Annotated in this window: 97 protein-coding genes and 1 pseudogene (1 of these 98 running past the window's edge); 39 read left to right on the top strand and 59 right to left on the bottom strand. The window is 61.9% G+C overall.

Annotated elements, in window-relative coordinates; translation table 11 throughout:
• The 10 genes from P0D73_RS17240 to P0D73_RS17195 form a co-directional block, all read right to left on the bottom strand.
• Nucleotides 1-8: the 5' portion of an amidase gene (locus P0D73_RS17240; protein ID WP_408432236.1), read on the bottom strand. 1,294 nt of this gene lie to the left of the window's left edge; 8 of the gene's 1,302 nt are visible here — the first part of the coding sequence; its start codon is at nt 6-8; its stop codon lies off the left edge, out of view.
• Nucleotides 9-39: 31 nt separating this feature from the next.
• Nucleotides 40-747: a branched-chain amino acid ABC transporter ATP-binding protein gene (locus P0D73_RS17235; RefSeq protein WP_408314903.1), complete on the bottom strand. Its 708-nt coding sequence runs from the start codon at nt 745-747 to the stop codon at nt 40-42.
• Nucleotides 744-2,606: an ABC transporter permease subunit gene (locus tag P0D73_RS17230; protein WP_408432234.1), complete on the bottom strand. Its 1,863-nt coding sequence runs from the start codon at nt 2,604-2,606 to the stop codon at nt 744-746. The genes P0D73_RS17235 and P0D73_RS17230 overlap by 4 nt, the downstream gene beginning before the upstream one ends.
• On the bottom strand, nt 2,599-3,432 hold the full coding sequence (locus P0D73_RS17225; RefSeq protein WP_132377517.1) for a branched-chain amino acid ABC transporter permease: 834 nt from the start codon (nt 3,430-3,432) through the stop codon (nt 2,599-2,601). Before P0D73_RS17225 ends, P0D73_RS17230 begins: the two co-directional genes overlap by 8 nt.
• Before the next feature lie 75 nt (nt 3,433-3,507).
• Nucleotides 3,508-4,677, bottom strand: a complete 1,170-nt coding sequence (locus P0D73_RS17220; RefSeq protein ID WP_408178157.1) for a substrate-binding protein — start codon at nt 4,675-4,677, stop codon at nt 3,508-3,510.
• A gap of 63 nt (nt 4,678-4,740) precedes the next feature.
• On the bottom strand, nt 4,741-5,637 hold the full coding sequence (locus P0D73_RS17215) for a nitrilase family protein (protein ID WP_408432231.1): 897 nt from the start codon (nt 5,635-5,637) through the stop codon (nt 4,741-4,743).
• A 365-nt stretch (nt 5,638-6,002) separates the two neighbouring features.
• Nucleotides 6,003-6,746: a BON domain-containing protein gene (locus P0D73_RS17210; RefSeq protein ID WP_408178159.1), complete on the bottom strand. Its 744-nt coding sequence runs from the start codon at nt 6,744-6,746 to the stop codon at nt 6,003-6,005.
• Between the two features lie 65 nt (nt 6,747-6,811).
• On the bottom strand, nt 6,812-7,297 hold the full coding sequence (locus tag P0D73_RS17205; protein ID WP_132377521.1) for an aminoacyl-tRNA deacylase: 486 nt from the start codon (nt 7,295-7,297) through the stop codon (nt 6,812-6,814).
• A 249-nt stretch (nt 7,298-7,546) separates the two neighbouring features.
• The gene (locus P0D73_RS17200) at nt 7,547-9,088 is read right to left on the bottom strand and encodes a T6SS phospholipase effector Tle1-like catalytic domain-containing protein (protein WP_408432229.1); all 1,542 of its coding nucleotides are present in this window, start codon (nt 9,086-9,088) and stop codon (nt 7,547-7,549) included.
• A gap of 170 nt (nt 9,089-9,258) precedes the next feature.
• Nucleotides 9,259-12,231: an acetoacetate--CoA ligase gene (locus P0D73_RS17195; RefSeq protein ID WP_408432227.1), complete on the bottom strand. Its 2,973-nt coding sequence runs from the start codon at nt 12,229-12,231 to the stop codon at nt 9,259-9,261.
• A 551-nt stretch (nt 12,232-12,782) separates the two neighbouring features.
• Between P0D73_RS17195 and P0D73_RS17190 the strand changes: the two genes are divergently transcribed.
• Complete coding sequence (locus P0D73_RS17190; protein ID WP_408178162.1) at nt 12,783-14,006, top strand: GDSL-type esterase/lipase family protein; 1,224 nt, start codon at nt 12,783-12,785, stop codon at nt 14,004-14,006.
• A gap of 86 nt (nt 14,007-14,092) precedes the next feature.
• On the opposite strand, the gene P0D73_RS17185 is transcribed toward P0D73_RS17190, so the two are convergent.
• From P0D73_RS17185 to P0D73_RS17160, 6 genes are all read right to left on the bottom strand, one after another.
• Nucleotides 14,093-14,260, bottom strand: a complete 168-nt coding sequence (locus tag P0D73_RS17185; RefSeq protein ID WP_408178163.1) for a hypothetical protein — start codon at nt 14,258-14,260, stop codon at nt 14,093-14,095.
• A 998-nt stretch (nt 14,261-15,258) separates the two neighbouring features.
• On the bottom strand, nt 15,259-16,941 hold the full coding sequence (locus tag P0D73_RS17180) for a glucosamine inositolphosphorylceramide transferase family protein (protein WP_408432224.1): 1,683 nt from the start codon (nt 16,939-16,941) through the stop codon (nt 15,259-15,261).
• 12 nt (nt 16,942-16,953) lie between these two features.
• Nucleotides 16,954-18,771, bottom strand: a complete 1,818-nt coding sequence (gene glmS, locus P0D73_RS17175; protein WP_132377527.1) for a glutamine--fructose-6-phosphate transaminase (isomerizing) — start codon at nt 18,769-18,771, stop codon at nt 16,954-16,956.
• A 177-nt stretch (nt 18,772-18,948) separates the two neighbouring features.
• Entirely contained in the window at nt 18,949-19,647 is a 699-nt protein-coding gene (locus tag P0D73_RS17170; RefSeq protein WP_132377528.1) for a FadR/GntR family transcriptional regulator, read from the bottom strand.
• A gap of 240 nt (nt 19,648-19,887) precedes the next feature.
• A complete protein-coding gene (locus P0D73_RS17165; protein WP_408178165.1) occupies nt 19,888-21,024 on the bottom strand; it encodes an MraY family glycosyltransferase in 1,137 nt (378 codons plus the stop codon).
• A gap of 311 nt (nt 21,025-21,335) precedes the next feature.
• Complete coding sequence (locus P0D73_RS17160; protein ID WP_165923923.1) at nt 21,336-22,391, bottom strand: EpsG family protein; 1,056 nt, start codon at nt 22,389-22,391, stop codon at nt 21,336-21,338.
• 536 nt (nt 22,392-22,927) lie between these two features.
• On the opposite strand from P0D73_RS17160, the gene P0D73_RS17155 reads away from it, so the two are divergent.
• Nucleotides 22,928-24,103 (top strand): glycosyltransferase, encoded by a 1,176-nt coding sequence (locus tag P0D73_RS17155; protein ID WP_408285267.1) that lies wholly within the window; start codon nt 22,928-22,930, stop codon nt 24,101-24,103.
• A gap of 21 nt (nt 24,104-24,124) precedes the next feature.
• Here P0D73_RS17155 and P0D73_RS17150 read toward each other — a convergent pair whose 3' ends face one another.
• The 10 genes from P0D73_RS17150 to P0D73_RS17105 all read right to left on the bottom strand — a co-directional run bounded on the left by P0D73_RS17150 (nt 24,125) and on the right by P0D73_RS17105 (nt 37,120).
• Nucleotides 24,125-25,126, bottom strand: a complete 1,002-nt coding sequence (locus P0D73_RS17150; RefSeq protein ID WP_243658301.1) for a right-handed parallel beta-helix repeat-containing protein — start codon at nt 25,124-25,126, stop codon at nt 24,125-24,127.
• A 41-nt stretch (nt 25,127-25,167) separates the two neighbouring features.
• The gene (locus P0D73_RS17145; RefSeq protein ID WP_132377531.1) at nt 25,168-25,905 is read right to left on the bottom strand and encodes a DUF2334 domain-containing protein; all 738 of its coding nucleotides are present in this window, start codon (nt 25,903-25,905) and stop codon (nt 25,168-25,170) included.
• A gap of 81 nt (nt 25,906-25,986) precedes the next feature.
• Nucleotides 25,987-27,222, bottom strand: coding sequence for a glycosyltransferase family 4 protein (locus P0D73_RS17140; RefSeq protein ID WP_243658302.1), 1,236 nt, complete (start codon nt 27,220-27,222; stop codon nt 25,987-25,989).
• A 26-nt stretch (nt 27,223-27,248) separates the two neighbouring features.
• Entirely contained in the window at nt 27,249-28,373 is a 1,125-nt protein-coding gene (locus P0D73_RS17135) for a glycosyltransferase family 4 protein (RefSeq protein WP_408432221.1), read from the bottom strand.
• A 47-nt stretch (nt 28,374-28,420) separates the two neighbouring features.
• The gene (locus P0D73_RS17130) at nt 28,421-29,581 is read right to left on the bottom strand and encodes a glycosyltransferase family 4 protein (protein ID WP_408432219.1); all 1,161 of its coding nucleotides are present in this window, start codon (nt 29,579-29,581) and stop codon (nt 28,421-28,423) included.
• A complete protein-coding gene (gene murJ, locus P0D73_RS17125) occupies nt 29,578-30,942 on the bottom strand; it encodes a murein biosynthesis integral membrane protein MurJ (protein ID WP_408178169.1) in 1,365 nt (454 codons plus the stop codon). Before murJ ends, P0D73_RS17130 begins: the two co-directional genes overlap by 4 nt.
• A gap of 82 nt (nt 30,943-31,024) precedes the next feature.
• On the bottom strand, nt 31,025-32,056 hold the full coding sequence (locus P0D73_RS17120; RefSeq protein ID WP_408432216.1) for an SDR family oxidoreductase: 1,032 nt from the start codon (nt 32,054-32,056) through the stop codon (nt 31,025-31,027).
• A 70-nt stretch (nt 32,057-32,126) separates the two neighbouring features.
• Nucleotides 32,127-33,404 (bottom strand): Vi polysaccharide biosynthesis UDP-N-acetylglucosamine C-6 dehydrogenase TviB, encoded by a 1,278-nt coding sequence (gene tviB / locus P0D73_RS17115; RefSeq protein WP_408178171.1) that lies wholly within the window; start codon nt 33,402-33,404, stop codon nt 32,127-32,129.
• 91 nt (nt 33,405-33,495) lie between these two features.
• Nucleotides 33,496-35,739, bottom strand: a complete 2,244-nt coding sequence (locus tag P0D73_RS17110) for a polysaccharide biosynthesis tyrosine autokinase (RefSeq protein ID WP_132377537.1) — start codon at nt 35,737-35,739, stop codon at nt 33,496-33,498.
• Between the two features lie 499 nt (nt 35,740-36,238).
• A complete protein-coding gene (locus P0D73_RS17105) occupies nt 36,239-37,120 on the bottom strand; it encodes a pirin family protein (protein WP_408432214.1) in 882 nt (293 codons plus the stop codon).
• A 102-nt stretch (nt 37,121-37,222) separates the two neighbouring features.
• On the opposite strand from P0D73_RS17105, the gene P0D73_RS17100 reads away from it, so the two are divergent.
• Complete coding sequence (locus tag P0D73_RS17100; RefSeq protein WP_132377538.1) at nt 37,223-38,107, top strand: LysR family transcriptional regulator; 885 nt, start codon at nt 37,223-37,225, stop codon at nt 38,105-38,107.
• A gap of 58 nt (nt 38,108-38,165) precedes the next feature.
• On the opposite strand, the gene P0D73_RS17095 is transcribed toward P0D73_RS17100, so the two are convergent.
• From P0D73_RS17095 to P0D73_RS17070, 6 genes are all read right to left on the bottom strand, one after another.
• A complete protein-coding gene (locus P0D73_RS17095) occupies nt 38,166-38,864 on the bottom strand; it encodes a pirin family protein (RefSeq protein ID WP_408432212.1) in 699 nt (232 codons plus the stop codon).
• A gap of 264 nt (nt 38,865-39,128) precedes the next feature.
• Nucleotides 39,129-39,728 (bottom strand): NAD(P)H:quinone oxidoreductase, encoded by a 600-nt coding sequence (gene wrbA, locus P0D73_RS17090; protein WP_408432210.1) that lies wholly within the window; start codon nt 39,726-39,728, stop codon nt 39,129-39,131.
• Nucleotides 39,729-39,868: 140 nt separating this feature from the next.
• A complete protein-coding gene (locus P0D73_RS17085; protein WP_408314984.1) occupies nt 39,869-40,291 on the bottom strand; it encodes a DoxX family protein in 423 nt (140 codons plus the stop codon).
• 400 nt (nt 40,292-40,691) lie between these two features.
• On the bottom strand, nt 40,692-40,949 hold the full coding sequence (locus tag P0D73_RS17080) for a hypothetical protein (protein WP_408432208.1): 258 nt from the start codon (nt 40,947-40,949) through the stop codon (nt 40,692-40,694).
• A gap of 78 nt (nt 40,950-41,027) precedes the next feature.
• A complete protein-coding gene (locus P0D73_RS17075; RefSeq protein ID WP_408432206.1) occupies nt 41,028-42,386 on the bottom strand; it encodes an MFS transporter in 1,359 nt (452 codons plus the stop codon).
• A 476-nt stretch (nt 42,387-42,862) separates the two neighbouring features.
• Complete coding sequence (locus P0D73_RS17070; protein WP_408314931.1) at nt 42,863-43,726, bottom strand: aldo/keto reductase family oxidoreductase; 864 nt, start codon at nt 43,724-43,726, stop codon at nt 42,863-42,865.
• Between the two features lie 157 nt (nt 43,727-43,883).
• Here P0D73_RS17070 and P0D73_RS17065 point away from each other — a divergent pair, with 157 nt between their 5' ends.
• A complete protein-coding gene (locus P0D73_RS17065; protein WP_408178178.1) occupies nt 43,884-44,798 on the top strand; it encodes a LysR substrate-binding domain-containing protein in 915 nt (304 codons plus the stop codon).
• A 251-nt stretch (nt 44,799-45,049) separates the two neighbouring features.
• Nucleotides 45,050-45,886: an aldo/keto reductase gene (locus P0D73_RS17060; protein WP_408432204.1), complete on the top strand. Its 837-nt coding sequence runs from the start codon at nt 45,050-45,052 to the stop codon at nt 45,884-45,886.
• Nucleotides 45,887-46,128: 242 nt separating this feature from the next.
• On the opposite strand, the gene P0D73_RS17055 is transcribed toward P0D73_RS17060, so the two are convergent.
• Together P0D73_RS17055 and P0D73_RS17050 are read right to left on the bottom strand one after the other, a co-directional pair.
• A complete protein-coding gene (locus P0D73_RS17055) occupies nt 46,129-46,743 on the bottom strand; it encodes an O-methyltransferase (RefSeq protein WP_408178180.1) in 615 nt (204 codons plus the stop codon).
• A gap of 3 nt (nt 46,744-46,746) precedes the next feature.
• Nucleotides 46,747-46,878 carry a hypothetical protein gene (locus P0D73_RS17050; RefSeq protein ID WP_408432202.1) on the bottom strand — a complete coding sequence of 44 codons (132 nt, stop codon included), beginning with the start codon at nt 46,876-46,878 and terminating at the stop codon, nt 46,747-46,749.
• Nucleotides 46,879-47,197: 319 nt separating this feature from the next.
• On the opposite strand from P0D73_RS17050, the gene P0D73_RS17045 reads away from it, so the two are divergent.
• Both P0D73_RS17045 and P0D73_RS17040 read left to right on the top strand, forming a co-directional pair.
• Nucleotides 47,198-47,476, top strand: a complete 279-nt coding sequence (locus tag P0D73_RS17045; protein WP_132379356.1) for a DUF1488 family protein — start codon at nt 47,198-47,200, stop codon at nt 47,474-47,476.
• Between the two features lie 25 nt (nt 47,477-47,501).
• Nucleotides 47,502-48,293, top strand: a complete 792-nt coding sequence (locus P0D73_RS17040; RefSeq protein WP_132377546.1) for a phosphate/phosphite/phosphonate ABC transporter substrate-binding protein — start codon at nt 47,502-47,504, stop codon at nt 48,291-48,293.
• Nucleotides 48,294-48,309: 16 nt separating this feature from the next.
• On the opposite strand, the gene P0D73_RS17035 is transcribed toward P0D73_RS17040, so the two are convergent.
• The 4 genes from P0D73_RS17035 to P0D73_RS17020 all read right to left on the bottom strand — a co-directional run bounded on the left by P0D73_RS17035 (nt 48,310) and on the right by P0D73_RS17020 (nt 54,212).
• On the bottom strand, nt 48,310-50,364 hold the full coding sequence (locus tag P0D73_RS17035; RefSeq protein ID WP_408432200.1) for an acetyl/propionyl/methylcrotonyl-CoA carboxylase subunit alpha: 2,055 nt from the start codon (nt 50,362-50,364) through the stop codon (nt 48,310-48,312).
• Nucleotides 50,365-50,444: 80 nt separating this feature from the next.
• Nucleotides 50,445-51,230: an enoyl-CoA hydratase/isomerase family protein gene (locus P0D73_RS17030; protein WP_408432198.1), complete on the bottom strand. Its 786-nt coding sequence runs from the start codon at nt 51,228-51,230 to the stop codon at nt 50,445-50,447.
• A gap of 31 nt (nt 51,231-51,261) precedes the next feature.
• Nucleotides 51,262-52,869: a carboxyl transferase domain-containing protein gene (locus tag P0D73_RS17025; RefSeq protein ID WP_408178183.1), complete on the bottom strand. Its 1,608-nt coding sequence runs from the start codon at nt 52,867-52,869 to the stop codon at nt 51,262-51,264.
• Between the two features lie 161 nt (nt 52,870-53,030).
• Nucleotides 53,031-54,212 (bottom strand): isovaleryl-CoA dehydrogenase, encoded by a 1,182-nt coding sequence (locus P0D73_RS17020; protein WP_132377550.1) that lies wholly within the window; start codon nt 54,210-54,212, stop codon nt 53,031-53,033.
• A 298-nt stretch (nt 54,213-54,510) separates the two neighbouring features.
• Between P0D73_RS17020 and P0D73_RS17015 the strand changes: the two genes are divergently transcribed.
• The 3 genes from P0D73_RS17015 to P0D73_RS17005 all read left to right on the top strand — a co-directional run bounded on the left by P0D73_RS17015 (nt 54,511) and on the right by P0D73_RS17005 (nt 57,439).
• Nucleotides 54,511-55,257, top strand: a complete 747-nt coding sequence (locus tag P0D73_RS17015; protein WP_408432196.1) for a TetR/AcrR family transcriptional regulator — start codon at nt 54,511-54,513, stop codon at nt 55,255-55,257.
• A 93-nt stretch (nt 55,258-55,350) separates the two neighbouring features.
• Nucleotides 55,351-56,193 carry a DUF72 domain-containing protein gene (locus P0D73_RS17010; protein ID WP_408432194.1) on the top strand — a complete coding sequence of 281 codons (843 nt, stop codon included), beginning with the start codon at nt 55,351-55,353 and terminating at the stop codon, nt 56,191-56,193.
• 127 nt (nt 56,194-56,320) lie between these two features.
• Nucleotides 56,321-57,439, top strand: coding sequence for a 3-deoxy-7-phosphoheptulonate synthase (locus P0D73_RS17005; protein ID WP_408178185.1), 1,119 nt, complete (start codon nt 56,321-56,323; stop codon nt 57,437-57,439).
• 200 nt (nt 57,440-57,639) lie between these two features.
• Here the strand turns inward: P0D73_RS17005 and P0D73_RS17000 are convergent, their stop codons facing one another.
• Entirely contained in the window at nt 57,640-57,918 is a 279-nt protein-coding gene (locus P0D73_RS17000; RefSeq protein WP_006049832.1) for an HU family DNA-binding protein, read from the bottom strand.
• A gap of 350 nt (nt 57,919-58,268) precedes the next feature.
• Here P0D73_RS17000 and P0D73_RS16995 point away from each other — a divergent pair, with 350 nt between their 5' ends.
• Together P0D73_RS16995 and P0D73_RS16990 are read left to right on the top strand one after the other, a co-directional pair.
• Nucleotides 58,269-58,652, top strand: a complete 384-nt coding sequence (locus tag P0D73_RS16995) for a hypothetical protein (RefSeq protein WP_408178186.1) — start codon at nt 58,269-58,271, stop codon at nt 58,650-58,652.
• A gap of 185 nt (nt 58,653-58,837) precedes the next feature.
• Nucleotides 58,838-60,811 carry a putative bifunctional diguanylate cyclase/phosphodiesterase gene (locus P0D73_RS16990; RefSeq protein WP_408432192.1) on the top strand — a complete coding sequence of 658 codons (1,974 nt, stop codon included), beginning with the start codon at nt 58,838-58,840 and terminating at the stop codon, nt 60,809-60,811.
• An 85-nt stretch (nt 60,812-60,896) separates the two neighbouring features.
• Here the strand turns inward: P0D73_RS16990 and P0D73_RS16985 are convergent, their stop codons facing one another.
• Nucleotides 60,897-61,628 carry a DUF899 family protein gene (locus P0D73_RS16985; RefSeq protein ID WP_408432190.1) on the bottom strand — a complete coding sequence of 244 codons (732 nt, stop codon included), beginning with the start codon at nt 61,626-61,628 and terminating at the stop codon, nt 60,897-60,899.
• 234 nt (nt 61,629-61,862) lie between these two features.
• Here P0D73_RS16985 and P0D73_RS16980 point away from each other — a divergent pair, with 234 nt between their 5' ends.
• On the top strand, nt 61,863-62,801 hold the full coding sequence (locus P0D73_RS16980) for a LysR substrate-binding domain-containing protein (protein ID WP_408432188.1): 939 nt from the start codon (nt 61,863-61,865) through the stop codon (nt 62,799-62,801).
• A 108-nt stretch (nt 62,802-62,909) separates the two neighbouring features.
• Entirely contained in the window at nt 62,910-64,160 is a 1,251-nt protein-coding gene (locus P0D73_RS16975; protein ID WP_408285314.1) for an MFS transporter, read from the top strand.
• A 65-nt stretch (nt 64,161-64,225) separates the two neighbouring features.
• Here the strand turns inward: P0D73_RS16975 and P0D73_RS16970 are convergent, their stop codons facing one another.
• On the bottom strand, nt 64,226-64,831 hold the full coding sequence (locus P0D73_RS16970) for a peroxidase-related enzyme (protein ID WP_408285317.1): 606 nt from the start codon (nt 64,829-64,831) through the stop codon (nt 64,226-64,228).
• A gap of 180 nt (nt 64,832-65,011) precedes the next feature.
• Here P0D73_RS16970 and P0D73_RS16965 point away from each other — a divergent pair, with 180 nt between their 5' ends.
• From P0D73_RS16965 to P0D73_RS16950, 4 genes are all read left to right on the top strand, one after another.
• Nucleotides 65,012-65,428 carry a cupin domain-containing protein gene (locus P0D73_RS16965; RefSeq protein ID WP_408178192.1) on the top strand — a complete coding sequence of 139 codons (417 nt, stop codon included), beginning with the start codon at nt 65,012-65,014 and terminating at the stop codon, nt 65,426-65,428.
• 335 nt (nt 65,429-65,763) lie between these two features.
• On the top strand, nt 65,764-66,783 hold the full coding sequence (locus tag P0D73_RS16960; protein ID WP_408432186.1) for a VTT domain-containing protein: 1,020 nt from the start codon (nt 65,764-65,766) through the stop codon (nt 66,781-66,783).
• A 107-nt stretch (nt 66,784-66,890) separates the two neighbouring features.
• Nucleotides 66,891-67,424, top strand: coding sequence for a MarR family winged helix-turn-helix transcriptional regulator (locus P0D73_RS16955; protein WP_408178194.1), 534 nt, complete (start codon nt 66,891-66,893; stop codon nt 67,422-67,424).
• Entirely contained in the window at nt 67,421-68,617 is a 1,197-nt protein-coding gene (locus P0D73_RS16950) for an MFS transporter (RefSeq protein WP_408432183.1), read from the top strand. Before P0D73_RS16955 ends, P0D73_RS16950 begins: the two co-directional genes overlap by 4 nt.
• Before the next feature lie 41 nt (nt 68,618-68,658).
• On the opposite strand, the gene speB is transcribed toward P0D73_RS16950, so the two are convergent.
• From speB to P0D73_RS16935, 3 genes are all read right to left on the bottom strand, one after another.
• A complete protein-coding gene (gene speB / locus P0D73_RS16945; RefSeq protein ID WP_408432181.1) occupies nt 68,659-69,627 on the bottom strand; it encodes an agmatinase in 969 nt (322 codons plus the stop codon).
• A gap of 133 nt (nt 69,628-69,760) precedes the next feature.
• Nucleotides 69,761-71,254: an aldehyde dehydrogenase gene (locus P0D73_RS16940; protein ID WP_132377565.1), complete on the bottom strand. Its 1,494-nt coding sequence runs from the start codon at nt 71,252-71,254 to the stop codon at nt 69,761-69,763.
• Between the two features lie 102 nt (nt 71,255-71,356).
• Nucleotides 71,357-71,908: a cupin domain-containing protein gene (locus P0D73_RS16935; RefSeq protein ID WP_132377566.1), complete on the bottom strand. Its 552-nt coding sequence runs from the start codon at nt 71,906-71,908 to the stop codon at nt 71,357-71,359.
• A 446-nt stretch (nt 71,909-72,354) separates the two neighbouring features.
• Here P0D73_RS16935 and P0D73_RS16930 point away from each other — a divergent pair, with 446 nt between their 5' ends.
• The 11 genes from P0D73_RS16930 (at nt 72,355) to P0D73_RS16880 (ending at nt 85,284) form a co-directional block, all read left to right on the top strand.
• A complete protein-coding gene (locus P0D73_RS16930; RefSeq protein WP_370577238.1) occupies nt 72,355-72,576 on the top strand; it encodes a hypothetical protein in 222 nt (73 codons plus the stop codon).
• 303 nt (nt 72,577-72,879) lie between these two features.
• Nucleotides 72,880-73,674, top strand: coding sequence for a gamma-glutamyl-gamma-aminobutyrate hydrolase family protein (locus P0D73_RS16925; protein WP_408432179.1), 795 nt, complete (start codon nt 72,880-72,882; stop codon nt 73,672-73,674).
• Nucleotides 73,675-73,706: 32 nt separating this feature from the next.
• Complete coding sequence (locus tag P0D73_RS16920; protein ID WP_106277425.1) at nt 73,707-75,041, top strand: glutamine synthetase family protein; 1,335 nt, start codon at nt 73,707-73,709, stop codon at nt 75,039-75,041.
• A 27-nt stretch (nt 75,042-75,068) separates the two neighbouring features.
• The gene (locus tag P0D73_RS16915) at nt 75,069-76,517 is read left to right on the top strand and encodes an aspartate aminotransferase family protein (RefSeq protein ID WP_408432177.1); all 1,449 of its coding nucleotides are present in this window, start codon (nt 75,069-75,071) and stop codon (nt 76,515-76,517) included.
• 73 nt (nt 76,518-76,590) lie between these two features.
• On the top strand, nt 76,591-77,712 hold the full coding sequence (locus tag P0D73_RS16910; RefSeq protein ID WP_132377569.1) for a polyamine ABC transporter substrate-binding protein: 1,122 nt from the start codon (nt 76,591-76,593) through the stop codon (nt 77,710-77,712).
• Nucleotides 77,713-77,926: 214 nt separating this feature from the next.
• Nucleotides 77,927-79,090, top strand: a complete 1,164-nt coding sequence (locus P0D73_RS16905; RefSeq protein ID WP_408432175.1) for an ABC transporter ATP-binding protein — start codon at nt 77,927-77,929, stop codon at nt 79,088-79,090.
• Nucleotides 79,087-80,061 (top strand): ABC transporter permease subunit, encoded by a 975-nt coding sequence (locus P0D73_RS16900; protein ID WP_408432173.1) that lies wholly within the window; start codon nt 79,087-79,089, stop codon nt 80,059-80,061. The genes P0D73_RS16905 and P0D73_RS16900 overlap by 4 nt, the downstream gene beginning before the upstream one ends.
• Nucleotides 80,058-80,969 (top strand): ABC transporter permease subunit, encoded by a 912-nt coding sequence (locus P0D73_RS16895; RefSeq protein WP_408178201.1) that lies wholly within the window; start codon nt 80,058-80,060, stop codon nt 80,967-80,969. The genes P0D73_RS16900 and P0D73_RS16895 overlap by 4 nt, the downstream gene beginning before the upstream one ends.
• A gap of 38 nt (nt 80,970-81,007) precedes the next feature.
• Nucleotides 81,008-82,579, top strand: coding sequence for a DUF3138 family protein (locus tag P0D73_RS16890; RefSeq protein WP_408432171.1), 1,572 nt, complete (start codon nt 81,008-81,010; stop codon nt 82,577-82,579).
• 72 nt (nt 82,580-82,651) lie between these two features.
• Nucleotides 82,652-83,944, top strand: coding sequence for an NAD(P)/FAD-dependent oxidoreductase (locus tag P0D73_RS16885; protein WP_408178203.1), 1,293 nt, complete (start codon nt 82,652-82,654; stop codon nt 83,942-83,944).
• Complete coding sequence (locus P0D73_RS16880) at nt 83,944-85,284, top strand: NAD(P)/FAD-dependent oxidoreductase (protein ID WP_408178204.1); 1,341 nt, start codon at nt 83,944-83,946, stop codon at nt 85,282-85,284. Before P0D73_RS16885 ends, P0D73_RS16880 begins: the two co-directional genes overlap by 1 nt.
• Nucleotides 85,285-85,331: 47 nt before the next feature.
• On the opposite strand, the gene P0D73_RS16875 is transcribed toward P0D73_RS16880, so the two are convergent.
• The gene (locus tag P0D73_RS16875) at nt 85,332-85,817 is read right to left on the bottom strand and encodes a hypothetical protein (RefSeq protein WP_494478259.1); all 486 of its coding nucleotides are present in this window, start codon (nt 85,815-85,817) and stop codon (nt 85,332-85,334) included.
• On the opposite strand from P0D73_RS16875, the gene P0D73_RS16870 reads away from it, so the two are divergent.
• Nucleotides 85,816-86,094, top strand: a complete 279-nt coding sequence (locus P0D73_RS16870) for a 5-oxoproline transporter, DUF979 family subunit (protein WP_408432168.1) — start codon at nt 85,816-85,818, stop codon at nt 86,092-86,094. The two genes, P0D73_RS16875 and P0D73_RS16870, sit on opposite strands and share 2 nt — an antisense overlap.
• Before the next feature lie 10 nt (nt 86,095-86,104).
• Nucleotides 86,105-87,115 (top strand): DUF2891 domain-containing protein, encoded by a 1,011-nt coding sequence (locus tag P0D73_RS16865; RefSeq protein WP_132377578.1) that lies wholly within the window; start codon nt 86,105-86,107, stop codon nt 87,113-87,115.
• Between the two features lie 196 nt (nt 87,116-87,311).
• On the opposite strand, the gene P0D73_RS16860 is transcribed toward P0D73_RS16865, so the two are convergent.
• Complete coding sequence (locus P0D73_RS16860; RefSeq protein ID WP_012426540.1) at nt 87,312-87,737, bottom strand: PRC-barrel domain-containing protein; 426 nt, start codon at nt 87,735-87,737, stop codon at nt 87,312-87,314.
• Between the two features lie 230 nt (nt 87,738-87,967).
• On the opposite strand from P0D73_RS16860, the gene P0D73_RS16855 reads away from it, so the two are divergent.
• The gene (locus P0D73_RS16855) at nt 87,968-90,349 is read left to right on the top strand and encodes a DNA polymerase II (protein WP_408432166.1); all 2,382 of its coding nucleotides are present in this window, start codon (nt 87,968-87,970) and stop codon (nt 90,347-90,349) included.
• A 45-nt stretch (nt 90,350-90,394) separates the two neighbouring features.
• A complete protein-coding gene (locus P0D73_RS16850) occupies nt 90,395-91,375 on the top strand; it encodes an LLM class oxidoreductase (protein WP_408314970.1) in 981 nt (326 codons plus the stop codon).
• 28 nt (nt 91,376-91,403) lie between these two features.
• Here P0D73_RS16850 and P0D73_RS16845 read toward each other — a convergent pair whose 3' ends face one another.
• Genes P0D73_RS16845 through P0D73_RS16830 form a run of 4 tightly spaced genes read right to left on the bottom strand, consistent with a single transcriptional unit; the run spans nt 91,404 to nt 96,506 of the window.
• Nucleotides 91,404-92,672 (bottom strand): MFS transporter, encoded by a 1,269-nt coding sequence (locus tag P0D73_RS16845; protein WP_408432164.1) that lies wholly within the window; start codon nt 92,670-92,672, stop codon nt 91,404-91,406.
• A gap of 1 nt (nt 92,673) precedes the next feature.
• Complete coding sequence (locus P0D73_RS16840) at nt 92,674-93,228, bottom strand: GAF domain-containing protein (RefSeq protein WP_408432162.1); 555 nt, start codon at nt 93,226-93,228, stop codon at nt 92,674-92,676.
• A gap of 32 nt (nt 93,229-93,260) precedes the next feature.
• A complete protein-coding gene (locus tag P0D73_RS16835; protein ID WP_408432160.1) occupies nt 93,261-94,673 on the bottom strand; it encodes an MFS transporter in 1,413 nt (470 codons plus the stop codon).
• Nucleotides 94,674-94,721: 48 nt separating this feature from the next.
• Nucleotides 94,722-96,506 carry a gamma-glutamyltransferase family protein gene (locus P0D73_RS16830; RefSeq protein ID WP_408285376.1) on the bottom strand — a complete coding sequence of 595 codons (1,785 nt, stop codon included), beginning with the start codon at nt 96,504-96,506 and terminating at the stop codon, nt 94,722-94,724.
• Between the two features lie 224 nt (nt 96,507-96,730).
• Between P0D73_RS16830 and P0D73_RS16825 the strand changes: the two genes are divergently transcribed.
• On the top strand, nt 96,731-97,408 hold the full coding sequence (locus tag P0D73_RS16825; RefSeq protein WP_408285379.1) for a FadR/GntR family transcriptional regulator: 678 nt from the start codon (nt 96,731-96,733) through the stop codon (nt 97,406-97,408).
• Nucleotides 97,409-97,689: 281 nt separating this feature from the next.
• Here the strand turns inward: P0D73_RS16825 and P0D73_RS16820 are convergent, their stop codons facing one another.
• From P0D73_RS16820 to P0D73_RS16805, 4 genes are all read right to left on the bottom strand, one after another.
• The gene (locus P0D73_RS16820) at nt 97,690-98,052 is read right to left on the bottom strand and encodes a nuclear transport factor 2 family protein (RefSeq protein WP_408178211.1); all 363 of its coding nucleotides are present in this window, start codon (nt 98,050-98,052) and stop codon (nt 97,690-97,692) included.
• A 339-nt stretch (nt 98,053-98,391) separates the two neighbouring features.
• Nucleotides 98,392-99,189: a substrate-binding domain-containing protein gene (locus P0D73_RS16815; RefSeq protein ID WP_408178212.1), complete on the bottom strand. Its 798-nt coding sequence runs from the start codon at nt 99,187-99,189 to the stop codon at nt 98,392-98,394.
• A 164-nt stretch (nt 99,190-99,353) separates the two neighbouring features.
• A complete protein-coding gene (locus tag P0D73_RS16810) occupies nt 99,354-100,952 on the bottom strand; it encodes an FAD-dependent monooxygenase (RefSeq protein WP_408178213.1) in 1,599 nt (532 codons plus the stop codon).
• 951 nt (nt 100,953-101,903) lie between these two features.
• Nucleotides 101,904-102,353 (bottom strand): Rrf2 family transcriptional regulator, encoded by a 450-nt coding sequence (locus P0D73_RS16805; RefSeq protein ID WP_408178214.1) that lies wholly within the window; start codon nt 102,351-102,353, stop codon nt 101,904-101,906.
• Between the two features lie 364 nt (nt 102,354-102,717).
• Between P0D73_RS16805 and P0D73_RS16800 the strand changes: the two genes are divergently transcribed.
• A complete protein-coding gene (locus tag P0D73_RS16800; RefSeq protein ID WP_408178215.1) occupies nt 102,718-103,785 on the top strand; it encodes an alkene reductase in 1,068 nt (355 codons plus the stop codon).
• Nucleotides 103,786-103,865: 80 nt separating this feature from the next.
• Here P0D73_RS16800 and P0D73_RS16795 read toward each other — a convergent pair whose 3' ends face one another.
• From P0D73_RS16795 to P0D73_RS16785, 3 genes are all read right to left on the bottom strand, one after another.
• Complete coding sequence (locus P0D73_RS16795; RefSeq protein WP_408285390.1) at nt 103,866-105,332, bottom strand: MFS transporter; 1,467 nt, start codon at nt 105,330-105,332, stop codon at nt 103,866-103,868.
• A 182-nt stretch (nt 105,333-105,514) separates the two neighbouring features.
• The gene (locus P0D73_RS16790; RefSeq protein ID WP_408285393.1) at nt 105,515-107,464 is read right to left on the bottom strand and encodes an aconitase family protein; all 1,950 of its coding nucleotides are present in this window, start codon (nt 107,462-107,464) and stop codon (nt 105,515-105,517) included.
• Nucleotides 107,465-107,662: 198 nt separating this feature from the next.
• Nucleotides 107,663-108,565, bottom strand: coding sequence for a LysR family transcriptional regulator (locus P0D73_RS16785; RefSeq protein WP_408178218.1), 903 nt, complete (start codon nt 108,563-108,565; stop codon nt 107,663-107,665).
• Between the two features lie 258 nt (nt 108,566-108,823).
• Between P0D73_RS16785 and P0D73_RS16780 the strand changes: the two genes are divergently transcribed.
• Complete coding sequence (locus P0D73_RS16780; RefSeq protein ID WP_408432158.1) at nt 108,824-110,383, top strand: serine hydrolase; 1,560 nt, start codon at nt 108,824-108,826, stop codon at nt 110,381-110,383.
• An 11-nt stretch (nt 110,384-110,394) separates the two neighbouring features.
• Here the strand turns inward: P0D73_RS16780 and P0D73_RS16775 are convergent, their stop codons facing one another.
• Both P0D73_RS16775 and P0D73_RS16770 read right to left on the bottom strand, forming a co-directional pair.
• A complete protein-coding gene (locus P0D73_RS16775; protein ID WP_408285408.1) occupies nt 110,395-110,715 on the bottom strand; it encodes a DUF1330 domain-containing protein in 321 nt (106 codons plus the stop codon).
• Between the two features lie 137 nt (nt 110,716-110,852).
• The gene (locus P0D73_RS16770) at nt 110,853-111,518 is read right to left on the bottom strand and encodes a GntR family transcriptional regulator (protein ID WP_132377597.1); all 666 of its coding nucleotides are present in this window, start codon (nt 111,516-111,518) and stop codon (nt 110,853-110,855) included.
• Between the two features lie 238 nt (nt 111,519-111,756).
• On the opposite strand from P0D73_RS16770, the gene P0D73_RS16765 reads away from it, so the two are divergent.
• The 3 genes and pseudogenes from P0D73_RS16765 to P0D73_RS16755 all read left to right on the top strand — a co-directional run.
• Nucleotides 111,757-114,030, top strand: coding sequence for an alpha/beta hydrolase domain-containing protein (locus P0D73_RS16765; protein WP_408285399.1), 2,274 nt, complete (start codon nt 111,757-111,759; stop codon nt 114,028-114,030).
• Between the two features lie 26 nt (nt 114,031-114,056).
• The gene (locus P0D73_RS16760) at nt 114,057-114,866 is read left to right on the top strand and encodes a hypothetical protein (RefSeq protein ID WP_408432156.1); all 810 of its coding nucleotides are present in this window, start codon (nt 114,057-114,059) and stop codon (nt 114,864-114,866) included.
• Between the two features lie 273 nt (nt 114,867-115,139).
• Nucleotides 115,140-115,343: pseudogene (locus tag P0D73_RS16755) on the top strand (gluconate 2-dehydrogenase subunit 3 family protein); the annotation flags it as partial.

Genomic DNA, 115,343 nt, shown 5'->3' with positions numbered 1-115,343 from the left:
TTCATCATGTGTCGCCTATCGTCATGGTCGTCCCGCATGTTACACACGCAAGTGTTCGAAGATCGATCCCACCGCCGCTTCATCCTTCGCGTTGCCATGCTCGAGGATCTCGCCTTGCTTGAGTACCGCGTAGCGGTCGGCAACCTTCAGCGCAAAGGGAACATTTTGCTCTACCAGCAGCAGCGCCGTGCCGTGCTGGCTGCGTTCCCATAGCAGCGCGTCGGCGAGACGTTCGATCACGGACGGTTGCAACCCTTCCGTAATCTCATCGAGCAAAATGAGCGAAGGACGCATCATGAGCGCGCGCGCCACCAGCAGCATCTTCTGTTCGCCGCCGGAAAGCGTGCCGGCCAATTGCTTCAGACGACTCGCGAACACCGGGAACACCGGCTCGATCCCGGCAAAGCGTTCGTCGAACGCCGATGCCTTCGCGAGCCCAAGACGCAGATTGTCGCGGATGGTGAGGTCCTGAAACAATGCGTGTTCCTGAGGCGCGTAAGCAATGCCTTCTCGCGCGATCTGGTGAGGCGCCATGCGCGTGATATCTTGCCCCCGCGCCCGGATGGCGCCGGCTTGCTTCGGCAGATAGCCCATGATTGTCTTGAGCACCGTCGTCTTGCCCATGCCGTTCTTGCCGAGCAGCGCGACGGCCTCGCCGTCGGCAACGGTCATCGACAACTTGCGGAGCACGACCGAAGCCTTGTACCCGCTCGTCACGTCCTGCAATTCCAGCGCGATCCGGCTCATGACGCCTCCTGTTGTCCGACGTTTTCGCCTGCCGCGGCGCTTTGCGCGGTCCCTGCATAAATCGTTCTGACCAGCTCCGAGTTGACTACTTCGTCGAAGTTGCCTTGCATCACGATACGCCCCTGATGCAGCACCACGATGCGCGTGGCAATCCCGGCCACGAAATCGAGGTCATGTTCCACCAGCAGACAGCAAAGCTGATACTGGTGAGCCAATGCGGCGAGCACATCCCCGATTTGCGTGCGCTCCGTTTTGGTCAAACCTGCCGTGGGCTCGTCGAGCAGCACGATCCGTGGCTCCAGGGCGAGCACCATCGCCAGTTCCAACGCCTGCTGCTGCCCGTGCGACAGATCCTTCGCCACGGCGCCCAGCCTCTGATCGAGATGAGTGGTACGAAGCACCTCCAGCGCATACGGCGGCAGCGCAAGCGTAGTGGAACGTCGGAACAGCGATGGCCGTTCGATGATGGTGCCCGCGATTCTCAGGCACTCGGCAACGGTAAGCGTCTCGAAGATATTCGCGTTCTGGAACTTGCGCCCCAACCCGAAATGCACGCATCGGTCCGGCGGCAATTGACGGACATCGTGGCCACACAGCACAACCGTGCCGGCGGAGCGTTCCGCACCATCGCTCATGCAGCGCATGAGCGTCGTTTTGCCGGCGCCGTTCGGGCCGATGAGACCAACCAGCTCACCTCCATTGGCGTTCAGGTCGATGCCTTGCAACACTTTCAGGCTGCCGAAATGCCTGGCAACGCCGCTCATCTGCAGGGCCGGCGCTGACAGATCCCGTTGATGAGCCACACCTACGTCGCGTTCGACCAGTTCCGGTTCGGCGCCATGACCGGCCAGATGGCGCAATGGCTTTAGCAACAGCGGCACCAGACCTTGCGGCAATAGCACGATGACGGCCACGAACGCGGCGCCCAGGATCAGTTGCCACGCGAATGGCATGCTGCCGCTGAGATAGGCGGTCCCGACATTGATCAGAAGCGCGCCGATCACCGGCCCCCACAACGTTCCTCTGCCGCCGAGCGCGACCCAGATGATCAGTTGGGTGCCGAGGACAAACCCGGCCAGCTCGGGCGCGACCACGCCGCTGAACGATCCGTAGCCGAATCCCGCGAGACCGGCGATGGCTGCGGTCGCAACCAGCAAGGCGATCTTTACGAGCGACGTATTGATGCCGAGGTACGAACAGCGTGATTCGTTGTCGCGAATGGCAGCCAGCACGCGGCCGCCGTCGCTTCGCACGAATAGCCACGCAAGCGTGGCGACGACCAGCAGCGCCGCACCGGCAAGCCAGTACCAGGCCTGCAGCGAAAGATCGAAGGTCTCGTAGCCGGTGAGTCCCGAACTCGAACCGGTCCACGCGCCGCCGGAGAGTAGCAACTGGCTGAGAACGATCGGCAATACGAGCGACATCACAGTCGCGAAAAACGGCGACGCGCCGCGATAGAACGACAACCAGCCGAGCAACGCAGCCACGGCCGCGGTCACCGCGATTGCCGCGCCCAGTGCGAGCACCACATAACCCGCCGAGAAACCACCGTGCGTAAACACGAGACCTGCGGCATAGGCCCCAAGACCGAAGAACGCCGATTGCCCGAACGTCAGATAGCCGGTGTAACCCCACAGAATATCCACGGTCACGGCCACGATGGAAAAGAAGAAAGCCTGAATGAGGACGTTGAGCAGATACGAGCCGAAAACAAGCGGACCGGCGGCCAGCAGAACCACACCCACCCCACCGGCCATGAGCAGACCGCGTCCGTGAATGGTTGGCCGTTTGCGTGCTTGCCCGTCGCCTTGCACAGTTGGAGCACCGGCACGATGCACCGATTCGTCGACTTTAGCCATGAGAGAACCCCTTGGGACGAATCCGCAACGTGAGCGCCGCCAGCACGGCGATCGTCAATCCGCCCAGTACCGGACTGACGAACGTGCTGACCAGCACCTGGCAAGCGCCGAACACGAGGCACGTCACCAGCAGGCTGAGCATCGAGTGTCCTGAAACCATGACCAGCATGAACGCGCTCACCAGCCACGGCAGCCCCATATCGGGATCGACGCTCGATAGCGGCGTAATGAGCGTGCCGGCGAGGGAACCCAGCGCCGCGCCCAGACTGAAGGTAATGAAACGGATGCGGCCGGAATGAATGCCGAGACCTCGCGCCAGGTCCTCGTTCATGATCACCGCGCGTGTCCTGATGCCAAAGCGCGTTCCCGCGAGAAGCGCGCTCATGAGGACGCACAGACCGAGCGCGATCGGGATCAGCAGCAAACGGTAGGCAGAGTAATCAGTCCCCGCGATAGTGACAGCCCCTTTGAGCGGCGTCTCCACGAACTGCGCCTCGCGGCCAAACGCCATCACGATGAGCTGCCCAATCACGATACCCAGACCCCAGGTGGCGAGGATCGCGTCGAGCGGACGCTTGTAGAGCGGCCGGACGATCACCTGCTCGACGAGCATGCCCACGGCGGTACCCACCACAATCGCGAGTGGCAGCCCGAGCCACGGACTCAGCTTGAGCTGCGTCACGACGAAGCTCGCGTAGGCGCCTATCGTCAGCAGCGCGCCATGGGCGAAATTGACGATTTTCATCACGCCGAAAATCACCATCAATCCTGCGGTCACGATGAACAGCACCGCCGCGGTTGTGAAAATATCGAGTGCAAGAACCATTGTCTTCTCCAGTCGCATCCGCCTGTGCGTTGCCTGCGGATATGCATCAGGCGGATGCCGTATTTCGAGTTGCTTCTACTTGATGTTCGGGCACTGCGCGCCCGGGTCCACATTCGGGAAGGTCTGCAGGATCCTCACCGAGCCGTCCGGCTGTATCTGGCCGAGGCGCATGGCAAGAGGCGTGTGCCGGCTCCTGTTCATGGCCACCGGTCCGCGCGGTCCGTCAAACGACACTTGGCCCAGCGCCTTGATCACCTTGTCGGCGTCGGTGGAGCCCGCCTTTTCCACCGCGGCCTTGTACAGGAAGAAGGCTTCGTATTGCGGCTCGGACAACTCGTTCGGCGTCTTTAGATCCTTGCCGAATTTTTTGTCCATCGCAGCGAGAAATTTTTTGTTGCCCGGCGTATCGATGCCCGTCAGGTAGGAGCCCGACATGTACATACCGGCGGCGACGTCGCCCATGCTCTTCGCGGTGCCTTCGTCGATCGCCAGGTTGCCATAAGGCAGCGTCATGCCGGAACCCTTCAGCTGTTTGGCAAGCGACACGTTGGGTGCGCCGCCGGCCGTCGCGCTGATCAGCGCATCAGGGTGAGCCGCACGGATCTTGGAAAGGATCGGCGTCCAGTCGGTGCCGTCGATCGGCAAGTACTCCTCGCCGACTACCTTGCCGCCGTGCTCCTCGATATATTTTCTGGTGAATCCAAGCATGCCGCGGCCAAAAACGTAGTCGTTGCCGACCAGATAGAAGGTCTTGGCGCCCTTGCTTTTCGCGAAATAATCGACCACCGGCGCGACCTGCTGCTCAGGCACCCAGCCGTTCACGTACATCCACGGACTGCACGAACGGCCCTCATAAAACGACGTGTACACCAAAGGCTTCTTGCCGCGCGCCACGATTGGCAGCGCCGCGTTACGCGCGGCGCTCGTTTCCATGGAAATGATCGCGTCGACGTTCTTCTGGAACACCAGCGTGTCGTACGCCTTCTGCGCGCCGACTGCACCGGATGCGTCGTCGGTGATGTCGAGCTGCACCTGGCGGCCCATGATCCCACCCGATGCGTTGATTTCGTCGACGGCGAGTTGCGACGACTGCACGACGGCCGGCGCAACCACACTATTTGCGCCGGACAGTCCCACTGCTACACCGATTCTGATCGGATCGGCGGCGAGTGCGCTGATGCAGGTGCAGGCCGTGGCGAGCGCCACGACTGCGCCGACAAGGATGGGTTTGTTGAACGGAAGCATGGATTTTTTCCTCACAGTGGTCGAATGAAATGTTTGTGCTTCATACAGGTGCGATGGGATGCGTCATGAACGCGACGCAGGCCAGCCGGTGCCCAGCATCGGGTCGTACACGTCCGCGCGCCGGTCGTGCAGCACGTGATTGAAGGTGTTCAGCGTGCGTTCCGAACGGGTGCGCTCCAGATCGATTGAGGCGTACAGGATTTCTTCGCGATCGACACTGGCCGGGCCCGCGACAGGCCATCCGTTACCGCCCACGATCAGGCTCTGGCCGATGAACGGCTGACCGCGCTCTGTGCCGATGCGGTTTGCGCATGCGATTGCCACGCCGTTGCTGTGCGCAGCCGCCATGGTGAGCGTCGTGGCCATGGCGGGACGATCGTCCGGTTGCGCGGGCATCGGCACCCAGTTGGTCGGCACGCAAACGATGTCCGCATCCTGCATCGCGGCAAGCCGGTATGTTTCGGGAAACCACCCGTCGTAGCAGATTGCGATGGCGATTCGTCCCAGCGGCGTATCGAATACTGGAACGCCACGGTTACCCGGCTCGAAGAAGAGATGTTCGTTATTCCACAGATGCAGCTTACGATAGACGCCGACGTGACCCGCGGGGCCGGTCAGGATTGCTGAGTTGTAGAGTTGGTTGCCAGCCCGTTCGGCGATACCGCTGACGATATGGACACCAAGACGGCGCGCCGTTTCAGCAAGCAGTTGCGCGGTTTCCCCTTGCGGCAACGGTTCGGCCAGCGCGAACGCCTCGGCGCGATCTGTGAACACGTAACCGGTATTGGCCAGCTCCGGCAACACCACCAGGGACGCACCGTGATCCGCAGCGGCTTCGATGTGCCGGATGCATTGCGCCACGTTCTCGCGCTTTCTGCCGACATGAGGCTCCATCTGAACGCATGCAATGACAAGGCCCTCGAGGCCACGTTCCGCGGAGTTGTACTGCAATGTCACCATTTTGTCTCCCAAAAGCAAAAAGCCCCCGAACCTGCGTTGGACGCGAGTTCGGGGGCTACATAGCCTTCCAAATGTGGCACGGCATCGTTGCCGTGGAACTGCCAAAAACTGACAGTTCAGTGGGAGAGAATTTATGAAGTCAAATTCACGATGTCAAGAGGTTTGGCAGCCTATAGGGAAAGTACTCGCGGGTCGCCCACCATGCCGGCCAGCGTCGCCGCCACAAGGTTCCATGCGTTCCGAAATCCCGCGCCCAGTGCGCCCCTTCCGTCTCGCTGCCGGTGCACTCGACCCGAAGGTCTGATCATCTGACGGAGCGTCGCAACGAACGGCCCTTGAACGCACTCGTTCCCCTAGGCCTACAGTCAGATCGACGCACGCACCTGGATACGATTGACGACGCCCCCGATCGCATCCATGCACCAGGCGTCCTGTTCCGCTTGCCGGCTTTCGGCTTCGGTCGCCACCCAACCTGCTAGCGTGATCCTGTGGTTTTCCACGTTGATGGTGATCTGCGCGGCGCGCACGCGCGGATCGGTTTCGAGCACCAGGTGCAGGACGTCGGACATTTCATCGTCGCCGTCCGCTTCGGCGGGCACCAACTCCAGCAGGTTCACCACGTCGCGGCAGCCGCCGACCCACCAGGCAGTCACACTCGCCAGGCGCCTGTGAGACAGGCTGATCACTTGCCCCGTCAAGGTCACCACACCGTCCTTGACCGTTATCTCGATGACGCCGCTGCCGTCGTTGCCCGCTTCGTCCATGGTGCCGCGCAGCACTTCGAGCTCGCCCTTCACCCGTGCACAGATCACACAGTTGCGGAAATCCACCGCCTGAGCCAGCCGCTCGCAGATACGTGTGCGCAATTCGCCATCCGCGACCGGCGGGTTGGCGGTGACACGCAACTGGTCGACCACGCGTTTGCCCTCGCTGTGTAGCCGGGTCAACTGAAGAAGGCGCTTCTTGGATGCGACATCCGGCACCTCGCCTGCCACGGTCAAGGCATCGTCGTCGAAACTCATATGAATGGGATGATTGTGAAGCTTCAGGTGTGATTCGCGTTCGAAGGCTGCCACCACCTGCTTCAGGACCGTATCGCTGCGTTGCATGATCCGCCTCGCGCAAAGGTTGGGGACGCAGCGCGCTTCAGGCCGCGCTGCGCAAACCGGGCCGGTCACATCGGCATACCCTGCATGCGACGGGCGAAGCGTGCCCGCTCGGCTCGGTCCATCAGATCCAGGAATTGATCCGTGTCCATATGGATCAGCTCTTCATGATCGCCGGCCTCGAAATAAACGTCCGGCTGCAAGGCGAGGCTCTCGTCGAGATAGGTTTGCATGCCATAGGCCGTACAGACCGGCGGGAGCGCTCCCGCGTCGCAATCCTTGAACAACTCCCGCAGATCGGTCTCTTTGGCGAGCACGAGATGGCGTCCGGTCTTTGCCCATAGCTCGGAGAGCCGCACGGCGTAGGTCGATGGCAGCACGGTGGCCACATAGCCATGTTCGTCTTCAAAAAGCACGGTCTTGGCGAGGCGATCGCCGGGAATATGCGCTGCCGCCGCGGTTTCGACGCTGGAATGGCTGTATGGATGATGCACGATTTCGTACTGCGAGCCCTTGCTGCGCAGGCAGTCCTGGAGCGTGGCTGAGATAGACATGACGCACCTCCGCTGAAAGCAAACAGGAAACTACTTCGCGAGATCCTTTAAGAATAGTTCGCTTTCGCTAGCGTGTGAAAAACATGCGGACGGCAGCGCCGTGACTGCGCGGGCGCGACAGTGAATGGGACGGTTACCTCATATGGCAGATGGCCCACCGCCGCTATGATAGGTAACGCCGCCGAAGGTTTCATCGGCCGCCGCGGTGGGCAAGGGCCAGGTCACTGATTTATTTCAATGCCTGACGCGTCACGATGGTTGACCCGCTCCGGAACCTCCGGGCGCTGTTGCGGGTGCAGTCAGGTCGTCAGCCGCTGCATGCCTAGCCGGCATGCCGCCTGATTCGGTTATTTCAACCCGCAGACTTCCTTGATTATTCCAGTAGGCCCAACTGGCATCGTTGGCGAAGCAATACAGGTACCCCGAGTAGGGAGCCTTAATCTCCACTTCCCTACCAATCCTGAAGTAGAAGGGTTCAGGCGGCACGCCTGTCCTGCCCGGTTGTCCTGGATGTGAGATTGCACCGCAGAGTTCGAACCAGTTCGCTTCCCCGACCCGCCTCGCCCACGCAAACAGGTGTTGCATCCAGTTACCCGGCGTTCCTTGCGCGCCGGATGGAGTGTCCCCATTCAGCCACGCTTGCCCTTCAGGCACCTTGAACCGGTAGCTCGTCCCTTCCTTCATGAAAATACCTGTCCAATTCCACAACGAACTGGCGAAAACCCGCACCTGAACCGCCGACGCAGGGTCTATGTTCGGTCGATAGGGAGCCTGAAAGATTGGCGGACTAGCCTGCCGTTTCAATGTCAGATCCGATATCGATTCAGAACATCTTCGTGAACCCTTCGCCAGATACGGAAAGGATCGAGGGCGAAAGCCGATTCTCCTGTAAAAGCCGGTGAGCGAATTGTGAAGCACGCCATGTATTGCCGATGGCGACAACTGGTCCGCATGGGCTAACTGCTTCAACATGTCGGGTTCAAACACCGCGCCGCACTGCGCGGCCTCCGAGATCATCCATTTGAGCGTGGCATCGGAAAGGCCGGTCTCTTTGTAGCCACCCCCAACGTCAGCATGCACGCCAGGAAACCACACTTGCGTCACGCGTGCCAGGTCGCAACCATCCGAGTCCATCCACAACGTTGGAGAGAAGTTGTTCCGCTGCTCATCGATTGCGAGGGCATGTACCGCGCGTTCAACTTCCGGCGGGAGCCTCGTGTCATGAAATTCATAGCGCTTTCTGCCGAAGCCGAATATGTCCACAATTTCCGGGATGCCGAGCGCGCCCACCGTCTCCCACACCCCCAGGAAACGAATGGGCGGAGGTTTGCCATGCTCGATGCGAAACCGTTCCTGCCGGCTGACGCTTTCCGGTATTTTCGGGTCGAGCCGGTAGAGGTTCCATGCTTGCGTCACCAGCGTCCAGCTTGCCTCGCGAGGAAGTCCACAGTGGTGAAGCATGCCGACCAGGCTTCGAGCCGTGAACGCGCCACGCGAGAAGCCGATGACAAAGATTTCGGAACCTCCTTCGTAGTGATCGGACAGCCACTTGTACGCGGTTCGAATGTCGCGGGAGAGGCCTAGTCCTAGCGCGCCATCCACGAGGCGACGCACCCGGCCTTCGTTAGCGCCAATGCCGACGTGATAGTACCGGAGCTGCTCGACGCCATCGTCGCCGCGCTCACGCAATGCGTTGAAAAAACGCACGACATTGGTTGGTACGAGCACTCCCTGAAACTCGTCGCTCTCCGAGTTCCATGTGCCGTCACAGCAAACGAAGAGTCTCTTCATGTTTGCGGCCCTGCTCGTCCGGCGCGATTCTGATACGAAAGCATGACCCGGCATGTCGGGAAACGAAAGGTGCGCCCCGTTTGCTTTTACGGCGATTCACGCGCAGCCCGGCCTTTCCGCCAGGCCCTGGTGATTGACACCAACATGACATTGAACCATGTCCCGGCTCGTTACGCGCCGGCCAACCTTCGCGCGAGCGTATCCGCCACCGTTGCGAGGTTCGGCTCGACGACGAGATCGGTATGCGCGCCGTCGATGTTCTTCACCAGCAGACCATTCTTCGCGACGCGCTGCCAGGCCGGCAGTGGATCGCCCTGCCCGCCTTCCCTGACGGACGCGCGCACGTAGACAATCGGGCTGCCGAGATAGCGGCGCGGACGGTACGTCGCCATCGCGACGCGCATCGACTCGCGCACCTGCCGCAGTACCGGCGGCAGGCCCTGCGTATCGGCTGCCGGCCTGGAAGCCATCTTGCCGAGCCGCATGCGAATCCGGTCGGCGGCTCCGGACACCCTGTCCTTCAGGTAGGCAAGGCGACCGCTTGCGGAAAGCGCGCGGAACGCTCGCACGCGCTTCGCCATGACCTCGCACTGGAAGCCGAACCACGCATGCAGCGGCAAATAGCGTTCATCGACGTAGGTATCGAGCAGACACAGCAACTCGATCTTCTCGCCCGCCGCAACAAGCTGCTGCGCTATCTCGAACGCGACTAGCCCGCCAAACGAATAGCCGACCAGCGCATACGGACCGCTCGGCTGCACCGCGCGCATCTGCTCGACATAGACACTCGCCATCTCCTCGACGCGCCGCTGCGGCTCCTGGTCGCCATCGAGCCCGCGTGCCTGCAGGCCGTACACCGGCCGCTCGCTTTCCAGCGTGCCGGCAAGCGTCAGGCACTCCATCACCGAGCCCGTGATGCTATGAAGCATGAAGACAGGCCGCCCGCGCCCGGCACGCATCGGCACGACGTTGGGATGCGCGCCCTGCACGCCTTCTCCCGCGATGACGGCCGCGAGCCGCGCAATGGTCGGCGCGATGATGAGCGTCGCAAGCGGCAGGGTTCGGCCGGTTGCCAGCCTTATTTCGGCGAGCATCTGCGCGCCGAGCAGCGAATGGCCGCCGAGTTCAAAGAAGTTGTCGTCGAGACCGACCGGCGAGAAGCTGAAAAGCTGCTCCCAGAGCGCGCATAGATAGACTTCCACCTGCTCGGCCGATTCGCCGGGTTCCGGCAACTCGCGACGTGTGCGGGCAAGCGCGGGATGCGCGCTGATATTCTCGACGCATCCGGGGTTCGCCAGCGACGACAGGTTGCGCACCGGCAGCCCGTTCACCGCATCGCGCGCGGCCACCTCCGATGCCTTGCCGTTATGCGTGACGGGCAGCGCTTCGACTTCGGCGATCACGTCCGGCACGAGCGCCGCCGAACCCTGCAGCATCAACTCACGCCGCACGCGCGAAGCGAGTGCCGCGCTCATCTTCGCGCCCCTGCGCAACACGAGCAGCAGCACGACGCGCTGGCCTGATCCGCTCGCGTCATGGGCAGTCTGCGCGACGACCATCGACTGATTGATCTCGCCAATACTGCTGACAATGCGGTAGATCTCACCGGGGCTCACGTTGATGCCGCGCACATTCAGCACGCCGTCGCTGCGTCCATGCAGGCGCGCCGATCCCTGCGCCGAAAACTCGATGATGTCGCCGTGCGTCCACACGCCCGGGTTCGCCTTGAAATAGGCGGAGTGAAAGCGGGCGCCGTCCGCGTCGCCGAAGAAGCCAAGCGGGCGCGACGGAAACGGATTGACGCACACCAGTTCGCCGGTCATGGAGGTGAGTGCGCCCTCGTTCCACGCCTGCACATCGAGGCCGAGACTCCTGCACTGTGCTTCGCCTGCATAAACCGGCAGATTCGGGTTGCCGAGCACGAAGCAGCCGATGATATCGGTGCCTCCTGAAATCGACTGGAGCTGCAGCGGCTTGACGTAGGAGCGCACCCATTCGAACTGCGAGTCGTAGAGCACGGCGCCCGTCGACATCATCGCGCGCAGCGCATCCAGCCCGAACTGCTCGCCAGGTTTCAGGCCCGAGTCCTCGCACATCTTCAGATAGGCGGGACTCGTGCCGAACACGGTCACGCGTTCATCGGCGACCAGCCGCCAAAGTGTGTCGACTTCCGTAACCGGTCCGTCGTATGTGACGATCTCGGCGCCCGAGGCCAGCACCGACAACTGCCAGTTCCACATCATCCACGAACAACTCGTGTGAAAGTACAGCTTGTCGCCCGGACCCAGGTCGCTGTGTAACTGATGCTCTTTCAGATGTTCGAGCAATGTGCCGCCGGCGCCGTGCACGATGCACTTGGGCTTTCCCGTCGTGCCCGACGAGAACATGATGAAAAGCGGATGATTGAACGGAAAATGCCGCCATTCGAACCGTGCTGCGTCACCGTGAACGATGAGATCGCGCAGCGAATGCTGAGGCTGGCTGACCGTGCTCGGCAGCGGCGTTTCATCCAGACAGATGACGTTGGTGAGCGTCGGCAATGCCGCGGCCACCGCGGCGACGTGCGCGGCGATCGAGCCAGCCGTATCGAATGAGCGCTGCGTCGTGTGCGCAAACAGCATGCGTGGCTCGAGCGGCTCGAAGCGGTCGAGGATCGCCTGCACGCCAGTTTCAGGCGCCGCGGTGGATAGCGTCGCGCCAACCGCCGTCACCGCGAGCGCCGTGATGATGGCCTCCGCGTCGTTTCGCATCATCGCGACCACGCGGTCGCCCGGACGCAAACCGAGTTCGCTGAGCGAATAGGCAAGGCGCGCGACCCGGTCGCGCAGATCGCCGCGCGTCATCGTTTCGCGGCGGCCATCGGCATAACGCGCGGTGAGTGCCGGCGAGTCGTCCGGCGCGATCCTTCGCCCAAGAACGCTTTGGGCGTAATTCAGTTCGACATGCGGAAAGAAAAGCGCGGTCTCGCATTCGTCGCCGATGCAGGCCGTCTCCATGCTACCGCCCCATTCCATTCCTCCGGTCCACTGCAGAAAGCACTGCCAGAAGCGGCGGAATTCGCGCGTCGAATAGGCATGCAGTTCTGGATAGTCCGCGAAACGCTCGCCGGTGAAATTCTCCAGCGCCGCAGTGAAGCGTGACATGCGCGATTGAGCGACGCGCTCCGGCAAGTTCTGAAATAGGGGTTCGCGCGCATACATGCGTATGCTCGCCCCGACGACCCTCTCGTGATTCATCCGCGCACCCGTATTGGAACAAAGCTTTATAAGTATTTATCTGTCTGCCGGCAGGCGCCGGCGACCAGTCGCATTCCGACAATGCCTTGTGCTTGACCATGAGCACCGTCCCCTCGCAAACAGATTACTGCGCGAGGCAACGATGCTATGTGCGACCTCACACAAAATTACATGCGTCGCAAAGAACGTCTCGTGGCACGATGCTTTAAATACCGATTTGTTGCGAGCAGATGAATCTAATTCTCGCGCCGCTTTGCGCTGTGTTATCTAGCGTACCGAACGCCCGCGCAAAGCACGCTCCAATCGACCGAAAACCATCAAACTGGAAAGAGGATCAGGCTCATGCGCTGCACGATAAGAACATTGGGCGGTGCGTTTGCAAAAGAGATTGCAACATCCGTTCTTCGCCGCGCGGCCGGCTTCGTGGCCCCTGTTCGGCCGTCCACGAGGGGAAGAATGTGAAACGATGGATTCCAGCGCTTCTAAAAGCGGTCGTGGTCATCTCCATCGCGCTGCCTGATGCAACCCGCTATCGTGCGCAAGGGATCGGGACGTCCGCACCCTGGATAGGCACGTGGTCAGTTTCGCCATCCATCACGGACGATGACGGCTTCAATAATCAGACGTTGCGGCAGATCGTGCGCACCAGCATCGGCGGAACATCCGCGCGAATCCATCTGTCGAATCTATTCGGCTCCGAGCCTCTGGTAATCGGCGAAGCTCAAATCGCGCGGCGCGCGCAAGGTCAAAAAACAGTGGTCGGCAGCGACCGCGCCGTCACGTTCGGCGGCCAGCGGAACGTCACGATTCCCGTGGGCGCTTCGGTCGTGAGCGACCCGATCGCGTTCGAGGTCCCTCCGCTTGCCGATGTCGCCATCAGCCTCTATCTCCCCGTGCGAACCCCGCCGCGTTCGACGGGCCACGTCGATGGCCTGCAAGACCTGTATATTGCCGCTGGAGACGTGGGCGCCGACCCGGCCTTTACCGGCGGGACCACAATCTCCCCAGGCGGCCAGTCCTACTATTTCTTGACGAATCTCGACGTGCAGAACGAGGCGGCGACGGGCGCGATCGTCACGTTTGGCGCCTCCATAACCGACGGCCTCATATCGAGTGTCAATGGCAACCGGCGCTGGCCCAATCGCCTCGCGATACGGCTGCAACAGGCCGGAATGACGGTGGGCGTGCTCAACCAGGGCATCAGCGGCAATAACTTCTTCACCAATAGCGCCGGCCAGTCTGGTCTCAGACGCTTCGGTCGCGACGTGCTCCAACAACCGGGTGCGAAATGGGTGGTCATCTCGGACGATGCAATCAACAATCTGAACACCGACAGACCTTCCACGGCTCCGCAGTTGATCAGCGCATTGCGGCAGCTCGTCGAGCGGGCGCATCGCGCCGACATCAAGGCAATCTGCTCCACGCTGACGCCGTTCGGCGCGACGGACAGCATCGAAGCTGCGCGTCAGGAAGTGAACGCATTTATCCTGAGTGCGACTAGCGGCTGCGACGCGGTACTCGATCAGGCGAAGGCAGTCAGCGACCCTGCCAATCCCGCTGTTTTACTGCCGGCCTATAACAGCGGCGATAACCTCCATCCAAACGAAGCGGGCTTGCAAGCAATCGCCAACGCGTTAGATCTGGATGCGCTGACGGCCGGGTCGCCCATTCAGGCGCCGTAAGCGTGCGGTCAGAGGATCGCGTTCCGCGAGAACCGCTTCACCGCGACATGCGAGCCGCGGGCCGTCCGGCGGTTGTGCAGGCAAACTCATTTACGCAACCATCTTCGGCGTCCGTTCGATTTTCGTGCTCCAGCATTGTTCTTTGAAATCTTCTTTTTATCGGACGTAGAAAACAGGACGTCCACCACCGCCAGCAACGAGAGCACGACAACCGCGACGAAAACAACCGTCCCGATGATGCCCAAAAGAGTCATATGACCTCCGTGAGTCAAGGGCAAGCGCGGATCGATGCAGGCTTTACCAATCCCAGGGTTTGCAATCTAATCACATGTCATTGCGCATGCGGACGTTGTTGGCACATCCGGGTGCCACACCCGATTAGCTAGCTCAACCCTGCCTTTCCTATAACGCTCCATTAAGTTGTTAGCAAGACACGCGATACCCGCGCCGCCCCCCCTGAGCGGCTGGCAGGCAAAAGCGCCTGGAGCGGCTCAGGGAGGACGACGAGTTCTGCACTGTACCTCACCTGCCCGCGTCCGTTAAGCCGCAGCAAGAATCCCATGGCTGGGAATATGACCACGGCGGCGTTCATCGCGCCTGGATCACTGCCCATTAGCCGGGTTGCTTATTGTCCGCGTATTCCCGCGCAGTTTGATTTGAGTGTGCGCAGCGCCGCAGAAGAGGCGTGCCTTTAGCTCCAACATCGCCATCAAATACATTAAAAGAAGGGGGACCAAAATGGCGATCGGTAAATATACGGCACCAGGTTGAATCGCCTGGATTGAACGCTCCACAGTCGTTCGCGCCCATCAATCGATTCCAATAAATCAGGCTCGCCATGACCACATTAACCACAATTATTCTAATAGTTTCAGTATGGCTCTTCGTCGTACTCTTCCTTTGCGCGCTGGTTCACAACGGCGCAATACGGGAGCGAGAGGAATACGAAAGGCCGCTCGCAAGCGGGAAGAGGAAGGCTCACGCACGGCGTCCGGTTACTCGCGACGATGCCGATAGCGCTCACGCAGACTCGCCCGAGATTCATGGGCCGTCCGGACGAAAGAGAACGCCGTGATAGGGAAGGATGTGAATTCTGACAGCCCCGGCGTCACGCGGGGCTGTTTGCTTCAATAGCCCCGCATGCTGGATTCACCGAGTGCCGTCTACGACTCTGCTTGATGACTCGCCATCGCAAAGGCGTTGTGCAGTCTGCCGAGATGCAGTATCGAGAGGGGATTTATACTGCGGTGAGTCACAATTTACCGCGCGTTTTCATCCCGTCGATAAGAGTCAATCTCCCCGCCCGGTTGAACGTATGCACGCGATCTATGCTTGCGTCCCAGTTGGCTTCTATCCGGCTGGCCGGCGTCTCCTTGTAGGTCGTCTCGTCGATTACGTCGATACGCTGAAACGACAATGCGCGCCCGTATTTGCCGCTGCAATCCTGCGCGGGCCGATACCACTGCCCCTGGTGCTCGAAAATGTTCCCTGCGGGGCGGGCAGTTCTGATATCCGACACGATCGGGTTGCACGGATGAGGATGCCAGTCCTGCGTCAACAGCGAATCGGACCAGAACAGAAACAACTCGTCGGACAGCGGTGCGTGCTCGTTTTCCCGCATGCAGGCGAACAGCCAATATTTGCCGTCGTGACGCCAGATCGTGGTGTCAACGGCCATGACGTCGTCCATCAGGTTCATGACGTGTTCCCATTGATCCGGGAACCGCGTGCACCGGTAAATCTCGATGGCCTTGCTCTCGTTCGTCTCCGGAATCATGTAGAGCTCACCGTCCTCCTCCAGCATGAAAGGATAAGACAGGTGATACGGCCGCTCCAGAATCTTCACAGGAGGCAAGATCGGTTGATCGTTGGCATCGAAACGGATAACCGAAAGATGACCCCTGTTCTTCGAGTATTCAAGTTCTTCGAGGAACACCGCATACTCGCCATGTCTTTCGACGACAAACGGGTCCGCCCAGAAACGGTCCTTGGGAGGCACCAGTTGCTTGAATTCGAAAAGACGGTCAGGGAGATGACCGTTCTCGCCGAAGTGATACAGCAGCATCCACTGTTCGAACTTGCGCAGTCCGCTTGCCTTCTTTGCAACGGTGCGCGCCAACAACTGGCCGATGAACTTGCCATAGGATCCGCTGGTCGGCTCGGCGATTTTCTCTCCGGAATAGAACGCCGGCGGCGTATCAGCCTTCGTGTATTTCAGCCTGAAGTTTTCCTCGCCGATCTGCCTAAGCTCGCGCAACCTTCTCGGCGCGAACGAAAGCGTCTTCCAGTAGCAGTGGCTGCGATTCCTGTGAATCGACACCGGGTAGGTCATCGACCAGGATCTTTGCAGCGTGTGCGGGCGCTCGCCCGCGCGGGTCTGAAACTGCAAGGCGGACGCCGTCGTTGCGCGGTCGAGAAGAATGTCCCACACGCCGACGGGTCCATCACGTTCGACAACCTCATCACCATGCCGATACGACCAGATGCCGCAAGAAGCCGTATCGAAGATCTCGCCGCAAGGGCGCAGCGAGCCCAGCCGCAAGAATACGGTGATGCCATAGGCGGCGATGTTCGCGAGGTCGCGAGCATCTAAGTGATCCCCGCATTCCCTGCTCTCCACCTCGACATTCAAGGTCGGGATTCCCGGCAGCGTCGAGACCAGCGGCTCGGTCCTGAACGCGTCATGTCCAACCTTGACGAGCCGCTTGTCGAGCGCCATCCACAGCGACAACAGCCACGGAGCGGCCTGCGCAGCGATCTTCTTTTCCGGCCGCTGTTTATACGCATATTTGACGACAAGGGCGACCTCCATGCCCTCCTCCGTGGCAATCTGCCCCAGCATGTGATTCACCCAGGCCGGCAACGCAATGTCGTCGACGAGAACCCCGACCTTTATCTTGTTCATCGCTGATTGTCTTCGTAGATCAATATGCATGTGCCCCGCGCGTCATTCCACCGTCACCGATTTCGCGAGGTTGCGCGGCTTGTCGACGTCGGTCCCTCGCGTACACGCCGTGTGATACGCGAGCAATTGCAGAGGCAGCACGTGCAGGATCGGCGACAACGCCCCGTAGTACTCGGGCATCTGGATGACGCGCAGCCCTTCCTCGTTTGACAGATTCGCATCGGCATCGGCGAAGACGTACACCTGGCCTCTGCGCGCACGAACCTCCTGAATGTTCGACTTGAGTTTCTCCAGCAAGCCGTCGTTCGGCGCGGTCACGACGACCGGCATCGCATCGGTCACGAGCGCAAGCGGTCCGTGCTTCAGTTCGCCGGCGGGATAGCCCTCGGCGTGAATGTACGAAATCTCCTTGAGCTTTAACGCGCCTTCCAGCGCGATTGGGAAGTGCGCCCCGCGGCCGAGGAAGATCGCGCTGTCCGTGCGCGCGATCTCGTGCGCCCACGCGATGATCTGCGGTTCGCGCGCAAGCACGCCCTGCAGCGCCGTGGAGAGGCCCGAGAGCTGCGACCGATAGTTCGCTTCCTGCTGGTCGTCAACGTATCCGCGTGAGCGGCCGAGCGTCACCGCGAGAACGAACAGCGCCACGAGTTGCGTGGTAAAGGCCTTGGTCGATGCGACGCCGATCTCGGGCCCGGCTTGCGTAATGAACGACCAGCGCGACTGTCGCACGATCGCGCTCGTCGCCACGTTGCAGATGGCGAGCGTGTGTTCCTGACCCAGCGATTGCGCATGGATCAGCGCACCCAGTGTGTCGGCGGTTTCGCCCGATTGCGAAACGGGCACCACGAGCGTGTTCTTGCCCGCGATCGTCTCGCCGTATCGGTATTCACTGGATATCTCGACCTGGGTCGGAATCTTCGCGATCGATTCGAACCACGCCTTGGCGGTCATCGCGGAATAGTGACTCGTGCCGCAGCCGAGCAGCAGGATGCGGTCGATCTGCGCGAACGCATTCGGATCGGTTGCACCGAAGAGCGTGGCGTCGAACGCGCTGTTGCGGGGGAACGTTTTCGACACAGCGAGCGGCTGCTCGAAAATTTCCTTTTGCATGAAGTGACGGTACGGCCCGAGCGCTGCCTCGGTGGGCGGGTGGCGCAACGTGCGCGCCTCGCGCACGACCGGCTCGCCGTCGCGGTTCATGATGCGAGTGCCGCTGCGGGAGAGGTCGGCGATGTCGCCGTCCTGCAGGAACACGAACCGGTCGGTGACATCGGACAGCGCAAGCGGGTCCGACGCAAGAAACGATTCCTTGCCGTTTATCCCGATCACGAGCGGCGAGCCATATCGCGCGCCCACCACGCGTTCCGGTTCGGCTTTGCAGAAGACGGCGATTGCATAGGCGCCGCGCAGTTCGCTTACCGCGCGACGCACCGCATCCGCCAGATCGCCCTGGTAGCAACTGTGAATCAGGTGAGCGATCACCTCTGTGTCCGTCTGGCTCGCGAATTCATAGCCCGCGCGGCTCAGTTTGATTTTCAGCGCCTCGAAGTTCTCGATGATGCCGTTGTGAACGATCGCGACCTCGTTCTTCGAGAAGATGGGATGCGCGTTCTGGGTCGCCGGCGCACCGTGCGTGGCCCAACGCGTGTGCGCGATGCCCGTCGCGCCTTCGAGGCCCATCTCGCGGACCTCGGCATCCAGGGAGCGAACCCGCGTCAGACTGCGCACGCGGTGTGGCGCGCCGTCCCGAAGCACCGCCACTCCGCAGGAGTCATAGCCACGGTATTCCAGCCGCCGCAGGCCTTCGAGCAATACCGGAACGACATTGCGTTCCGCGATCCCCGCCACGATTCCACACATATTCCCCTCCGATGGTTTAGCCCGTATCGCGACTCAACAGTGTTGGAATATCGCGTGGACTTCATAAAGCATGCTGTGATGCGCTAAAGCGATCCGTTGCTTCGCGCATATTTCTTCTCTATAGGCATCCGAATTAAATTGTCCGCCTCCAGGCAACGGCGGCGCCCCACAATCAACTCAAACCGTTTCTCCAAGCAGCTGGTCCGCGCTATGGCTGATGAGTTGCATCATCGCCGCCTTCGCGCCCCCTGCATCGCCAGCTTCGATCGCACGCACGACTTTCCCGTAGTCGGCGACCCGCGTATCGTACGCGAGCGCTTGCACGTGGGAGATCGCCTGCATGGCCCTCAGCCCCATCCGGACGATACTGCCCATCTGGCTGAGCAACGCGTCGCCGCTCGCATCGACGATGGCCGCCTGCAATGCGTCTTCGGCGGCTTTCTCCGCGACGTAATTCCCACTCGCACGCTGGAGCGTCTGATACATGGCGGTGATCGCAATGCGCTGATGCCGGTTCGCGCGAGTGGCCGCGAACGCAGCCGCGCGGGGGTCGACGAGCTTGCGGAACTCGATCAGCCCATGCAGATACTCCGGATCTGGCGTGGCGCGCAGCCGCCACTCGGCAACTTCATGATCGATGATCAGCCAGTCTTTCGCAGGCGTGATGCGGGTCCCCGTCTTGGTCCTGACATCGAGCATCCGGCGCGAAACGAGGATGCTGATCGCTTCGCGCATGATGGCCCGGCTCACTCCATGCTTCTTCGAGAGGATCACCTGCGGAGGAAGCACGTCGCCGTCGTAATCCCCGTTGATGATGCCGGTCACCAGTTGATTGACCACTCGCTTGACGAGCGAGGCTTCGAATCCGTGGTTCATTTTATTTTCTCGTCACACTGTGAAGTGTTATGTGCAAGATCCGCCTTTTCTCGAATCTTCGCCGTGGTTTACAAGGCTTTCCCCCGTGCCTTTGTATAACCACATGGTGCATCGGGTTTCGCTCCCGCAACGTACGTCCTCACACACTGACCATCTAAAGAAATTCAAATCGCAGCGCAACACGTCGCTCGCAACAGCCCGGGCGGCACGCATGAGCTACCCCGCCCTGCCGCCCGCACCTCAGTGGCGCGGCCGCTCCGCCCCACGCGGCGCGACCACCGGAGCGTGCCGCGTGATCATCAGCCAGCGCGGCGTCCTGATGCGCACGATCGCCACATAGAGCTGAACGTAGACCAGGATGAATGCGATGGTTGCGCCGGCAAGCGCGATCGGGCGGTCCCAGAAGAACGTAGCCGGAACAATGCCGACGAGGCTCAGCACCCACAGATAAACCGAGGTAAATGAATTGCGCAGCGCGCGCTGGCGCAGATTGCCCGCGTCGAGACCCTTTCGCACGATGCGCCGGTACACGAGCGTATGCAGATGAAGTCCGTCAGGAGCGCCCGCCGGCCTTCCGCGCACGATCCTGCGGCGATAGATGGAAAAGAGCGTCTCGAAGGTCGGATAGATGGCGACAGCCATGGCGTACCACGCAGACACGCCCGGGTTGCGCACGATCAGGAGGATGAGCAGCTCCGCCATGATGAACCCGACGAAATAAGCTCCGCCATCTCCGAGGAAGACGGAAGGCACCGGAAAGTTCCACAGCACGAAGCCGCCGATCGCTCCGATCATCGTCAGTGCCATGCTCATGATGAGCCAGTCGTTGACGCTGTGCGCGACGTAGCCGATCGAGGCGAAGATCAGCATCGTCACGACCGACGCGAGTCCGTTAAAGCCATCGATGATATTGACCGCGTTCGTCAGCCCGGCGACGCCGAGCATCGTGAAGCCGATCCCGATCGGCACGATGCGCAGCCACTGATCGACGAGCGGCAAGTCCACCCGCGTGAGCGTCGCGTGCATCAGCAGGCAGGCCGCGAGCGCCGAAGCGAGCGCGCACAGGAGCCGCACGCGCGGACTCACGCGCTTGGTCATGTCCTCGATCACGCCGCCCGCGAACACCGGCACGGCGCACAACAGGAGCAGCAGTTGACTCGTCCCGGGGTTGGTCGCCCACAGCGGCTGTATGACCGGTACGACAGTGGCGGCACATGCAATCCCAATTCCGCCGATTCGTGGCACCGCGTAGGCGTGGTTCTTCTGAATGCCGCGCAAGTCGTGGTCCATCGTAAGCGACCCGTGCAGACCCGAACTTCGCACGATAAAAAAGATAACCAGGAATGAGACAACAAAGCCAAGCGCAAGATTTAACATCTCGGTCTCCAATATTAACGGAGGAATTTTTATTTTCTTGTCGCTTGAACGTCTTTTTAGGACAAGGATAGTAATGCACACCGTCTCTTATTTTGAGTCTTTCCTCTGTGGCATTCCCAACACAACCCCGACACGATCATTTTATGAACCGACAAATAAGCGTAAATGCGGCGTGCTGCCGAATACGCCGGTTCAGGTTATCGGCGGATCGGGACGTGTATATGAAATGACCATTGCTCGTTCTCGTGTCCGGTTCGCACAGGAAGCGCGCTTCGCATTGACGAGCTCCCCGGCGGCTACCGGACACCTGCTCAGAGAAAGTACTTGTACGTGTCCAGCAGATAGTTCTTAATAACGTCGTAGGTCAAAATACCTAAGACAAAAGCGACGGTCCACAGGACCAGCGAATTCTTGAGGCGGATCTCCGGCAGCAGGAACGCCAACAGCAGCGGCCCATAGTAGACAATGCGCTGGGTCCCGAACGGATACACGAAGAAGGAAATGATCAGGAACATGAGCAGGCCGATATGCATGATCGCGATCTTATGGACGACCATTTCGCGCACCGTGTTCTCGATATTTTTTCGACGCAGCATAAGCACGAGCGTCGGTACGATCAGATACAGGGCGAGCGATATCAGGAAGTTCACCGTGAACTCTTCCTGCTGGGTGTATTCTTCGAGCCGGCGGCCGCCGAACGTGTTGAAAAGCCAGGCTGACGCCAGCGACATCGCGAGCGCCGCACCGACCACACCCACGATTGCCAGCGCCTTGCTTCGCCTCATGAGAACGTGCGCGAGAATCAGGAACAAGGCCGGATACGCGAACGTGGTGTGAACGATGCTGGCGAGAAGCGCGCCTCGAATGGGCTGCTGCCGGCACATCGCGAAGTACATGGCAATCGACAGAGCAAATCCCTGACGGATCTGAAATAGCCCGACCGTCGCGAGGCCGGTAGGGATCACCGCCCACAACAGCAGGCCGAGAAATGGCCGGCGCGTGCGGCTGAGGGCAAGCGCCATGAGCACGTTCAGCACGACAACCGTCAGCCGCACCGCGGTATCCGGTGAGAAGCCCAGTGAATCGATGCCTAGTACCCAGAGCCGCCAGCCGAGCTCATCCGTGATCGTCTTCACGATGAAGAGCACCGTCGAATGGCTAGTGGACCAAAGATGCATGATCCAGAGCGGATCGGCATCCCTGAAGTACGCAACGTAATTGTCCTGATCGAGCAGTTTGCTCCGATCGCCGAAGGCGATCCTGCACAGGATGAGCACTGCCAATGCCAGGAATGCCAGCATGGAAGGCCGCAACCATCGGTAGCCGACTGATTGGAACTGGAACTTCGAGTTGAGTTGTTGTGCCACTTTCATCTCCCTCTTGCCCGTCGGCTTGCCAGCCCTGCGCAAACCGGAGGAGGTGTTGATTTTTATGCCGCTCAAATGTGCTCCCGGCAATCGCCGTTCAGCGGACCGGGCTCTGTAATCGACGATGCTATCGAGCCATTGAATGGCCTTCGAACTGACATCGCATTACGCCCCTGCACGCTATCAGGCTTTTGTTCGACATTACGAGCGGAATGGCACACAAGTTTTGAATCGACCACGGAACGTTAGTCCGTCAATTCGTATCAACAATAAATCGCATCCGGAATGGCCGCGGACAATTGTCCCGGTCTGTGTACGATGCCGAACGGTAAGGCGGCTGCCCGATCACTTAGCCTTTCACCAGTCTTACCGTGATTACGGATACCAACTCCGTTAAACGACGCGACAGGAAAAGGCGGCCGTCCGCAAGGCATGAATGGTGTTTGTGGAACTCAGTGCTGCTGCAAATGAAACCTGTTTGCCCAACCGAAAAAGATACGGGTTTACATCAACGAATGCCGAACCGTGCGAACGAAATGAAAATCGTCCATATAATCTCGGGCCTCGGTTTGGGCGGCGCCGAAACGCTGCTGCTGAACCTCGTTTCGGAATCGCGCAGCACCGGCGGCACGCACGTCATCATTTCCCTGTCGTCGCTGGATATCATGGCGGAGCGTCTGCGCGCCGCCGGCGCGGAAGTCAGGCTGCTGGGCATGCGACCCGGCATTCCGAATCCGCTGCTCCTGATTCGACTGGCCAGGTGGATCGTCAAGGCCAACCCCGATGTCGTCCAGACATGGATGTATCACGCGGATATTTTCGGCGGCGTGGCGGCACTGCTGGCGCGGCTGATGTTCCGGCTCAGGGGGCAACGCCACCGGTTCGTGCTCGTCTGGGGCATCCATCGAACCGAAGTGCCCACGGCCAAAGTCGGGCGCGTTCTGAATGCGCTTGCGCGAATCGGCGCAATGACTTCCAATCAGTTGCCGGACTCGGTCATTTGCTGCGCCAACGCGTCGTACAAGACTCACGCCGAGTACGGTTACGATCGCTCCAGGATGCGCGTGATTCATAACGGCTTCGATGTCCGCAAGTTCGTGCCGGATGCCACTGCAAGGGCTACGCTCCTGAACTCGCTCGGCTTGTCGCCACGCTCGATACTGATTGGCATCGTCGGACGCTCCAATCCCGCCAAGGATTACGATAACTTCCTGCGCGCGGCCGCCCTGCTTCATCAGCGCGTGCCGGAATGCCATTTCGTCATGGTCGGCAAGGATGTCGATGCCAACAATAAGGCGCTTGCACGCATGATGAGCGAGCTTGGCTTGACCCGCGTGTGTCACTTGCTTGGCGCGCGGAATGACTTGCATCGAATCATGCCGGCGTTCGACATGTTGTGCCTCTCATCCCGAACGGAAGGTTTGCCGACGGTCGTCGGCGAAGCGATGGCCTGCAGCGTTCCATGCGTGGTCACGGACGTGGGCGATACCGGCCAGCTCGTCGGCGACACCGGTCTGGTCGTTCCGCCGCGAGATCCCGTCAGTTTGTCGGATGCGCTCGAAGAGATGGCGACGTTGAGTCTGGAGCAGCGCGAGAAACTCGGCAAGCTGGCACGCGAGCGGATTGTCGAATGCTTTTCTATTACGGTGTGCTGGCAGAAGTATCGGGACATGTACGCGACATTACTGCGTGCGAAAGGCGTAACGCGTTGAGCGTTACGCTATTGAACGCCGCTACCGGATGATCGTGGGATTCGTGATATCGATCTTCGGCCCCGCACGGTCGTAGTCGGTGCTCACAAAGGCGTCTCTCCTCGGACGGATCCACGTCGGTGAATTGCTCGTGATATAGCCGGTCACGATGCGGCCTTTCGTCGCCAATCCGGATACGCTGTAGGCCGCTTCCCTGCTGTCTTCATCCTTGTGTCCACTGATCACGACGCTGACGTACTTTTCCCGGCTGCCCGGCAGTGCCTCCAGATAGACGAGAATGCCGAACTGGCAGTGTCGTGTCGTCGGATTGACGATCCGGATATTTTCGATAACGTCCGTGTTGGCGTTCGGCTCGATGTCGAGTCCGGCGGAAGGAAGCGTACCGGCGATGTTTTCCCACACGGGATGATCGAACAGGATATTCCTGCCGCTGATGATCGACACCCCTTGTCGACGGCAACCCGAGGCATAGTGATTCATTACCCGGATGTCGCTCGAGTAAGGCAGGCCGTTGCCGAAGCTGTTCGCGATATAGATGCCGTCGCCCCAACAGTTGGTCGTGTTGGGGGAAAGTATCGTCACATCGGTGCTTCCCGCGATCGATATGCCCATGCCCCACTCTCCGCCGGTCACGGTGTTCAGCTCCTTGCTGCCGTCCACGCGCGGATTTTCCAGCCGCACATGCCGCACGTCCCAGATACGGATGACCTCATAGTTTTGAGTGTCGTGAGGAAGCAGTTTGAGCGACGCGCCGGGAGCAAAGCGCACGCGGCTGTTGCTGCGCATGTGCAGCCCTTGCGCATCGATCCTGCATGGGCCTGTGATGACCAGTGTCTTGCCGACTGAACTGTCGACTGCCTTTTGAAGCGCGGCACGGTCATTCGTCTTGCCGTCCGCGCTGACTCCGAACCATCGATCGACGACCTCGTCGGCCGCGGCGCGCTGATTGGTCACGACGTCGGCCACCGCAGCGAGCGGGCGCGTGATCGCACCCACCATGCTGCTGAGGAGAAAAGCATTCACCGCTCTTCGGCTATTTCGCACCGTACACCCCCATAAGAAGTTCAGCCCCTCATGCGGCGCATGGCACGCAACGGAGTAGACGTTAAAAAGCGCATCGCCATCGCGATGCCTGGGACGGGGGCTTCGACGCTCGCGGCCTCTGCGAAAGAAATGAACCGCGAGCGGTTTTTCTTCACGAATCCGATGATTCCGTCGATCTCGGCCTCGCTTAGCGTATTGACATGCAGGCAGATGGAATACACGCCAAAGCCAAAATGCACCGGCGTGGCGAACAACTGCGGCACCGCGGTCAGACCGCCGAATTTGTACGGATAGACGCCGCTGCCGTCCGTCAGGTACTTGAAGTCCAGATCGGCTAGTGCGCGGAGCGTCGCTTCATCGAACGAGTGGGAAGGCGCCATGAATACCGGCTGCCAGACACCTTGTTCCTGGAGTATCTTTTTTCCCGCCTGCAGCTTGGCAAACTGCTCGTCGTATGAGAGGCCGGCCAGTTCCGATTTGCTGCCAAGACGCAACAGCCCGGGGTGCTGGGTGACGTATTGATGCGTGTATCCGTGCTGCGCGATGCTCCAGCCGCGATCGACCCAACCGCGGACCGCATCCCAGAACGCATCTCTCGCCGGCTCGACAACCAGCGTCTGATCGAGGCAGTTAGGCACGACGCCGACGAGCAACGGCAGGTCCTGATCCATGGAAAGCTCATCGAACGGATCGAATCGCGACCAGGCCATTTCCGGGGTGACGTCATCGAAGCGCAGTATGAATTTCGGAGCGACCATACCCACTCAATCTCCTTCAGGATATTTCTTTGAATCTGCCCTGGCGTCCGACGGATATCCGCACGGAAGCGCCAGCCGGGTTCAGATCTGCCGCTCGCGCTGACCCGCGATGACGACTTCTTGAGGCACGGGGTCCAGCAATTCGCTGTAGACCCGTAATGTCTTGCTGATCACGATCGATTCGTCGAATTCGCTCAGGGCTTTTTCCCGCGCCGCGAGACCGAGTCTGCGGCAGAGCTTCCGGTCGTCGTCCAGGCGGCGGATCGCGTCGGCCAGCGCCGCGCTGTCGCGCACGGGAATGAGCAAGCCGTCTTCTCCCGAACAGCTCACGACCTCGCGGCAGCCCGGCGCATCGGTTGTGATCAGCGGCAACGCGCACGCGGCCGCCTCGATCAGCGTCTTGGGCAAGCCTTCGCGATAGCTCGGAAGCACGACGACGTCCACTTCGGACAGCAGCTTCGGCATATCGCTGACATGCCCCAGCCACGTGAGAAGGCCGTCGTTGACCCACCCTTCGACGAGTTCCCGGGAGACAGAGGCGGGATTGCCGTCGTCGGGAGAGCCGGCAAGAAGGAACTTCACCGAGCGGTTTTCACTTCTCAGTGCCCGGGCCGCCTCGACGTACTCGGCGATCCCTTTGTCCCACAACAAACGGGCAGCCAGCACGACCCGCAATGGCGCCCGGGTTTCCTCATCGGTCTCCTGCCGGGCGGAGAACCGCGAACAGTTCACGCCGGATCCCTTGATGAGCCTTATCGACCGGTCATCGACGATTCTCGCCCGTTTGAAAACCGCGACGTCGTCGGGATTCTGCAATATCAGCGCATTGCGCCGGCCATTCAACGCGGAGCGCATCAACTGGCGCACGATAGGCCGCAGTACACGGGCTTTCAAATCCCGGCTCGTGAAGACGTAACCCATGCCGGCGACGGCATTGATTCGCGCGGGCACGCCGGCAAGCTTGCTCGCCAGCGATCCGTACACCGCGCTCTTGATCGTGAAGCCGTGGACGAGGTCCGGCTTTTCACGTTGAAGAAACCGCACGAGCCACGCGAGCACGCCGAGTTCGCGCAACGGATTGAGGCTTCGACGATTCATCGGCATGGCATGCCAGCTAAACCCCAGCGCCTGCAGCTTGGGCCCGAACTCGCCCGGCGGAGAGAGCAACACCACTTCATAACCGTCTTGCCGCAGCTTCTGCGCCAGCGAGAGGCGGAAGTTGTAGAGATACCAATCGGTGTTGGCAAAGAGAACTACTTTACGTCCGTTCATGTCCGCTCCTGAATCTCTGAGCTTTTTGTGAATACGGCAGGTCACGACCACAACGATGCCATCGGTTCAATTCAATGCGTTGATTCAACAGGCCTGCCGCGCGCCCCGACCCGCTCGAACAACTCGTCCCAGATCTGCAATACCGCCTTCAATGAATAGCGTTCCCGTACCGACTTGGCGGCCTTCCTGCCCAACTCGGCGCGCAGCGGGTCGTCCGAAATCAGGCGGTGTAACGCGGCGGCCATGGAATGCGCGTCGCCTGGCGGAATGAGCAGTCCGTCCTCGCCGTTTCGCGTCAACTGCCTCGGTCCGCTAGGACAGTCGAACGACACGACAGGCAGTCCAATCGCCATGCCTTCCATCAGCGCCATGGGCAAGCCTTCATGACTCGACGACATCGCAAAGACCTGCCCCTTGGCCAGCTCGCTCCACGGGGTCAGCGTCCGTCCCGGCAGGAAAATCCGCTCCCCCATGTGCAGTTGCTCGATCTGAGCCTCCAGCGCGGCGCGCTCAGGTCCTTCTCCCCAGATCCACAGGTCCCAATCAGGGCAATCGTCTGCCAGCAGTGAAAAGGCGCGAATCAGCAAGTCGAACTGCTTTGTCCTGTTCAACCGCCCCAGAGAAATGACGCGCTTGCGCGCCGTCGCTTGTTGCCGTTGCTGCACGAACAGTTCATCGGGCAGTGGATTGGGCATCACCGCGATGTCCTTCATTCCCGGCACGACCTTTCTGAACGGCGCGACCACGTCGTCGGTCAGCAGGGTCAGGAGATCGGCCTTCGGATAGATAAACCGGCACAGCAGTCTCCATAACAACGAACGGCGATCGGCCAGAGGATTGGTGTGCTCGCTTACGATGATGGGAATGCCGAGTCCTCGCGATGCGAGAATCGTCGCGACATTCACATTCGTCAGAAACGACACGATCACATCCGCCTGGCTCTCGCGCATGAGCGCGCGCAACGCACTCATGCGCTCGACAAAAGCGAGCGGTCCTCGGCCTCGCCGCGTCACCAGGTCAGCCAGATAGACGAACTTCACACGCGATGAAACCGGGTAGTTGCAGGTGCTCCGCCCGGAATACGTGGCGACTAGCGTGACCGAGTCGCCCCGCTCGACCCAGGCATTGACAAGCGTCGCAGCGACACTCTCCGCACCGCCATCCTGCATCGCGCTAATGAACAAGACGATATTCATGGAATGTCAGGTCTCCGCCCGCTTGATGACTGGAAGCAGCGTGGGGTTCACTCCGTCACCCGCACGGAAGGACGATCGATGATCCCCGAAGGTTTCACGCCGGTTTGCGTGAACACGTCACGCCACATCGAGAAGACCCTGGCCACCGAAAACCGCTCGACGACCGCACGCGCGCGCGCTGCCATGAGTGCCCGCATCTCGTCATCGCTCATCAAGGTCGATAAGGCATTGGCGAGTTCCTGCGGGTCGCCGACTTGACGAACCAGCAGGCCGTCATGGCCGTGCGTGATGATGTCTCCGGGCCCCGCGTCGCAGTCGAAGCTCACCACCGCGCAACCGCTCGCCATCGCCTCGACGATCGTCATCGAGAAGCCTTCGAACCGCGAACTCAACACGTATAGGTCCGCACGCTCGTACCAGTCAGGCATGTTGCCAACCTGACCCGGCAGGAGCACGCGCTCACTCAATCCCGCCGCGGCTATCTGTGCAAAGAGCGCATCCCGGTCATGGCCATCTCCGAGAATGACGAGATCCCACGCGGGAAAATCACTCGCGATCCGGCCGAAGGAATCGATCAGAATATCGAAGCCCTTTTGCTCGGCCATGCGTCCCGCCGCGAGCAATACGCGACGCCCGGCACCGACCACCTGCTGGGGCGGCACGATAGGCTCCACGACAGGAATCGGCAGCGAGATCGAATTCGGAATCACGGTGACGGCCTTGCAATTGCAGTTGTCCTGCAACCACAGCTTGCTTTTCTGCGTCAACGCGACGACCTTGTCCGCGAAGGGGTACGTCCAGCGGCGCAAGAACTCCCAGAGCTTTCCTTCGAAGAGCATCGGCGGATGAATGTGCTCGGTCGCAATCACCTTGCAGGGCAGGCCGAGGCCGGCCAGGATGGCGAGGATCGACGGCCGCGTCTCGATGCCGAGCACGACATCCGGCTTCACCTGTCTGAGCACGCGGCGCAGAGCCAGCATTCGGCGCACATTCGCGAATACCGCGCCCGCCAAACCGCCACTGCCCCCCGCGAGGTCGAGGGTAATGCGGTCGACCGAGTCGTGCAGCGCATAGAAGTCGCTTGCGGTGGATGTCAGCGTCACGACACTGACGTCCAGTCCTTGCGCGACCCATTCGCTCGACAGGTTCATTGCCACGCGCTCCGCACCGCCGTAATGCAAGGAATGGATGAACAGCAGAATCTTCATAGCGGACCCGTCTTGTTCTTTAATGAGCCGTTTGACAACGTGAAAAACAGATAGCAGACGAACGAACAGAGGCCCATGACGCCGGTTGCAAGAACGACCCCCGTGATGCCGAGCCATCGAATCAGGAAGTAATTAGCCACCACCTTGACGGCGAAATTCGCGGCCGCGATGCCCGCCATTGCTTTAAAGCGGCCTTCGCTCGCCAGCAGCTGCACCAGCACCAGCACCGAGAAGTAAAACGGTATCTGAATCAATCCCCAGCGAAACAGGCCAGACACCGCCACCGTGTCCGCAGCGCTAAAGGCGCCGCGCTGAAACAGCAGCTTCACCACCATCGGCGCGAGAAGCCACGCCACCACCGCCACCACGCAACCGACCGCCAGCATGAATAGCGACCACTTTAGCGCGATGCTTCGGGCGCGAGCGTTGTCTCCTGCACTCAGCAGCTCCGATAAAACCGGCAAGGTCGCCCGGCTGATCGCCACGGCGCCCATGCTGACGAGCAGGCCGAGCACGCGGCTGGCATAGCCGAGCGTCGCGATGTTGCCGTCGCCGAGGCCCGCCACGAAATACTGGTCCAGCGGCGTAGCCAGACTCATGATGAACTGGCCGATCATGAACACGCCGACCGCGCGGTACATGTGGGGCCACTGCGGCGAGCTGACAGAGAAGCTGAGCCGTGCGCGGATGTTGTCGGCACGCCCGGAAAGCACGCCCAATATCACCGCCTGAAGGAGAAAGCCGAGCGTGCTGCCCAAGATCAGCGGCACGGGGGAGCTCGGATCGTGCCAGGCCAGCACGAAGCCCAGCAACACGACCGCCGGCACGCACTCCAGCAGCGTGTTGACATGCTTTTCGCGTGCCTGGAGCCGTGCCGCATACACGCAGATCGTCAGCATGACGATGCCGACCGGCGCCATGCCGAGCATCATCCGGCGCGACATCAAGCGGGTTTCTTCCGACAGGTTGCGCGCCATCAGGTCGAGCGCATGCGGCCAGGCGAAATAGAGAAGGACCGCGAACACCACGCCGACAAAAATCGCCATCACGTCGAGTTCGCCGAGAAACTTCGCTTGCTCCTGCCTGGGCCTCCCGCGCAGCTCGACGAGAGCCGGCACGAGCACGACGCTCAGCACAGCGACAAACGTAGCCGGCAGCCAGGTGACCAGCGTGAGCGTGAGCTGATAGGCATCGACGACATTGCTGATGCCGTACCGATACGCGATCGCCATTTCCTTGAGCGCGCCCGCCGACTTGCCCATGAGCGCGAACAAGGAAACCCAGACTGCACTGCGTGCGATCCGCGAATGATCGGGATGAATCTGCAGCAGACGGCTTCGCCAACCTGCGATCTGAGACATTGACGTTACTGCCTTAAAAAGATCAACGCGTTGCGCATCGGTCATGCCGAAGCACGCCCGTGAGACCGGGCGTCTGAAGACATCACCTTTGCGATACGAACTCGATGTACCAGGGCATCGCTTTGGACAAGCCTTCTACCAAGGGAATCGTGTTTTCATAGCCGAGCAGCCGCTCCGCCTTGTCGACATTTGCCTGTGAATGGCGGACATCGCCGGCGCGAAAAGGCCCGAACACCGGGCGCTTGTCGCAGGAGACACCGTTGTCGGCGAGCACGGACCGCAAGCCGTCGTAGAGCTGGATCAACGTTGTGCGATCGCCGACGGCGACGTTGTACACCTCGTTCCTTGCCGCCTCGTCCGCCGTTGCCGCCAGGATGTTCGCCTTCACCACGTTGTCGATAAAGCAGAAGTCCCGGCTGGTTTCGCCATCGCCATTGATCACGACGTCGTCGCCGGCAATGAGCGCGGCCGTCCATTTGGGAATGACCGCGGCGTAAGCGCCGTCCGGATCCTGGCGCTTACCAAACGCATTGAAGTAGCGCAGGCCAATCGTCTTGAAGCCGTAGGCACGAGCAAACACCGATGCGTACAGTTCATTGGCGTACTTGGTGACGGCATACGGCGAAAGCGGCTGCCCGATCTGGTCCTCGACTTTCGGCAACCCGGGATGGTCGCCATACGTCGCGCTCGATGCGGCATACGTGAAGCTCGACACTTGCGCGTCGCGCGCGGCCACGAGCATATTGAGGAAGCCGCTGATGTTCACTTCGTGGGTCGCGATCGGGTCAACCACCGAACGCGGAACCGAACCCAGCGCCGCCTCATGCAGCACGTGATCGACGCCATTGACGGCGTTCACACAATCTTCCGGACGCCGGATATCGCCTTCGATGAATCTGAAGCGCTGCCATTGCTCCGGCGAAACGACGGAGCGTACTTCGTCGAGATTGCGCTGGTAGCCGGTGGAAAAGTTGTCGAGTCCGACCACGGTCTGGTCGAGCTTGAGCAGCGCCTCCAGCAGATTCGAACCGATAAAGCCGGCCACGCCGGTAATCAACCACTGCTGCGGATGCCCGGCGAGTTGTTGCCGTGTTGTGTCGTAGCGATCAGGCATCGATGCCTCCGGATAAGATGAGGAGGCCATCACGTCGTGATGGCCTCGCGTGCGATGTGCTTAGGGTCTGCTAGAGACGCAGATCACTGGCGTCCGCGGGCAGCAGGTACTTCAGGTCGTACAGTACATGCCCGGGCTTGCCGAAGACACGAATGGCTTGCGCGCCCAATTCCTGGAACCGGCTGTGCGCGACGGCCAGAATCGTCGCGTCGTAGACGCCGTCGGCGGGATGCTCGATGGGGTCCAGGTTGTGTTCGCGCCGGGCCTCCTCTTTCGAGACCCACGGATCGTAGACATCGACTTCGACGCCGTATTCCCGCAACTCGGCAACGATATCGACAACCTTGGTGTTGCGCAGGTCCGGACAATTTTCCTTGAAAGTCAGACCCATGATCAGCACGCGGGCACCGGCGACGCCGATCTGCCGCTTGGTCAACGCCTTCACCAGTTGCGACGCAACGTAACCGCCCATGCTGTCGTTCAGGCGCCGGCCGGCGAGGATGATCTCCGGGTGGTATCCAATGGCCTGCGCCTTGTGCGTCAGATAATACGGATCGACGCCGATGCAATGGCCGCCCACCAGACCCGGTCTGAAGGGCAAAAAGTTCCATTTGGTTCCGGCTGCCTGCAGGACCGACTCCGTGTCGATTCCCATCTTGTTGAAGATGATCGACAGCTCGTTGATCAGCGCGATATTGACGTCGCGCTGCGTATTCTCGATGACCTTGGCCGCCTCGGCGACGCGAATGCTGCTCGCCTTGTGCGTGCCCGCGACGATGATCTCGCGGTACAGCGAATCGACGAGTTCAGCGATCTCCGGCGTCGATCCCGACGTGACCTTTCTGATATCCATCACGCGGTGCGCCTTGTCGCCGGGATTGATCCGCTCGGGACTGTAGCCGACAAAGAAATCCACGTTGAATTTCAGCCCCGAGGTCCGCTCGAGAACCGGCACGCATTCCTCTTCCGTGGCACCCGGATAGACGGTCGATTCATAGATGACCACGTCATTCTTTTTCAGCACGCGGCCGATGGTCTCGCTGGCGCCGATCAGGGGCCGGAGATCAGGACGCTTGTAGTCGTCGATCGGCGTCGGAACGGTTGCGATGTACACGTTGCAGGCTTTGAGCTCCTCCACGTCCGACGTGAAGGTCATGCCCGTGGCCGCGGCCAGTTCTTCATCGCTGACTTCGAGCGTGATGTCCCGTCCTTCACGTAACGCCGAGATGCGCACGCCGTTGATGTCGAACCCCACCACCGGGCGACGCTTGCTGAACTCCACCGCAAGCGGCAATCCGACATAGCCAAGACCGACCACGGCGAGTTTCAGCTCGTTTAACGAATGCATGATTGTTGCTCCCCTTTATTATAGATACGCGTCTTTTTTAAAACCCCGTGCAAGATTCAATTGGCCTGAACCTTTGCACGGGCTACGCGCGCTATTTCATTGCCGAATCGGAGTAATAGGCGTCGTATGCGTAGCCGCCATACCGGCGCGACTGGGCATAATTGCCGCGACTGACCTTGAATCCATTCAGCAGAATGCCTTCCACTTTCGAACCGGTTTGCGCCAGGCGCTTGACCGATTCCGAGATCTCGCCGGCGCGCGTATCGGCGAAACGCGCGACCATGAATATCGAGTCGGCGACGGGCGCCATGGTCACCGTGTCCGACACGGCAAGGATGGCGGGCGCGTCGAGCAGCACAATGTCGTAGCGCTCCGAAGCGGCACGAATGGTTGCCCTGAAATTGCTGCTCAACAACAGTTCGGCCGGGTCGTGCGGATACTCGCCGCACTGCAGGACATCGAGATTCGGCAGCACTTCCTTGTGCACGGTGTCTTCGAGCGAGCCAGTGCCGGCGATCACGTCGGCAAGCCCCGCGGCGCGCGGCAAGCCGAAGTACTGGTTCAGATGGCCGCGGCGCAGGTCACCGTCCACCAGCAGCACGCGCTTGCCGCCTGCGGCGAGCAACGTGCCGAGATTGGCTGACAGGAACGACTTGCCGATACCCGGCAACGGCCCCGCGAGCATCACCACGTTGTTGCGGTCGCCGTTCATCGCGTATTGCAGCGACGCGCGCATCGTGCGCAGCGCTTCTACAGCCGGGTCCATCGGGTATTGGAAAGCCAGAGCCAGTTTCTCTTCGCCCGTGGTGGACATTTTCCGCGTCAGCTGGAACTGCTGGTCACTGACCGGGATCGTCGCGTACACGCTCAGGCCGGTGCGGGACTCCAGCTCTTCCGGATCGGCCACGCCCTTGAACAGGAAATCACGCAGGAAGGCAAGCCCGATACCGATGAACAGCCCCAGCACCGCCGCGATCAGCAGCACGAGCGCTTTCGCGGGCTTGACCGGCCGCTCGGGGACGTCCGCCGTATCCAGCAACTGCACGGAAGCGGACTGACCGGCCTTGACCAGCCGCAGGGTGTCGATGTTGCTACGCAACGCCGCGTACATGTCGGAGCTCATGCGCATGTCCCGCATCAGGCGCAGCGCGCCTTGCTCCGCCGTCGGCATGGCCTTGACGCGGCTCGCGAGACTCTCGACGTACTTATTGGTGCTGGCGATCTGCTGGTCTATCGCCACCACGCTCGGGTGCTCGGCCGTCAAGTGAGCGGTCAGGTCCTGGCGCTGACGCTTGAGGTCGTAGAGGCGCGAGTCCGCTTCAGTGGCCTGTCGCAGGATGAGCCGGCTTTCCTCGTCCGCATCCAGAAGTCCGTGACTGTTGCGATAGGTGTTATAGGCTTCTTCCGCCTGCTCCATCTGGCGCTTCGCCCCCGGCAGTTGCTGCTCGAGGTAGTTCAGCGACTTCTCGGCGTTCGCACCCTTCTGGTTCACGTTCTGGCGCACATACACCGCGCCGATATCGTTGAGGATGTTGGTCACGAGAACCGGGTCGCGGCCTTCCAGCAGGACGCCCAGCACATTCGATTTGTTGCCTTGCTCGTCGATCTGGAGGCCCTTTTGCAGCTGTTCGAGGGCCTCCTGACGCGAGTGGCGCGTGAGATTGAACACGGCCCCGCTCTCGCCGTCGATCTTGCTCACGAGCAGATTGATCGGCCCGTGGCTGCTTTCGAATTGCTCATCCACGCCGACGCGTCCGGTGACCGGCTGTTCCAGTCCCGGCCCGCGCAACTGGTACTGGCCGCCGGACAATGCGGTGACGGTGTACGCATTGCCTTCCTGTTTCCTCGGCACTTCGAACGTCGCCACGCTGATCGATTCGTCACCCCAGACGAAACCGCCCCAGCCGAAGAGTCCGGGCGTCATCCGTGTGTCGGTGTGACGCGCGATCAGGCCGCCGAGCACCGGCAGGCGCTTCGGCTCGGCTTCGATGTAGAGCTTGAGGTAATCCACCGTCTGCATGGCGATGGCTTTCGACCTCAGGATCTGCATTTCGCCTTCGGCCGAGGACTTCTCCTGGAACAACGACGACGCATTGCGCACCAGATCTTTCGAATCCGGCAGCGCGGTCGGCGCATTGTCCTCGACCCTGATCGAGATACTTGCTCGATAGATCGGCGTCGCGCAGAACGCGTACAAGGCGCCCATCAAAATGAAGGCCGCTGTTATCGCGGCGATCATTACGCGGTGATTAATCAACGTATCGATGATCGATCCAGGATCGAATTCATCATTACGTTCGGATAATCCCTCTAACGCTAGATTTTTGTGTTTCATGGGCACGTCTCGTCACGTAGTTTTATTTGACCGCTTTTGCAAGCGGATTCGAACGAGGGAAATGCGCGATTTAGCAGTAATGGTCCTTTTCCCTGACGCCACAATACGCACCGTGCTGCGCCAAGTATGCGCGGTAGTGCACACAATCTTCCCGGTGCTGATTCGCTATAAGCGGCCTGGCAAGTTTTTGAGGAAGCGGGAATCGGATTTTTTAAAATAAGGGAAAACCACAAAATGTCCGACCAGACAGATTCGAGTTTTCACGGTGCTCTGCTGCCGCGCGCAGGCAGAGTCTCCCGTTGTTTTCAGGGAGGTCAGGAACGCAGGTTCGCGGCCGGGCGGCAGCGAATTTTTGGATTGCCTGATGGACGCGTCAGGCAATGCATCCGAACATCGCCTGACAGACAACGGCTATAAGAAGGCTTGTGAGCTTGCCGCGTTCCAGGCGCGGCTTGCCCTTTCCAGAAGACGATGACGCGTTCGCGGACGAGCTACCGCATCAAGTATTTCGCGCTGTTGTGACGCGACGCTGTGCGGCCAGCTCGCGACCGACGCGGCGTATCTCGGCCTCGCCCCGCGCAAGCGCGTCTGCGTTCGTATGCACCGAGTAGTAACCGAGCACCAGTGGATACGGATGCTTGATAGCGGAACCGATGACGAACGACGTCGCCTCCTCGGCGTGTAGCTCAATGGGCGCGCCGTCGGACTCCTCGAACACGGCGAGTTGCCCTGCCTCGATCGGCTCGGACGCGTTCAGGCGGCCCTCGTCAATCGCCAGCCACGCGACATTGTGCCCGGCAGGCGGCGCGTATCGCCAGGTCTCTCCCGCGCTCAGTTGAACATGGAAGTAGTTGATGCCTTCAGGCGCGCGAATGTCGCTCGCCGCGGACCCGTGGCGGCCGAGGATGACGCGGACCGGCCCATCCGACTGGACCTGGGCCGGCGAGATGTACTGGCTTTCCGGCGGCGAGTTCTCCATCGATGGCGGTAGCGCGACCCAGAGTTGAAACAGGCGTACGGTTTCCCCCGGCAATACATTGCCGTCGTGCCAGACACCATTGCCGGCCTTCATCCATTCGAGACCGCCGGCCGAAAGCTCGCCATTCTTGCCGGTCGTGTCCGCATAGGAGATGCCGCCACTCAGCACGGTGGTGAGCGTGGCGATGCCCGAGTGCGGGTGGAAGCCGAACATCGGTTTACCGGTGGGCACGACCACGGCGTGATCGAGGAACACGAAAGGCTTGATCAATTCTCCGATATCGCCGGGACTGGCCAGGCGAGCAATGCCGCCGTGCGCGCTGCCGCCGGTGCGAAAAGCAATCCGGCGCGGCGCAAGCGCTGTTTCCTGAATCGGGGTGAGTACGGCTGTGTCGATGTTCATGGCTCTGCCTCGAGAAAAAAGCTATACACGTAAGGTAAGAGCTTGCACTCCATCTTAAAAGCCTATATTTTTAGATTTCACCTATCGTCTGGAGCGATGGACATGCTTGACGGCCTGACACTGGACCAGCTTCGGACCTTCATCGCGGCAGTCGACGAAGGCAGCTTCTCAGCGGCCGGACGCAAGCTCCGGCGCGCGCAGTCGGTGGTCAGTCAAACCCTCTCGAATCTCGAAGCCCAGCTCGGGGTGAAACTGTTCGACCGCACGGCCCGTTACCCGCAGCTCACCGACGCCGGCAAGAGCCTGCTGCTTGACGCGCGTTCCGTGGCTGACACGATCGATGGGTTCAAGGCGCGAGCGCGCGCGATGCGAGACGGTCTGGAGCCCGAGCTCTCGGTGGCGATGGACGTGATGTACCCGATGGACAGCTTGACGAGCGCGGCAGCTCAATCCCAGAAGGATTATCCGCACACGCCGCTGCGGCTCTATGTCGAGGCGCTGGGTGGTGTGATGAAGCTGGTACTCGACCGGATTTGCAACATCGGCGTGATCGGCACTCTGCCGATCGTGACGGACGAACTCCAGGTCGAACTGTTGCGCGAGCTCGAACTGGTTACTGTCGTGAGCCCTGCTCATCCGCTTGCGAAACGCCGCGGCCTCGTTTCGGCGGCCGCCATCAAAAAGCACGTGCAACTTGTGCTCAGCGACCGAACCGCACTGTCCCAAGGAAGCGAATTCGGGGTCCTGTCGCCCTCGACGTGGAGGCTCGGAGATCTGGGGGCCAAGCATGCCTTCCTGAAGGCGGGACTGGGCTGGGGCCACATGCCGCTGCACATGGTCAAGGAGGATCTCGAAAGTGGCAGCCTGGTGACGATTCGCATTGAAGGCCTGCCGCGCGAAGTCGTGATGCCGATGAAGGTTGTCTACCGCAAGGACGCGCCGCCGGGGCCGGCTGCCCGCGCCTTCATCGCGCAACTGGGAAAGTAGGCTAATTACCGCGATTTGGTCTGAACTGGATCTGCGTAGAGAGAGTACAGAAAAGCGATCAGCCCGCGTCCACCATCACCAGTTCGGAATCTTCGAGGGCGGAGATCTGCACCGCGGCGACCTTCGTGATCGCCACGCCGTCTAGCGGCCCAACGGGCTCGCCATTCACTTCGATGCGTCCCGAGGCCACGACGAGATACGCGCGACATGCTGGACCCAACTCGTGTCGAACGCTTTCGCCTGCCCTTAGCATTGCGCCAAGCACACGCGCATCGGCGCGAATAGGAAGCGCGCCTTCATCGCGGGCGAACCCGCTGGCGAGAGCGACGAAACGCCCTGACCGGTCGCTTTTGGGAAACGGCCGGGTATCCCATGCCGGTTCACCACCGGCCTCGCGAGGCAGCAGCCAGATCTGGTAAAGCTTGAGCGGCACGTCGCCCTTGTTGAACTCGGCGTGGCGTATGCCCGTGCCGGCGCTCATGACCTGGACATCGCCTGCGTGGATCGCTCCCTCGGAACCCAAGGTATCTCGATGCCCGAGCAGGCCCTGGCGCACATAGGTGATGATCTCCATGTCATGGTGTCCGTGCAGGGGGAAACCGGTGCCGACCGCGATCTCGTCGTCGTTCCAGACAATCAGTGGACCCAGGGCGGCGTGCGCGGGATTGCCGTCGGCGCTGACCACGAAGTGATGTTTCGCGCGCAGCCAGCCGCGTTTCGCCCCGTCCAATGATTTCCAACGTCTGTGTGTGAGCATGTTCTCCTCTGTTTCGAGCCACCGCCAATGCGGCGCGCGTCACCTGTGCGAGCGGCCGAGTTGAGCGCCGCTGCAGATGATGAGCGTGGTGTTTTGGGTGAATTCCGCCGTGGTTTCAGCGTGCGGTATGCAGGCCGGCGCCGGCTGGCAGCTTCTCATTGACAAGCATGCCGATGGCGATTCGATACCCGGACCGGTGTCGGCCAGGCGGGAAAACGCCTGGCCGTCTCACGCACGCGTAGGCGGTGCGAATTTGAATGACGTTCAGCCAAACAGCTTGTTAGCCGTCCGGGCGATCAGTTCGCCCTGGTGGCGAGCACCGGCGAGCTCGATAGCGCTCGGCTGGCGCTGACCTTGTGCGCCTGCGATGGTCGTGGCGCCATACGGAGAGCCGCCGACAATTTCGTCCAGCGTCATCTGCCCCTGGTGGCTATACGGCAGGCCGACGATGGTCATGCCGAAGTGCAGGAGGTTGGTGATAATCGAAAACAGCGTCGCCTCCTGTCCGCCGTGCTGGCTGGCGGTCGACGTGAAGGCACCGCCGACCTTGCCGTTCAATGCACCGCTCATCCAAAGACCGCCGGCCTGATCCAGAAACGTCGCCATCTGCGACGAGATGCGCCCGAAGCGGGTCGGTGTGCCGACGACGATCGCGTCATAGTTGGCGAGTTCGGCAACCGTCGCAACGGGCGCTTGCTGATCGAGCTTGAAGTGGGCGCCCTTCGCCACGTCCTCCGGCGCGGTCTCAGGCACCCGCTTGACGTCGACCACCGCGCCCGCCGAGCGCGCGCCTTCAGCGACGGCTTCCGCCAGCGCTTCGACATGGCCATACGAGGAATAATATAGAACCAGAACTTTCGACATTTCGACCTCCTTCCTATATCTGCGGTGATGCCACTGTGGGAAAAGTTGTGCGCCCGACAACACGCACCGTGTTGCTGCAAGGGCCGATCCAGGTGAGACGATCCGAACGGTCGGTCGGTCGTCTCATCGGAGCCGTCTTCCTAGCTCGCGGTCAGAGGCGAAACGCCCGATGCTGTCCGCCCGGAGCGCGCATCGAGGCTGAACGCGCCGGCACCGAAGTAGGTGATCTGCAAAAGACCACCGGCCATCATCACGTTCTTGAGAAAATGAATCATCTGGTTCTGATCGGCGAAGTTGTGGTGAAAAAACAATGCCGTGACCACGCAGAATACCGCCATTGCCAGCGATACGGCGCGAGCCCTGTAGCCCGACAGCAGCAGCAAGCCGCCGCCCAGTTCGGTCAGCACGGCAACACCGAACGCGAGCGGCGGTACGGGCAGACCCATGGCGGCAATATAGCCAACCGTCGCAGCATACGCTCCGAGCTTGCCCAGCCCACTCATGACAAACGGCGCGCCGATCAAGATGCGGCCCAACAACGGAAGAAACTTAAAACGGTCCATGACAATCTCCTGAAAAGAAATGACGACTGGCATGAATGCTACGGCCGCAATGTTGATGCGCATATCTCCGTGGAGGCAAAGTATCGTTGCTTCTGGCAGAACGATAAGGTTCAGTCAGCGCATGCCAATGGACCGGATCGCTCGCCTGGACGATCGCCGGCGCTTCGCAGAGCTTGTGGGGCGTGGAAACTATTCGGCGGCCCTGGCGCGGGCCGGCCTACACGTCGAAGCTCGAGCGTCGCGTTCGCGCCCGGCCTGCAATTCGGGAGGCGTCCAAACAAGCCGCCTGGAGCAGTTATGTTGCGAGATGAGCGCCGTCCACGGCTAGATCAGCGTCCGTCACGAAGGAGGTGATGGCGGTCGCCCGTGACGATGCTCGCTTTCTGTTCAAGAGCCCGGCTCATGCTCCCTTTGGCGTCAATGCGTGAACAGCGGCGCGACGTCGATGTAGATACGGTAGTCGTCGATTTGCCGATCGCGCACCCGCCAAGTCGTCACGGGCAACCTTTGCGCGCCCGATGACGGGGTCGTTATTGGCATAGACAAACGTGCAGTTGTCCGTCAAGAAGCGCGCGAACCGACGCTCGTCCTTCGAATCAACCGCCTCGTACACCTCCGATACATATTCGAATGCCGCTGTGGACGCCTCGGTGGACATGTCGAGTCTCCTCTTCAAATGATGATTGAGTACGACATCGCAGATAGCAAGCGCCGCGAGGCAGCCACTACCGGCCGGTCAATGACTCAACGATCCGACTCCGTCGGGCGGCGCTCCGAAGACGCGCGGCGGTGCAAGCTGCTTGACTAGCAAAGCGATGCACGAAAGGGCTCCAGCGACGGCGATCGTCGCGAAGACGCCTTCAAGCGTAAAGTGCCGGCGTACGAGTTCGGCTACGAGAAACGAGCCCGCAATGCCGCCAAAACGGCCCATGCCGAGCATCCACGCGACGCCGGTGCCACGCCCTTCGGTCGGATAAAAGGCGGCCGCAAGCGCATTCATGGAGGCTTGCGCGGTGTTCATCAGCACGCCGGACACCAGTACCATTGGCACGAGTAGAGCCACGTGTCCCGCCGTCTCTCCAATACCAAAGAGGCTGATCGCAGCGAGGAGGTAGCACGCGGCAATCACGAGATTTGCATTGAAGCGATCCATCAGCACGCCGCACAGCACCGCGCCGACACCACCGAGCGGGAACAATGCGGAGATCAGCGTCGCGCTCTTCTGGCTCAGGCCTGCATCTTTCAGCAGAATCGGCATCCAGTTGATCAGCGCATAGAAAATCAGAAGGCCCATGAAGGCGGCGAGCCATAGCATCAATGAACCGACAATGTATGAACGCGACAGCACGACGCCGAGCCCCTTGTCGCCCGTTCCCGGCGCGCGCTCGGTCAGTGCGAACCCGCGCGCGTGAATTGCTTCAACGGAGATACGCGCGAGAGTTGTGCGAATACGCGCCACGGGTTTGCCATTTGCAACCATGAAGCGTACCGATTCCGGCATCTTGAGCCATAGCAGGACACCGTGAAGTATCGGCGCGACGCCGCCCAGCATCAGAACACTTCGCCAGCCGGCATGGGGAATCAACCATGCCGCGAGCAAACCACCCAAAGCCGCGCCGAGTGGGAATCCGCAGCACATCAGACTGGTTACGGTCGCGCGGCGCCGGGTCGGACAGAACTCGTCCATCATGGTCACCGCATTAGCCATGGCTGCACCGAGGCCGACGCCCGTGATGAAGCGCAGCACGGTCAATTGACCAATGTTCGTCGAGAACGCGGACACGAGACAGGCAACGCCGAAGAGGAATACGGAGGCGATCATCAGAGACCGTCGTCCAACGCGGTCGGACAAAGGGCCGGACACGAGCGCGCCGAACGCGAGGCCGAACAGCGCTGCACTCAGGACCGGTGCGAGATCGGGCTTTGCCAGATGCCACTCCGTCAGTAACGACGGCGCGATGAAACCGATTGCCGCAGTGTCGAAGCCATCCAGCACGACAATCACGAAGCACACGAGAAAGACGAGTCGTTGAAAACGGCCGAACGGGTGCTCGTTGATGAAGCCTTGGACGTCGACGACTGAAGCACGTTTCACGGTTTGTCTCCTGTGTCGACCGGAGTTAGCGCTTTAGCGCTTACTCCGGTCCCATGCAAAGCTAGTCGACCTGAGTTGGCGCTTTAGCAAAGTCTCACGTCATCCCGCCAACTATCATTCGACAGGAATTCGATTTACATAGAATGATTACAAACAGAACAATCAAAGTCAATGGGTTCCGCGCGGTAAGCATCGCGAACACAATCGGCACCAGCCGGCGATGAAGCGACACTGACCGCGCCACACAGAGACGACAATCATCAGTGGAACCCTTCCAGCACGGTTTTTCCGATTGCCCTTCCCGTTTCGATCCGTTCGTGGGCCTTGCGCAGATCCGCTGCCGTCAAAGTTGTCAATCAGCGCTATATGACACTGCGGGTTCAACACGCGCGCGAGACTTGGGGGCGCTGCCGGGCGTCGAAGTGATCGCCCCGAAATAGTCCACGCCACTGAAGCCGATTGCGCCTCACGCGCGTTCAAATCGTGCCGTCCAGTTGTTCGAGCACGTCAGCCGGGAGCAGGAGCGAGCCAGCCGCCAGGTTCTCGCGCAGATGCATGAGCGACGACGTCCCGGGAATCAGCAGGAGGTTGGGCGAGCGCTGCAGCAGCCACGCCAGCGCCACCTGCATCGGCGTTGCGTCCAGCGACGACGCCACTTCGGTCAGCGTCGCGGACTGCAAAGGCGTGAAGCCGCCTAGCGGGAAGAACGGCACATAGGCGATGTCCTGCTGCGCGAGAGCATCGACTAACGGGCCGTCGTGGCGTTGCATCACATTGAACATGTTTTGCACGCAGACGACCGGGGCAATTGACTGGGCTTCCTCGACCTGCGCGGCGGTCACATTGCTGAGACCCAGATGCCGTATCAAGCCCCGCTGCTGCAACTCGGCAAGGACCGTAAACTGCTCGGCAATCGACCCCTCGGCCGGACGTCTGTCGTCCATCATGGTGCGCAGATTGACGACATCGAGGACATCGACATGCAGATTGCGCAGGTTGTCGTGCACGGCAACGGTGAGTGCTGCCGGACTCTGCGCGGGGATCCATGAGGCATCGCTACCGCGCACAGCGCCCACCTTGGTCACGATCGTGAGGTCGTCACGATACGGATGCAGCGCCTCGCGAATGATCTGGTTCGTTACGTGGGGACCGTAGTAGTCGCTGGTATCGATATGGTTGACGCCGCGCTCCACTGCCTCGCGCAGGACGGCAATCGCCGTGTCTCGATCCTTTGGCGGCCCGAACACGCGAGGGCCGGCGAGTTGCATGGCGCCGTACCCCATGCGGCTCACGTGGCGGTCCCCAAGCATGAACGACCCGGGAGCGTTCGTCTTCGTCATGATGAATTCCTGTGTTGCATTGGTTTGGCTTCTGCCTGCAGGCCGATGGTTTGACCTGTTAGGGATGCTATATCCGCAACGATATTTCGCCTATGTCCTGAATTGCAAAGCAACATTGCGAGTGGTAGAACGTTAAAGGCCCCACTCAGAGCCCCGGATGAACCGAATCACTGACCTCAATGATCTTCGACTCTTCGCTGAAGTCGTCGAGCACGGAAGCTTCACGGCAGCGGCCCGCAGCCTCGGCGTACAGACGTCGAAACTCAGCCGGCGTGTTCGCGCACTGGAGGAAGAGCTTGGCGTTCGTCTGCTCAATCGCACCAGCAGGAGCCTGTCCCTGACGGAAACCGGGCGGCGGTTCCATCAGCATTGCCTCGCCCTGGTGGCGGAATCGAGGGCCGCCAAGGATTTTGTGGACCAGACACGCTCAAAGCCGCAGGGCACCATACGGATAAGCTGCCCCGTGGGACTGCTGACCTCCGGCATCTCCACAATCATTGCGCAGTATGTCCAGGACAACCCGCAGGTGCAGGTGCTCGTCGATGCAACCAACCGTCGCGTGGATGTGGTCGAGGAAGGTCTGGACTTCGCCATCCGGGTCAGGCTTCCCCCTTTGGAAGACACCGATCTCGCAGTCAGGCAACTAGGCTTATCCGTGCAGATTCTGGTCGCCAGTCCGCAACTGGCGGCGCGCCATCCGGTGCCCACGTCCCTTGAGTCGCTCGAAGAATGGCCCACGCTCGCCATGTCCAGCAGCAGCGAGCGCTTCGCGTGGAACCTGGTGAACGCCGAGGGCCGCACGACATCATGGGCGCATCAACCTCGCCTGGCGACGGACGATCTGGCGAGCTTGCGGATTGCGGCTTTGCGAGGCGTCGGCGTGGCCATGCTGCCCCGTGAACTGGTCGACGCCGATATTCACGCCGGCCGGTTGCAGCACTTACTGGCGGGCCTGGCCACGACGCCGGGCCTCGTTCACGCGATCTTCCCCACACGACGCGGTATGGTTCCGGCCGTCCGGCAACTACTGGACGCCCTGGTTTCGGGGTTCGAAGATCTGAACCGGAAGTGATAGTGCGAGCGTAATTGCCTGAGGCTTCGCGAATGGCCTCACGTCGATAAATGCTGCTCAATATGTATCGTCTCTGACGATAGGTCTCATCGAAACATATAGGCTTCTTCCTCGACACGCCAACGCTTACTCTTCCCTCCACTTGATCTGAGATCTTCTCTCACGATTTAACGCAGGATTCCTACGTGTGACCTTCAATACAAACTCTTCCGGCTCATCTTCCTTGACACTTAGTCCATAAGGAATAGTTCATGCAAAACGTCCGTGCCGGTAACGCGCTCATTCCGGCCATAGGCTTTGGCACCTACGGGATGAATGGCGACGACATCTATCGAATGATTCCCGCCGCCCTTCGTGCTGGCTTCCGCCATATCGACACCGCGCAAATCTACCGTAACGAGGCCGAGATCGGCGAGTGCGTCGCCGAATCCGGCATTCCAAGAAGCGAAATATTTCTGATGACCAAGGTCTGGGTCAGCAACTACTCCGCAAGACACTTCGATGCGTCCGTGAACGAGAGCCTGCGCAAACTCAAGACGGACTATATCGACCTGCTCCTGCTGCACTGGCCTGGCTCGGATGTGCCGTTGACCGAACAGATCGCGGAGCTCAATGCGGTCGTGCGCGCCGGCAAGGTCCGGCACATAGGCGTGAGCAATTTCAACCGTGCATCGATGACGGAAGCTATCCGGCTTTCGGCGGCTCCGCTGGTCACGAATCAGTTCGAATACCACCCGTACCTGAACCAGTCCTTGCTCATCGAAAGCACGCGCCAGGCCGGGCTTGCCGTGACAGGATATTGCGGCATGGCGATTGGCCGCGTGTTCTCGGACCCGACGCTCATGGAGATCGCGGCCCGTCATGACAAAACCATCGCCCAGATCGTCTTACGGTGGCTTGTTCAGCAGTCCGGCGTGGTAGCGCTGTCGAGAACCACGCGGGTCGATCGACTGGCACAAAACCTGGCGGTATTCGACTTCGAGTTGGACGGTGCGGACATTGCCGCCATACACGCATTGGCGACGGCAAACAGCCGAATCGTAGATCCCCCCGGTCTTGCCCCGCTGTGGGATAGCACGGGCGCTTGACGACCTGGTCCCCGCCGCGAGACCGGAAGCACAACAGCGTGATCGATCATCATTTTGCGCTGTGCGAGCCGGCTTTACCGAGTGTTCCCAATGGCCGCTGCCATGATCCGTTCAAGGGGGTTTACCCGCTACGACACGAGGCCTGTCTCGAACACGGCGGGTATTTTCTGGTAAGAGAATTTAAGGAGTGAATGGCGAACCACGCATTGACACCGGTCAGCCGCTGGCAGCCATTCGCGTCGTCAGCGATACCGGCTGATCTCCAAACCGGAACCCACCGGCAACGATAGACTCGTCATGCCCGGCTTCGAGCGAACCGCGCGGATATAGCGCAACGCGTTCTCGCCGCCCGGCCGAATCATATCGTCAGCGACGATGATCGCCCCCGGATTGAGCTTCGGATAAAACGCGTCGAGACACGGCACATAGAGATCTTTCCAAAGATCGATGAAGACGAAATCCAGCTTGAGCGGCATGTCCTCGATCAGCGTGACCGCATTGCCGACCTTGAAGTCGACGTAAGCGGCAAGGCCGGCGCGGGTCGTCATCTCGCGTGCATAGGCCGATTTGTCGTCGTGCAATTCCATGGTGGTCACACGGCCGCCCGCGACCCGCGCCGCTTGCGCGAGCCAGAGCGTCGCATAGCCATCCGACGTGCCGAGTTCGAGAATGTGCGGCGCGTGCAGGCTTGCCGCGAGGATGTTGATGAAACGCGCGGTCTCCACGCCCGCCGCGGGAACGTGGCGACCTTTCGTTGCCTTCTGCTTGCGTCGCGGGCGCGGCTTGCGTTCTTTCGTCTGCTCTTCATCTGCGCGCTCCTGATAGGCGTCGAGCACGGCCAGAAAGTCCGGGTCCATCCGTCAGCGGCAACCAATCGCGCAGCCGAGCAGACTGAACGCGCCGACAATCCCGACGCCCGCGCCGAGCCCGAACGTTTCGAGCGACGTGGCGCAGCCCTGCAGAGCGCAGGCGCACGCCAGCGTGGCCACCATGAGAAGTTGCCGGGTGCAGCTGCGCGCCGGGCGGCTGTATCGACTCCTGTGGATCATCGTTCCCCCTTCCGTGTTGATTGGCCTGAGCCAACGCGAAATCGCTGAAACGAGTGTAGCCAGCGCACTTCGCGCAAAACGGTCGAATACCGGGGGCAAAGACGGAGCCGCTTACAAAAGCTTGCGCAGACGTATTCAGCTTCTGTTCGGCGCAGCCCATGAAGTCACGGCCATTTCATCGCAAATGCCGGTTTTCCCACATACCGCCAGCTTACGACTTGTCATCCTGAAGGCTCAGGCGTGTGTATGGCGGGAGATGGCTATGTCGGTCTATGTCGATGAAGGGTTCAGGCCCTGTGTGACGGAATGCGCGACGGTCGCGTTCCGGGTGTGCTGTGATGATCGGGCGCAGATTTTCGAGGTCAGCGCCGAGGCACTCGTGGCCTATTGTGGCGCGGCGAGCAAGCGCAAGGAGGATCTACTCGTCGCATTCGAAGGTGCGCAACTGGAAATCCTTTCGGTCGCCGCGCAGAAGTGGGCCTTCAGACCGACGGAGCCGGTGCGTCTCGGCCTCGACGAATTCCGAATGGTCAGACATTAAACCGCAGGTATGCCAGAATCGCATCATGACCTGGATCGCCGCCCTGCCGATGTATAACGTCACGCCCGCGCTCGACCTCGAGTGGCGCGAGTGGCTCGCCGACGTGCTGCGCATGGTCAAGCCCGCGTGCCGCATCGTCGAACCGGACGAGGAATTGCACGGCTTCTGGCGGCGCCCCAATCTGCTGATCTCGCAGACTTGCGGTTATCCGTTGATGCACGGCTTGCACGAACAGGTTCAACTGATCGCGACGCCGCGCTTCGACGCGCCGGGCTGCGAGGGGGCGCATTATTCGAGCGTGCTGGTGACGCGCGCGGACGCGCAGTTCGACACGCTCGCGGCCTGCCGCGGCGCACGCGCCGCCTACAACCAGGACGATTCGAATAGCGGCATGAACGTGTTTCGCCACGCCGTGGCGCCGCTTTCGAGCGGCGGCATGTTCTTCAGCTCAGTGTTGCGAACCGGCTCGCATCTCGGCTCGCTGCGCGCAGTGGCGGAAAATCGCGCGGACGTCGCCGCGATCGATTGCGTGACCTTCGCTTTCGTGTGCGATGAAATGCCGGAACTGGCCCGCCAGGTTCGCCGGATCGGCACGACTGCGCCGTCGCCGGGCTTGCCTTTGATCGCCTCCGACACGGTGCCCTCGGCGACGATCGAGGCATTGCGCGAAGCGCTGAACGAGGCGCTCGCCAATCAGCCCGAGCGCGCGAAACGCCTGCGTTTGCAGGGCTTTTCCGTGTTGCCGCCCTCGGACTACGAACGCATCGAGCAGCTCGAAAACGAAGCGCGCGCCGTCGGCTATACGCGCCTCGCCTGAGGCCTGAGCCGCGGATTTAGTGCTGCTGCACGTCCAGCACCAGAAGCTGCGCGCCGTCGGCAACCTGATCGCCGACCGCATACAGCACCTCCGACACCGTACCGGCCGCCGGCGCACCGATGGTGTGCTCCATCTTCATCGCTTCCATCACGATCAGCGGCGTGCCCTTCTCCACCACGGTGCCCGGCTCGACCAGCACCGCGATCACCTTGCCGGGCATCGGCGCAGTCAAACGGCCTTCGCCGCCTTCGGCGTCCGCGGCGTGCGCAAGCAGGTTCTGCCACTCGAACGAGAGCGCTTCGCCGAGGCAGAACACATGGAACGTATCGACGTCGACGAACACGCGGCCCGTTGCGCGCGCGTCGCCGATCGTCGCGCGGAATTCGTGCGGACCGCTGCCGTCCGACCAGCTGAAATCCTCGCGCACGCCGTTGTGTTCGAGCGTTTGCGTGTTGCCGTCGCGCGCGAACGTGACGGTGAAGTTGCTTTCGCTGTCGTTACCCGTCCTACCGCTGTCCAGATCGCGCCAGCCGAGCGTCTGCGTATAGCCGCTATTCAGGCGCCAGTGCGACAGCGCATCCCACGGCGACGCGCCGTGCGCCGTGCCGCCCTCGCGCTTGAGCAACGCCGCGCACGCCAGCGCCAACGCTTCCTTGAATGGCTTCTTGCGCGGCGCGAACAGGGCGTCGTGATGACGTTCGATCAGGCCCGTATCGAGATCGCCCGTTGCAAACGGCTCGCTCGCGACGATGCTTTGCAGGAACTCGACATTGGTATGCGGGCCGACCACCGCGCATGCATGCAGCGCGCGGCTCAGACGCGCGAGCGCCTCCTCGCGCGTGGCGCCGTGCACGATCAGCTTGGCGATCATCGGATCGTAGAACGGCGTGATGGTGTCGCCTTCACGCACACCGCTGTCGATGCGCACCGGCGCCTTGCGTCCGGGCTCGCCGAGACCGGCCGCGTCGATGGCGAACTCCACGCCATCCGGCATCCGCAGATGCTTGAGCGTGCCCGTCGACGGCAGGAAGCCGCGCGCCGGATGTTCGGCGTAGATGCGCGCTTCGATCGCGTGACCATCGATTTTCAGCTGGGCCTGCGTAAGCGGCAGCGGTTCATCGGCGGCGACGCGCAGTTGCCATTCCACCAGGTCCTGGCCGGTCACCATCTCCGTGACCGGATGCTCGACCTGCAGGCGCGTGTTCATTTCCATGAAGTAGAAGTCGCCCGTGCCGGTCATGATGAACTCGACCGTGCCCGCGCCGACATAATTCACCGCGCGCGCGGCCGCCACCGCCGCCTCGCCCATTTCGCGCTTGATTTCACCGGACAATCCGGGCGCGGGCGCTTCTTCCAGCACTTTCTGATGCCGCCGCTGCACCGAGCAATCGCGATCGAACAGATAGACCGCGCCGCCGTGCCGGTCCGCGAACACCTGCACTTCCACGTGACGCGGCCGCGTCAGATACTTTTCGATCAGCACGCGATCGTTGCCGAAGCTGCTTGCCGCTTCCCGCTTGCATGAAGCCAGCAACGCCGCGAAATCCTCGCTGCGTTCGACCACGCGCATGCCCTTGCCGCCGCCACCCGCGCTGGCTTTGAGCAGCACCGGATAACCGATCGCATCCGCCTCGCGATGCAGCAGTTGCGGATCCTGATCGTCGCCGTGATAACCCGGCACGAGCGGCACGGCGGCCGCATGCATCAGTGCCTTCGCGGCGGCCTTCGAACCCATCGCGGCGATGGCCTCGACCGGCGGCCCGATGAAGACGATGCCGGCCGCTTCGCAAGCATGCGCGAAGTCTTCGTTCTCCGACAGGAAGCCGTAGCCCGGATGCACCGCCTGCGCGCCGGTGGCGCGCGCGGCTTCGATAATGCGCTCGACGCGCAGATAGCTTTCCGCGGCTGTCGAGCCGCCGATGTGCACTGCCTCATCGCACGCGGCCACGTGTTTCGCGTTGGCGTCCGCATCGGAATAGACGGCCACGCTCGCAATGCCGAGCCGCTTGCAGGTCGCGGCGACGCGGCACGCAATCTCGCCCCGGTTGGCAATCAGGATCTTGTTGAACATGAAGTGTCTCGATGAAGTGTGCCGTTTTTTCGGGGCTGTTGTTCTGGTCAAGGCGCGGCGCGCGCCCTGGAATGTGTGCTTCAGTTGCGCCAGGCAGGCGTGCGTTTTTCGAGGAACGACGCGACGCCTTCGCGCCCTTCCGCGCCGGCACGCGTGCGCGCGATACGCGCCGCCGTGTCCTCGATCATCGCAGCGTTCAACTCATGGCCCGCGATGTCCTGCACGAGCTGCTTGCACGCGCGCACCGCTTGCGGACCGTTCGCGCAGAGCGTCTCGGCAATCTGCTGGATAGTGGCGTCGAGTTGCTCCATGCTCACCGCTTCGCTGACGAGCCCGAGGCGCAATGCCGTCGCGCAATCGAATTGCTCGGCGGTCGTGAAATAGCGGCGCGATGCCTGCTCGCCCAGCGCGCGAATCACGTACGGCGCGATGGTGGCTGGAATCAGACCGAGGCGCGCCTCCGAGAGGCAGAAGCGCGCGCTGTCGACAGCCACCACGATGTCGCACGCCGAGATCAAACCCATGCCGCCCGCGTACGCGTCGCCGTTGACGCGCGCGATCACCGGCTTGTTGCAGCGATAGATCGACGACAACATGTTCGCGAGCAGCATCGCGTCGGCGCGGTTCTCGTCGTCCGAGTAGCCGGCCATCTTCTTCATCCAGTTCAGATCCGCGCCCGCGCAGAACGCCTTGCCGTTCGCGGCGAGCACCACCGCGCGCACGTCGTCGCGATCGTTGAGCGCGGTGAAGGCCGCGGTCACTTCGGCGATCATCGTTTCGTTGAACGCGTTGCGCACGTCCGGACGACTCAATGTGACCGTCGCGACCTGGCCGGCGAATTCGACATTCAGTGTTTCGTATTGCATCGTCGCTGCTCCCGCGCTTGGTCGCGCATCGTCACATTCTGAACACGCCGAAACGCGTGTCTTCGATCGGCGCGTTCATCGCGGCGGACAAGCCAAGACCGAGCACATCGCGCGTTTGCGCCGGATCGATCACGCCGTCGTCCCACAGGCGCGCGCTCGCGTAGTACGGATGGCCCTGATGTTCGTATTGATCGCGAATCGGCTGCTTGAACGCCTCTTCTTCTTCAGCGCTCCACGAGCCGCCCTTGCCTTCGATGCCGTCGCGCTTGACGGTGGCCAGCACCGACGCCGCCTGCTCGCCGCCCATTACCGAGATGCGCGCGTTCGGCCACATCCACAGGAAACGCGGCGAATACGCGCGACCGCACATGCCGTAGTTGCCCGCGCCGAACGACCCGCCGATGATCACCGTGAACTTCGGCACCTTGGCCGTAGCCACCGCCGTCACCATCTTCGCGCCGTTACGCGCGATGCCTTCGTTTTCGTATTTGCGGCCCACCATGAAGCCGGTAATGTTCTGCAGGAACACGAGCGGAATCTTGCGCTGGCAGCACAGCTCGATGAAGTGCGCGCCCTTGAGCGCGGACTCCGAAAACAGAATGCCGTTGTTCGCGATGATGCCGACCGGATGCCCCCAGATATGCGCGAAGCCGGTGACAAGCGTGGTGCCGTAGCGCGCCTTGAATTCGTCGAATGCCGAATCGTCGACGATCCGCGCGATCACCTCGCGGATATCGAACGGCTTGCGGGTATCCACGGGAATCACGCCGTACATGCTCTTCACGTCGTAGCGCGGCGGTTTCGGTTCCTGCAATGCCACCGGCACCTGCTTGCCGCGATTCAGATTGCCGACGATGCTGCGCGCAATCCCCAACGCATGCGCGTCGTTCTGCGCGAGATGATCGACCACGCCCGACAGACGCGTATGCACGTCGCCGCCGCCGAGATCTTCGGCGCTCACCACTTCACCGGTGGCGGCTTTCACCAGCGGCGGACCGCCGAGGAAAATCGTCCCCTGATTCTTGACGATGATCGACTCGTCGCTCATGGCCGGCACGTAGGCGCCGCCTGCGGTACACGAACCCATCACGACGGCGATCTGCGGAATGCCCGCTGCGGACAGATTCGCCTGATTGTAGAAGATGCGGCCGAAGTGATCGCGGTCCGGAAACACGTCGTCCTGGTTCGGCAGATTCGCGCCGCCCGAGTCCACCAGATACACACAGGGCAGATGATTTTCAGCGGCAATTTCCTGCGCCCGCACGTGTTTTTTCACGGTAACTGGATAGTAGGTGCCGCCCTTGACCGTTGCATCGTTGCAGACGATCACGCACTCCTGCCCGGCGATCCGACCAATGCCGGTGATCACGCCCGCGCCCGGCGCATCGTTGTGATACATGCCGTAGGCTGCGAGTTGCGAGAACTCGAGAAACGGCGTGCCCGGATCGAGCAGCTTCTCGATGCGATCGCGCGGCAGCAGTTTGCCGCGTCCCGTGTGTTTGTCGCGCGCCGCCTGACCGCCGCCCAGCGCCAGCTTCTCGACCTTCGCGCGAAGGTCGGCGACCAGCGCTTCGAGCGCCGTCGCGTTGGCGCGGAAGTCGTCCGAGCGCGGATTCAGCTTTGATTCGATGATCGGCATTACGGGCTTCTCCTGTCGATCGGAGTTAGTGCTTCAGCACTTACTCCGATCCCATGCAAGGTAATTGCTTTCGCCGCTTCTTTATAGGCTTGCGCTGACACGCAGCGTGACGCGCCGTACGATGTATGGTGCGCTGCGAAGTGCACTAAGTGCACAACCGCTCAGGCCGTTTCGGCGAACAGTTCGCGGCCGATCAGCATGCGGCGGATCTCGCTGGTACCGGCGCCGATTTCATAGAGCTTCGCGTCGCGCCACAAACGGCCGACCGGATACTCGTTGATATAGCCATTGCCGCCGAGAATCTGGATCGCCTCGCCGGCCATCCACGTGGCTTTTTCCGCGGTGTAGAGAATCACGCCCGCGCAGTCCTTGCGCACCTGGCGCACGTGTTCCTTGCCGAGCGTGTCGAGTTGACGACCCACCGCATAGAGATACGCGCGGCACGCCTGCAGCGTCGTGTAGAGGTCCGCCACCTTGCCTTGAATGAGCTGGAATTCGCCGATCGGCTGACCGAACTGCTTACGGTCGTGGATATACGGCACGACCGCGTCCATGACCGCGACCATGATGCCGGTCGGGCCGCCTGCGAGCACGGCGCGTTCGTAGTCGAGGCCGCTCATCAGCACCTTCGCGCCGCCGTTCAACTGGCCGAGAATGTTTTCTTCCGGCACTTCCACGTCCTGGAACACCAGTTCGCCGGTATGCGAGCCGCGCATGCCGAGCTTGTCGAGTTTCTGCGCAACGGAAAATCCCTTCATGCCCTTCTCGACGATAAACGCGGTAATGCCGCGCGAATTCGCTTCGGGATCGGTCTTGGCATAGACGACCAGCGTGTCGCAATCCGGGCCATTGGTGATCCACATCTTCGTGCCGTTGAGCACGTAGTGGTCGCCCTTCTTCTCCGCGCGCAGCTTCATGCTGACCACATCCGAACCCGCGTTCGGCTCGCTCATGGCGAGTGCGCCGATATGTTCGCCCGACACGAGCTTGGGCAGATACTTCTGTTTTTGCGCTTCCGTGCCGTTGCGATGAATCTGGTTGACGCACAGATTCGAATGCGCGCCGTACGAGAGACCGACCGACGCCGACGCGCGCGAGATTTCCTCCATGGCGATCATGTGCGCCGTATAGCCCATGTTCGCGCCGCCGTATTCCTCCGAGACCGTCATGCCGAGCACGCCCAGATCGCCGAACTTGCGCCACAGGTCCATGGGAAACTGATCCGTGCGATCGATTTCCGCGGCACGCGGGGCGATTTCTTTGGCAGCGAATCCCGCGATGCTGTCGCGCAGCATTTCGATTTCTTCGCCGAGCGGGAATTGCAAACCGGGCAGGTTGCTCATTGCTGTGTCTCCAGAGTTCGTTGGCGGCCGGCCGTGAGTGGGCGCCGGCTGGTCCGGTTGCGGCTCGGCGGACGGCGGCGGCCTTGTGGGCCGCCTCTGTCGTCCCGCACGAGGCGCGAAACGTTCAAGGCGCATTTCACGCTAGATTTACGTAAGCGTCAATAGGTATTTTTGAGTGTTACTCAGAAACTGAAGCGACCGCCTACAACATCGCTGTGGCGTGATAGCATCGCAGTCATCAAACTTATTCCGCACCTTTACGAGCCGAATTCGCCTCACAAATCTGAACTGAACTCATATGACGGTTGCCACGAAGGCCGAGTTACCCGCCTCGCGCCGCCAGCCGGCCGGGCGCAAGTCGCAGCAGCGCGTGAAGGAGATCCTTCAGGCGGGGCGCGACGTGTTCTCCGAAAAGGGCTACGAGCGCGCGACAACGGCCGAAATCGCGCAGCGCCTCGGCATTTCCGAGGCGACCGTGTTCAGCTATTTCCGCGGCAAACGCGAGCTGTGCGCGCGGGTGATCGGCGACTGGTACGACGAGATCATCGACGCGATCGAATCCGGCTTGCCGCGCGACGGCAATGTGCGCCAGCAGTTCGCGTTCATCGTGCGCACGCATTTGCGGCTGATGCTGGTCAACGGCACTGATCTGTGCGCGCTGGTGTTATCCGAAGGTCGGGCCCGGCATCATGAGCTGAGCGAGGCGCTCACGGAGTTGCAGCGCCGCTATACCGCGCCGTTGATGCGCGTACTGGCGCAAGGCCAGGAGAGCGGGCAGATTCGCGCCGACATGCCACTGCGCCTGTTGCGCTCGATGGTGTTCGGGCCGATGGAGCATGTGCTGTGGGACGCTACGCTCGCGAACCGGCATATCGATATCGATGCAACGGCGGATCAACTCATCGACGTTTTGTGGGCAGCGCTGACGCCGCCAGATCTGGCGGTGAGCGCATTGCAGCAGTTCAGAGTGGAAGTGGCGGAGGCGAACCGGCGGTTCGAAGAGGCGGCGCGCGGTGCAAAGGATATGTCTCGCGGCAACGAATAGCGGGCGCATTTCCTGCGTTTGCCTCACTTCTGTTCTTCGTCGAAAAAACGGCTAATCTACTGCTTCCCGGTCGAAGTCAGATGGAGACGCCAAGTGCCGAAAGAATCAGCCGCAAAGATCGCCAAGCCAGCCAAGACCTCGAACATCCGCATCGGCATAGGCGGCTGGACCTACGCGCCCTGGCGCGGCACCTTCTACCCGCCCGACCTCACGCAAAGGCGCGAACTCGAATACGCGAGCAAGAACCTCACATCGATTGAAATCAACGGCACGTTTTACGGATTGCAAAAACCGGCGAGCTACGAGAAGTGGTACCAGGAAACGCCGGACGATTTCGTCTTTTCGCTGAAGGCGCCGCGCTACGCGACCAACAGAAAAGTCCTCGCCGACGCGGGCGAAACGATCGAACGCTTCTTCGGCAGCGGCGTGCTATTGCTCAAGCAGAAGCTCGGCCCGGTCAACTGGCAATTCGCACCCACCAAAAAATTCGACAAGGAAGACTTCGAAGCCTTTCTGAAGCTACTGCCGGCCAGTATTGAAGGCCAGAAGCTCAGGCATGCGATCGAAGTCCGCAACGACACCTTCAAGACGCCGGACTTCATCGCGCTCGCCCGCAAATACAAAGTCGCCGTGGTACTGGCGGGCGACAGCGAATACCCGCAGATCGCGGACATCACCGCGCCCTTCGTGTACGCCCGCATCATGGGCACGACGGACAAACAGGCCAAGGGCTATTCGACTAAGGCGCTCGACACGTGGGCCGAACGCGCGCGGCAATTGGCGGCAGGCACGACACCGGACGATCTGGAAACCTCGGCAGAAGCGCCCGCGAAAACAGCCACACGCGCGGCCGCACTGGACGTCTATCTCTACGTGATCAGCGGCTTCAAGGAACGCAATCCGGCAGCCGCCATGGCGCTGATCAAACGTCTCTGACACGCGCCGCCCGGCCGCATCGCGCGAGTGTCATAATCCCGGCAGCGAAGACAAGCACGATCAACGCACCCACACTCATGCAGTCAGGCCGCGAGGCCACTTCATCACCAAGGTCCGGGAGAATATTTTGAGCGCCATCGACAATCCTTTGCACGATCAGGAAGTCGGCTCGGCCGACGCCACCCAGGACACCACGCGCATCGACGACGTTCGGATCGGCGCGGTCCGTCCACTGATTTCCCCTGCGCTGTTGCAGGACGAGTTGCCGGTGCCGCCTTCGGTGCAGACTCTGGTCGAGAAAACCCGCGCGGAAATCGCCGATATTCTGCATGGCCGTGACGACCGGCTCGTGATGATCGTCGGGCCGTGTTCGATTCACGACCACGATCAGGCGATCGAATACGCACACAAACTGAAGGTCGCCGCCGACACCTACAAGGAAGATCTTCTGATCGTGATGCGGGTCTACTTCGAGAAGCCGCGCACCACGGTCGGCTGGAAAGGCTATATCAACGACCCGCGGCTGGATGGCAGTTTCCGCATCAACGAAGGTCTGCGTCTTGCACGGCAACTGCTGCTCGACATCAACGGTCTCGGCTTGTCCACGGCCACCGAGTTTCTCGACCTGCTGAGCCCGCAGTACATCGCCGACCTGATCGCGTGGGGCGCCATCGGCGCGCGCACGACGGAGAGCCAGAGCCATCGTCAACTGGCGTCAGGTCTGAGCTGCCCGATCGGTTTCAAGAACGGCACCGACGGCGGCGTGCAGATCGCCGCGGACGCGATCGTCGCCGCGCGCGCGAGCCACGCGTTCATGGGCATGACGAAAATGGGCATGGCCGCGATCTTCGAAACGCGCGGCAACGACGACGCGCACGTGATACTGCGCGGCGGCAAGAAAGGGCCGAACTACGACAGCGCGTCGGTGGAAGCCACCTGCGTGGCGCTCAAATCAGCGGGTTTGCGCGAGCAGGTCATGGTCGACTGTTCGCATGCGAACTCGGGCAAGTCGCACTTGCGTCAACTGGAGGTGGTGCAGGATCTGGCGCAGCAGTTGTCGCAGCGCGAGCGCCGCATCATCGGCGTCATGCTGGAAAGTCATCTGGAAGAAGGCCGTCAGGATCTGAAGCCAGGCGTGCCGTTGCGTCACGGCGTATCGATCACGGATGCCTGCGTCAGTTGGGCGCAGACCGAGCCGGCGCTCGAGACGCTCGCCGAAGCCACCCGCAAACGTCGCGCCGGCTGAGCGCGAGCCGGGACGCAAGCGCTGAGTCGGGCAACCCCCAGGAAGCCCCTTGGGGAGAGCACAAAAACACACGCGCCGCACCAGCCGCCGATCGATCCACCTTACCGGGGTTGGGCAGCGCGTGATTCCTCACGCCCGATGCATCGCTCGCCGCGCGCCAGTTTGGCGCGTGTGGATGCTCCGGCGTGAAGCGCGTTGCATTAAGACGCGTTGACGGCTTCCTTGAACGCCTTGCCAGCGGTGAACTTCACCGTCTTGGCAGCCGCGATCTGGATCTCGGCACCCGTCGACGGATTACGGCCCACGCGTGCTGCGCGCGCGCCAGTCGAGAAAGAACCGAAACCGACCAGTTGCACCGTATCACCACCCACCACGGCTTTGGTCACCGCTTCGACGATCGCGTCGATGGTTTGGCCGGTGGCCGCTTTGCTTTCGCCCGTCGCTGCGGCGACTGCATCAATCAGTTCCTGTTTGTTCATAGCACTTCCCGTATGGTAATCATGGAACCGGCGCCACATCTGTTGCGCCGGGACCGACACACTAACGCATAGGCGCGGGTTCGCGCAAACCTTGGGTGTAAGCCTTGTATCACCCGCCCACAGGGAATTTGACGATTTTTTCATGCAAAGTGCCATAAGAATCGCGCGCTTACACGTTTCTTTGGCTCGACACGGCTTTTTGCGTTATCACAATCCGTTGCAATTTCAGTGCTTTAGCGCGTCCCAAGCCGCCACCAGCGGGCTTTTTTACTATGTTATGGTGGATCGCAGAAAGTCGGAATTTGGCAGGCGCGGCGTCCGGTAAATAAAGAATCCGGGAGGAATAAAAAATGAATTTTCGCCATATTGCAACATGTGCACTGCTCGCCGCGACGTCCTGCGCGGCCCTCGCAGCCGACGACAAAAGCTGCGCCACGCTCGTCGGCACGGCAAATTCACCCGCTCCGCAGAGCTTTCACGTACGTGACGGCGAGCCGGTCGACCTCGTCAGCAGCACTGGAACCGTGCACGGCAAGCTGCTGGTTTTTGGCGACAGCGGCGTTTTCCGCGCCTATTGGCAGCCCGAGAACAGCCCGGAGAAGTATGTGCTGGCGAATGCCGGCATGAATACCGTGCGGCTCGTCTCTACGCCGCCACAAGGCACGCCGGCACAGAACGGCCAACCCGGCACGACGCTCACGCCGCAACGCGTGCTCTCCTGTCCGGTACTTTGATGCGACGAGCCTGTCACTTCGGCCGTTCGAACGCGGCACAAATGACCCATCACGCATCGTAAGCAGGTCGGACTTACCGCTTATTCGCGAGGCAATCGATTTCTATCTGACACGCCCTCAAGGTCCCACCCGTCCTGCCGATATACAAAGCTGCGTGTGCTGCGCAAACGTTTAAAGGAACGGGGATGGTTCTGTTAGCCAAATTGAGGGATGCGCTGTCGGTCGCGGAACGCGACCCCGAGCTCGTGCGTTCGCAGCTCGAAGCATTCAGCCACCAGGTCCCGCTTCTCTATTTCATTCTGCTCGTCAATACGGCGGCCGTCGCCATCACGCACGTCAGCTGCGCGCCGGCATGGTTGTCGATCTACTTTCCCGCGACGCTGTGCACCCTGTGCATCATCCGTTGCATACGATGGTGGCGTCTTCGGCACCGCCCCCTGACTCTCGACAAGGCAGTGTCCGAACTGCGCAAGCTGACCTGGCTTGCCGGCCTCTTCGCCGTCGCATTCAGCAGCTGGTCGTTGCTGCTCTTTCCCTACGGCACCGCGTACGAACAGACGCAGGTCGCGTTTTACATGGCGACGACGCTGGTCGGCTGCGTGTTCTGCCTGATGCACTTGCGCGCGGCTGCCATGCTGTTGCTGTCGATCGTCATCCTAAGCTTTTCGACCTTTCTGGTTTTCACCGGCTATCCGGTTTTCATTGCGATGGCCGTCGACATGACGTTGGTCGGCGTCGCGCTTGCCTTCATCATTCAGCTGTATTGCCGGACCTTTGCCGACGTGGTGCACGCGCAGCGCGAGTTGCAGGCGAGCCAGCAAAAAACGCAGCGCCTCAGCGACGACAACTTCCGGCTCGCGAGCATCGACAGTCTGACGGACCTGCCCAACCGGCGCAGTTTCTTCGCCTCGCTGCGCGCTTTGTCCGAGCAGGCGCTCGGCACCCGCGGCGGCTTCAATGTTGGGCTGATCGATCTCGACGGCTTCAAACAGGTCAACGATATTTACGGCCACGCCTGCGGCGACCTCGTTCTTCAGGAAGTCGGCTCGCGTTTGCTGGCGCTCGCCGAGCCCGGCATTTTCTTCGCGCGCCTCGGTGGCGACGAGTTCGGCGTGCTCGCGCAGCACAAACTGGCGAACGAGACGCTCGTCGAATTGGGCGAGCGCATCTGCGAGGCGCTCGGTCAGCCCTATCGAGTTGCCGGCAACGTCGCCGAGTTGTCGGGCACGATCGGCTGGGCCGCGTTCCCTGAAGCCGGCACGACGGTGGCCCAAGTGTTCGAACGCGCCGACGCGGCACTATACGTGGGCAAGGAAAGCCGGCGCGGCACGCCGGTCATCTTCTCCACCGAACATGAAACGCGCATCCGGCGTTCGAGTCTCGTGACCCAGGAACTCCGCCATGCGGACCTCGAGTCGGAACTGTTTCTGGAGTTCCAGCCGATTTACGACGTCGTCACGCAATGCACCCTCGGCCTGGAAGCGCTCGGGCGCTGGCACAACGCACGGCTCGGCGCGGTCAGGCCGGAAGAATTCATTCGGATTGCCGAGCGTACCGAACTGATTCTGCGCATCACGGAAGTGCTGCTGCACAAAGCGCTCGACGAAGCGGCGCGCTGGCCGTCCGAGCTTTATCTGTCGTTCAATCTGTCGGCGATCGATATCTGCACGTCGGCGCGCGCCCGACGGCTGATCGATATCGTCATGGCAAGCGGCGTGCCGCCGCACCGCGTGTCGTTCGAAATCACCGAGACCGCCGTGACGCGTGATTTCGAACAGGCCCGCTGTTCGCTCACCATGATCAAGAAAGCCGGCTGCCGCGTGTCGCTCGACGACTTCGGCACCGGCTATTCGAGCCTCAGCTATGTGCATCGCCTGCCCTTCGACACGATCAAGATCGACCGCAGCTTCATGACGGACGTGGATACTAATAGCGCGTCGAAGAAGATCGTCAAGTCGGTGCTCGACCTGTGCCGCAACCTTGGGCTCGAATGCGTGGTGGAAGGACTCGAGACGGCGTCGCAAGTCGAGGTCGTCAAGGCGCTAGGCGCACGCGCGGTGCAGGGTTATCTGTTTAGCCGGCCGATGCGGGCAAGCGCGATCGCCGCCTATTTGCAGACGGCGCGCGGGCACGATTTTGCGATTGAGGTCCAGCCGTAGTCCTATCGTTCCGCGACACGGTGCGGTGCTGAACCCGCTTCACCGTCGCGCGGCCAGGCGCCACCTGACCGCCCTCATCAGCGCGCTAACGTGCCGCGGTATCGTATTCCAGCTTCGGATACCAGTCCGTGCCACGGCCACCGGGCGTCATGTCGAGCACGGTCCAGATCGGCATCACGTCCGGGGCGCCGCGTGGATCCTGTCCGGGGTCCGCAGTCGACGGCCCCATCTCCTCCGCCCAGAAGTGCCGCACCGTGCCGCCCGAGCGCGTAAACACATTGAACGCGGGATTGTCGTCGCCCGCCGGATCTTCCGCCGCGTAATCGCGATTGAAGGTGTTGCCGCCCGATGAGTACAGCCGCAGATGCCGCCAGCCCCGCTCCTTCTTGAACGCAACCAGCTTCTCGATCGGCGAGCGGCCGATCACCGCGAACGCGACGCGCTGCAGGATGTCGGGCATTTCGCCGTCGTATGCACTCAAAAGCGACGTGCACATCGGACACGGCCGGGCGCGCTGCGGGCCGAACATCCAGTTGTAGGTGACGAGCGTGTCATGCTCGCCGAACATCTCCGATAGCTTTACCGGGCCGGTTTCGCCCATGAACAGGTAATCCTCGGGCACGACGCCGCCGTCCGGCAGCGCGCGGCGCTGGGCGGCGACCCGTTCGATATGGCGGCGCAATTCGATTTCCTCGGCGAGCAGGTCGTTGCGCGCGCGCCGATAGTCGGCGCTTTCGCCGGGAAAGCGGCTCGGCGTGTCGGCCGCTAGTTGGCGGGCCGGCTTCAACGTTTGTGCGGATGCGGATACGTCAGTCATCAGCCATCTCCTCTTACGGAACAAGGATAAAGGGCGCGAGCAGCGCGCCGCGAACGCGGCCGCGTTCTCGCCCTCTATATAGTCACGACGAACGCGCGGCGGCAAATCGACAGCATCGGCGAAATTTTTTTGGCGATGCTCAGGCGCACCCTGACGGCAACCCAAGGCGCCCGGCAAGGTATCCTTGAGCGCAACAGCACGCGCGCCGAGGCGCGCCGTCTATGGGGATGCAACATGCCGCTTCGTCTGCCACCGCTGCCGGCGCTTCGTTTCTTTGAAGCGGCCGGCAGGCATCAGAGTTTCAAACTTGCCGCCGCGGAACTGAATGTCACGCCGAGCGCGATCAGCCACGGCATTGTCGGACTGGAACAGGCGCTCGGCGTCGAACTGTTCGTGCGCGAGCCGCGCGGCATCTCGCTCACGGCGAGCGGCGCGGATTACTTGTCGTATGTCTCCGAAGCGTTCTCGCTGATCGCGATCGGCACGCAGCGCCTGCCGAATCACCGCGCGGATCGGCCAATCGCGCTGAGTTGCGCGCCGACCTTCGCGTCGCGCTGGCTGCTGCCGCGCCTCGCCGGCTTTCGCGCGCTCTGGCCAAATGTGAACGTGAGCGTCGACACCTCGCATCGTCAGGTCGGTTTTCCCGTCGACGGTTTCGACTTCGCGATCCGCATGAGCCGTGCGCCGGTTGCAGGCACCGCGTGGACGCGGCTGTTCGGCGAGCGCCTCGTGCCCGTGTGCAGCCCCGCGTATCTGGCGGATCTGCGCGACGAGCACGGCAACGCGGACCTGCGTCGCGCGACGCTCATTCACGTGAACGCCGCCAGCGAGGACTGGCAGGCGTGGCTGGATGCGACCGGCACCGAAGGCATCGAGACCACCGCAGGCCTGCGCGTCGACACGATCCAGCTCGCCTTTGAAGCCGCGGCGATGGGCCTCGGCGTCGCGCTCGGCAGACGGCCGCTGGTGGATCGGGATATCGACAGCGGCGTGCTCGTGGAGGCTTATGCGGCGACGATCGCGTCCACCACGGCCTACTGGTTGGTCAGCGCGGAGAACGCGGACCGCCGGCCGGAGCTTTTCGATTTCAAACGCTGGCTGGTGAGCGAGGCCGAGCAGTTCGACGCGCACACCGACGTTGCCGGCCAGGCACTGCAGAACGCCACCAACTAAACCACAGGTCCGCTTCGCACAGGTGAGCCACGCTCACCTGTCGTCAAAAACTTATCTTTTGCCGCTTCTGACGCTCGCTGCGACCATGTGTCGAAGGAGATCAGAACCATGTCGACCGCCAACAGCAAACGCTTCGCCCCCGCCTTCAATCAGACGACGCTCGTGATTCTCGCTGGCGCGCTCATTCTGAGCGCCGCAATGGGCATCCGGCAGACGTTTGGTCTGTTCATCGGACCGTTCTCGTTCGACCGCGGCTTGCCGGTCACGCTGATCGCGTTTGCGATCGCGCTGCACAATCTCGTGTGGGGTTTCGCCCAGCCGTTCGCGGGCGCCGCCGCGGATCGCTACGGTTCGGCGCCGGTGGTCGCGTTCGGCGCGACGACATTCGCGGCGGGCCTCGGCCTCGCGGCAGTGGCGCCCAGCGGCGCCATGTTGATCGTCGGCATGGGGCTGCTGGTCGGCATCGGCGTGAGTTGCACGACCTTCGGCGTGGTGCTGCCGGCGGTCGGCCGCATCGCCTCGCCTGAAAAACGCAGCATGGCGATGGGTCTGGTCAGCGCCGGCGGCTCCGCCGGCCAGGTGCTGATGGTTCCACTCGTGCAAGGCGTCCGGCTCAGTTCGGGGATTGCCACGTCGCTCTTCGTGCTGGCTTTCCTGATGCTGCTGATCGCCCCGCTCGGCATGGTGCTCGACCGGCGCGCGCGGGTCGGCACGCCCGTTCACGAAGAGCATGTCGCGCCGCTTCGCAAGGTACTGGGTCAAGCCGCCGGGCATCGAGGCTACCGGCTGCTGACGCTCGGTTTCTTCACCTGCGGTTTCCAGCTTGCCTTTATCGCCACGCATCTGCCCGAGTACCTGTCGCTTTGCCATATGCCGGTCGGACTCGGCGCCACCGCGCTCGCGCTGATCGGGCTGTTCAACATGGCGGGCAGTTGGGCGTGCGGCTGGCTGGGTGGCCGCTTCCGGCAGCATCATGTGCTCGGCTGGCTGTACGTGATTCGCAGCATCACGATCGGCGCATTCTTTCTACTGCCGAAAAGCCCGGCGTCGGTGGTGATTTTCGCGGCCGTGATGGGTCTGACCTGGCTCGGCACCGTGCCGCTCACGAGCGGGCTCGTCGCGAAAGTGTTCGGCACGCGCCACCTCGGCAGCCTGTTCGGAGTCTGCTTTCTGAGCCATCAGATCGGCTCGTTTCTGGGCGCATGGCTCGGTGGTCTGGTGTTCGATCTGACCGGGTCGTATTCGCTGCTCTGGGAAGCGACGGTGGTCGCCGGCCTCGTCGCCGCGATGCTGCACTTTCCGATCGACGACACCACCGTGAGCACGCCCACGCTTCGAGCTAACCCGGCGGCGGCGTGAGTGAGCGTGCCGACAGTGGCCACGAACGCCGCCCACCGGCATGAACTCAAAAGCAGCGCGTGCGGCTATTTTTTCGGCGTATCCGCCGCGGCTTTCGGCACGCGTCCCATCAGATAGAACTCGTCGTTCGGACGCATGGAAATCACGTTGGCCATGCGGTTCGACAAACCGAAAAACGCCGTGATCGCCGCGATATCCCAGATGTCTTCATCGGCAAATCCGTGCTCGCGCAGCGTTTGAAAATCGGCGTCGCCGACCGTGCCGGACGCGCTGCACACTTTGACCGCGAAGTCGAGCATCGCCTTCTGACGCGGCGTGATATCCGCCTTCCTATGATTGACGGCGACCTGATCCGCGACCAATGGCGCCTTTTCGTAGATGCGCAGAATCGCCCCATGCGCGACCACGCAATACAAACACTGGTTGATCGCGCTGGTGGCGACCACGATCATCTCGCGCTCGCCTTTGCTGAGGCCGCCTTCTTTCAGCATCAACGCGTCGTGATAGGCGAAAAACGCGCGGAACTCGTCCGGGCGGTGCGCCAGTGTCAGAAACACATTCGGCACAAAACCGGCTTTCTCCTGCACTTCGAGAATGCGCGCGCGAATGTCGTCGGGCCATGCGTCCGGTTTGGGCACGGGGTAGCGGCTGATCGGCTGAGGCTTTGCCATGCGATGTCTCCGTCGTATCTGTTTGGGTATGACGACGATTCTAGCAAGCCGCACAGCCGCAGCACGTCCACGCTCGACAAGGTCCGATATCGACGCCCATATCGTCTAGACTTTCCACTCAAGGGAGCTTGAGCCGCGCCGCGACGACCGGCGCCGGCCGGATTTCAGCAGGAGCTGACCATGTCAGACGTTTTGCACGACGCGCGAGCGCCCGTCGTCAAGGTGCGCCCCGACCGGGAAATGGCGACGTCCCAGCGTCTGCCGTACTTTGTCGGCATCTCCGCCGGCACCGCGGGCACCACGGGTTTGTCGATGTATATGGTCGTAGTGCCGCCGGGCGGTCACGCCGAGCCTCACTTTCACGCCGACTACGAAACCGCGATCTACATGCTCGAGGGCAAGATCGAGACCCGCTATGGGCCCGGCTTGCGCGAGTCCGTCATCACCGAACCGGGCGATTTCCTGTTCATTCCGCCCGGCGTGCCGCATCAGCCGTTCAATCTGGACGCGACCACCGCGGCGCGCGCGATCGTGGCGCGCAACCATGCGGACGAGCACGAACGCGTCGTGCCGTATGATCCGGCCTCTGACGCATGATTCAGCCTCAGACGCGTGATCCAGCAAATGAAGGCAGCGGGGCTGGTACCGGCTAACGGCTGGCTACACCGGTCTCGCCGCCGACCGCGACCACGCGCATTTTCCGCCCCGCCATCCCGCGTCAAGCGCCCAGGTATCCGGCCTGCCCCGCAGCGCCGTTTTGCCACCTGTGCTTAAATCCGCTTCTCATATCATTCTTGTACTATGGCGACCGCCTGCCGACGCGGCATGGCGCTCGCCGTCGTGCGGGAACGGAACATGCGCGGACTGTTCGCCATGCGTCACCCGGGCGCGGACGTTTCAAATTCCAACATTCCATTCTCAGGAGCGCGGTTGTGTGGCATTTTCCGGTTGCTATTCCACCCTCGCTGGGCGTGTGGGCCGTGTTCATGAGCGTGCTCATCACGCAACTCGGCGTGCCGATTCCGGCCGCGCCGATGCTGATCCTCGGTGGAACCATGGCCGCCATGGGGCAAACCTCGTATACGAGCGTCGTGTGCGCCGCGGTCGCCGCCACGCTGATTGCCGACTCGCTATGGTTCTTCACCGGACGAATCTATGGCCGCCGCCTGCTGAACTACCTGGTGCGCTTCTCCCTCTCGCTCGACACCACGGTGCGTCTCGCGCGCAATACCTATGAACGCTACGGCGCGCCGATTCTCGCCGTCGCGAAGTTCCTGCCCGGACTCGGCCTGATCTCCGCGCCGCTGCTCGGCACGACAGCGATCAGCGTCAGCGTGTTTCTGCTGTGGGACTTTATCGGCGCGGCATTGTGGTCCAGCGTGTGGGTCATCGGCGGCGCCGCATTGCACGACCAGATCGTGCAATTGATGCTGCTCGTGCGCCACAACGGCGGCACGATTTTCGATGCGTTCGCGGCCATCTTCGTGGCCGTGCTGCTGTATCGCTGGGTGCGCCGCTGGCAGTTTCGCCGCTGGCTCGCGCATACGCGTATTTCGCCGGACCAGCTCGACGAGATGATGAAGTCGAACGAGCCGCCGCTGATCTTCGACGCGCGTCCACGCAGCGTGCGCGAAAGGGAGTCGCACCGGATTGCCGGCGCGCGGCGGCTGGATCTCGATTCGCCCGAGCCGATCGATCCCGAGTTGCTGAAGCGGCCAATCGTCGTCTACTGTGTGTGCCCGAACGAAGCGACGGCAAAGCGCATCGTCGACCAGTTGCATCGCAAGAATATCCACCACATCCGCGCGCTCAAGGGCGGCCTCGACGCGTGGCAGAAACGCGGTTATCCGGTCGAACCGTTGCCGCCCGACTTCCACACAGCGAAGGCTCACATGATCGAGGACGAGGGCGAAGAAGGCGAATACACGGTGCGCGCGCGGCTGGCGGAGTAACGACACCGCGCCTCGAAGGCCACGCAACGCTCATCAAAAACCGCTTGCGCTTCACACTCAATGTGTGCAACATGCATATATGCACGTTGCACACATTGAGGCATCCCATGACGCAGCGCACAGAAAATCTGCTCGGCGTGCTCGCCCTGCTGGTCACGGACGAAATGAACGCGCAGCCCACCGTTGACGCGCTCGCCGGCCCCACCGCCCGCGCCATGCTCAACGCGGTCGGCCAATATCCCGATTCATCGATTGAAGTGCTGCGCGAGGCGGTCGATCTGTCGCATCCGGCCGCCGTGCGCGCCGTGGCGGGACTGGTCGAAGCGGGCCTCGTCGAGAAAAAATCAGGCGCGGACAAACGCGCTGTCGCGCTTGCGTTGACCACGGCCGGCAAGCGTGAGGCCAAACGCCTGCAAACGGCGCGCGACAGGATGCTGCAACGCATTGTCGGCCGGCTCGAAGACAGCGAGCGCGAAGTGCTCGAAAGCCTGCTGATCAAGATCTTGTGGAACGAGACCCGCGACCCCGCGCACGCGATGCAACTGTGCCGCCTGTGTGACGACGGTCCGTGCCTGAAAGCCGGCTGTCCGGTCGAATGCGGCGAACAGGGGCTGCCCATGCCCGCGCGGAGCGGCACATGAAATCCGCCGCGCCGGTGCGTTGGCCGGCAATCGCGGCATTGACCGCGGTGTCGGCGCTCTCGCAAGTCGGCCAGTTCGGCATCGGCTTCATGGTGCTGCCGGTGTGGCTCGCCCATCGCGGCCTGGATGCGCCACGCGCCGGCCTCTTCTCCGCCTCGCAATGGACCGGCATGCTGGCCGGCTTGCTAATCGCGCCGTGGCTGATGGCGCGCATCGGCGCGAAACGTACCGTGTCGCTGGGTCTGCTGGCCACGCTCGTGGCGTTCGCCACGATGAGCGCGCTGTCGTGGCCGCTGTGGCTCGTGCCCGGTCTGTTGACGGGGCTCGGCATCGGTTTGCGCTGGATTGCCAACGAAACCTGGCTGTACGGTCTGGTCCCCGCTAAATCGAGCGGACGTGTGGTGGGCGTGCACGAAGCACTGATCGCCACGGCGGGCGTCATCGGACCGGCGCTCGCAGTGTGGTGCGATGTCGATGGACGCATCACGTTCGCGGCCGGTGCGGCCTTCACGTTCGCCGCCGCGCTGCCGCTCTGGCTAACCGCATCTGACGCGAAACGGCCTGCTTTGCAAGAAGCACGGCCTGCGCAAAGAGAAAGCACTCAACGGCGCATGCCCATCGGCCCGCTGGTGAGCCTCGGCATGGTGGTCATCGCAGCGGGCGGAATCGGCGACGGCGCGCTTTACGGCCTCTTCCCGCTGTTCGCCGACGCGCACGGCCTCAGCGCCACGCAAACCGCCACCCTGCTGACGCTGTTCGGCGTCGGCGGCATGGCGCTGCAATTTCCGGTCGGCTGGCTGGCCGATCGCGCTGGGCTCGCGGCCACGGTGATCGTGTGCGCCGCGCTCAGCACACTAGCGATCTGCGGCTTCGCGCTGGCCGTGCCCGCATCGTGGCTCGCGGCCGCGAGCGCGCTCTTGCTCGGCGGCATGAACAGCTCGTTCATCACACTCGGCATGTACGCGGCGGCTTGCAGCGACAAGGCCGCGCTCACACGGAACATACGGCTGTTGTCGCTTACCTTCACCGCGAGTTCGATCGTGGGGCCGCTCGCCGCGGGCTTCGCGATGAACGCGCACGGCAGCGATATGCTGATGTGGCAACTCGCGCTGATGAGCGGCGCGCTGGTGGTCTACACGCTCGGCTTGCGCGAAGGCCGGCGCCAGCCCAAACGTTCTTCGTCGATGGGCTGAGCTGGTTTTTTTGCATCGATTGGCAGGAAGGTGGGACGCGTCTAAGCCTCGCGTCCAGCAACCTTGCGTTGGCGCCACAGACACAGCAGATCGCACGCAATATGCGCGGCGGCAATCGCCGTGATTTCGCTCTGGTCGTATGCCGGCGCGACTTCGACGACGTCCGCGCCCACCAGATTCAACGCGCCGAGCGCGCGCACGATCGCCAATCCCTGCGCGGACGACAAACCGCCCGCGACCGGCGTACCCGTGCCCGGCGCAAACGCCGGATCGAGACAGTCGATATCGAAAGTCAGATACGCGGGACGTGCCCCGACAATCGACACGATGCGCTCCACTGCCGCTCGTGTGCCATGCTCATGGACCCAGGCGGCATCGAGAATATTGATGCCCATGAAATCGTCGTTCCATGTGCGAATGCCGATCTGCACCGAAGTCTTCGGATCGATCAGACCATCCTTCACCGCCTTGTAGAACATCGAACCGTGGTTCAGGCTGTCGGGACTGTCGTCGGCCCAGGTGTCGCAATGGGCGTCGAAATGAATCAGCGAGAGCGGCTTGCCGTACTTCTCCGCGTGCGCGATCAACAGCGGATAGGTGATGTAGTGATCGCCGCCGAGCGTCAGCATCTTCGCGTCCGAGCGCAGGATCGTACGCGCATGCTCGACGATGGATTCCTTGATCGTGAGCGGATTGTGCGCGTCGAACCAGCAATCGCCATAGTCGGTCACGGCGAGGTCGTCGAACGGATTGAAACCCCACGGATACGGATGCAACTCCGACAACTGCACGCTGGCCGCGCGCACCGCCGCGGGCCCGAGACGCGCGCCCGCGCGAAACGTAGTGGCCAGATCGAGCGGCACGCCGGAGACCACGACGTCGACGCCGTCGAGTTCACGCGTGTACTTGCGGCGCATGAACGACAGCACGCCCGCATAAGTGTTTTCGATCGACGAGCCATAAAGCGACGCACGGCGGATCGCGCCGTCGCCGTAGACGAGTTCAGTCATGGATGACCTGATACCTATAGACAGTCCGGCGCGGCGCGCGAAGCTTCCAGGGCACGCGCAACGCCGGCTTCGGATTCATTGGGAACGCGACGGCGCGCATCACACGCGCCGCCGCGCTGGCTTCGCGAATCTTTTAGCGCAGCCGCACCAGCGTGGACTTCAGCTCGGTGTATTTCTCCAAAGCATGCAGTGACTTGTCCCGGCCGTTGCCCGATTGCTTATAGCCGCCGAACGGGAAGTTCATGTCGCCGCCTTCGTCGTAGCAATTGACCCACACGGTGCCGGCGCGGAGTTGGCGTGACACTTCGTGCGCCGTGGTCAGGTTCGAAGTCCAGACCGCGGCGGCCAGACCATACTCGCTGTCGTTAGCGATCCTGATCGCCTCTTCGACCGTGTCGAACGTGATCACCGACAACACCGGTCCGAAGATTTCCTCTCGCGCGACCTTCGCGCCGGAAGCCGGAATTTCGAAGATGGTCGGCTCGATATAGAAGCCGCCCGTTTCCTCTTTCACGCGCGCACCGCCGAGCAACAGTTTGGCTTCGGCGCGGCCTGCCTCGATATAGCCGAGCACACGTTCGAGCTGAACCTTGTCGACGATCGCGCCCATCGACGTTTTCGGGTCGAGCGGATTGCCCGGCGTATAGCTGCGCGCCGCGGCGACCAGCTTGTCGAGGAACGCGTCCTTGATGTCGCGATGCACGAGCAGGCGCGAACCCGCGGTACACATTTCACCCATGTTGTAGAAGATCGCACCCGCCGCCGCATTCGCCGCGCGATCCATATCCGGGCAATCCGGCATCACGATGTTCGGCGACTTGCCGCCGAGTTCGAGCCACACGCGTTTCAGGTTCGATTGTCCCGCGTACTGCATGATCAGCTTGCCGACGTTGGTCGAGCCGGTAAAGGCGAGACAGTCCACGTCCTGATGCAGCGCCAGCAGCTTGCCCGGCTCACCCGCGCCCGGCACGACGTTGAACACGCCGGCGGGAATGCCTGCGTCCAGTGCGAGTTGCGCGAGTCGGATCGCGGTGAGCGGCGACTTCTCCGACGGCTTGAGCACCACGCTATTGCCCGCCGCCAACGCCGGGCCAAATTTCCACGACGCCATCAGAATCGGGAAGTTCCACGGCACGACCGCAGCCACCACGCCGATCGGCTCGCGCGTGACGAGTCCGACCAGATGATGATCGGCCGGCGCGACTTCGCCGCCAACCTTGTCGATCGCTTCAGCGAACCATTCGACGCAATACGCCGCGCCCGGCACGTCCACGCTGGTGGTATCGGCGATCGGCTTGCCGGCGTCGAGCGTTTCGAGCAGCGCGAGTTCGTCCATGTGCTCGCGAATCGACGCGGCCCAGCGCAGCAGCACGGCCTTGCGTTGACGCGGGTTGAGGCCCGCCCACACGCCAGAGTCGAACGCGCGGCGCGCGGCGGCCACGGCAGCGTCGACCTCGGCCGCGCCGCTGTCGGCGACCTTGGCGAGCAGTTTGCCGTCGATCGGGCTCAGGCAGTCGAACGTGCGGCCGCCTTCGGCATCACGGTATTCGCCGTCGATAAACGCACGGCCTTCGATCGATAGCGTAGCGGCCTTGTCTTGCCAGAAAGCGAGAGATTTCTTGTCCATCAGGATGCCTCAATGTTATGCGCTCGACGCGAACCTGCATCGACTTCATGCGGCACCGAACTACGGCACTGAGTCGAGTCGAGGCGCGTTGGCGCGGAGTCTTCAGAAGGTGGGCGGCGAATTGGCCGACACGATCTCGCAGAGATGCTCCGCGCTGGGATTGCGAAAACGGTGCGGAAGACGGCTTTCGAAATAGTAGCTGTCACCGGGGTCGAGAAGCCACGTGGTGCCGTCCACTGTCAGTTCGATCTGACCGCTGACCACCACACCGCCCTCGTGCCCTTCGTGCTCCAGCATTTCCGGCCCCGTGTCCGACAACGGCTGATAGACCTCGCGCAGAATGCCCATATTGCGGTCTTTTACGCTCGAACCCGCGAGATAGAACTCGATCGACTCATTGCCGAGGTTCGGCATGTCGGCACGGCGCGACACCACCGAACGCTCCGCTTCCACTTCGAAGGTGAAGAATTCGGCGAGACTCATGGGTATGCATTCGAGCAGTTTCTTCAACGAGCCGACCGAGGGGCTCACGCGATTCTGTTCGATCAGCGAGATCGTGCCATTTGTCACTCCCGCCCGTTTCGCCAGTTCACGCTGGGACAAGCCATTCTTCTTGCGGATGTATTGCAGACGGGTCGCTACTTCTATGGACATCGCTAGGTTCTCTGACATTGAAGACAATCGGGGCGCTAAGTGATCAGATGAATGGACCACATGACTTGGGCAACGAGAGGTGCCCGCGAGTGTTGAATATTCTAATCACTTTGATTGTTGCGCCGCTGGGGAAAACCCTGAAAGGTTTCCGAAATATGAATGACGCAACGAACGTTCCCACTGGGCGGGATTCTAGCCGCGCCCTCGGGAAAGCCCTGATAAATGTTTTATCAAAAAGGGTTTGACGGCTTTATTGGCTCGTATATGCTGGTTCCCAGGCGATCGTCATGCCGATGTCACGGGGCACCCAAGTGTGCTTCGCGGCGCAGCGAATTCAATTCGCTTAGGTTCAAGGCGATCAACCCAGCGTCCTGTTTCTTTAAACGCCCCGTGCGGATTTCGAGCAGGCCGTTCAATACTTTCAACGTCGCCAGTCGAGTGTAATCGTGAGAGTCCGAGGCCCTTTGGTGAGATGGAATCGTAGTCAGGCGAGTTGTCCTCGCGCTGACGGCGCCATCGCCGACGGCAGCAGCGGCAGCCTTGCGTTCCGCCGCTTCCTGTCCGTCTTCACGATCCTGTCCCGCCGTTCAGTTCGACGCCACAACTCTATCTCCGCGCGCGCCTTCATTGCCGTGCGCACGGACGAAGTCGCCTCGCTGCTGCCGTAGCGCCTCCCCCTTTTCGCCGTTCGATTCATCCGTTTGCGTGAGCGCGCTCTTTCGAGCCGTGCGTTCCTGCATGTGCGGTGCCGTCTGCCGCCTGCGCGTTTCACGCCCATCGGAAAAGTTGCGCACCGCAGCGGATCGAATCGAACAGCCCATCTGACTATCACGCGCGGCGCGTTTCAGTTGACGACGACCGCCTGCACTACCCGGTCGCCTTGCGCACGGCGCACGGCTGCTGAATCGTGCCGCGCTGTGTTTAACGTTGTTCATGCCGCGTCCCGTGGGGAACACACACGTCTATTCGTTATGCGAAACAAACCCCTGGTCGGCATCAGCGCCGACAGAACGATGATGGGAGTCCACCCGTCGCACGTGGTCGGCGAGAAATACATCGCCGCGATTGTGGACGGTTCACAGGCGCTGGCCATGTTGCTGCCGGCGCTCGGCGAGCGTCAGCCCGCCGAAGACGTGCTGGCGACGGTCGACGGCCTGCTGTTTACAGGCAGCTATTCGAACGTCGAGCCGCACCGCTATGGCGGCCATACCAGCACGCCGGGCACGCTGCACGACGCCGCACGCGATGCGACGACGCTGCCGCTGATGCGCGCGGCGATCGCCGCCGGCGTGCCGGTGCTGGCCGTCTGCCGGGGCTTCCAGGAAATGAACGTGGTTTTCGGTGGGACGTTGCATCAAAGCGTTCACGCGGTGGACGGTCTGAACGACCATCGCGAGAACAAGGAAGACGACCTCGACGTGCAATACGCACCGTCGCATTCGATCACGCTGACGCAGGGCGGCTTGTTGCAGCGCCTCGCGGGCGGCACGAATGAAGCGCGTGTGAATTCCTTGCACGGCCAGGGCGTCGAGCGGTTGGGCGTGGGCCTCACGGCCGAAGCCACCGCGCCGGACGGCTTGATCGAAGCGGTGAGCGTGACCGATGCGCGTGCCTTCGCGCTGGGTGTGCAGTGGCACCCGGAGTGGAAGCATGCCAACGACGCACTATCTACCGCGATCTTTCGGGCGTTCGGCGACGCCTGCCGCGATCGAATGCGCACCAAGGCCGGCTATGGCGCGGCATCCGCCGCTGCCACGCATGCCTGAGCCGGTCGCGCACCAAAACTGAGAGAATAGACATGCATGACATCGACGATTTTCTGAAGAAGAACCGTGTCACCGAAATCGAAGCGATCATTCCGGATATGGCCGGGATCGCGCGCGGCAAGATCATTCCGCGCAGCAAATTCGAATCCGGCGAGTCCATGCGCTTGCCGCAGGCGGTGATGATCCAGACCGTCACAGGAGACTATCCGGAAGACGGCACGCTCACCGGCGTGACTGATCCGGACATGGTGTGCGTGCCCGACGCCAGCACCATCCGCATGATTCCGTGGGCCGTCGATCCGACCGCTCAGGTGATTCACGATTGCGTTCACTTCGACGGCACGCCCGTCGCGATCTCGCCGCGCCGCGTACTGCGCCGCGTGCTCGAACTCTATAAAGCCAAAGGCTGGAAGCCGGTCATCGCGCCCGAGCTCGAGTTCTATCTGGTCGATATGAACAAGGACCCGGACCTGCCGCTGCAACCGCCTATCGGCCGTACCGGTCGCCCGGAAACCGGGCGTCAGGCGTACTCGATCGAAGCCGTCAACGAATTCGATCCGCTCTTCGAAGACATCTACGAGTACTGCGAGGTGCAGGAACTGGAAGTCGACACGCTGATTCACGAAGTCGGCGCCGCGCAGATGGAAATCAACTTCATGCACGGCGATCCGCTCAAGCTCGCCGACAGCGTGTTCCTCTTCAAGCGCACGGTGCGGGAAGCCGCGCTGCGCCACAAGATGTACGCGACCTTCATGGCCAAGCCGATGGAAGGCGAACCGGGCTCGGCCATGCACATGCATCAAAGCCTCGTCGACGAAGAAACCGGCCACAACCTCTTCACCGGCCCGGATGGCAAACCGACGTCGCTGTTCACGGGCTATATCGCTGGCTTGCAGAAGTACACGCCTGCGCTAATGCCTATCTTCGCGCCGTATATCAACTCGTATCGTCGTCTGTCGCGCTTCATGGCCGCGCCGATCAACGTGGCATGGGGTTACGACAACCGCACGGTAGGTTTCCGGATTCCGCATTCGGGGCCGGCTGCGCGCCGCATCGAAAACCGTATTCCGGGCGTGGACTGCAACCCGTATCTGGCAATTGCCGCGACGCTCGCCGCGGGCTATCTCGGCATGACGCAGAAGCTCGAAGCCACCGAGCCGCTGCTCAGCGACGGCTACGAATTGCCCTACCAGTTGCCGCGCAATCTCGAAGAGGGTTTGACGCTGATGGGCGCGTGCGAGCCGATCGCCGAAGTGCTGGGCGAAAAGTTCGTCAAAGCCTACCTCGCTCTGAAGGAAACCGAATATGAAGCGTTCTTCCGCGTGATCAGTTCGTGGGAACGCCGGCATTTGCTGCTGCACGTGTAAGGCAAACGCAAAAAAATTGGAGGCAGTATGAGCTACAGAACAGAAGAAGTCGCTTACGTGCAACCGGCCCAGCCGGCCGCGAGCGCACAAGCAGCACAAGCCGCACAACAACAACGCAGCACCGCAGAATACCGCGCACTGGACGCCGCGCACCACATCCATCCGTTCTCGGATATGGGCTCGCTCAATCGCAGCGGCAGCCGCGTGATCGTCAAAGCGCAAGGCGTGTATCTATGGGATTCGGAAGGCAACAAGGTGATCGACGGCATGGCCGGCCTGTGGTGCGTGAACGTCGGTTATGGCCGCAAGGAACTGGCCGACGCCGCGTACAAGCAGATGCAGGAACTGCCCTACTACAACACCTTCTTCAAGACGACACACCCGCCTGTAATCGAACTGTCGGCGTTGCTCGCGGAGCTGGCCCCCGAACCGTTCAATCACTTCTTCTACTGCAACAGCGGTTCGGAAGGCAACGATACGGTGCTGCGCATCGTCCATCAATACTGGGCGACTCAAAACAAGCACTCGAAGAAATTCGTGATTTCGCGCAAGAACGGCTATCACGGTTCGACGATCGCCGGCGGCACGCTCGGCGGCATGGGCTACATGCATGAACAGATGCCTTCGAAAGTCGAGAACATCGTGCATATCGACCAGCCCTACTTCTTCGGCGAAGCAGAAGGCAACCTGACGCCGGAAGAGTTCGCGCTGGCCCGTGCGCAGCAACTGGAAGCGAAGATTCTCGAAATCGGCGCGGACAACGTCGCCGCGTTCATCGGTGAGCCTTTCCAGGGAGCGGGCGGCGTGATCTTCCCGGCTTCGACGTATTGGCCTGAAATCCAGCGCATCTGCCGCAAGTACGACATTCTGCTGGTCGCCGACGAAGTGATCGGCGGTTTCGGCCGCACCGGCGAATGGTTCGCGCATCAGCACTTCGGTTTCGAGCCGGATCTGATCACGCTGGCGAAGGGCCTGACGAGCGGTTATGTGCCGATGGGCGCGGTCGGCCTGCATGACCGCGTCGCCAAGGCGATTATCGAAAACGGCGACTTCAATCACGGTCTCACGTATTCGGGTCACCCGGTCGCGGCCGCCGTCGCGCTCGCCAACCTCAAGCTGCTGCGCGACGAGAAGATCGTCGAACGCGTCAAGAACGACACCGGCCTGTACTTCCAGAAGCAACTGCGCGAGACCTTCGCCAATCACCCAATCATCGGCGAAATCTCCGGTGCGGGGCTGGTGGCCGGTCTGCAACTCGCACAGGATCCGAAGGCGCGCAAGCGCTTCGCCAATGGCGGCGACGTCGGCACGATCTGCCGCGACTTCTGCTTCAACGGCAACCTCATCATGCGCGCCACCGGCGACCGCATGCTGCTGTCGCCGCCGCTCGTGATCAATAAGCTGGAAATCGACGAAATCGTCTCGAAGGCCAAAAAAGCCATCGATGCGACAGCACAACAACTCGGCATTTCGTAACGGCAGTCCGTTCCGGCATGAGCACACCCACAAATCACGCTCATGCCGGTTCTTCACATCAAGGGAAAAAACCATGAGCGTTAGTCATCTTCGTCATGCGGTCGCGGGGGCCGCGCTTCTCGCCTTCACGGGTTTTGCGGCGCTGTCGGTTACGCCGGCCCTTGCGGCCGACACGGAACTGAATGTGTATAACTGGTCGGACTACATCGCGAAGGATACGATTCCGAACTTCGAAAAGCAGGACGGCATCAAGGTCAAATACGACAACTACGATAGCGACGACACCTTGCAGGCCAAGCTGCTCGCCGGCAGCTCGGGCTACGACATCGTGGTGCCGACCTCGAACTACATGGCCAAGCAGATTCAGGCCGGCGTGTACCAGAAGCTCGACAAATCGAAGTTGCCGAACCTCGCGAATCTCGACCCCGTGCTGATGAAGATGATTGCCGACGCGGACCCGGGCAACCAGTACGGCGTGCCCTGGGCATACGGTACGGACGGCATCGGTTACAACGTGCAGGCCGTGCAGAAAGCGCTCGGCGCCAATGCACCGGTGGATAGCTGGGCACTGGTTTTCGATCCGGCCAATCTCTCCAAGCTGAAAGGCTGCGGCGTTTCGATCCTCGATCAGGCCGTCGACGTGTTCGCCGCCACGCTGCAATACATGCACAAGGATCCGAACAGTACGAACCCCGCCGACTATCAGGCCGCGTTCGAAGTGCTGAAAAAGATCCGCCCGTATATCACCCAATTCAATTCGTCCGGCTACATCAACGACCTCGCCAATAACGACGTGTGCGTCGCGCTGGGCTGGTCGGGCGACGTCGGCATTGCCAGCCGCCGCACCGAAGAAGCCAAGCGCTCGTATCAGATCAAGTTCTCGAATGTGAAGGAAGGCGGCCTGCTGTGGTTCGACGTGATGGTGATCCCAAAGGACGCACCGCATCCTGAAGCCGCGTTGAAGTGGATCAACTACATCTCGGACCCGAAGGTCAACGCCGCGATCACCAACGAAGTGTTCTACCCAACCGCGAACAAGGCCGCACGTCAGTTCGTGACGCCGGCTGTCGCACAGGACAAGACCGTTTATCCGGGCGATGAAGTGTTGAGCAAGATGACGCTCATGAAGCCGATGCCGACCGACATTCTGCGCCTTGAAAACCGTCTTTGGGCGCAGCTTAAAACCGGCCATTAATCCAGTCATTCAAATCGATTATTGATCCCGCGCTCAGGGATCGCTCGAACCCTGAGCGCATGAATAGCAGTAACGGTAGTCAGCCTGCGCGCTTTTTTTAAAGTCCCATTCGCGCGCAGTCCCATGTTTTCCGATCGCAGCGCACGTTGCGAGACGCTTCCCGCGCCTCGTATGGAGACACTTGCGCCCGCGATCCGCAAGGAATGGTTACATCATGAACTCGACGACCTCAAAAAGCGCAGCCGGCGCCACCCAGATGGCCCGCCCCGCAGTGACGACAAAATCGAAATCGGACGAATTCGTTCGCATTGAAAATGTCGTGAAGAAATTCGGCGACAGCACCGCTGTCGACAACGTCAACCTGAGCATCGGCAAGAACGAGTTGTTCGCGCTGCTCGGCAGTTCCGGCTGCGGCAAGTCCACGCTCCTGCGCATGCTCGCGGGGCTAGAGACGGTGACCTCCGGGCGCATTTTCGTCGACGGCGAAGATCTCGCTGCGATGCCGCCGTACAAGCGGCCGGTCAACATGATGTTCCAGTCGTACGCCCTCTTCCCGCACATGAGCGTGGAAGCGAACATCGCCTTCGGCCTGAAGCAGGAAGGCACGCCGAAGAACGAGATCAAGGAACGCGTCGCCGATGCGCTCAATCTCGTGCAGATGAGCAAATACGCGCAGCGTAAGCCGCACCAACTGTCAGGCGGCCAGCAGCAGCGTGTGGCGCTCGCGCGTTCGCTCGTCAAGCGCCCCAAGCTGCTGCTGCTCGACGAGCCGATGTCGGCACTCGATAAAAAGATCCGCCAGAAGACCCAGCTCGAGCTCGTGAACATCATCGAGAAGGTCGACGTGACCTGCGTAATGGTCACGCACGATCAGGAGGAAGCCATGACGATGGCCGGGCGCCTAGCCGTGATGAGCGAAGGCCGCATCGTGCAGATCGGCTCGCCGAGCCAGGTCTATGAGTTTCCGAATAGCCGCTTCTCCGCCGAATTCATCGGCTCGACCAACCTGTTCGAAGGCACGGTGGTCGCGGACGAACCGGATCACATTTTCGTTGAAAGCGAAGACCTCGAATCGCATATCTACGTGAGCCACGGCATTACCGGGCCGCTCGGTATGCCGGTGGGCATTTCGGTGCGTCCGGAGCGCATCAAGGTATCGCTCGACAAACCGTCGACGCCGCATAACTGGGCGCGCGGCGTGGTTTCCGATGTCGCGTACATGGGCAGCTATTCGCTGTATCACGTGCGCCTGCCAAGCGGCAAGACCGTCGTGTCGAATCTCTCCAGCTCGCACCTGATGGCCGAAGGTGCGCCCTCCTATAACGACGACGTGTTCGTCTACTGGTCGCCGGCTAGCGGCGTGGTGCTGACGCAATGAGCAATCCCACTACCTCCTCCCCCGCGGCGCTCGGTGCGCCGTCCGGCAGCCGCCTGTTCGGCTCGCTGAAAAAACGCCTGTCGATGCTGGTACCGACGGGCCGCACGACCGTGATCGGCGTGCCGTTCCTCTGGCTCACCGTGTTCTTCGCGTTGCCGTTCGTGCTGGTGCTGAAGATCAGTTTCGCCGATCTGCGTCTCGGCATTCCGCCGTACACGGATCTCGTGACGATCAAGGACGGCATGGTGCATTTCGCCATGCAACTCAGCCACTACGCGTTCCTGCTGCAGGACGACCTGTACGTCGCCACGTATCTCAGCTCGCTGAAGATGGCCGCGGTCTCGACCTTCTTCTGTCTGCTGATCGGCTATCCGATTGCGTACTACATCGCGCGCTCGGAGCCGACCAAACGCAACCTGTTGATGATGGGTGTGATGCTGCCGTTCTGGACGTCCTTCCTGATTCGCGTCTACGCGTGGATCGGCATCCTGAAGGACGACGGCCTGCTCAATCACACGCTGATGGCGATCGGCATGATTCATTCGCCGTTGCGCCTCTACCACACGGATATTGGCGTCTATATCGGCATGGTCTATTCGTACCTGCCCTTCATGGTGATGCCGCTGTATGCGCACCTCGTGAAGATGGACCTGACGCTGCTCGAAGCCGCTTACGACCTCGGTTGCAAACCGTGGACCGCGTTCACGCGCATCACGTTGCCGCTCTCCAAGAACGGCATTATCGCCGGCAGTCTGCTGGTGTTCATTCCGGCGGTCGGCGAATACGTGATTCCGGAACTGCTCGGCGGCGCCGACACGCTGATGATCGGCCGCGTGATGTGGGATGAATTCTTCAACGATATGGACTGGCCGATGGCATCCGCCGTCACCGTCGCGATGGTGCTACTGCTGCTCGTGCCGATGGCCGTGTTCCAGTACTACCAGGTCAAGGAACTGGAGGGCGCGAAATGATCAAGCCTAATAAGACGCTTTCCAATAGCGTGCTGACGTTCGGATTTCTGTTTCTCTACATTCCGATCATCAGCCTGGTGGTGTATTCGTTCAACGAGTCGAAGCTCGTCACGGTGTGGTCCGGCTTCTCGCTCAAATGGTATGGCGCGCTGTTGCAAGACGGCGAATTGCTGAACGCCGCATGGCTCTCGTTGAAGATCGGTCTGTTGACCGCGTGCGCCTCGGTTGTGATCGGTACGTGGGCCGGTTTCGTGCTGGCGCGCTTCGGACGCTTTCGCGGCTTCACGCTGTTCGCCGGCATGATCAACGCGCCGCTCGTGATTCCTGAAGTGATTCAAGGCATCTCGCTGCTGCTGCTGTTCGTCGCGCTCGAACAGATGCTCGGCTGGCCGAAGGGGCGCGGGCTCTTCACGATCTGGATCGGCCACGTGATGCTGTGCGTGTCGTATGTGGCGATCATCGTGCAATCGCGTGTGAAGGAGCTCAACAAGTCGCTCGAAGAAGCCGCGCTCGATCTCGGCGCCACGCCCTTCAAAGTGTTCTTCCTGATCACCCTGCCGCTGATCTCGCAGGCGCTGATGTCGGGGTGGCTGCTGTCGTTCACGCTGTCTTTCGACGACCTCGTGCTCTCCGCGTTCCTCTCCGGTCCCGGCTCGACCACGCTGCCGCTCGTGGTGTTCTCGCGTGTGCGTCTCGGCCTGAATCCGGAAATGAATGCGCTCGCCACGATCTTCATCACCACGGTGACGATCGGCGTGATTGCCGTGAACCGCTGGATGCAGTTGCGCGAACGCAAGCGCAACCGCGACATGCAAATGGCTTTCGCACTCGCCGAAGCCGCCGACCCCTTGCCCGCGGCACCACAACAAGCCGCCGTACGAAAGTCGCTCGATACGGCACGCGCATAAGAAGTCCTTTCGCAATACGACCAATAAGGAGAATTTGAATGAGAAAGAAGCTTATCTGTCTGTTGGTGGCGGGGAGTCTGCCTGGCATAGCCATGGCGGACGCCACCAGCGACCAGATCAAGGCGCTCCAGGCGCAACTGAATGCACTGCAAAAGGAGGTGAAACAGTTGCGCGCCGAAGTCGCCATCAAGCCGAAGGCAGCCACCGCGGCGACGACTGCGGCCCCTGCCCCGGCGGTGGTGGCCGCGCCGGTGGATGTCTCGTCGCCTGATTACGGCAAGGCTCAGGCGACGCTGACCAACGACGACGTGACGGCGATGAAGCAACAGATCGCCAATCAGCAGTTGAAGGTCGATTCGCTCGAAGACGCGGCGCAGACCGGACCGATCGCCGGTTTGTCGGTGACGGGCTATATCGATCCGACCTACCTCTACAACCGTGCGCAGAGCAGCTCGTCGTTCCTGTTCGCGAACCACGAAAGCAGCTACAACTACTTCAACAGCACGTTCGGCGATCTGTACCTCGATATCAAGAAGACCTTCGGTGTCGGCCCGATGGCGCCGTCGGCCGAGATCACCTTGATGCCGAACCGCGGCAACGGCATTACGCTGCTGCAGAACTCGCACGGCGATATCGGCAACAACATCCTGAACACGGCCGTGGTCAATGTGCCGTTGACGGCGACCACGACACTCGTGGCCGGTTTGATCCCGAGTTTCGGCGGCTATGAAGTGCAGCAGTCAAATCAGATGCTCACGCTCACGCACAACCTGCTGTATGACTTCTCGGATCCGGGCAGCTATGTCGGGATCGGCGCGAACTATACCGCCGGCAACTGGGCGTGGAAGTTCTTCCTCGGCAACGAACAGTACCGCACGTTCGGCGCAGTCACGCAGACGGGCACCAACGCACTGGGCGATCCGATCACGACCAGCAACAAGATCCCGACCTTCACCGCACGTACCGACTACACGTGGTCGAGCGCACTGGATATCGGCGGCTCGTTCAACATCGGCCGTCAGACCTTGCCTAGCTCGATCGACGCGAACGGCGCGGTCAGCTACGGCGTAGGCGGCCAGTCGCCGAGCTCGGGCGGCACGTTCTTCTTCACCGAAGCCGACCTGACCTACACGCTCGCCGACGTGCAGTACAACGCCGAACTCGACTACGGTCAACAGCAGAACGCCGCGTACAACGGCGGCCAGGCACAGTGGTATGGCCTGTCGCTGCTCGCGCACCGCAAGTTCAATCTGCCGGTGGTGGGCCGTATGGGCGCGACCGTGCGTTATGACCTGCTGGTCGACAGCAAGAACGGCGGCGGCGGCGGTGGCATCGCGCTGAACGGCAACGGCATGGACACGGCGAACGGCTTCGGTATCGGCGCGGACTGTCTCGCCAATTCGCAGGCGAACGGTGGCCTCGGCTTCGAATGCAAGGGAGCGACCCGCCAGGACGTTTCGCTCGACCTGCTGTTCTATCCGACCCAGCAGATCACGGTCAAGGTGGAATACCGCCACGACTGGGCCAACAAGCAGGTGTTCCTGAAGAACGACGGTTCGTATGGCAAGTCCAACGACCTGCTCGCGACCCAGTTCATCTACTCGTTCTAATCCGACTTGCCGGCGCGTGGCCTTGCTGTCGAAAAAGGCCACGCGCACAGGCTCTTTCCGCATGCTCTGCCTATGCTCCGATTCTCGAACCAGCCTCACGTCGCCTCGTACTACGCCGCGACCGCCAACGACACCACCCGCCATCCCGCGCTCGACGAAACGATTACCGTCGACGTTTGCGTGATCGGCGCTGGACTGACCGGCATTTCCGCGGCGCTCAATCTTGCCGAACGCGGCCATTCGGTCGCGGTGCTCGAAGCATCGAAAGTCGGATGGGCGGCGAGCGGCCGCAACGGCGGCCAGTTGATCGGCGGCTTTGCGTGCGACATCGACACGTTCGCGAAGTACATGCCCGCGGACGACGTGAAGCGTGTTTGGGACATGGGGATCGAAACCCTCGACATCGTCAAGGAACGCGTCGCCAGGCATCAGATCGACTGCGATCTGACTATCGGCTATCTGACCGCGGCGAATAAACCGCGCGATACCGACGCGCTGCAAAAATGGCGTGACGAAGCGCAACAGCGCTTTGGCTACGACCGCTTCAGTTACGTCGACGCCGACAGCGTGGGCAACTATGTGCAGTCACAGCGCTATCTGGGCGGCCTGTTCGACGCGGACAGTGGCCATCTGCATCCGTTGAATTACACGCTGGGTCTGGCGCGCGCGGCGCGCGAGGCCGGCGTGCGGATTTTCGAAGACAGTTGCGTCACGTCCTTGCGTGAAGAAAACGGCCGGCATGTCGCCGAAACCGCGCGCGGCCAGGTGCGGGCGCGCTTCGTCGTGCTCGCCTGCAACACGTACCTCGGACAGCTCGCACCGGACGTGGCGAACAAGATCATGCCGGTCGGCACCTACGTGATCGCCACCGAACCGCTCGATCCCGATCGCGCCGAAGCGCTGATGCCCGCCAAAGCCGCCGTGTGCGACAGCCGCTTCGTGCTCGACTACTTCCGCCCCGCGCCCGATAACCGCTTGCTGTGGGGCGGCAAGGTGAGTTATTCGAAACTCGCGCCGCGCAATCTCGGCGAAGCGATGCGCCGCGACATGCTGAAAACGTTCCCGCAACTCGACGATGTCAAAATCGACTATGCGTGGGGCGGTTTCGTCGATATCACCATGAACCGCGCGCCGCATTTCGGCCGGCTCTCGCCGACCGTGTATTTCGCGCAAGGCTTCTCGGGGCACGGCGTGAATACCACCGGTCTCGCGGGTAAGCTGATCGCCGAGGCGATCGACGGCCAGGCGTCGCGCTTCGATCTGTTCGGCAAGATTCGTCACCGCGACTTCCCCGGCGGCGCTACACTGCGCACCCCTGCCCTCGTACTCGCGATGGCCTGGTATCGAATGAAGGACCTGCTTTGATGAACGCTCCGACTCCCGGCCTCAACACACTTAACGCGCTTAACACGCTCGACCGCCGTGCCGATGCGCTGATCGCCAACTCCTACTACGAAGCGAGCGCCGCCCGTCCGCTCGCCGACGACCCCACGCTCGACGGCTCGCTGGAAGCCGACGTGTGCGTGATCGGCGCGGGCTTCTCCGGTTTGTCGGTGGCGCTGGAGTGCCGGGCGCGCGGTTTGTCGGTGGTCGTGCTCGATGCGCATCGTCCCGGCTGGGGCGCGTCGGGCCGCAACGGCGGGCAGACGCTGGTGGGTTTCGCGAAAGACGAGATCATGGAGCGCCAGCTCGGTCTCGACGGCGCGCGCGCCGCGTGGGCGATGTCGGTGGAAGGCGTGGCGCTGGTGCGCGAGCGCATCGAACGCTACAGCATCGACTGCGATTTCACGTCCGGCTATCTGACGGTTGCCACCAAACCGAAACGCGTGCCCGATTTGCGTTCGTGGATGGAAGCGGCTTCGCAACGCTGGGGCTATACGAAACTCTCGTGGCTCGATACCGATGAGGTCCGTTCACGCGTCGCTTCGAAGCGCTACCTGGCCGGGGTCTACGATCCGTTTTCCGGCCATCTGCATCCGCTCAAATACTGCCTCGGTCTCGCGGAGGCGGCACGCCGCGAGGGCGCGCAACTGTTCGCGCATTCGCCGGTGATCGAGGTCGTGCGCGGTACTCGGCCTGTCGTACGGACTGCTCGCGGTGAAGTGCGCTGCCGTTTTGTCGCGGCGTGCGGCAACGCCACGATCGGTGACGTGCTGCCCGCGCCGGTGGCCGCGCGCATCGCGCCGATCGCGTCGTATATCGTTGCAACCGAACCGCTCGGCAAAGAGCGCGCGGATGCGCTGATCAAAGGGCGCGAGGCGATTTGCGACAACAACTTCTTCCTCGACTATTTCCGTTTGTCGGCCGACCATCGCGTGCTGTTCGGCGGGCGGGCGAGTTCGACCGGCGCTTCACCCGTGCAGCTTGGCGAAGAGATTCGCCAGCGCATGATCGGCGTGTTCCCGCAACTCGGCGATGTGAGAATCGACTATGCATGGGGTGGCTTTGTCGACGTGACGCGTAATCGCGCGCCCGATTTCGGGTCGATCGATCCGAATTACTTCTATGTGCAAGGGTTCTCGGGGCATGGCGTCGCGTTGACCGGTATTGCCGGGCGCGTGGTTGCCAAAGCGATGGCGGGTGAGACGGCAGCCTTCGATCTGTTCGCGCAGTTGCGGCACGCGCGCTTTCCGGGCGGGCCGGCGTTGCGGGGGCCGGCGCTAGAACTCGGGATGATGTATCACCGGATTCTGGAGTTGTTTTAGGCCTCGTCGCATGGTGGGGGCGGTCCGCCGCCCCAAGTAAACGGCTGCTACGCAACCGTGTCGATGTTAGTCCCCGTGTGGTCGAAGCGGAACGGTGCTGAACCGTTTTGCGCCGACGAGTCGGATGCGGACGCATTGAGCACCGCCTGACTATTCGCCGCTTGAGTCGCGTCTCCGGCCGCAGCACCGGATTCCACAGCACCCGACTGTTTGGAGGTGGCTTCAGCTGCGGCAACCGTTCGAAGCATCTCCGCATGGGCCGTAGCCGCCGACGCCGAGGAAGCGCCCGTATTCGTGATCTGCGTGATGTCCCGCTGCAAGGCAGTAATCTGGCTGGTGAGCATCATGACGCGCGCATGATTCTCCGGCGACTGCCCCGCCGTTTTCCACGCCTCTTGCAGCTGTTTGCTGAGCGCTTCCATCTGCTTCTTCAGGCTTTCGACGTCGGGCGTGCTATCAGCGCTGTCCTTTTTCGGGTCCCACGAGTAAGGAACGGGGGTATCGGTGGTCGCTGAAGTAGAGCTGACTCGCATGGAAACCTCGTTTATAACCTCGATCGCGCATCAAGGCCCGCTCAGAATATGCGGCGGGTATTATTGGATAGAAAGCCGGCCGTCAGATTACCAGAAAACCGCTGTTTTCAAGTATTTACCCTCCGATCTCGCCGGAATCACGCGCTCTGCTATCGTGCCGTTTGCGCTGCAGAAGCTGAAAGATCCGAACGGCATAATCAAGTCACAAAAGCCAACCGCTTTACTATTGTTGATCCTCAACAGCATACTGTTACATCTATGTGTATTCCGCTTTTGAGGAGGCGCCGATGACCATTCAACTCACTCGCCAATTCGCATCAAAATTCGCCAACCTCGCGCTCGCCCATCTCACGCGCGAATACCCGAACAAGCTGACGCATTCGCTCGCCGGACCGCAAGACGTGCAGGGTCCGCGTGCGCTGCATCCGATCTTTTACGGCAGCTACGACTGGCATTCGTGCGTGCACGGCTACTGGTTGATTCTGCATCTACTCGAGCGCTTTCCCGATTTGCCTGAAGCGGCCCGCATCGTCGCGGTGGTCGACGAGCATTTCACCGCGGCGAACGTGGCCGGAGAACTTGCGTATCTCGATCTGCCGCACAACCGCGGTTTCGAGCGTCCGTATGGCTGGGCCTGGCTGCTCGCGCTGAGCGCGCAACTCAATTCGCTGAAGCTCTCGGAAGCAGCGCGCTGGTCGAAGACCTTTGCGCCGCTCACCAAGGCGTTTGTCGAACGTTTCGAGGAATTCCTGCCGAAAGCAACCTACCCGCTGCGCGTGGGCACGCACTTCAACATGGCCTTCGCGTTGGCGCTGACGCTGGATTTTGCACGGCAAACGTCGCGTGATTCGCTGGAAGCGCTGGTCGTGAATACCGCGGAACGCTGGTTTGTGAACGACGTCGCGTGTCAGGCATGGGAACCTGCCGGTGACGAATTCCTCTCGCCTTCACTCATGGAAGCCGAGTTGATGCGCCGCATCTTGCCGCCCGCGCAATTCGTCGACTGGTTCGGCCGCTTTCTGCCGGATCTCGGCGTGAAAAAGCCCGCCACGCTGTTCGAGCCCGTTACCGTGACGGATCGCACCGACGGCAAGATCGCCCACCTCGACGGCCTCAATCTCAGCCGCGCATGGTGCCAGCGTTCGCTGGCGCGCGCACTGCCCGCAGGCGATATTCGCCGGACGGTATTGTTCGATGCAGCCGAGCGGCATCTGCAAACCGCGCTGCCGCACGTGGCCGGTGACTATATGGGTGAGCACTGGCTGGGCACATTCGCCACGCTTGCATTGGAAGCCTGAATAAAGGCCTGATTCAGGGCTTAGAATCGAACTCAACTCAGCGGCATGGTCCGCTGAATATACGAAAGCGGCGCCGCACACGCGAAACGGTTTCTCCCACCAACCGATTCGCGCGGCGAGCGCCGCTTTTCCATGATTGCGTCGATCCAGAGCCGCTTCCTGCGGCTCAGCCGGCGACCGCGCCGGCTTCCAGGATTTACTGCCCGGTCAGCTTTTTAGGCTTCGGCGGCGCCTGGACCTTGTTGTACTGGAACTCGGGCGTCGCCTTCAGTGCGTCCTTGGTGGCGCCGGCCAGATAGAAATTCCCCTCGCGGATGTCCAGCGCGGCGATGGGCACCGCCACGTCGTGCGACGCTACGCCCAGGAAACCGCCAGCTGAGACGATGGCTGCGGACAGCGAGCCGTCCGGCGCGATCACCAGATCGCGGACCGTGCCGATTTTCGCGTTCTGGTCGTTGTATACCGATTTGCCGAGAATGCTCTTCTTCACACTCCAGCCGCTCAGCAGTGCATTCGACTGCTCGACCGTGACGCTCAGCGGTTGCGTGCCGGCGACTTGCGCCTGTGCACCGAGGCTGGTTGCAGCTACTGCGACGACAACAACAAGTTTGCCCAATGTCATATCGTTCACTCCACTCTTAGTAGACTTGGCCGGCGCATGGCGTGCGCCGAAAGGAATCGCTGCACCACGATCATACAGACTGCGCGGCACGGCTGCATCCAGCGTGCAGGAAGGCCGCACGCGGGCACCGCATCGAGCCTGCGCGGTAACGCTCGGGGATGGCGTCACGGCCTGCGGCGCATGGCGGTAAAATCGCGCAAGGCGATCACGCCGGTTTTAGAGGTGGCAGTTTGACTGAGCTTGAACAGGGTTTCATTTTGACCCGACATTGGCGGGACACGCCCGCCGGCACGGAGGTCGATTTCTGGCTGGCAACGGACAGCGGGCCCCGGCACGTCCGCCTGCGCCCTCAACCTTCGGTGGCGTTCATTCCCGCCGAACATCGCGAGCGCGCCGAGACGATCCTGCGCCGCGAAGCGCCGCTCGATCTACGAACGCTCGATCTATGCGACTTTCAGCATCGACCGGTCATGGGACTTTACTGCCCGCAGTACCGGCAATTGACGGGCTTCGAGAAACGCCTGAAACAAGGCGGCGTCGACGTCTACGAAGCCGATATCTTTCCGCCCGAGCGCTACATGATGGAGCGCTTCATTACGGCGCCGGTGTGGTTCAGCGGCGACAGCGACACACAGAGCACCGGCCACCGCGGCCCGCTCCTGAACAGCGAACTCAAGCCCGTCACTGGCTATCGTCCGCCCTTGAAGCTGGTGTCGCTCGATATCGAAACCAGCGCTCACGCCGAGTTGTATTCCATCGCGCTGGAAGGTTGCGGACAGCGCCAGGTGTATATGCTCGGACCGCCCAACGGCGACGCGAGCTCGCTCGACTTCGACCTCGAATACTGTGAAACCCGCGCACAGTTGCTGGAAAAACTGAACGTGTGGCTGGAGCGGCATGATCCCGATGCGATCATCGGCTGGAATCTGGTGCAGTTCGATCTGCGTGTGCTGCAGCAGCATGCCGAACAATATCGCGTGCCGCTGCGGCTCGGCCGTGGCGGTGCGGTGATGGAATGGCGCGAGCACGGACTCAAGCAGAACCACTTCTTCGCCGGCGCCGCCGGACGGTTGATCATCGACGGCATCGAAGCGTTGCGCTCCGCGACGTGGAGTTTCCCTTCGTTCAGTCTCGAACATGTCTCGCGCACGGTGCTAGGCGAAGGCAAGGCGATCGACAATCCGTATCAGCGCATGGACGAAATCCAGCGCCGCTTCGACGAGGACAAGCCCGCGCTCGCGCGCTACAACCTCAAGGACTGCGAGCTGGTCACGCGCATCTTCGCCAAAACGGAGTTGCTGCCGTTCCTGCTGGAACGTGCGAGCGTCACCGGTTTGCCAGCGGATCGCAGCGGCGGATCGGTGGCGGCGTTCACGCATCTGTACATGCCGCGCATGCATCGGCAAGGCTATGTCGCGCCCAACCTCGGCGATGTGGCCGGTGCCGCGAGTCCTGGTGGCTTCGTCATGGACTCGCGCCCCGGTCTCTACGATTCGGTGCTCGTGCTTGACTATAAGAGCCTGTATCCGTCCATCATTCGCACCTTTCTCATCGATCCGGTCGGCCTCGTCGAAGGCATGCTGAATCCCGCCGACGATCAGTCGGTGCCGGGCTTTCTCGGTGCGCGCTTCTCACGCACGCGCCATTGTTTGCCGTCGATCGTCGGGCAAGTCTGGCAAGGCCGCGAAACGGCCAAACGCGAGAACAACAAGCCGCTTTCGCAGGCATTGAAGATCATCATGAACGCCTTTTACGGCGTATTGGGATCGACCGGTTGCCGCTTTTTCGATCCACGCCTCGCGTCGTCGATCACCATGCGCGGCCACGAAATCATGCATGCCACGCGCGAACTGATTCAGGGCGAAGGCTACGAGGTCATTTATGGCGACACGGATTCGACCTTCGTGTGGCTGAAGCATGCGCACAGCGAGCAAGATGCGAGCCGTATCGGCCGCGCGCTGGTCGAGCATATCAACGCGTGGTGGCGGCAGAATCTGCAGGAGCGGTTCGGGCTCGACAGTGCGCTCGAACTGCAATTCGAGCGCCACTATCGGCGCTTCTTCATGCCGACGATTCGCGGCGCCGAGGAAGGCAGCAAGAAACGCTATGCGGGCCTCACCGTTTTGCCGGACGGCAGCGAGGACATCGTCTACAAAGGACTCGAAACGGTACGCACGGACTGGACGCCGCTTGCGCAGCAGTTTCAACAGGAACTGTACCGGCGCATCTTCACGCAGCAACCGTATCAGGACTATGTGCGCGACTATGTGCGCGACATGCTCGAAGGCAAGCTCGACGATCAGCTCGTGTATCGCAAGCGCCTGCGCCGGCCGCTGGAAGAATACGAGCGCAACGTGCCGCCGCATGTGCGCGCGGCGCGTGTGGCGGACGAGTTCAATCGGCGGCAAGGGCGCCCGCTGCAATACCAGAACGGCGGCTGGATCAGCTATGTGATGACGGTTGCCGGACCCGAGCCGCTGGAAACGCTGCGCTCGGCAATCGATTACGAGCACTATCTGACGCGGCAATTGCAGCCCGTCGCCGACGCTATTCTGCCGCTGCTGCGCGACGACTTCACGACCTTGATGTCAGGCCAGAAGCAGTTGTTCTGAGGCAGTGCTAGCATCGAGCGTATCGACGCAACGCACAGGTCACGCATGAACGAGTCGAATTTGAACGCAGCAGACGAGCTGAAAGATCAGGCGCAAACCACCGCAAATCGCGTGTTTTCACACGGTGCGCTCAGTCTCGGACTCACCCTGCCGATGCTGCGCGCCGGCACGATCGTGGCCGATTTCGACGAGCAACTGGCGCTCGCACGGCTTGCCGACGAACGCGGCTTTCGCGCACTCTGGATACGCGACGTCCCATTGAACAGCGCGGACTACCCGGACCCCGTCGGCCACCTCGACCCGTGGGTGTTGCTCGGCGCGCTCGCCGCGAACACACGGCATATCGCGCTCGTGAGCGGGGCCATCGTGCTCACGCTGCGTCATCCGCTGCATATCGCCAAAGCGGCGCTGTCCGTCGATACGCTCAGCCATGGACGCTTCATTCTGGGTCTGGGTTCAGGCGACCGCCCACCGGAATATGCCGCATTCGGGCGCGATTCCGACGAGCGGCGCGAACTGTATCGCAGTCACTGGGAGACGGTTGCCGCCGCGCTCGGCGAACCGTCGCGCGTGATTCCCGATCGCACGCCTGAGGGCGCGCCGACCTTTCAGCTGCTGCCCGAGAATTCGCACGCAGTGCCGCTGCTTGCCGTCGGTTCGGGCGGTCAGAGCGTCGACTGGATCGCGCGCCATTCGCTGGGGTGGATGACCTATCATCGCGAACCCGACGCGCAGCGCGCCCGTTACAGCATGTGGCGCGCCGCCGTCGAACGCGTGGCGCCCGAGGCCTTTCGCGCGTTCGGTGTCGCGATGCGGCTCGAACTCAGCAGCGATCCGCATGAGCCGGCTCAGGCCGTGTCGCTCGGCTACCGGACCGGCCGGCATGGGTTGATCGACATACTCAAAGCGCTACGCGCGGACGGGACACATCACGTGACGTTCAATCTGTCGTCGGAGCGTCCCGTCGCCGAGGTCATCAATGAACTCGCCGATGAGGTGTTGCCGCGGTTTCATCAAGAGAAATAGAAAGCGCGTTGCGCACACCCGCTCCGACTCACGGCGTGGACGGACGGTCCGTGTCGTACAGGCGGTCCGGGATGAACACCGCGGTCACGCCGCTCAGGAAGAACACCGCGCCGACCACAAGGAAGCCCAGACCGATGGAGAACTGTGTGGCCAGGAAGCCGATGACGATAGGCGCCGCGCCCGAGCAGAAACGGCCCAGGTTGTAGGAGCCGCCCACAGCAGTGCCGCGGATCGAAGTGGCGAAACTCTCGGACATGAAAGTGCCGATCGTGCCCAGCGGTACGCCGTATAGAAAACCGAAGAAAAGCATGAGAACGGCAATGTTCTCTCGCGTATGCCAGAAGACGATCACCGGCAGAAAAAGCGCGGCGCCCACGCAGCCGAAAATATACACACCACGCCGGCTCCAGCGGTCGCCCAGCCAGCCGGCGAAAATCTTGCCGACGAAGGCGACGACGTAAGTGCCGATCATGTACCCGGTCAGCGCGCTGAACTTGATATGCAGCTCTTTTTCGAGGTACGTCGGTAGCCAGTTATTCAGGCCATAGAACCCGGAAAGAATGAATACCGAGGTCAGGGTCCACAGGATAAACAGGGTTCGTGTCTGTCGATTGCTGAAAATCACGTGGTAACGGCTGCCGCGCCATCGACGTTGGCTCGTGCGCTCGACGGCGTGGCTCGCCTGCCAGCTAGCCGGCTCGGGGACCGCGAACTTGATCGCCAGGGCAAACACCACGGGCAACGCCGACACGTAGTAGAGCGTGCGCCAGCCGTAGTGCGGCAATATCCAGCTGCTCAGCGCAATCACGACGATGTAGCCGGCCGAAATGCCGGTCTGCAATGCGCCGAGAATCAGCGAGCGCCGTTCCGTGGGCACGTATTCGGCAACCAGCGTCGTGACCAGCACCATAGAGCCGATGCCCAACGAACTGATGAAGCGGACGATCGCGAATTCCAGAAAGCTGTGCGTGAGCCCGAGCAGCCCCGCACCGAGCGAAAAGAGGGCGAGCGCCCAGACCACCACCCTCACCCGCCCTATGCGGTCACTCGCCCAGCCGCCGAGAATCCCGCCGACGGCCATGCCCAACAACGTCAGGCTGCCCAGTGCTCCCGCCTGGACATTGCTCAGCCCGAAGTCGTCCTTGATTCGCGTCAGCGTGAGGCCGTACATCATGACGTCGGCCCCATCGGCCATGAGCGCAAGATAGCCGAGGATGAAAACGAGCAGCCAGCGGCCTTGCGATACGGACGCTTGGCTCACCGATGACGCGGTTGCAACACGATGGGTAGTGGTCATGTCAGAGAGGAGTCAAGCTGCTGGCGGATATCGTATTGCGCGAAATGAGAGCGGGCGCCAGGAAGGAACCGATCAGCAATCCCAACTCTTCATGCCTCGTCGTGTACCACCTCTCCTGATGCGTCAGGTTCATGGTGCCGATGCACACGCCGTCGTACGCGATCGGGATGTTCAGGATCGATCCGAGGCCCATATTGGTCATCACGGTGTGATCGTCGAACGCTTCGCGAATGCCTTGCGGCGTCTCCGCACGAAATGGCTTGAGATCGTGCAGTATCTGTCTGGCCCACGCAGTGCCCTGTTTTTTCTTGCGTCCACCAACCGGATAGACGTCGGGCATGTTCGTATAGACGCGTTCCACCTCCTGGTTTCGCGCATCGTAGGACATGATCGTGAACAGGCTAAAGCCGATTGCGCTTGCCGCCACCTCGTGAACGGCGCGGAAAATCGCCATCGGCTGACCCTTGAGCCGCATGGCCTTCGCGAGATGCTCAAGGTTCGAAATGTCCAGCGCTTGCGGAACTGGCGGCGCAGTTTCGATCCGGTTGCCTTGCATAGTCTGTACGGGAAGTTGGCAAATCACGGCGTTCAGCCGTGTAGTTCAGTGGAATTGAGCGGGCCTCGAACATCCTGCGTGCGCCCGAGTTCCTCGGCCTCGATGTCTTCGAGCGAGCGGTTGCGAGTCTCGATACCCAGGAAGAAAACCACACACGCCCCGATGAGCAGAACCGTCGTGGTCATGGCGAACACGCCGAGGAATCCGAGCACGGGATAGACGAGGCCGACCAGAATGGGTGCGCTCACCGAGCCGATGCGGCCGAACGATGAAGACGATCCGGTGCCGGTGGTGCGCACCGCGGTCGGGAATACTTCGGGGGTGTACGCATACACGCCTGCGAATGCACCGTTCATGAAGAACGACAGGCATATGCCCGCGACCATGATCCCGATTCCGGTGTGAGAGAACGCAAGCGCGATCGCCGCGATACCTCCCAACAACATGTACGATGCGACCACGGCCTTCCGGCCGATCCGTTCATTGAGCCATGCGGCCGAAAAATATCCCGGAATCTGCGCCCCATAGATCGCGATGGAATAGCCGAAGCTCTTCGTCATGGTGAGCCCCTCCTTGAGGAGCAAGCTCGGAATCCAGGAGAAGAACGAGTAGTACGCGAATGCAACCGAGAACCACATCAGCCAGCTTACCGCCGTGGTGCGCGCGAGTCGCGGCGACCACAACGTCAGCACGTTCTGCAACGCGCTACCGCTCGCACGCGCCGATGCGGGAATCATGCCGGCGGCGGCGGCAGGCGGAAGATGAATGCCTTTACCGGCAAACCATGCCTCGATCGTGCTCACGATGCTGTTCGCTTCATCCGTTCGCCCCTGGCTCTCGAGCCATCGCGGCGACTCAGGCAGCGTCCTGCGCCACCAGAGCAGCATCACGACGGGCAACGAAGTCACCACGGCCAGGTAGCGCCAGCCATCGACAAAATTTCGCACCACGACGAAGCCGAGGATGGATGAACTCAGATAACCGAACGACATGAAGCCGACCAGCGCGCCGCAAAACATGCCCCTGTAACGACGCGGCACGAATTCCGCAAGGAATGGCGCGATCACCACCGTCTCCGCGCCGGACCCAAATCCCGCGACGATGCGCAACGCGAAGAACGTGTGCCAGTCCGTAGCAGTGGCACTCGCGAGCGACGCGACACAGTAGATTGCCAGCGCCGTCATCATGATTCGGCGACGGCCGATCAAATCGGCGAATACGCCTGACAGAAAGGCCCCGAAGAAGTAACCGATATAGGTGCTGCTCGCGACGAGCCCGGTCTCGGCGCTCGTCAGGTGCCATAGCTTGCTCACGACCGGCAGCAGGAACGCGAGCGACGATGAATCGAGTCCATCGAACAGATACCCCAAGCCACCGATGAGCAGGAGTTTCCGATGAAAGCCCGACAACGGAAGTCGTTCAAGACGAGCGGCTATGGCAGACACGGTAACTTTCTCCCAGGAGGAATGGACACGAGGTCCGCAATGCCGACGTTATCGCCCGACCGCATAGGCCTGCATCTGGCGAGGCGTCGCGGCGCCACGCATCAGACCGTTTCTGATCCCGACCGCGCAGACCCGCCCCAGCGCCCACGGTTCGGCCACGGTCAGGTCGTGCCCACGCGCGCGCAACTCGGCGAGGGTGCTTTCCGGAAAACGGGACTCGGCGGACATCTTGCCGAGATGCATCGCGCGCGGATAGAACGAACCCGGAAAGTGCGCCGTCTGGAACGAGGGCGAATCCGCGGCGGCCTGAAAGTTCATGCCGGCGTGCACGTGTTTGAGGAATAGCTGGAGCGACCATTGATCCTGCTGGTCGCCACCGGGCGTGCCGAACGCCGCGTAGGGCTTGCCTGCGCGAGTAACCAGCGTCGGCGATAGCGTCGTGCGCGGACGGCGCCCCGGCCCGAGCGACGAAGGCAGACCCTCTTCCATCCAGAACATCTGCGCGCGCGTGGTGACATTGAAGCCGAGACCGGGCACCGCCGGCGACGCTTGCAGCCAGCCACCCGAAGGCGTGGCCGACACCATGTTGCCCCAACGGTCGACGACATCGAGATGAACCGTATCGCCTCGCAGTTCAGGTAACGGAGCGAACGTCGGTTCGCCCTGGCCGAAACCGCCGGACTGTTCCTTGCCGGCCAATGCCATGATGCGCGCAGCACGCTGCTCGCTGTCGCCCAGCGTGCCGGGACGGAATTCGAGTGACGCCCGGCGCGGGTCGATCAGCCGACGACGCTCGTTGTTGTAGGCGTCGCTCAGCAGCACATCCATCGGCACGTGCGCGAACGCAGGGTCGCCGTAGAACACATCGCGATCGGCGAACGCGAGCTTCGAGCATTCGATGATCGTATGGACGAAATCCGGGCCCATCGGGTCCATCGCCGCGAGATCGAAGCCCTTGAGCAGCGCGAGCTGCTGCAGGAACATCGGCCCCTGGCCCCACGGACCGGTCTTGTGGACGCGCAGATCCCCATAGTCGTATGAAACGGGGTCCTCATAGGACGGTTCCCAGCGCGCGAGATCGCCGGCGTCGAGCAGGCCGCGGTTGCGCTGACCCGACGTATCGAGAACGGCGGTCGAACCAAAGTACTGGTCAATGGCGTCAGCCACGAAGCCGCGATAAAAGACCTCGCGGGCGCGTTCGCACTGTTCGCCGCGGTCACGCCGGGTGTTCGCTTCTCGCAGAATGCGCTTGTACGTGTTGGCAATGGCCGGATTGGCGAACAGCTGGTTTGGCATCGGTGCGTCGCCGTCGCGCAGCCATTGCTCGGCCGAAGTCGGCCACTCGGTCCGGAAGAAATCCTTGATGGCGAGGATCGACGAAGTCATGCGCGGCAGCACCGGATAGCCGTTTTCCGCATAACCGATCGCGTAACTCAACACGTCCTCGAGCGGCAACTGGCCGTAATCGCGCAGCATGGCCATCCAGGCGCCGAATGCACCGGGCACCACGGCAGGCAACAATCCCGTACCCGGAACCACTTCCAGCCCTAACTTCCGCATGCGCTCGATGGTCATGGCCGCGGGCGTCACGCCCTGCCCGCAAAGCACGCGCACGCGATCTTCGCGCGCGCTGTAGAACACCACCGGGAGTTCGCCGCCCGGACCGTTCAGATGCGGCTCGACGATCTGCAAAACAAAACCGGCGGCGGCCGCTGCATCGAATGCGTTACCGCCTTTCTCGAGCACGGCCATGGCCGACGCGCTGGCGAGCCAGTGCGTGGAGGCCACCATGCCGAATGTGCCGATCAGTTCCGGGCGGGTTGTGAACGACATGCGCTGCTCCTTTGCGATCGCGGGCGACTGGCAGCTGAACCAATCACCATAGGTACGAATTAGATAAAGGTTAAAGATACGGCCAAAGCCAATCAGTCTTACCTGATGCTAACCCGAAACCTCGTTGTAACAAACCGGGTCAAAATAATTTCTGGAAACTGCGGGTCACGGCGCGCCAAATCTGCTACCGTTGATACCAATGATCATTGGTTCGGCCGAAGACAATGGAAAACATGGCACTGGAAGGGTTACTCGGCTATATCGCCGGCCATCAACTCAAGGACGGCGACGCGCTGCCGCCGGAAAGAAAGCTGGCCGAAGACCTTGGCGTCAGTCGAAGGGAACTGCGCGCGGTGCTGGCTTCGCTGGAGGCGTCAGGCCGGGTCTGGCGCGGTGTCGGGCGCGGTACCTATCTGGGCGCGCGGCCGCTGAAGTTCGGTCCCACGCTGCGTGGATTGCGCGCGGGGACCAGTCCGGCGGATATCGCCGAAATGCGGTTGCTGTTCGAACCCGCACTTGCGGAACTCGCCGCTACGAAAGCCAGTTGGGATGATCTGCTGGAACTGGAAAAGTGCGCACGTAAAAACGCCGCCGCAAAAAACGACGAAGAGTGGCAACAATGGGATCATCGCTTTCATTTGCTGATCGGCCAGGCCACCCGTAATCCCGCACTCATCGCGCTGATGGAAGTCATCAACGGCATGCGTGTGAAACCGGACGTGCGTGAGAAGACGGTGGCCCAGGAGACCCGGCAGTATTTCGCCCAACAGCATCAGGCTATCGTCAATGCCATGAAAGCCCGTGATGGAGAGACAGCGGCCCGATGCATGCGCGAGCATTTGCTAAGTGTTCAGGGGCGTGCATCCGCCAGAGTGGGCGGGCTCTCGGATCAACAGGTTTGACGTAGCGGTCGCCTGCGCGAAGCTCGGCGAAAACGGGTGCACGCCCGCGCCGCCGCTTTGCAACATGGCGGCAATCTCGTGCTTCATGCAAAGAAACGCGCCGGTGAGGTCGACGTCGACGACGCCCGCCCGATTCCGCCGCCTGCGCCTGTGACGATAATTGCGCGGCCGTCCAGTTCCTTGTCCATAACTTCCTCCATGTCTCACATCGGGGTGTAATTGCACTACGGTGAACAGCCGCGCGGCATCGCCTGCGCGAGTTGCCTCACGACCCTGAGTCGTTATTGCGGCCGATTCAGTTGCGACGCATCGACATACACGCGGTAGTCCGTGATAAGGCCGTGCGCATTGACATTGAGGACATCGACAAAGGGAGCGTCGAGCTTCTGACCCAAGCGATCGACGTACAGCACACGGCCTTCGCAGATGGCGACGTCATCAACCGACCAGAAACGGTCGGCTGTATGCGCAATCGACTTCAGCGACCGAAGCACTGACGTCACCACGCTCACGATCGGCTCCCGACCGTGAATCGCTTCGCCGTTGCCGAATACGAAGCGAGCGTCGTCGGCGAGGAAGGTTCCAAAAGCCGCCATGTCCTGCTGGTCGATCGCAGAGAGCATGTCGCGAATTTTCTGTTCCATAGTTGTCCTGTCTCCGTCCATTCAATTGAAAGCGGCTGGCAATCCTGCTTGCTTGCCCCGGCCGCACGTGTGACACCGGAACCGCATATCTGATGTCATTCTCCGGTCCCGGTATTTACGTAGTACTACTATCAACATAAATCGGACTATGTCCATCAACGCCGCACCGACTGCGACTACACCTGATTCAGCAGCGCTTCGCCCTCTTTCAGTCTGCGGCAATTCTCGACCAGCACCGTAATGCTGCGCGAGAGAGTCTGCGGGGTGAGCCATGCCACGTGAGGCGTAGCGATTTCACCGGCCACTCAGATCGAACAGCGCATAGGACACGCGTTTCGCTCAATTCGCAGGCGTCGCCGAAAGCGGTTCGAGCCCTGTCCTCGAAATCGCGGATGCCGCGTCCGGCGACGACAGAAAATGGATCAGCGCCGCTGCGCCGACTGGATTTTTCGCACTAGTGGCGATGCCCCCGGAGAACACCGTGTACCACTGCACTTCTGCGGGCAAACTGCCGACTACCGTCACCCCCTTCACCGTTAACAGTTCGACGATCTGTTGAATTCCGAGCTCGGCGTCTCCATTCGCGACTGCATCGGCGACTTGCCCGGCCGGAATCATGCGGCTCTTGCTCTGCATCCGCCCCGCGATGCCGAGACGCCAGAACAGCTCGCTGCCGACAAAGACGCCACTCGGGCTGTCCGGATAGACGATCGACCTCGCTGCGAGCAGCGCTCGCCGTAATGCGTCGACCGAACTGATATCCGGCTTTGGCGTCCCCTGGCGAACCACCATGCCGATTGCCGAGCGTGCCAGGTCCACCTTACTGTCCGGCAAGACCTTGCCGGCATTGATCTGTTCGTCGAGCGCATACCCAACCACGATCAGCACGTCGGCCCACTCGCCACGCGCAAGCCGCACAGGGATCGCATTCGCGGCCGTACCTACCGCGGGCCCCCAGACGGTGATTAGCTTACGGCCGGTCGACTCTTCGAATTGCGGGCCCAGGTCGCGATAGGCTGACGCAAACCCGCCCGAAATCATCACCTTGACTTCGTCTGCCCATGCGGCCCCGTTGCCTAATAACGCGCCCGCTACGCAGAACGCAAGTGCGCGAATCCTCAGCTTGCGGATGGTCACGGCCCCGCCCCATGTCGATCGAATGGCTTAGTCAGGATATGCATCGAGTGCAAGAGCGGAGCAGGTTCCGAAGATATAGCGGCCATTCAGCCGGTCTGCGGTGAAGGAGAACCCCGCAGGCCCATCGTCCATTCGTCTGGTTCCACCCGCGCCGCCCTCAAAAATCAATCGACCCGTATCGAACGCCGTAACCATCCTGTCACCGCCTCTTTCGAGCACGCGCAGCTACGCCAGCCAATATGCGCATCAGGCCGCACGCCCCACACTGTGCCGCCTGAGGCACGAAACGCGATAGTGAATTCATTTGCCGCATCCGTGAGCACAGTGAACTGCTCATTGGCAGGCACGTCACATCCCGGTGCCGCGATCAACACCGCAGACGCCAACTCACGAGGCAGGGCATCGAGCGCAGAGCACCCCTCGACGAACGCATCGTATTGTGCGCCGGGTGCATCGATATAGCCGAGCAGGACATGCCGCCCGCGGCCGACATATTCATGCAGGCGCTGCGCATGGCCGACGAACCTTTGCTGGAAGCCGCCCACTTCGGGAACACGATCGCCGGGCGCGGGTAACGTCGCGTCCATCTCGGGACACTCGTCGGCGACGATGCGACTGCCTCGATACGTGACGAGCAACTGGGTTTCGCGCATGGCCGGTGTCGCCGCCTCGCGAGCGAACACCGCATTCAGCGCCGCGCTCGTCGATCGAACGACGTCGACCCCGACGGGATGCCGTTCTTCTGAATAGCTCTCGAGCAATTCAGGCTGTGCGAGGTCCCTCGCCGCGAGCGATAGCTTCCACGCCAGATTGTGTGCATCCTGCAACCCCGTATTCATGCCCTGACCGCCCACCGGAGGATGGATATGCGCCGCGTCGCCGGCAATGAACACGCGGCCCCGGGCATAGGCAGGCACGATGCGATGGCTGACCCGGTAGACCGACGACCAGCGCATCGACGACAGCCGCGTGTTATCCGGTAACGCCGGCAGGAGCAGCTCGCACATCGTATCGAAATCGGGCGACGGGGTATCGACAAGTGCCGCCTTGTCTTCAGGCACGATGATCGAGAGCCGGTAGCGTTGCTCCGAGCCGCGAACCGGAACCGCCGCGAGCGAAGCTTTCGGGCGTGTCCCCGCACTCCAGTCGAAGCGATACATGGGTCCCCGGGGCAGGTCCCATTCCACGTCGAGATCGGCGAGCGCGAATGTTTGCGGGTATTGACCGCCTTCGAACGCAAGACCGAGCGTCGAGCGAACCTTGCTGTGCGCGCCATCGCAGCCCACGAGCCAACGGCAACGCAGGGTGTGCGTTTGCCCGCTGGAATCGGTGAGTTGCGCGTGGACCGCACCCTCGCGCTCTTCGAAAGCGACCAGCTCGATGCCATACTCCACACGTCCGCCCTGCGCAGCGAGTGCGGCCTCGAGCAGGCGTTCCGTTTCGAACTGCGCGAGCGACAGCGAGCCGTACGGCAGGCCTTGCCCCTGAATGCTCATACTGCGTGCGGGGACAGGCGTACCGTCCTGCCACGTTTGAACGCCGGTGAGCCATACGCCGGCTTCGATCGCGCGTCGGGCGATGCCGATGTCTTCGAAAATCTCGATGGTGCGTGGGGTAACTCCGAGCGCCTTGCAATAGAAAATCCGGGCGGGCATACGGTCGACGAGGCGCACATCGACGCCGTCGCGGCGCAACTCTGTCGCGAGCAATAGACCGACCGGGCCGGCGCCGACGATCAGTATGTCTGGAGCATCGTTCGACATGTCTACGAATCCTCAAGATGAGCGGCGGGACGGCTGCCAGTCACGCCGGACTATCGATTCCTTATACAAATTGCCGAGATACGCAGGGTGCAGAGGCGGCGCTCTCGTGTTCGCGCAAGCGTCGAACGACGGCAGCTCGTGCAAACAGCTTACGCATATCGGGAGTGTCGCTCTGCAGCTTCTGTCGAAATGTAGTCCCGAATTCAACTGTTTGCGCGCATTTTTCGACATTTCACGTATTTCACGTAGCAGTGTCGAATGTCCATTGCTGGCCGCACTCGGTAGCCCGATCGTGCAACGCGGACAATCCGCCCAAACTTCTCAAAATCGTTGTCGCAGCATCGCTTGTGACGGGCCGCCGGTACATTCGGCGTCGCTTTTTCATGCGACCGGTTGGCGCGATGATCATCGGCGCTTACGCGGACCGCGTGGGACGCCGCGCAGTGATGACGAGGACCTGCTGGATGATGGCTCTGGGAACCGCCGCGCTCGGCCTGTGCCCGTCGTTTGCCAGCATTGGTGTGATTGCGCCGCTCGTCGTCAGCGCCGCTCGATCGTCAGGGCTTTGCCGTCGGCGGCGACATCGTGAACTGGCGATCCCACGTCCACAGCACGGTATGTGGCGCCGGCGTGTGCGGTGAGCTTCTTTGCGCTGACGCTTTTCAAGGAACGGCGCTTCGAAGCGGCCAATTGCGGTGCGCCCGCGGCCGACGCGTTTTGCCGGTCGCAGGGAATGGGAAACGCCGTGAGCTTTGCTGTCAAAGCGAATGTGCCGCTGACCATCGTGACATCGAGCAAACGCATCTGTCGGCATCAGGGATGCAAGGCGTTCGAGCGGGTCGATTGCGGGACGCGTAAATAGCCGTTGCATCCATTCAAGCCATCGAGCGACATCTCGAGGCATGACTGGCGGATGGAACGTCGAAGCCGACACACATAATCGCCCCAGATTCAGCCACGTTTTTTCGATGGTTGCGATGCGAGAGTATCTGCGAGTACCGCTTCGATCGTCGTGGCGGCAAGCGTTTTTCGAACGCCATTATCGATCGAATCATAGACGTGGCTCAGCGTCGACCCGATGCCTCGCCCGACGGGGCACGCCTGACTCGGTTTCGAAGGGTGCAGCGCGAAGCGCGCACCCTCTTCAAGCGCATTAAAGACGTCGAGCAAACTGATTGCATCCGCACTCCTCGTCAGACGCCATCCCGCATTGACACCGCGATAACTCTCGACAAGCCCGCCTTTCGCAAGCAACCCAAGCGTCCGACGAATCACCACCGGATTGGTGTTGACGCTCGCAGCGATGCGATCGGATGTGACCGGGTCAGAACTGCGCCGTGCGACCAGCGCCATCCACGCCAGGATATGGGTCGCCACGGTCAAGCGGCTGTTGGCGCTCATGGAAAGCCTCTGTTAGTCAGTTTAGTTGTAACTATATTCGTTACATCATGGGTAGTCAATCCTGCCACGTTTGATAATCCCGGCGACATAGCGCGTTCCCCGCCTTAAAGACGGACGATTTCGGGCTACACGCATCGTCCCATTGGCGTGACGAAACCACCCTGCCCCCGTCATTCGAGTCCCAGCGACGACGCCTGTTCATGAGAAGAGACTTGTGTCGATGGCCTGGATAGTTTATGTTGTAACAACTATTGTTACATCGAATGCACTGTAACGATAAACGTATGGCTTGCGACGTTCCATAACCAATGGAAACGGAGCATCCGTTCTTGCTACTTTCAACACCGAAATGAGAAGCCCGCAGATGTCCACACTCTTCGATCCCATCCAGATTGGCGCGCTGAAGTTGTCGAACCGCATTGTCATGGCACCGCTCACACGCATGCGCGCGTTCGCTGAGCGCAGTCCAGGTGTCCTCCACGCGCACCACTACGCACTGCGTGCGAGCGCAGGACTCGTCATTACCGAAGCCACTTCCGTCACGCCTCAGGGCGTTGGCTATCCCAACACGCCGGGCATCTGGTCCGAGAAGCAGATTGCCGGCTGGAAAGAGGTGACTTCAGCGGTACACGATGCGGGTGGCCTGATCGTCTCCCAGTTGTGGCACGTCGGGCGAGTTTCCGACCCGCTCTACCACGACGGCCAACTTCCCGTCGCCCCCAGCGCCGTTGCGCCGGAAGGCCATGTCACCCGCGTGCGGCCTCAGCGTCCGTACACCGTACCGCGCGCACTGGAGACCGAAGAAATTCCCGGTATCGTCGAGGATTTCCGGGTTGGCGCCGCCAACGCACAACGCGCTGGTTTTGATGGTGTCGAACTGCACGCGGCAAATGGTTACCTGTTCGATCAGTTCCTGCACGACGGATCGAACCTGCGGACCGACCGTTATGGCGGCTCGGTCGAGAACCGTGCGCGCTTCCTGCTGGAGGCAGTCGATGCGTTGCTCACGGTTTGGCCCGCGGACCGCATCGGCGTGCATCTGAACCTGATGTCGAGTTCATACTCGATGCACGACTCGGATCCGCGCGCGCTGTTCACTTATGTCGCCGAGCAACTCAACGCGCGCCACATCGCTTTCATTTTCGCGCGCGAGGCGCTGGATCGCGGCGACGATCGCATCGGCCGTGACGTGAGGCGCATCTTCAAAGGGGCCTACATCCTCAATGAAGGGCTGACGCGGGAGAGCGCGGAACGGGCCATCGAACGCGGCGACGCGGACGCGGCAGCGTTTGGTCGTCCTTTTATCGCCAACCCTGATCTGGTGGAGCGCTTTCGACGCGGTGCGCCGCTCAACGCGGTCAATCCGGAAACCATCTACACGGACGACGAAACCGGCTACAACGACTATCCGCTGCTAGATGAAGCTATGTGAAAGAGACGCGCGATGCGCTTCCGGTATAAAGGATCGACCCGGGTACATGGCAGCTCGCCGAGTGAGAGGCGTTTGCCTTGCTATTGAGATATCTTTTCCAGTTCAATACCCTTCGTGCGCGGCCCCATCAATCCAATCGCCAGCATCACGATCAGCATCGCCCCGGCGATGAACACGAACACGCCGCTAGTGCCGAAGTGCTTCAACACCGCTGCGATCAGAAAGGCTGTGAAAATCGCGGAAAATCGGCTCCACGAGTAAACAAAACCCACCGCGCGCGCTCGAATGCTGGTCGGAAAAAGCTCCGTCTGATACGCATGGAAGCTATACGAAATGATGTTGCCCGCGAGCGTCAGACACACGCCGAGACTGACCAGCAACACCGCGCCCGCCGCCTGACTGAACCACAGGCCGCAGACGATATTCACGCCCGCCATCACCACGATCACCGTCTTGCGCTCGAAGCGGTCGCCGATAAAGAGGCCGATCACCGGACCGATTGGCGCGGCCAGCGCGATCACGCTCGAATACATCAGGCTGGTGGTGATCGTAATGCCCTGCTTGATGAGCAGCGTGGGTACCCAGTTCGCGAAGCCATAGAAGCCCACGGTCTGGAAGATATTGAAGATCGTCATCATCAGCGTGCGGCTGCGGTACGGCGGCACCCACATATCGCGGAAGCTGCCGCGCGGCGCGACCGGCGCCGGCGGCGCGGGCAGCGGCAACTCGCGGCCATACTCGCGGCGCACTTTCGCTTCGAGTTCGGTCATCACGCGATCGGCTTCGGCAAGACGCCCTTGCTGCGCGAGCCAGCGCGGGCTCTCCGGCAACGCGCGACGGATCCACCATACGAACAGCGCACCATGTGCGCCGATCAGCACGACCCAGCGCCAACCGTCGAGGCCGAGCAGCGTGCGTGGCACCAGCAGATACGACAGAAACGCCACCACGGGCACCGCGGTAAAGCCGACCGCCTGCTCGCAGGCAAACGCGCGGCCGCGAATCTGCTTGGGCACCAGTTCGGAGATATACGTGCCGATCGTCACCAGTTCGACGCCGATGCCGATCCCCGCCACGAAGCGCCAGAAGTTCAGACCCGTGGCCGACTCCTGAAACGCCATCACGACGTTGGCCGCCGTGTACCACAGCAGCGAATACGTGAACACGGCGCGGCGTCCGAAGCGATCCGCCAGAAACCCACACGCGATCGTGCCGATAAAGAGGCCGCTGAACAGCGCCGCGATAAAACTCGCGACGCCGGTCGAGCCGAACAGGCCGTGCGTGGTCGCCGTCAGCAGACCGCTTTTGACGAGGCCCGGCGCGACGTAGCCGGAGTACAGCAGATCGTAGAGTTCGAAGAAGAAGCCGAGGCTCAGCAGCACCACCAGCTTCCAGACGGAGCGCGTGGCGGGCAGCCGGTCGAGGCGCGCGGAAATGCTGCCGGCGTCGAGCGGCGCGGCCGCAGCGGTGCGACTGGCCGCGCTATCGGAATGCGCCGCGCCGCCGTTCTTCTTCGCGACGGAGCCGGCGTGATCTGGGGATGCCATCTTGTCTGTCTCCTTTGTCGACCAGAGTTGGCGCTTTAGCGCTTACTCCGGTCCCATGCAACATAGTTGCCGATGATTCTGGCGAAAGAATAAGCCTCGCCGGGCCGGTCTCGTGCCGGCCTCTCGTACTTTTGCGCATCACACGCACCACGATCTGCCGGGCCCAAGGTCCGGCCAGCATTCTAGCCGCGTGCGCGCTTCAATTGTTCGAAGGTCGTGATTTTTCCAGCCAGCGCGCTCGCCGCCACCGTGTACGGACTCGCGAGCCACACATCGCCCGGCCCCGAACGGCCCGGGAAATTACGGTTGATCGCACTGATCGTCACCTCGTTCGCCTCGGCCGATTGACCCGGTCCGCAATTCGCGCACGACCCGCAGCCCGGCATGACGAGCGTCACGCCCGCGCGTTCGAAGACCGGCAAATAGCCCTGTTCCTCGCAATACGCGCGCACGGCCATGGTGCCGAACTGCAGGAACAGACGCGTGCCCTCGGGCACACGAATGCCTTGTTCGACACCCCAGCGCAGCACCTCGTAATAGAAATCGAAGTCTTCGCGCTTGCCCGCGGTGCACGAACCACCGTAAGCGATATCGATCGTGACGTCCTGCTCCAGTTGCGGCGCCGGCACGCCGTTGCCGGGATCGCCGGGACGCGCGAGCATCGGTTCGATGGCGCTTGCGTCGATACAAATCGTGTCGCGATAAATAGCGCCCGCGTCGCTTTTCATCCAGTTTTCAAGCGTGAAATCGACGCCGCGCCGCTCTTTGAGAAATGCGACCGTGCGTTCGTCCGGCTCGACGATGCCGGTGAACCCACCCAGTTCCGCGACCATGTTGGTCAAGGTCGCGCGCTCGTCGATCGACATCGCGCGCACCGCCGCGCCGCCGTATTCGAACACGAGGCCGATCGCGTCACCCGAACGGATCGCGTCCATCTGTAGCAGATGCAACACCACATCTTTCGCGGTCACGCCGTCGCGCAAGTGACCGCTGATTTCGATGCGCAAGGTCTCCGGCACCTTGCAGCGCACATAACCCGTCACCCAGCTATTGGCGATTTCCGTTGCGCCCGCACCGAATGCGAGGCAGCCGAGCGCGCCCGAATGCGGCGTATGCGAATCGGTGCCGCACGCCACCTGTCCCGGCAACGCGTATTGCTCGGCCATCAGCGCATGACAGATGCCCTCGGACCCCGGCAGGCTGTCGAGCGCGCCGTGCGAGCGCACCGGATAGTCGCGCGAGAACGACGTATGCCCTTCCATCAGATTGGCGACGCCCGGCAGCAAACCGTCGCGCACGTGTGGAATGCTTTGCGACGCGAGCACCAGATGATCCTGGAACGCGATGATGTGATCCGGCGCATGCAGCGGCGCAGGCTTGCCGAACGCGCGATGCATCAGGTGCGCGCACATGCCGGTGAAGTAATCGTGGCTGAAGCGCCAATCCGCGGCAATGAACACGCCGTCGCCGCGCTGCGCGCCCACGCTGCCGGGATGCAGATGCCGTTCGATGATCTTCTCGACCAGCGTCTTCGGCTCCGCGGCCTGCGTCGCGTTAGCGTTATCGCCCACGCTCGGCGCGGGCCAGTCGGCGAACTTGCTGTACGCGAGCAGGCCGCCGCTGCGGATGATCTGCTGCGTGAGCGCGTCGCGGCCTTTGAGAAATTCGTCGATGGGCACCGCTTCTCCCGCGCTCAACCGATCGAGCACGGAAAAGTCAGTGGTGGTGAGAATGCCGATGTTGTCGCAATTCTGCTGATAGATCCGTTCGAAGCTCTCCGCGACGATCAGCCGGATACCGGCCGAGAGTTCCGCCAACGGACTCGATTCGCGCGATGAACCCTTGCCGTAGCGCTTGCCCGCCACCGTCACCTGGAAGCCGCCGTTCTTCACCGCATCGCGGCCGATCGGCATGCGCTCGCCGGCCTTGAAGCCGACATACGGATACTGGCCGAGGCGTTCGTCGTACGTGAGCATGACGGTGACCGGCGTGATCTCGTCGGTGGAGACGTTGTCGCGCAACGGACCGGCCGTGGCGCGCGTGAAGTTGTCGCCGGCGAGTTGCGCCTCGATCACCGCGGGGTCCTGGGACAGGTACAGCACGCGGCCGTCCAAACGAATCGTGTCGCTCATGGGCATTCTCCTTGCGCTCACTATACGGCGCGCGCGGGTAATGCCGAAGTGCCGGTCCAGCAACGCAGACCTCTCGTTTGGCGATGATCGGTGCGATCGTGCTCGACGCGGTCCGGGCGCTGGCGCGTCGCCGCCGGCATACGACAGTCGGCAGCCGGCGCAGACATGCCTCAGCCGATTCGCCCGCCGTTGCTCGCGTCAAACACCCTTGCCGAGAAACCCGACCAGCGCCGCCGCGCTCGCACTCAACTGGTTGCGCGTCTTGAAGATCATGATGAGGCGGCGCACGGCCCACGCATCGCTCAAGGACAGCAGGCTCACGTCGAGCGCATTCACATAGAGCAGCCCGACCTGCTCGGGCACGATCGCGATGCCGAGCCCGGCATGCACCATCCGGCAAAGCGCGTCGAGACTGCTGACGCGAATCTTCACGTCGAGTTGCCGCCCCGCAGCGGCCGCCTGTTGCGTGAGCAGTTGCGTCAGCGCGCTCTCGCTGCGCAGGCCGACGAAGCTGTCGTCGAGCAGTTCGTCGAACCTCACGCGCAACGCGCCGGCGAGTCGATGGCCGCCCGGCACCAGCACCGCGAGACGATCCTGCCGGTACGGCACCTGTTCGAACGCCTCGCTGCCGGCCACCGGATTACAGATGCCGAAGTCCGCCGCGTGCTCACCGACGATCCGCAGCACGTCGGCGCTGTTTTCCTCTTCCAGTTCGATCGACACTTCCGGGAACGCGCGGCCGAACGCGGCCACGTCTTCCGGCAGAAACTGCACGATCGAGGACAGATTCGCCACCACCCGCACGCGCCCTTTCGCGCCCGACGAGAAGCGCGACAGCTCCGCGCTCATCTGTTCGATATTGCCGATGATCGCCAGCGCGTAGCGCAGCACGGTCTCGCCGACCGGCGTTACGGTGATGCCGCGCGACTGGCGCTGGATCACGGGCAGGCCGATCACCGCCTCGATCTCGGCGATGCGCCGGCTGACGGCGGACGATGCGATGAACTCGCGCTCCGCCGCGCGCGCGATGTTGCGCTCCTGGCAGACGGCGACGAACAGGCGCAGCGAGGTGAGGTCGAGTTTCTTGAGAAGGTTTTCCATTGTTGCTTCTTCATGCACGGTGAAGCCGAAGAACTCGCCAGCGAACCCGGCACCACGATGAACGGATCTACGCAAAAAAGATGGGCAAGTGTAACGCTCTTCTCCAGGCCAGAATGCCTGCCATTCCCGCAACCAGCTTTCGATTCGCTTCTTTGCTGCCTACACTACGCAACGCAACAACGCGACGCGTCGAGCCGTCAGGGCCGCTGTACGAGCCTGGATTCAAACAAGCCAGAAGAAGTTATCCGGAGACACGACATGACCTCAGTGCAAGGACGGCGGCGCTTTCTCGGCACGGCGCTATGCGGGGCCGTCACCGCATGCGGCGGTTCCAACGAATTGAACAATTCGGGCAGCGGCGGCAACACCAATCCAAACGGCCCCGTGCCTGATTCCCAGATCGACGCCGCCCTCACGCAACTGGACACGCTCGTCAACAACCTCATGACCAGCACCGGCGTGCCCGGCATGTCGGTCGCCGTGGTGCGCAATCTGCGAACGGTCTATGCGAAAGGCTTCGGCACGCGGCTGGTCGGCTCGGGCCTCGCCGTGGATGCCGACACGGTGTTCCAGCTCGCGTCGCTGTCGAAGCCGGTCGGGTCGATGGTGGTGGCGCACCAGGTCGGCATAGGCACGGTGTCCTGGGATACACCGTTGCGCGCGCATCTGCCGTGGTTCACGCTGGCGGATCCGACCGTGAGCGCGCAAGTCACGGTCGGCGACATGTACGCGCATCGCTCCGGCTTGCCCGATCATGCTGGCGATCTGCTGGAAGACATGGGCTACGATCAGACCACCATCCTCGAACATCTGCGTTATCTGCCGCTGGCGCCGTTTCGCCGTTCGTACGCCTATACGAACTTCGGCCTGACGGCGGGCGCGATCTCGGTGGCCACCGCCACCGGAATCGACTGGGCGACGCTCTCGGATCGCACGCTCTATCAGCCGCTCGGCATGACGAGCACGAGTTCGCGCTACGCTGATTTCATCGCGCGCGCGAATCGGGCCACCGGGCACGTGCAGCGCAACGGCCAATGGGTCGTCGGCCTGGGCTCGATGCCGGATGCGCAAGCGCCCGCGGGCGGCGTGAGTTCCTCCGCGAACGACATGGCGAAGTGGCTGACGCTGATGCTGGGCCAGGGCGTGTTCAACGGCACGCGCATCGTCGACGCCGCCGCGCTCAACGCGGCGATCAGCCAGCAATCGCAGATTCAGCCGGCCGGCAACGGCCAGAACGCGTCCTACTATGGCTTCGGTTTCAACGTCGGCACCACTGCGGCGGGGCGCGCGTCATACAGTCATTCGGGCGCATTCGGCGCGGGTGCCGCGACCAATTTCGTGGTGGTGCCCTCGACGGGCTGCGCGATCGTTGCGCTCACCAACGGCTATCCGCTCGGCGTGCCTGAAACGCTCACCGCGCAGTTCTTCGATATCGTGCAGTTCGGCTCCATTCAGCGTGACTGGTTTGCGGCTTATAGCGAGGCGTTTGCGGACCTCAACAAACCGGCCGGTTCGCTCGTCGGCGTGAAGCCGCCCGCAGCGCCGCTACCCGCGCGGGCACTCTCCACCTATACGGGCACCTATAACAACGACTATTACGGGCCGATCCAGATATCGGCAGCGAACGGCGCCCTCCTCCTGACCATCGGCGCCACGCCCTTGCGTCTGCCGCTTTCGCACTGGGACGGCGATACCTTCACCTTCATGCTCGTCAACGAAAACGCCGCGCCGGGAACGATTTCCAAAGTGTCGTTCCTGAGTAATCAGGTGACGCTCGAGTACTACAACGCGGAAGGACTCGGGACGTTCACGCGGTGATGCCGCCGCGTTCATCTCAGGATGTCGGCCGCCTTGTGCCGCTCGTCCACGCCGTCGATCAGGATCACCGGCCCGCGCGCATGCCGCGTGCGCAACGGCAGGATGCGCTGATACGCGTCCGATGCGTACCAGGCGCGCGCGGCGGCGAGATCGGGGAACGCAATCGCGATCAGATCGCCGTGCCATTCGCCTTCGAGTATTTCGGGGCGTGCGCCGTGCACGATGAAATGGCCGTCGAACGGCGCGAGCGTGCCGTCGATGCACTCGAGATATTCGATGATGTCGTCGCCCAGTTCGACGTCGTGCAGATGGGCAATCGCGTAGGCGGTCATGGCGTGGCTCCTGGCAATCAGTGGATGCGGATCGAAACTTGCATGCCACTCATGGTCGCCTCGCGCATGACGCGCGTCGATTACCTGTGAGGTAAAAGAACACCCGCCTTCGTGCCCGAGGCCGCCACGCCCCGCCGCTATTCCGCGCTGACTTGCGCGAGCGCGGCAATCAGGTCGCCGAAGCGCTCGCCCTGCACCAGAATGTGCCCTCTCAACGCGGCGGCGGCGGCTTCGCCGTCGCCCGCTTCGAGCGCATCCACGACCGCCTGATGTTCGTCGAACGAGGCGGCGACACGCCCCTTGACGCGCAACTGCAAACGCCGGTACGGACGCAGCAGTTTGTGGAGCGCCTTCGCCTGGTCATGCAGAAAACCGTTGTGGCTGCCGTGATAGATCAGGCAGTGAAAGCGCTCGTTCAGGTGGTAATACTCGTCCGGGCTGCCGCCGTCGCGCGCTTTCTGACACGCGACATGCGCCTCGCGCAGCGCCTGCAACTCCTGCGCGCTCATGCGCCGCGCGGCAAGGCGGCTGCACATCGCCTCGAGCTCGGCCATCACCTCGAACATCTCGATCAGTCTGTGCAGGCTGATCTTCGCGACCACGGCGCCGTGCCGCGGCCGCATCTCCACCATGCCGGCCGCGGCCAGTTGCAGCAACGCTTCGCGCACGGGTGTTCTGGACACCTCGAAGCGCGCGATCAATTCCGCCTCATCCAGCCGTGCGCCCGGCGGAAGATCGCCGGTCGCAATGGCTTCCTCGATGGATTCCCGCAGCCGGTCTGCGAGCGTGAGCTTGTTTGTCATGTTTGGACTCCACACGGAATCGAGTTGACCACAACGAGCATGCTGCCACTGTACGCGTAAACGATAGTTGAGAACGGTGTCGGGCGAATTATAAATATCTACGAACGTTATAAATATAAATATAGACCCTTACAAAATATTGACAGGCCTTTTGGGCATATCGGCGTTTTCGCCCGATGACGGTCCGTCCGTTCCATACGCACACTCCTTTTCCCTGACCGTGTTCGGAGGCCTGACCATGAAGGTGCAGTCGCTAGCTGTATCGCTGGGAGTCGGTGTCGGAATCGCGTTGCTCGGTGGGTGCGGGCACGACAACGTGTCGCCGTCGTCGCCGCCCGTCACGGCGAAGGGCGCTGGCTTTATCCAGAGCTTCCAGATCCTGTCGAGCGCACCGGCGTTCGGCGGCGCGACGCCGGCCGGCGCGGCGGGTCCCTACCAGGTGATCACCGCGGTCGTGCACGGCGAACTCGATCCGAACAATCCGCTCAATGCGGGCATCGTGAACATCAAGAACGCGCCGGTCGGCAGCGACGGTTACGTCGCCTATACGACCGACGTGGTGATCCTGCGCCCGCAAAGCGCGGCGGCCGCCAAGCGCGTGCTGTTCTATGACGTCGTGAATCGCGGCAGCAAGATCGGCGCGGCGTCGTTCGTGGGCGGCGGCGCGCTCGATACCGGCGCGGCGCCCTCGTCCAGCTTCCCGTCGCTGCTGCGTAACGGCTATACGATCCTGTGGAGCGGCTGGCAAGGCGACGTTCCGGTCACCGGCAACAGCAGCACCGCCGGCGCGGGCCTGCTCGGCGCCAGCTTCCCCGTGGCGACCAACAAGGACGGCACGCCGATGACCGGCTTGAGCCGCGAGGAATTCATCCCGGACTATGCGGGCGGCCCGCCTACCACCATTCCGCTGACTTACCCGCCGGCCAATCTGTCCGACAAGAGCTCGGTCACCTTCACCGCGCGCCAGTCGTGGCTCACGGCATACGGCAGCATTCCGGGCGGCCTCGAAACCTATACCGCGCCTTCCCAGCCGGTGACGACATGGAGCTACGTCAGTACGCCGAACAATGTCTACGAAGGCAATTATTCCGTCACCTTTACGCCGCCCGCGACCGTGCCGGGCCCGAACGGCACGCAGGTTGCGCCTGACGCCGGGACCATTTACAGCTTCGTCTATCAGGCCGCCGCGCCGACCGTCGACGGCATCAGCTTCGCCGCCTTGCGCGATCTGGTGTCGTTCCTGCGCTACGACGCGGCCGATGCGCAAGGCGTCGCCAATCCGCTCAACGATCTGAAGAACGCGGGATGCGTCGCGTCGACATGCTCGACCAGCACGAACTTCGATATCGCGATCGGCGAAGGGATTTCGCAGTCGGGCCGCTTCATGAAGGACTTTCTGTACGAGGGCTTCAACGCCGACAAGAACGGCAAGATCGTGTTCGACGGCATGTTCCCGATCATCTCGGCGGCTCGCCGCACGTGGACCAATGCCGCGTTCGCGCAACCCGGCCGCTGGTCGAAGCAGCATGAAGATCACTTCATGCCGGGCTTCCAGTTCCCGTTCACTTACGCGACGACTACCGACCCGGTGAGCGGCGCCACTGACGGCATCCTGAAGCAGTGCACGGCCACCAACACCTGTCCGAAGATCATGCAGCTCGACGGCGCGTTCGAATGGTGGGGCGGCGCGGCGTCGCTGGTCGTGACCGACGGACGCGGCAATGACATCCAGTTGCCGGCGAACGTGCGCTACTACCTGGTGGCGGGCACGCAGCACGGCGGCGGCAATGGCGTAACGACCGGCAACATGACAGTTCCGGCCGCGGGCAGCCAATGCCAGTTGCCGGGCTCGCCGGTCGAAGAAACGCCGGTCGAACGCGCGCTGATTCCGGCGCTCGTCAACTGGGTCGGCAAGGGCACGCCGCCGCCCGCCTCGCAATATCCGACGGTCGCCGCGGGCACGCTGGTCGCGCCGACTCAGACCGCGCTGGGCTTCCCGTCGCTCACCAACGTAATGGTGCCAAGCGGTGCGGCCGCGACGCCCACGTCTGTGCAATTGACCTTCAATGGCGAGTACAACCAGCTGTTCGTGACCGACTATAGCAACGCGGTTCCCGTGGTGAACACGGCACAGGCGTACACGATTCTCGTGCCGAAAGTGGATGCCAACGGCAACGAAACGTCCGGCGTGCTGGTGCCCGACGTCGCCGCCCCGCTCGCCACCTACACCGGCTGGAACTATCGCGGCGCGGGGCACGCGATCGGCGACGGCTGCATTTCGAACGGCGCTGCGATTCCGTTCGCGGTGAGCGCCGCCGCGCAGGCCGGCGGCACCGATACGCGCACCACGCTTGCCACGCTTTATGGCGGCAGCCGGTCAAAGTATCAGACCGCGGTCGCGGCTGCGGCGAACGCGTTGGTCAGCCAGGGCTATCTGTTGCAGGACGACGCCACCAACGTCTTCATTGCAAACGCGAGCGCCGTATCCGCGACTTTGCTGCCGCAACCTTGAAACGCAACGCACCGGGGGCGGACGACATGATGCACAGAGCAGGATGCACCGCCGCCGCGTTCGCCGCCGCGCTGCTTGCCGCATGTGGAGGGAGCGGCGGAGGCGGTGGCAGCGGTGGCAGCGGCGGCAGCGCACCGCCCGCTCCGTCTTCGAATGCCTCGGTCTATCAGAACAGCACGACGCTCGGCAGTGTCGGGGCGGTTTCGTTGTCGCTCATCGCGGCGACCACGACCGCCAATGCAATGCTCGTGAGCCCTGTCGCCGCGCCGCTGCTGACGGCGGGGAACAATACGCTCGTGTCGACGCATCTGGCCACCAACGTAACGGGCGCCGGCACGGCATGCGTATCGGCGCCCACGAACAGCATCGGCACGGTGACCGGGGTCAACGCGGGCGTCAATATCAAGAGCGTGGCCGCGCTGCTGGACAATAGCTGGACTGTGTCGGCCACGCCGTCCGCGAACTGGACGACGCTCGGCGCGAGCGGCGCCGTGTTCGACGGCTGGGAAAACTGCGGCGCCAAGGCCGAGGGCGCGCCGTCGCCGTCGTCCACGTTGACGGTCAACGCGGACGGCTGCTTCTCCGACAACGTGTTCGACGGCAATCCGTCCACTACCGTCACGACAGTCAACCAGAGCTTCACCGCGGCGCAGGCTGCCTCGTTGTTGTCCGATGCCGGCTACCTCGACAGCAGCCAGCCCGCCAATCCACAGACCATCCGGTTGAAGATTTACCACAACGCCGCACAGCAGACCGTGCTGGTCGAACAGGGCATTCCGGTGAGCGGCGCGACAAGTCAGAATCCTGGGTTTGTCGCGATCTATTTCCCGCGTTAATTGGGTCCTTGCTGGCGCAACATGCCCGACCCCGTCGCTTTTTCACATCACTCCGGTCGGCGCCGACGATCCCGTCCTCACCCTGCCTGACGCCAAAAAATACCTTTGATTTAAAACATCTTTTTTTAGACACACGGCATTTCATCACTCCACGAAACAACTTGTTGTAAAAAAGATAAAAGACTTTGGAACCGGTTCCATTTATCATCCCGCCGGCAATCCGATGACTGCCCGGAACGCAATGGCGCGCTCCAATCTGGTGACTAGAACAACATGCCCTCATCCCCTATTAGCTCTCGCCGCGGCTTTTTACGCACGGCTATCGCGCTGGTTCCGGCCGGCACGCTCGCCGGCTGCGAGGTCAAGCAATCCACGACCACCGTCGCGCCGGGTTCGAGCGCGAACACGTCCGCGGACCGTGCGTCCGGCGCGGACTACAAGTCGCATTTCTTCGACGCGAAGGAATGGGCGTTCATT

This window comes from Paraburkholderia sp. RL18-101-BIB-B (assembly GCF_046026985.1).
Taxonomy (GTDB): Bacteria; Pseudomonadota; Gammaproteobacteria; order Burkholderiales; family Burkholderiaceae; genus Paraburkholderia.
This window is presented reverse-complemented; position numbering and strand designations above follow the sequence as displayed.

Bases quoted from the DNA above. Each gene is read 5' to 3' on its own strand.
- P0D73_RS17235 (WP_408314903.1), bottom strand. From the start codon at position 747: ATGAGCCGGATCGCGCTGGAATTGCAGGACGTGACGAGCGGGTACAAG.
- P0D73_RS17230 (WP_408432234.1), bottom strand. From the start codon at position 2,606: ATGGCTAAAGTCGACGAATCGGTGCATCGTGCCGGTGCTCCAACTGTG.
- P0D73_RS17225 (WP_132377517.1), bottom strand. From the start codon at position 3,432: ATGGTTCTTGCACTCGATATTTTCACAACCGCGGCGGTGCTGTTCATC.
- P0D73_RS17220 (WP_408178157.1), bottom strand. From the start codon at position 4,677: ATGCTTCCGTTCAACAAACCCATCCTTGTCGGCGCAGTCGTGGCGCTC.
- P0D73_RS17215 (WP_408432231.1), bottom strand. From the start codon at position 5,637: ATGGTGACATTGCAGTACAACTCCGCGGAACGTGGCCTCGAGGGCCTT.
- P0D73_RS17210 (WP_408178159.1), bottom strand. From the start codon at position 6,746: ATGCAACGCAGCGATACGGTCCTGAAGCAGGTGGTGGCAGCCTTCGAA.
- P0D73_RS17205 (WP_132377521.1), bottom strand. From the start codon at position 7,297: ATGTCTATCTCAGCCACGCTCCAGGACTGCCTGCGCAGCAAGGGCTCG.
- P0D73_RS17200 (WP_408432229.1), bottom strand. From the start codon at position 9,088: ATGAAGAGACTCTTCGTTTGCTGTGACGGCACATGGAACTCGGAGAGC.
- P0D73_RS17195 (WP_408432227.1), bottom strand. From the start codon at position 12,231: ATGTCACGCTTCACTGCGGCGCTGGAGAATTTCACCGGCGAGCGTTTC.
- P0D73_RS17185 (WP_408178163.1), bottom strand. From the start codon at position 14,260: ATGACTCTTTTGGGCATCATCGGGACGGTTGTTTTCGTCGCGGTTGTC.
- P0D73_RS17180 (WP_408432224.1), bottom strand. From the start codon at position 16,941: ATGCATATTGATCTACGAAGACAATCAGCGATGAACAAGATAAAGGTC.
- glmS (WP_132377527.1), bottom strand. From the start codon at position 18,771: ATGTGTGGAATCGTGGCGGGGATCGCGGAACGCAATGTCGTTCCGGTA.
- P0D73_RS17170 (WP_132377528.1), bottom strand. From the start codon at position 19,647: ATGAACCACGGATTCGAAGCCTCGCTCGTCAAGCGAGTGGTCAATCAA.
- P0D73_RS17165 (WP_408178165.1), bottom strand. From the start codon at position 21,024: ATGTTAAATCTTGCGCTTGGCTTTGTTGTCTCATTCCTGGTTATCTTT.
- P0D73_RS17155 (WP_408285267.1), top strand. From the start codon at position 22,928: ATGAAAATCGTCCATATAATCTCGGGCCTCGGTTTGGGCGGCGCCGAA.
- P0D73_RS17145 (WP_132377531.1), bottom strand. From the start codon at position 25,905: ATGGTCGCTCCGAAATTCATACTGCGCTTCGATGACGTCACCCCGGAA.
- P0D73_RS17135 (WP_408432221.1), bottom strand. From the start codon at position 28,373: ATGAATATCGTCTTGTTCATTAGCGCGATGCAGGATGGCGGTGCGGAG.
- P0D73_RS17130 (WP_408432219.1), bottom strand. From the start codon at position 29,581: ATGAAGATTCTGCTGTTCATCCATTCCTTGCATTACGGCGGTGCGGAG.
- murJ (WP_408178169.1), bottom strand. From the start codon at position 30,942: ATGTCTCAGATCGCAGGTTGGCGAAGCCGTCTGCTGCAGATTCATCCC.
- P0D73_RS17120 (WP_408432216.1), bottom strand. From the start codon at position 32,056: ATGCCTGATCGCTACGACACAACACGGCAACAACTCGCCGGGCATCCG.
- tviB (WP_408178171.1), bottom strand. From the start codon at position 33,404: ATGCATTCGTTAAACGAGCTGAAACTCGCCGTGGTCGGTCTTGGCTAT.
- P0D73_RS17110 (WP_132377537.1), bottom strand. From the start codon at position 35,739: ATGAAACACAAAAATCTAGCGTTAGAGGGATTATCCGAACGTAATGAT.
- P0D73_RS17105 (WP_408432214.1), bottom strand. From the start codon at position 37,120: ATGAACATCGACACAGCCGTACTCACCCCGATTCAGGAAACAGCGCTT.
- P0D73_RS17100 (WP_132377538.1), top strand. From the start codon at position 37,223: ATGCTTGACGGCCTGACACTGGACCAGCTTCGGACCTTCATCGCGGCA.
- P0D73_RS17095 (WP_408432212.1), bottom strand. From the start codon at position 38,864: ATGCTCACACACAGACGTTGGAAATCATTGGACGGGGCGAAACGCGGC.
- wrbA (WP_408432210.1), bottom strand. From the start codon at position 39,728: ATGTCGAAAGTTCTGGTTCTATATTATTCCTCGTATGGCCATGTCGAA.
- P0D73_RS17085 (WP_408314984.1), bottom strand. From the start codon at position 40,291: ATGGACCGTTTTAAGTTTCTTCCGTTGTTGGGCCGCATCTTGATCGGC.
- P0D73_RS17080 (WP_408432208.1), bottom strand. From the start codon at position 40,949: ATGTCCACCGAGGCGTCCACAGCGGCATTCGAATATGTATCGGAGGTG.
- P0D73_RS17070 (WP_408314931.1), bottom strand. From the start codon at position 43,726: ATGACGAAGACGAACGCTCCCGGGTCGTTCATGCTTGGGGACCGCCAC.
- P0D73_RS17065 (WP_408178178.1), top strand. From the start codon at position 43,884: ATGAACCGAATCACTGACCTCAATGATCTTCGACTCTTCGCTGAAGTC.
- P0D73_RS17060 (WP_408432204.1), top strand. From the start codon at position 45,050: ATGCAAAACGTCCGTGCCGGTAACGCGCTCATTCCGGCCATAGGCTTT.
- P0D73_RS17055 (WP_408178180.1), bottom strand. From the start codon at position 46,743: ATGGACCCGGACTTTCTGGCCGTGCTCGACGCCTATCAGGAGCGCGCA.
- P0D73_RS17050 (WP_408432202.1), bottom strand. From the start codon at position 46,878: ATGGTGGCCACGCTGGCGTGCGCCTGCGCTCTGCAGGGCTGCGCCACG.
- P0D73_RS17045 (WP_132379356.1), top strand. From the start codon at position 47,198: ATGTCGGTCTATGTCGATGAAGGGTTCAGGCCCTGTGTGACGGAATGC.
- P0D73_RS17040 (WP_132377546.1), top strand. From the start codon at position 47,502: ATGACCTGGATCGCCGCCCTGCCGATGTATAACGTCACGCCCGCGCTC.
- P0D73_RS17035 (WP_408432200.1), bottom strand. From the start codon at position 50,364: ATGTTCAACAAGATCCTGATTGCCAACCGGGGCGAGATTGCGTGCCGC.
- P0D73_RS17030 (WP_408432198.1), bottom strand. From the start codon at position 51,230: ATGCAATACGAAACACTGAATGTCGAATTCGCCGGCCAGGTCGCGACG.
- P0D73_RS17025 (WP_408178183.1), bottom strand. From the start codon at position 52,869: ATGCCGATCATCGAATCAAAGCTGAATCCGCGCTCGGACGACTTCCGC.
- P0D73_RS17020 (WP_132377550.1), bottom strand. From the start codon at position 54,212: ATGAGCAACCTGCCCGGTTTGCAATTCCCGCTCGGCGAAGAAATCGAA.
- P0D73_RS17015 (WP_408432196.1), top strand. From the start codon at position 54,511: ATGACGGTTGCCACGAAGGCCGAGTTACCCGCCTCGCGCCGCCAGCCG.
- P0D73_RS17000 (WP_006049832.1), bottom strand. From the start codon at position 57,918: ATGAACAAACAGGAACTGATTGATGCAGTCGCCGCAGCGACGGGCGAA.
- P0D73_RS16995 (WP_408178186.1), top strand. From the start codon at position 58,269: ATGAATTTTCGCCATATTGCAACATGTGCACTGCTCGCCGCGACGTCC.
- P0D73_RS16990 (WP_408432192.1), top strand. From the start codon at position 58,838: ATGGTTCTGTTAGCCAAATTGAGGGATGCGCTGTCGGTCGCGGAACGC.
- P0D73_RS16985 (WP_408432190.1), bottom strand. From the start codon at position 61,628: ATGACTGACGTATCCGCATCCGCACAAACGTTGAAGCCGGCCCGCCAA.
- P0D73_RS16980 (WP_408432188.1), top strand. From the start codon at position 61,863: ATGCCGCTTCGTCTGCCACCGCTGCCGGCGCTTCGTTTCTTTGAAGCG.
- P0D73_RS16975 (WP_408285314.1), top strand. From the start codon at position 62,910: ATGTCGACCGCCAACAGCAAACGCTTCGCCCCCGCCTTCAATCAGACG.
- P0D73_RS16970 (WP_408285317.1), bottom strand. From the start codon at position 64,831: ATGGCAAAGCCTCAGCCGATCAGCCGCTACCCCGTGCCCAAACCGGAC.
- P0D73_RS16965 (WP_408178192.1), top strand. From the start codon at position 65,012: ATGTCAGACGTTTTGCACGACGCGCGAGCGCCCGTCGTCAAGGTGCGC.
- P0D73_RS16955 (WP_408178194.1), top strand. From the start codon at position 66,891: ATGACGCAGCGCACAGAAAATCTGCTCGGCGTGCTCGCCCTGCTGGTC.
- P0D73_RS16950 (WP_408432183.1), top strand. From the start codon at position 67,421: ATGAAATCCGCCGCGCCGGTGCGTTGGCCGGCAATCGCGGCATTGACC.
- speB (WP_408432181.1), bottom strand. From the start codon at position 69,627: ATGACTGAACTCGTCTACGGCGACGGCGCGATCCGCCGTGCGTCGCTT.
- P0D73_RS16940 (WP_132377565.1), bottom strand. From the start codon at position 71,254: ATGGACAAGAAATCTCTCGCTTTCTGGCAAGACAAGGCCGCTACGCTA.
- P0D73_RS16935 (WP_132377566.1), bottom strand. From the start codon at position 71,908: ATGTCCATAGAAGTAGCGACCCGTCTGCAATACATCCGCAAGAAGAAT.
- P0D73_RS16925 (WP_408432179.1), top strand. From the start codon at position 72,880: ATGCGAAACAAACCCCTGGTCGGCATCAGCGCCGACAGAACGATGATG.
- P0D73_RS16920 (WP_106277425.1), top strand. From the start codon at position 73,707: ATGCATGACATCGACGATTTTCTGAAGAAGAACCGTGTCACCGAAATC.
- P0D73_RS16915 (WP_408432177.1), top strand. From the start codon at position 75,069: ATGAGCTACAGAACAGAAGAAGTCGCTTACGTGCAACCGGCCCAGCCG.
- P0D73_RS16910 (WP_132377569.1), top strand. From the start codon at position 76,591: ATGAGCGTTAGTCATCTTCGTCATGCGGTCGCGGGGGCCGCGCTTCTC.
- P0D73_RS16905 (WP_408432175.1), top strand. From the start codon at position 77,927: ATGAACTCGACGACCTCAAAAAGCGCAGCCGGCGCCACCCAGATGGCC.
- P0D73_RS16900 (WP_408432173.1), top strand. From the start codon at position 79,087: ATGAGCAATCCCACTACCTCCTCCCCCGCGGCGCTCGGTGCGCCGTCC.
- P0D73_RS16895 (WP_408178201.1), top strand. From the start codon at position 80,058: ATGATCAAGCCTAATAAGACGCTTTCCAATAGCGTGCTGACGTTCGGA.
- P0D73_RS16890 (WP_408432171.1), top strand. From the start codon at position 81,008: ATGAGAAAGAAGCTTATCTGTCTGTTGGTGGCGGGGAGTCTGCCTGGC.
- P0D73_RS16885 (WP_408178203.1), top strand. From the start codon at position 82,652: ATGCTCCGATTCTCGAACCAGCCTCACGTCGCCTCGTACTACGCCGCG.
- P0D73_RS16880 (WP_408178204.1), top strand. From the start codon at position 83,944: ATGAACGCTCCGACTCCCGGCCTCAACACACTTAACGCGCTTAACACG.
- P0D73_RS16870 (WP_408432168.1), top strand. From the start codon at position 85,816: ATGGAAACCTCGTTTATAACCTCGATCGCGCATCAAGGCCCGCTCAGA.
- P0D73_RS16875 (WP_494478259.1), bottom strand. From the start codon at position 85,817: ATGCGAGTCAGCTCTACTTCAGCGACCACCGATACCCCCGTTCCTTAC.
- P0D73_RS16865 (WP_132377578.1), top strand. From the start codon at position 86,105: ATGACCATTCAACTCACTCGCCAATTCGCATCAAAATTCGCCAACCTC.
- P0D73_RS16860 (WP_012426540.1), bottom strand. From the start codon at position 87,737: ATGACATTGGGCAAACTTGTTGTTGTCGTCGCAGTAGCTGCAACCAGC.
- P0D73_RS16850 (WP_408314970.1), top strand. From the start codon at position 90,395: ATGAACGAGTCGAATTTGAACGCAGCAGACGAGCTGAAAGATCAGGCG.
- P0D73_RS16845 (WP_408432164.1), bottom strand. From the start codon at position 92,672: ATGACCACTACCCATCGTGTTGCAACCGCGTCATCGGTGAGCCAAGCG.
- P0D73_RS16840 (WP_408432162.1), bottom strand. From the start codon at position 93,228: ATGCAAGGCAACCGGATCGAAACTGCGCCGCCAGTTCCGCAAGCGCTG.
- P0D73_RS16830 (WP_408285376.1), bottom strand. From the start codon at position 96,506: ATGTCGTTCACAACCCGCCCGGAACTGATCGGCACATTCGGCATGGTG.
- P0D73_RS16825 (WP_408285379.1), top strand. From the start codon at position 96,731: ATGGAAAACATGGCACTGGAAGGGTTACTCGGCTATATCGCCGGCCAT.
- P0D73_RS16820 (WP_408178211.1), bottom strand. From the start codon at position 98,052: ATGGAACAGAAAATTCGCGACATGCTCTCTGCGATCGACCAGCAGGAC.
- P0D73_RS16810 (WP_408178213.1), bottom strand. From the start codon at position 100,952: ATGTCGAACGATGCTCCAGACATACTGATCGTCGGCGCCGGCCCGGTC.
- P0D73_RS16805 (WP_408178214.1), bottom strand. From the start codon at position 102,353: ATGAGCGCCAACAGCCGCTTGACCGTGGCGACCCATATCCTGGCGTGG.
- P0D73_RS16800 (WP_408178215.1), top strand. From the start codon at position 102,718: ATGTCCACACTCTTCGATCCCATCCAGATTGGCGCGCTGAAGTTGTCG.
- P0D73_RS16795 (WP_408285390.1), bottom strand. From the start codon at position 105,332: ATGGCATCCCCAGATCACGCCGGCTCCGTCGCGAAGAAGAACGGCGGC.
- P0D73_RS16790 (WP_408285393.1), bottom strand. From the start codon at position 107,464: ATGAGCGACACGATTCGTTTGGACGGCCGCGTGCTGTACCTGTCCCAG.
- P0D73_RS16785 (WP_408178218.1), bottom strand. From the start codon at position 108,565: ATGGAAAACCTTCTCAAGAAACTCGACCTCACCTCGCTGCGCCTGTTC.
- P0D73_RS16780 (WP_408432158.1), top strand. From the start codon at position 108,824: ATGACCTCAGTGCAAGGACGGCGGCGCTTTCTCGGCACGGCGCTATGC.
- P0D73_RS16775 (WP_408285408.1), bottom strand. From the start codon at position 110,715: ATGACCGCCTACGCGATTGCCCATCTGCACGACGTCGAACTGGGCGAC.
- P0D73_RS16770 (WP_132377597.1), bottom strand. From the start codon at position 111,518: ATGACAAACAAGCTCACGCTCGCAGACCGGCTGCGGGAATCCATCGAG.
- P0D73_RS16765 (WP_408285399.1), top strand. From the start codon at position 111,757: ATGAAGGTGCAGTCGCTAGCTGTATCGCTGGGAGTCGGTGTCGGAATC.
- P0D73_RS16760 (WP_408432156.1), top strand. From the start codon at position 114,057: ATGATGCACAGAGCAGGATGCACCGCCGCCGCGTTCGCCGCCGCGCTG.